Below are 114,779 nucleotides of genomic sequence, written 5' to 3'. Positions count from 1 at the left end.
CCACGAGGCGCCCGTCGCCGACGGCGTGCCGGTCTCCAACGCGTCCTTCGTCTACAGCCGCCAGGACGACGGCTCCGGCAGCTACGACCAGACCGGCTACCGCGTGCTCCCGCACGAGAACGGCCACGTCTTCGGCCTGCCCGACCTCTACACGCAGGACGGCGGGGGCGCGGTCGGCCACTGGGACATCATGAGCGAGGACTGGGGCGCCAACAACGACCTCCTGGCCTGGCACAAGTGGAAGCTGGGCTGGCTCGACGACACCCAGGTGAACTGCGCCGCCTCCCCCGGCACCACGGAACACCTGCTCAGCCCCCTGGCCGGGAACGGCGGCACGAAGCTCGCCTTCATCCCCCTCACCAAGAAGACCGGCTACGCCGTGGAGGTCCGCACCCGCGCGGGCAACGACGAGGCCGTCTGCCGCCCCGGCGTCCTCATCTACCGCGTCGACGCCGACGTCGACACCGGCCGCGGCCCGGTCACCGTCTCCGACTCCACCCGCGACAGCGGCGGCTGCACCCGCAGCCCCAACGTCCACGCCGAACTCTCGGACGCGCCGTACATCCCCGGCGAAACGTTCCGGGACCGGGACGCGGGGGTGCGGGTGACCGTCGCGGGGGCGGATCTGGAGGGGAACTATCGGGTGCACATCACGCGCGGCGACCGCTGAGAGAGCCATCACTGGGGCAACTCGGCGGACGCCACACACGGTGCTCGACATGGGCTGGTCCTGGAGGGGCAGGTTCTCGAAGCTGTGACCAGGCCGCCCCCCGCGGGCCTCACGCCGCCACGGCCCCCGGCACCGTCTCCCGCACCTGCCGCAGGAAAGCCGCGTTGCTGGGCGTTCGCCGGATGTGTTCGAGGAGGGCTTCGAGGCCGCTGTCGTCGCGGGCGCGGAGGGCGCGGCGCAGTCCGCGCAGGGCGGTCAACTCCGTGGCCGGGACGAGGAGTTCCTCGCGGCGCGTGCCGGACGGCGTGACGTCGACGGCCGGGAAGACGCGGCGGTCGGCGAGCCTGCGGTCGAGGCGCAGTTCCATGTTGCCCGTGGACTTGAGTTCCTCGAAGTAGTAGTCGTCCGCGCGGGAGCCGGTTTCGACGAGGGCGGTGGCGAGGATGGTCAGGGAGCCGCCTTCCTCGGCGAGGCGGGCGGCGCCGAAGAGGCGCTTGGGGCCCTGGACGGAGCCCGCGTCGACGCCGCCGCTGAGGGTGCGGCCGCCGGACGCGGCGGAGTTGTTGTAGGCGCGGCACAGCCGGGTCAGGGAGTCGAAGAGCATCACGACGTCGCGGCCCTCCTCGACGAGCCGCTTGGCGCGTTCGACGGCGAGTTCGGCGAGGGCGATGTGGGTTTTCGGGGCCTTGTCGAAGGTGGACGCGAGCACTTCGCCGCGTACGGAGCGCCGCATCTCGGTGACTTCCTCGGGGCGTTCGTCGAGGAGGACGACCATGAGGTGGCACTCGGGGTGGTTCTCGGCGACGGCGGCGGCGAGCTGCTGGAGCAGGACGGTCTTGCCGGTGCGCGGCGGCGCGACGATCAGGCCGCGCTGGCCCTTGCCGACGGGCGCGACGAGGTCGACGACGCGGGTCGCGACGGAGCCGCGGGTGCCGCCGACGCTGTCGGGGCCGCCGGGCAGCTCCAGGCGCAGCCGCTCGCGCGGGTGCAACGGGGTGAGGTCGGCGAACTCGGGTCGGGCGCCGGGCGCTTGGGGCGCGCGGCCGTTCACGCGGGCGACGTCGGTGAGCACGCGCGGCTTCTCGCCGCAGGTGCCCTCGACGAAGTCGCCGGCGCGCAGGCCGATGCGGCGGATGAGGGCGGCCGGGACGAGCACGTCGTCCGGGCCGGGGAGGCAACCGGCGGCGCGCAGGTGCCCGTTGGGGGCGCCGCGGCCTGCGTTGCCGCGGCCGGTGCCGTTGCGGTCGGTGCCGTTGCGGTCAGCGGCGGTGGGGGCGATGTCCAGGACACCGCTGTGGAGGATCTGGCTGGTCATGAGTGTGGGTCCTTTCGCGGACATGCGAATGAGGGGGCCCGCGCGGCGGAGAGTTCACGCCTGGTACGACGGGCGGATCGGCGGGAGCGCGGCCGACGGAACGCGGACCACGAGCGAGCCGTGAAGCGGAACGAGAACCCGGTACGGCGTGGAGCCGACGGGATCGAGCAGGGGGTGCCGAGTGGAGATGGGTGGAGGTGCGCCGTCAGGCACGGACACCCGAGAACAGTCGTGAAGCACTGACACCCGAGAACAAGCTGCACCCCGAACGGGGAAGAGAAGCACCGGCGCCCAGAGGGGGCGTACACACGTGCTGTCCGCACCGTAGCACACCGACGGCGCTCACGGCGCAATCCGCTGGGGATCTTGAGCCTCCGCACGCCTGGTGACGCTATGTGCGTGATCCAGTACGGTCAGTACTCGTGAGGGACGCGCAAGCGGCCCCGCAGGCTGGAGAACACCCCCACGAACCGCGTCGGCCGATGCCCCTGAGCGCGTCGGCCGGCGCACGGACGGCCCGTCCCACAGCTGACCGCCCCGCCCGACTGCGCCCCCCACGGGCAGCCGGGCGGGGGTGGGCGCGGGCGGCGGGAGGGTCGCACGCGGTCCCAGAACGCCGCGTGCGACCCTGGCTGCCGGGGCCCGCCGACGCCCCGACGAGCACCTGAGGGACGTGGAGGGCCGAACACCCATGACGGACAGCCGAGTTGTCATCGTCACCGGCGGAGGTACGGGCATCGGGGCCGCCACCGCCCGCCAGTTGCGCTCCGCCGGACACCGCGTGGTCGTCTCCGGCCGCCGCCCCGAGCCGCTGCGCCGGATCGCCGAGGAGACCGGCGCCCTCGCCCACCCCTCCGACGCCGCCGACCCCGACGCGGTCGCGGAACTCGTCGAGTTCACCACGCGGACGTACGGCCGCCTCGACGGCCTCGTCCTGAACGCGGGCACCGGCCGCCCCGGAGCCGTCGGCGACATCGGCCCCGAGGACTGGGCCACCGTCATGAACACCAACCTCACGGGCCCCTTCCTCCTCCTGCGTGCCGCACTCCCGCACCTCCTGGAAGCCCGCGGCTCCGTCGTCGCGGTGGCGTCCGTCGCCGCGCTGCGCAACGGCGTGGGCAACGCCGCGTACGCCACCTCCAAGGCCGCCCTCCTCCAACTCACCCGCTCCCTGGCCGTCGACTACGGGGCGCGCGGCCTGCGGGCGAACTCGGTCTGCCCGAGCTGGGTGCGTACGGAGATGGCGGACTGGCGGATGGGACGGTTCGCCCAGGACGCGGGACTCGGGGACGGGCCCGAGGCGGTCGACGCGGCCTACGACGAGGCCACCCGGCTCACCCCCGCCGCCCGCCCCGGCCGCCCCGAGGAGGTGGCCGAGGCCATCGCCTGGCTGCTGTCCCCCGCCTCGTCCTACGTGAACGGCGCGAGCCTCACGGTCGACGGCGGCGTGACGGCGCTGGACCCCGGGACGGCGGCGTTCAGGTTCCACCTGGAGCCACGGGACTAGGCCCGTCCGCACGGACCGGAACCAGCCGGTCCCCGCAGATCCAGCCCACACCAGTGGCCCACGAGGGACAAAGCCCCCCACAACCCCCCATCACCGCAAGAGACTCGACAACTCAGGCCGATCGTCCTGCCGTTCCGGCCCCGCCCCGCCGTACCGTTCTCCCATGCCCGAACTCCAGCGCCTGCGCCCCGACCACGCCCCGGCCCTGCTCGCCTTCGAACGGGAGAACCGCGCGTACTTCGCCGCGTCGGTACCGGACCGCGGCGACGCCTACTTCGCCGAGTTCGACGCGCGGCACGCGGCGCTCCTGGCCGAGCAGGAGGCCGGGGCCTGCCACTTCCACGTCCTCGTGGGCGGCGATGGCGAGATCTTCGGGCGGGTCAACCTCGTGGACGTGGCGGACGGCTCGGCCGAACTCGGCTACCGCATCGCCGAGAAGGCCGCCCGCCAGGGACTCGCCACGTCCGCCGTGGAGAAGGTCTGCGCCCTCGCGGCCACCGAGTACGGCCTGACGTCCCTGCGCGCCTCGACGACCCACGACAACCCCGGCTCCGAGGCGGTACTCGCCCGCTGCGGCTTCGTCCCCGCGGGCGAGATCGAACTCGACGGCCGCCCCGGAATCACGTACACGCGGGACCTGACGGGCCGCGCCCGGACGGGGGTCGTGTCCGGGCGACGGTACACCGCGTAAGGAACATCCAGGGCATTACGTCACCGTGGAGGACCTCACAGGAAGCTGACGTTCTGCGCCAGCGCCAGCCTCCCCGAGTAGTTGACGGTGTTCGTCGCGGACCGCATGTACGCCCGCCACGCGTCGGACCCGGACTCCCGCCCGCCGCCGGTCTCCTTCTCCCCGCCGAACGCCCCGCCGATCTCCGCCCCGCTCGTGCCGATGTTGACGTTGGCGATGCCGCAGTCGGACCCCTCGGCGGACAGGAACAGCTCGGCCTCGGCCTGGTCGCGGGTGAAGATGCTGGAGGACAGGCCCTGCGGCACGTCGTTGTGCAGGGCGATGGCCTCTTCGAGGGTCTCGTACGTCATGACGTACAGGACGGGCGCGAAGGTCTCCTCCCGTACGACCCCGGTCTGCGCGCCGACGCGGACGATCACCGGCTCGACGTACGCGGCGTCGGGCGCGATGTCCGCGAACCGCCGGCCGCCGCCCGCGAGCACCTTGCCGCCCTCGGCCTGGGCGCGGGCCACGGCCTCCTGCATGCGGTCGAGCGCGGCGGTGGAGATCAGCGGCCCGACGAGGGTGGCCTCGTCGAAGGGGTCGCCGACGGGCAGCTTGGCGTAGGCGGCGGTGAGCCGGGCCACGAGGGTGTCGGTGATGTCGCGGTGCACGATGAGGCGGCGCAGCGTGGTGCACCGCTGCCCGGCCGTGCCCGCCGCCGCGAACACGATGCCCTGCACGGCGAGGTCCAGGTCGGCGGAGGGCGCGACGACGGCGGCGTTGTTGCCGCCGAGTTCGAGCAGCGTCCGGCCGAACCGGGCGGCGACGCGCGGCCCCACCTCGCGCCCCATGCGGGTGGACCCGGTGGCGCTGACGAGCGCGACCCGGGAGTCGTCGACGAGCCGCTCGCCGACGGCCCGGTCGCCGATGACGAGCCGGTGCACGCCGTCGGGGGCGCCGACGTCCTCGGCGGCCCGGTCGAGGAGCCGCGCGCAGGCCAGCGAGATCAGCGGGGTCAGCTCGGACGGCTTCCAGACGACGGTGTCGCCGCAGGCCAGGGCCACGGCGGTGTTCCAGGACCACACGGCGCAGGGGAAGTTGAACGCGGAGACGACACCGACGACGCCCAGCGGGTGCCAGGTCTCGGTGAGCCGGTGTCCGGGCCGCTCCGAGGCGATGGTCCGCCCGTACAGCTGCCGGGAGAGGCCGACCGCGAAGTCGCAGATGTCGATCATCTCCTGGACCTCGCCGAGCGCCTCGGAGCGGATCTTGCCCGCTTCGACGGTGACGAGGTCGGCGAGGTCGCCCTGGTGCTCGCGCAGCAACTCGCCGAGGCGGCGCACCAGTTCGCCCCGGCGCGGGGCGGGCGTGGAGCGCCAGGTCAGAAAGGCCGCGTGCGCGTCGGCCACGGCCTGCTCGACGTCGGCGGGGGTCGCGGCGGACACGGGGAACAGGCGCTCGCCGGTCAGGGGCGTCCGCGCGTGACAGACCTCGCGCTCGGTTCCGCCGCCGCCCACGCCTTCGTCGAGCGTGACGCCGACGCGGTCGAGGGCGGCGCGGGCGCGGGCGCGGAGGTCGTCGGTGGTGGGGAGGGTGCGGGGCATGGGTCTCCTTGGTCGGGGTGAGTGCGGGCCGGGGGCCTTGGAGTGGGGGTGCGGGCCGGGGGCCTTGGGGTGGGCGGACGCGCTGGGCGACGCACAGGTCAGGGGCCGGGGTCAGGGCAGGGCTCGAGTCCGGGCTCAGGCGGGTGGCGGCACCTCCACCGGCCCGATCCCCAGCTCCTCCGCCACCCGCCCGAGGGACCGTTCCTGCTGCCCCTCGTACAGGGCGAACGGATCGAGTACGTCGCGGCCGACGGCGCCGGACAGCCAGTCGCTGTCGTACGCGGCACCCTCCTCGCCGTCCTTGCGGGTGCCGGAGCCGTCCAGGTTGGACTGGAAGATCCCGGCGGCCGACCGGGGCAGGAAGTCCTCGTAGACGATCGGGTCGGCGCGCACCCAGCCCTCGCGGAGCAGAGCGGGCAGGTCGGCGGGCGGGGTGCGGCCGTCGCGGGGCCGGTCGGCGACGACGTGGTACGTGAAGTGGGCGAGGCCGCGTTCGGCGAGGGCGTGCTCGGTGCGGGGGAAGTGGTCGGGCCAGAGGGCGCGGGCGCGGTCGGCGCGGGTCGGGGCGGCGCCTTCGTGCACCCCGGCCGCCCCTTCCGCGTCGAGCCGCGCCAGCAGCTCGTCGTACAGCGCCCGCCCGCTGCGGCTGAGCGCGATCCCCCGCGCCTCGACCTCCCCGAACCGCACCCGCAGCGCCCCCGGGGCCACGCTCCCGTCCGGCTGCCGCATGGCGCGCGGCTCGTCCAGGGCCCGGAAGGAGGTCTGGCGAAGCAGCACGTCCGGTCCTTCCCACTTCGGCGGCCCCTGGATGGCGTCGATCATCCGGACGCCCCGGTCGGTCATGCGCCGGTACAGCTCGTCGATGTCGAGGACCCGAGGCGTCAGATGATTGATGTGGGTGCTCCGCACACCCCCGATGTCGGCGGCGACGGCGGACACCCGCTCCAGCGTCTCGTACCACGCCCGGTCGACCGGCTCGGGCGACAACTCGAAGGCGCCTACGGCGAGTTGCAGAAACCGCTCGGCGTCGCCGCCCGGCAGCCCCTGCTCCGCCTCGGCCCGGTCGGCGAGGGCGAGCAGCTCGGCGGGGAACAACTCCCGCTCCCCCAGGAACCGTTCGAGCCGGTCCCGCAGGTCGGCGTCGAAGAAGCGGGGGTCGGCCGGGGTGAGCAGCGAGGTGAAGACGCGGAAGGGGTTGCGGGCCAGCTCGTCGCCCTCGACCGGGCGGAAGGCGGTGGACACGACGGGCACGGCGCTCGCGGCGGCCTCGCGCAGGTCGTAGAACCCGACGGGCCGCATCCCCAGGGCGCCGAAGACCCGGCCGACCTGCGCCAGCTCGGCGGGCGTCCCGACCCGGATGGCCCCGTGCCGCTCGGCGGTCACCCGCCCGATCGCCCCGAGCCGCTCGGCGTCCGCGCCCCGCTCGCGCAGCACGTCCTCGTTCACCTCGCGCGAGACGTCGACGAGGGTGGCGTACGCGGGGACCTCGCGCCCGTACATCGTGGAGAGGCGGGCGGCGAAGGCGGCGCGGAGCTGCCATGGGGTGAGCCGGGCGGCCCCTTCGGGGATGGCTCCGGACACCTCGCGCGCTGCCTGATGATCCATCAACTTGCCTCCCTGTCCGACAGTTCCCGCTCGTCACACGACGTGGGCCTCGGGCCGCCCGCCGGTGGCCCCGCCGCCCTCCCGGAAGCGGTCGGCGCCGAGCGGGGTGACGTCGACGACCGGTCGCCGCCCGAGGTACAGATCCCGTACAACCTCTCCCACGGCCGGGGCCTGAAGGAACCCGTGGCCGGAAAACCCGGTGGCGTAAAGGAAGTTGGAGACGCGCTGGTCCCGTCCGATCAGGGCGTTCCGGTCGGGTGTGACCTCGTAGAGACCGGCCCACCCGTCGGCGATCTCCAGGTCCGCGAGGGCGGGGGCGCGCCGCCTGGCCACGTCCCGGAACAGCTCGACCCAGTCCTCGGTCCAGGTGGTGTCGAAGCCCTCCTCCTGGTCGGGGTCGGCGAGCCCGATGAGCAGCCCGTCGTCGCTGTTGTGGAAGTAGGCGGTCGAGGAGAAGTCGATGGTGAAGGGGATGCGCGGGGCGGGCGGGTCCAGCGGCCGGGTGAGGGCGATCTGCCGCCGCACGGGCCGTACGGGCAGCCGCACCCCGGCCGCGTCGCCGACCCCGGCGGACCAGGCTCCGGCGGCACACACGAGGGTGGAGCAGGGGATGACGCCCCGGTCGGTGCGGACGGCAGTGACGCGCCCGCCGTCGTCGTCGAGGTCCACGCCGGTGACCGTGGTGCCCGTGCGGAACCGGACCCCGGCGCGGGCGGCGGCGCGGGCGTAGCCCTGGATGACGAGGCCGGGGCGGGCGTGGCCGTCGTCCGGCGAGTACACGGCGCCGACGAGGCCCTCGTCGCGTACGTACGGACACAGCTCACGCGCCCGCCGCGGGCTGATGACGCGGCTGGGCACCCCCAGGGCGTTCTGCGTGGCGACGCTCTCCTCGAAGGCCGCGAGGTCCGCGTAGTCGCTCAGCAGGAACAGATACCCGGCCCGCTCCAACCGGATGTCGCCACCGGGCCTGCGCCCGAAGTCCCCGTACGCCCGCAGGCCGCGCAGCCCCAGCTCGATGTTGACCGGGTCGGAGAACTGCGCCCGCACCCCGCCGATCGGCTTGCCCGAACTGCCGCACCCGAGCGTGCCGCGCTCGACGACGACGATGTCCCTGACCCCGGCCTCGGCGAGGTGGAAGGCGATGGAGACGCCCATGACGCCGCCGCCGACGATGACGAGGGAGGGGGTGTCGGACGGTGCGGCCGACATGGAGGTCGTGGAGTTCGTAGAGGTCAAGGTGCGATCCCTTCCACTCAACAGGGGCTCGACCCAACAGGGGCTCGACGCGAACTGCCGACCGACGATCCAAGCGCTGGAACGATCTACCCAACATCGTGCAGCAGCGCGACCATTGACGTCCATGAACAGATCCTGCGCGTGACCGTTGAGCACTGCTATAGGAACGCGCCGGAGGAACACCGGACCAAACACCGGACGAAGCACCGGAGAAGCCAGGAGACGAAAGGCGCGCGATGTGAACTGGACCAGCGCCCAACTGCGCTCCCTGGTGGAACTGGGCAGAAGAGGAACGATCACTGCGGTGGCCGCGGCGCTCGGCTACACGCCGGGCGGCGTGTCCCAGCAGATCGCGGCCCTTGAGCGGGCCACGGGCCGCGATCTGCTGCGCCGGGCGGGCCGCAGGGTGGAGCTGACCGAGGCGGGCCGCACGCTCGCCGAGCACGCCGAACGGATCCTGGCCGCGGAGGCGGAGGCGATGGCGGCCGTGGAGCGCACCCGCACCGAGATCACCGGGATCCTCCGGGTCGCGCTGTTCGCGACGGCGGCGGCGGACATCCTGCCCGAGGCGCTGCGCCGGGCCCGCGAGGCGCACCCCGGCCTGGAGGTGCGCAGCAGGGACATGGAGGTGGACGACGTGTACGACGCGGTGGCGTCGGGGACGGTGGACCTGGCGCTCGGCCTGGACTACCCGGACGTACCGCTCCCCCGTGATCCGGGCCTGCGCGTACGCCACCTGCGCACGGAACGCTTCGCGCTCGCGCTGCCACCGGGCACGTACGCCGACCGCCCGCCCGCGCCCCTCCCCCTCACCGAGACAGAGCCGCTCCCCTGGATCCTGCCGTCCCCGTCCACGTACTACGGCAGGGCGATCCGCACGGCCTGCCGCCGGGCGGGCTTCGAACCCCGGGTCCACCACGAGGTGACGGACACGGCGGCGACGCTGGCACTGGTGGCGGCGGGGGTCGGCGTCACCCCGGTCACGAACCTGATGCTCCGCCTGCGCCCGTCCCGCGTGGACGTGCTCCCCCTCACCCCACCCCCGGAACGCCACATAGTGATGATCTACCGCACGGCCACGGCATCCCTGCCCACGCTGACCTCGCTGATCGCGCTCCTCGAAGGCGACGCGAGCCAGCACCCACGAGCGGGCCGCCCCCGCGACCCCACAGCCCGACCTGCCCCTTGCCCCCTGCCCCCTGCCCAGGCACCGCCCCCACCACCGTCCGCCCCGACACCTCGATCCGCTACGCTGTCCTGGACTGCCACACAAGGCAGCCCAGGCCCTTGCGACGACAGGAAACGGCCCGGCGATTCCACCGGACCTGACCCGCGTTCCCAGCAAGGCCGGCCTTCGTAGCTCAGGGGATAGAGCACCGCTCTCCTAAAGCGGGTGTCGCAGGTTCGAATCCTGCCGGGGGCACGCTTGAGTAGCAGGTCAGAGGCCCTGTCGCCCGCTGGGGCGACAGGGCCTCCGCCGTTCGGCACGGATTTGGCGCACATGAGGTGTGCATCACCAAGGTGGAGACCACGGGCCGCCGGCACGGCTGGTCACGCATCCACCAGCGAGCGCTGCGCCTGTAGCCCGTCGGGGCCTCCAGAGGGCGTTCTGTCCGGCCTCGGACTCTTCGTCCGAGGCCGTTCGCGTGAGCGGGCGGAGTGAGGCGGGGCGGGCTCAGCCGACTGCGCGGGGCGTGGTGGCTGTCGCGTGGCTCATTCCCTGTTCGTACGACATGGCGCGACCCGTCTCGTAGCCGTGCTCGTAGGCCGGGTCACCGATCGTGGCGCGGAGGGCGTGTTCGCAGGCTTGGCGGGCGGCGATCAACTCCGGGGAGTTCAGTTGGGCGCGGCCGCCGGTGCGGTCCCACAGGCGCTGGGCGATGCCGAGGAGTTCGGCCGCCCGGTGAGCTTCGCCCGCGGCGACGGTGGCGGACGCCAGGGTGTCGAGGGCCAGGGCCGCGACGCCGCCGGCGCTGCGCAGCAGCCGGTGCGCGGCAACGGCCCGGGCGGCGTTGCGGACCCCCGCGGCGGTGTCGCCCTGGGCGAGGTCCAGCTTCGCCACGATCACATCGGAGGTCGAGCGCGTCCAGTGCTCGCCCCGCCGGGCGCACTCGGCGCGGACCTCTTCGGACACCGCGCGGGCCGCTTCGTGATCGCCGCTCATGAGGTGCGCGTACGCCAAGGCGCCGATCGTCTGAATCTGTGCCGAACCGAGCCAGTCGTCCCGGACGGGGAGGCGGGCGGCGACGGACATGAGGCCGACCGCCTCGGCCGACCGGCCGCGCAGGGCGAGCTGGCTGCCCGTGAGGTAGGCGGAGACGGAGAGGGCGACCGGGTCAGCCTGCTGCCGTGCCACGTCGGTGAACCGCCGCCCGTGTTCGGCGGCGGTGTCCATGTCGCCCTGCATGATCGCTCCGGCGCCACGCGTCCACAGGGCGCGCAGGAGGTCGGGCCCCGGAGGCGGATCGGCGGCGAGCACCCGGTCGAGACACCGGTTCGCGTCGCGCGCATGGCCGCAGTGCCGCCACAGGAAGCCCACGGTGCCCGCGATCTCCAGGGCCGCGCGTCGGTCGGGCCGGTCGAGGGACCATTCCACCGCGGCGCGCAGGTTGGCGTGGTCGGTCAGCACGCGTGCGCTCCAGTGCACCTGGCGGCCGGTGTTCCACTCGGCGCAGCCGTCGCGGGCCAGGCGTCGGTAGTACTCGCGGTGGCGCAGCCGTACGGCGTCCTCCTCGCCCAACTCCCCCAGCCAGTCCGCGCCGTACTCGCGCACCGTGTCGAGCATCCGGAAGCGGGCCGTGCCGGTGCGCTGGTCGCGCCGCACGATGGACTGGGCGGCGAGCTCGTCCAGCAGGACGGGCACCTGCCCTGCCGCCAGCGGTCCCCCGGCACACACTTCCTGGGCGGCCTCGGCGTCGAAGCCGCCGGTGAACACCGAGAGCCGGGCCCACAGCAGTCGCTCCAGCGGAGCGCACAGCTCGTGGCTCCAGCCGATGGTGGTGCGCAGGGCCTGGTGGCGCGGCGGCTCCTCGGTGCCGTCGTCCGAGGCCAGCAGGGCAAGGCGGTGGTCCGTCCGCGTCCCGAGGTGGTCGTCAAGGTCGGTGAGCGACAGGGTGGACAGCCGGGCCGCGGCCAGTTCGACGGCCAGCGGGATGCCGTCCAGGTACCGGCAGACGGAGACCGCGACCGGCCGGGTCGCCTCGTCGAGTACGAAGCCGGAGCGCACGGCGGTCGCCCGCTCTGCGAACAGGGTCACCGCGTCCTCCCGAACCGCGGTACCCGACTCGTCCACCGGCAGCGGCTCGACTTCCAGACACTGCTCGCCGGGCAGCCCGAGCCGTCGGCGACTGGTGGCCAGGATGTGCACGTGCGGAGCGAGCCGCAACTCGTCGATGAAGGCCGCGCAGTCCTCCAGCAGGTGTTCGCATGAGTCCAGTACCAGCAGCAGTTGCTTGTCCGCGATCCACTCGGCCAGCGCCTCCGTCGCCGGGCGCGTCGTCTGGTCGGCCACCCGCAGCGCCTCCATCGCCAACAGCCCCAGCGTGCCGGGTCCGGTCAGACCGCTGTTGTGCAGGCAGGAGAGCTCCACCAGCCACACACCGTCCGGGTAGGCGGGCCGCATCCGGCGCGCGGCCTCCACCGCGAGGCGTGTCTTGCCGATCCCACCGGGTCCCAGGAGAGTCACCAGGCGGCGCGCGCCGTCCCGGTCTCTCCGCCCCTCCCCGCTCGCGGTCGGCCCCTCATACGGACGCAGCAGGGCGTCGAGCCGGGCGAGTTCGCCCTGCCGTCCGACAAAACTGCGAGTCTCCGACGGCAGGTTCCCCGACCATTCGCTCATCTCCGTCTCTCCCGGCACGCCGTGTGTCACGGGCCCCCTCCCTTGGCTTCCTCCCTGACTCAACCCCGCTGAGTCTGCTCCGGCGGTACCCCCCTGTGGCGGGGCACCGGCCATGCGGACAGAAACACGGCATCGCCTGGCCGTCCCAGTTCACTTCGGGGTACATGGCGACCAGTTCGCCTCCGTCCACGACCGGCGGGGCTGTCGAGCGCACGGCGCGCACTACGGAGCGTCGCCATCGGCGCACTCCGGCGAATGGACAGCGCGCCCTGGCGCCCATCCAGGCGCCGCCGACGCGCCGGTTGTACGAGTGCCGAAGGCGCGGAATGGTGCCCGCCGTACCGGGGGCATATCGCCTCGGCAAGCGTAAGGAGTTCTGCTCATGACCAGACGTTTCCCACGCTTCGAAGGCCGCCCGACGTGGAGAGCCCACGTGGCAGCCGTGTCCGCACTGGCCGTGGGCCTGATGATGGCCCTGGCACCCACCGCGGCGGCCGCGCCCGGTGACCTGGACACCGGTTTCGGCACCGGCGGCAAGGTCACCACCGACTTCGGCGCCACCCCGTCGGAGCCTGAGATCGGCAACGACCTGCTCCGTACGTCCAACGGCTCCCTGTTCGTCGCCGGGCGACAGGGCCTCGGCACCCCCGGTGTCGGCCCGAGCGATTTCGGTGTGGCCAAGTACACCTCCAGCGGAGCGCTGGACACCGGCTTCAGCGGCGACGGCAAGGTCACCACCGGCTTCGGCGACACCCTGTCGATGGCCCGGTCGGTCATCGAGGCCGGCAACGGGAAGATCCTGGTGGGCGGGTTCACCGGAGGGGAGCAGATTGCCGACCTGGCGCTGGCGAGGTACAACTCGGACGGCACCCTCGACACCTCCTTCGGCGGCGACGGCAAGGTCACCACCGACCTGACCAGCGGGCTCGGCGACGGTGTCCGTGGGCTGAGCCTGACGAGCGGCGGCAAGATCCTCGTGGCCGGGGCGGCCGGGGCGGACTCCTTCATCGCCCGCTACAACTCCGACGGCACCCTGGACACCGGCTTCGGCGGCGGCGACGGCATCGTCATCACGGACTTCGGCACCGGCGACCACCTCTTCGCGCTGGAGGAGCTGTCCAGCGGGAAGTTGGTCGCGGCCGGCAGCGCCAACAGTGACTTCCTGCTGGTCAGGTACAACTCCGACGGCACCCTCGACACGTCCTTCAGCGGCGACGGCAAGGTCACCACCGACTTCAACGGACTCTCCGACCTGGCGTTCGGCTTCACCCAAGCGCCAGGCGGCGACTACGTGATCGCGGGCGCGGTCGACGCTCCCGAGCCGTTCGGCATCGCGGGCCCCATCAAGGTCGGCGTGGTCCGCTACGACTCCGACGGCAGCCTGGACACCGGCTTCAGCGGTGACGGCAAGGTCACCACGGACGTGAACACCTTGCGAGCCGACGAGGCGCGCGATGTCGCCGTGGACAGCAACGGAAAGATCGTCATTGCCGGACTGGCCGGCGAATCCGTCGTGTTCCCCGTCGACCCCATCGACGGGGACGCCCTCGTCATCCGCTACAACTCCAACGGCACCCTGGACACCGGTTTCAGCGGGGACGGCATCGCCACCCTCGACTACTCCGGCGGGGCCGATGTCGCTCGCGGCATCGCGCTGACCGGCAGCGACGACATCGTCATCGCCGGCGGCGCGACATCGAGCGGCACCGGGCTCGACTTCGCCCTGGCCAAGCTCCAGGGGTAGGGCGGCCACAGAGGACGGCGGCGGTGATCCGGGTCAGCTATCCCGGATCACCGCTGTCCCTTGTCCATGTCCATACCCAGGTGCCCTGGGAGGCGGCCTCGCGAAGCGGGGACGCGGGCGCGCTGAGCCACGGCGCCCTCTCCCCGACTCCGTCCCGGGCCGCGCACGTCACGAGAGGCCCTCTTCTTCGAGCAAGGCGCTCATATGACCGCACCACGGCGAACACACCCGACCACCTCTCGGTCCTCTCCGGTCGGCCGGACCCGCCCAGCGGCGCGTGGGACCAGACTGGCCGTCCTCTGCCGCGGACTCACGAGACAGAGGGGGAGGCTGGGGCCGTACATGGGCGTCAGGGCAGTCGGGCGGTGGTGGCGGAAGACGAGCACGCGGAGTTGGCGCGGCCGGAGCCGACCGGTGCTCGCGCTGGGGGTGAGTGCCCTGCTCGCCGTCCTCAGCGGTCTTGACAGTTGGCGACCGGGAGTCGCTGTACTGGCCATCGGTCCTGTGCTTGCCTGCGCCCGCCTGGACGCACGGCGCACCGCGGCGGTGGTGGCCTTGGCGCTGTCGCTCGCTCTCGGAGCGGGCGCCGCGAACGGCCTCGTGGCGACTCCGGGTTTCGGAATCGAGTTCCTCGTCCTGCTGGCCAGCGGCGCGCTGGCCGTCCGCGACGCGGCCCGGCACACGGCCGACGCGGCCGCACTGGCCCGGGCCATCGATGTCGCGCAGGCATCCCAGAACGCGATCCTGCGGCCGATGTCGGTGGAGCTCGGGGGCATCGAGGTGTGCGCCCGGCACCGCTGTGCCGTGCAGGGGGCGTCGGTGTGCGGGGATCTGTACGACGTCGTCCACACCCCGTACGGAGTGCGCCTGCTCATCGGGGACGTACGCGGCCACGACCTGGACGCCCTGCGGACCACCGCGGCGACCATCAGGGCCTTCAAGGACCTTGCCTACCTCACTCCCGACCTCGCCGACCTGGCGACGGCCCTGGACGCCAGGCTCGCCCCGGAACTGGAGGCGGAGGACTTCGTCACCGCCGTACTCGCCGAGTTCGCCCCGGGCGAGGTCCGCATCGTCAACTGCGGGCACCCCGCGCCCGTACGGGCAGGCAAGCAGGTCAGATTGTTGGAACCACTCAAGCCGACGCTCCCGTTGGGCCTGCATCCGAAGCCACAGCTGTACCGCTTCTATCTCACGAATGGGGACCGGCTCCTGTTCTACACCGACGGCCTGAGCGAGGCACGCGATGCGAACGGCGCCGACTTCCCGCTCCTCGAACGGGTCGGTGACGCACTGGCCGTGCTCTCCCCCTCCGACGCGCTCGACACGCTGTACGCCATGGTGGCCGCGCACACGGGCCGCGCGCCGACCGACGACATCGCGCTCGCCCTGTGCCAGCCGACCAGCATGGTCGCCCCCTCGCCCGCTGCCCGGCCCTCGAACCCCTCGGCTTGCAGGGAGCCGTAGGCGGTGGAGCCGTGCCAGGTGGTCCGTCCGTGCGGTCCTGGTCTGCCCCGACGGCCCGGTCCACACCGTCGGCGCCATCGTCTCCGCCCAGCCCCCGGAGATCGCCCAGATGAACAAGACCCGGAGATCGCCCAGGTGAACAAGAGACGCTCGACGACGGCTGACCCGGCGGGCCGATCTACAGCGCCTTGCCTGCACAGCGGTGGCGCGCAACACGCCGCGCCGCGGCAGAGCCCTGCCGCGGCGACAGGGCGGGCGGTGACGGGAGGAGCGGTGGTGGCGAACAGGGTGCGTACGTGAGTGACGACGGACACTATCTGGCCTCTGTTCCGGCAAAGAAGAGTCAGAAACAGGCGCTTGGTGACAAACTGCCCTCGCCAGAACTGATTGATGCTGACATGCCTCATGGCACAGGGCGAGCACAGGACGGGCCCCCGCATGTTCCCCGTAACTGAGGAACCGTTTCGCGCGTTACTGGAGGCGGCTCCGGACGCGATGGTCATCGTGGACGACACAGGCATCATCAAGCTGGTCAACGCCCAGACCGAGACGCTGTTCGGGTACCCACGAAACGAACTGCTCGGCCGTCCCGTCGAGATTCTGGTGCCGCAGCGCTTCCGGGACCAACACCCGGTTCACCGCCTGGGCTACTCCGACAACCAGCAGGTCCGGCCGATGGGCGCCAACCTCGAACTGTACGGACTGCGCCGGGACGGGGCCGAGTTCCCGGTCGAGATCAGCCTCAGTCCGCTGCAGACTCCCGACGGCCTCCTGATCTCCGCCGCCGTGCGCGACGTCAGCGAGCGAAAGGCCGCCGATGCACGCTTCCGAGCCCTGCTCGAAGCCGCTCCGGATGCCATCGTCATCGTGGACGACGCGGGCATCATCCAGTTGGTCAATGCGCAGACCGAAGCCCTGTTCGGCTATCGGCGCGAAGAGCTCCTGGGATGCCGGGTGGAAACCCTGGTTCCCCAGAGGTTCCACCAGCATCACCCCTCCCACCGCCACGGCTATGTCAGCAACCGCCGCGTGCGCCCCATGGGCGCCGGTCTGGACCTGTACGGGCTGCGCAAGGACGGAGCCGAATTCCCGGTCGAGATCAGCCTCAGCCCCCTGGAGACCCCGGAGGGCACCCTGGTCTCCGCGGCCATCCGGGACGTGAGCGAGCGCAAGGCGGCCGAGGCCCAGCTCGCCGAACTCTACGAACAGCAACGCCACGTCGCCCTGACCCTGCAGCGCAGCCTGATGGGCTCACCCGCCCCGCTGCCCGGCATGGACACCGCCAGCCGGTACTTTCCCGCCCGGCAGGGCCCAGGTGTGGGCGGGGACTGGTTCGACCTGATCGCACTGGGCAGCGGCCGCGTGGGAGTGCTGATCGGTGACGTCATGGGCCGTGGCCTGGAAGCCGCTGCCGTCATGGGTCAACTGCGCTCGGCCTCCCACGCTCTGGCCAAGACCGGCATGCCGCCCTGGCAGCTGATGCACGCCCTGGACGCGGTCGTCAGTGAACTGCCCGACCAGCTCGTCACCTGCTGCTACCTGATCCTGGACCCCGACGACAGCACGGTGACGGTGTGCTCCGCCGGACACCTGCCAGTGCTGATGGTGGATCCCACCGGGCAGGTCCGAAGACTCCCGGTCCCCGTCAGCGTGCCCCTGGGCGTCGGTGAGGTGCCCCACCAGGAAACCCGCCTGACCGTGCCACCGGCCTCGGTGCTGGCCCTGTACACCGACGGCCTGGTGGAGACCCCGACCAGCGACATCGAAGAGCAGATCGACGCCCTCACCATCGTCCTGGAAAAGGCCACCGCCGATCTCCCCTGCCTGGATCGGGCCGCGGACTCCGTCCTCGCCTCCCTGCTGCCCGGCCTCCAGGACTACGCCGACGATGTGACACTGCTGCTCGCCCGCGTCCCTCCCGCACCGGTGACCACCGTCACCGCGCTCCTCCCGGCGCGACCCATGAGTGTGGGCGACGGGCGCCGCTTCCTGCGGCGCACCCTGCGGGACTGGGACTGCGAAGACCTCACCGACACCGCCTGCCTGCTGGCCTCCGAGCTCCTGTCCAACTCGGTGCGCCACGCCTGCGACCCGCTGCGGCTACGGCTGCGCCTCACCAGAGACGAACTCCACGTCGAAGTCAGCGACGGCAGCCCCGTTCTACCGCACGCCCGGACCGCGCGCCCCGATGAGGAATCGGGCCGCGGCCTGGCCCTCGTCGACCAACTGGCCTCCTCCTGGGGTGCCCTGCTCACCCAGGAGGGCAAAGCCGTGTGGTTCTCACTCCCACTGCACCTGAGGACGGGAGACCCCGGGAACACCTGAGAACCGCCTCGGCGGGTGCCGTCGATCTCGGTCGGTCGGACGTCGGGGGCACGCTCGGCGTCGGCAGGCCTGAAATAGGACACTTGGGCTGGTCGGCCGGATTCAGGGCTGTTCGTGGGGGGCGTTCGCTGATTGGGTCCCCACTACGCGGCGGGCCCTGGCGGCCGCCGTCAGGGGGATCACTCATCGACTCGAGGGGGCCACCATGGCGGACGTGCTCAAGTACGGCGACAAGGTCCACATCCAGAACGGCTACAGCAACTGGAACGGTGGGTACCTCGACACCAACGGCGGGAGTCAGCAGACCGGGGCGCTGTACGGGGTGTCCACCACCGATACGCCCACGCGGGGCAAGGGCACCGGCACCTGGGAGGTCGTGTCCGCGACCGGGAAGAAGACCGGGGAGCAGGTGCTCAGCGGGGACGTCCTGCATCTGCGGAATCTGTGGGCCAACGACGGCGGGTACCTCGACACCAACGGGCACGCCGCGTCCGCCCAGGGCCCGGCCGCCAAGTACGACGTGAGCACGAGCAAGGACCGGGACCGGGCCGGGGAGCACACCGGGAGCTGGCGGATCTTCGCCCAGACCTCCGCGCCCGCCGACCAGGCCGTGCGGTACGGCGACATCGTCATCCTGTGGAACCTGTACTCCACCACCGGCAGCTTCCTGGAGACCAACGGCGGCACCAGCGCCGTCGGCGGCAAGTACGACGTGTGCACCAGCGCCTACTGGAACCGGTCCAGCAACGTCGGGGACTGGCGGATCAGCAAGGCCCAGGGTTAGGCATCGGTCTCAGGCTCTCGGGGCGATGCCCAGGACCGTGCGGCCACCGGCTCGTTGGCGGTGGCCGCACGGGTGCGCGGTTGTTGGCCGAACGCTCTCAGCGCCGCCCCGCCGGCACCGACGTCCGCACCGCCCCCACCGTCTTCAGGAGCCGGTCCGCCGGTTTCCGGAGCTGAGGGTGGGCGAGCACCGTGTTGCGCAGGCCGCGGACCGGGCGGCGCCAGAGGCGGTGGGCCACGGCGACCGGGTGCGGGCGGCTCGCGAAGCCCTCGCAGACACGCAGTTCGCGGGTCTTGAGCCAGTCCTTGTACTCCTTCTCGCCGCGCCCCAGGTCCATGATCCGCACGCCTTGGCGGCCCGCGGCCTCGGCCATCCTGAGGTGCATGATGAGCCCCGGCGAGTAGTAGCGCAGCTCCGGGTCGTACGCCGTGAACCAGGCCGCGAACACCGTGCGCGACCGCGGCCCGAAGTGCGCCGCCACCGGCCGGTCCCCGGCGTACACCACGGAGAGGACCCCGGTGAAGTGCTCGTGCCTGACCTGGAACAGGTGGTTCACCAGGTCCACTATCCACGGCTTCGCGAACCGGTCCATCCGGGCCGTCCTGCGGTACTGCGCCGACTTCCAGTCCATGAGCTGCCGCAACACCCTCGGGTCGCGGTCGTCGAACACGAACCGCATCTCGCCGAGGTCGCGGCCGAGGCGGCGCTCCTTCTTGAGGGTCGTCTTCGCGAGTCCGGGGTACGTCGCCCGCAGCCACTGCGCGTAGCCGCTGCCGTCGTCCTCACCGTCCCCGCCGTCCCCGTGCGTCAGGTCCACCACCGGCGACGCGAACGTCCCCGTGACGTACTCGCCGAACGGCTTCTGCTCCTCCACGAGATGGTCGAACTCGAAGACGGAAAGACCGCAGGCCCGCAGCAGTTCCTGTGGGTCCCAGGTGACCCCGGGGCGGTGCACCAGGCCCTGGCAGTCGGAGAGGCCGAGGCCCACCGCCCGCCCGACGCCGAGAGCACCCCGTTCGTAGGGGAAGAAGCCGACCGGCTCCCCGCCCTCGTGCATGATCGCCACCCGTGCCCCGCCCCGGCAGTGGCCCACTCCGGCCGCGAACTCCGGGGCCAGGAACGGGTTGGCGTATTCGGGTGACTCCTCCATCGCTTGGTACCAGGCCCCTCGGAGCGTCGGACTCAGCTCCTCGGGCCTGTGGTTCGTTATGTCCACCTCAGGTCAACCGCCCTTCCACAGGCTCCGCGAGGGACATCCCGGTCGCAGTGCGGGCCCGTAGGGCGTGTAAGACGCGTGGATCGGTATCACTGCGTCGCATGGGCGACTGCTCCCCCCAGTTCCCCCCGGCGCGCCTCGTGCGCGCCGTGTCATGTGTCGTTCAGGTCGCGCCCGTCCTCTTCGTGCAGGTCCCGGGCTTCTGCCCGGGCTCTCTCGGATTGCCGAGGGCCCACCCCGAGTACCCCCTCGTGGCCCGGCACACTTCAAGAGTGCCGCTCATCGCCGGGGAACGAAGCAGAAGTTCCGTTCTGTTGGGGGCTGGGGTGTCCCGTCAGGGGGAAGTGGCCGCGTGTTCACGCCCGGTTCCGCAGGCCGTTCAGCAGCGCCGCGCCCCGCTCCGCTTCGTCCACCGACACCGCGAAGTTCTTCCCCTTGGCCCGGATCACCAGGCACTCCCCCGACCGCAGCATCACCGTCGTACCGAGGCCGCTGAGGCGGTAGCCCCAGCCGCCCACCTGGGACGGTTTGCGGTGTTCGGCGTGGGCCGACTCGATGTCGGCGGCGTGCCAGCGGCGGGCGGGCCAGGCGAACGGGCCGAAGGCCACCTTCAGGCCGCCCTCGGTCACGACGACCTGGACGGAGGCGCAGCCGAGGGTCGTCACGGCGACGACGGCGAACGGGATCGCCAGCGCCCACAGGGGGGCCGTCGTCCCGCCGACCGTCAGGGCGACGGCGACCAGGGCCACCGCCCCGGCCACCGCGGCGAGCGCGTGCAGACCGGGGCTCGCCGTGCGGGCCGCCCAGAGCACCTCGCCTTCACGCGCCCCGCCCGTCGTCCCCGTACCGCCGTCACCGATGCCGTCGCCACTGCCGTTACCGTTCATGGCACCCCCCTTTGATCGACGATCGGCTGATCGGCTCGATCAAGGGTATGAGACAGGGGCTGACGTACGATACGGGGCCTGACGTGCGATATGGGGCCTGACCTGCCCAAGTGCCCCCAAGTCAGCGCGCCTTGCCCCGCTGTTACGTGCCGCTGACACCTCCGCGCACAACCCTCGTTCCCCGAGGGGCACTCTCTTGGATCATGGGGACACACGCGCAACGCGTACGCGCGCACGCGAAGAGGATCACGACCCGGACGCGGCGTCGTCGGCGGCGGCTGATCGACTATCCGCGGCAAGGGCGCCGGGGCGCACGGCGGTGGCTGCCGTCGTGGCGGCAGTGGTTGGGGAGTTTCCTGCTCGGCACCGGCGGGCTCGCGGGGCTCTTCACGTACGTGTACGTCACCGTGGACATACCGGACGAGAACACCGCGGCCAGTCGTGAGGCCAACGTGTACTACTGGGCCGACGGCACGCAGATGGTCAGCATCGGGGACGTCAACCGGCAGAACGTGGACCTCGACGACATCCCCGAGTCCGTGCGGAACGCGGTCATCGCGGCGGAGAACGCGAGCTTCTACAGCGACTCCGGGGTGTCCCCGATGGGGCTCGGGCGGGCCGTGGTGAACATGGTCAAGGGGCAGGAGACGCAGGGCGGTTCCACCATCACGCAGCAGTACGTGAAGAACACCTACCTGTCGCAGGACCAGACGATGACGCGCAAGGTCCGGGAGTTCGTCATCTCGCTGAAGGTGGACCAGCGCAAGACCAAGGACGAGATCCTGCAGGGGTATCTGAACAGCAGCTGGTTCGGGCGCGGAGCCTACGGGATCGAGGCCGCCGCGCACGCCTACTACGGGGTGCCCGCACGGCAGTTGAACGCCAGCCAGGGCGCCGTGCTCGCCGCGCTCCTGAAGGGCGCCGAGCTGTACGACCCCTCCGGGGGCGCCGCCAACCACCGCAGGGCCGAGGCCCGCTGGGCCTGGATCCTGGACCGGCAGGTCGCCGTCGGCCGGATGAGCGCCGAGGAGCGCGCCCGGTACAAGAAGTTCCCCGAGCCGCAGAAGGAGTCCCGCTCGACCAGCCTCAGCGGGCACTACGGCCAGACCGGCTACCTCGTCGACATCGCCAACAAGTACCTGAAGCAGCGCACCGGCCTCACCGACAAGGACCTCGCCCGCGGCGGCTACAAGATCCACACCACCTTCGACAAGCGCCGCGTGCACCAGCTCGCCCGCACCGCCCGGCGCGCGCTCGACGGCCTCGACCCGAAGAAGCGCCCGCAGGACAAGGGCGTCCAGATCGGCGCGGCCTCCGTGCGCACCCAGGACGGCGCACTCCTCGCCGTGTACGGCGGCGCCGACGCCACCCGCCACTTCAGCAACAACGCGGACACCTCCGGCGTCCCCGCGGGCTCCGCGTTCAAGCCGTTCGTGCTGGCCGCCGCCCTCCAGGACGGGATGCGCGCCGACCGCGAGGGGCCGGGCGGGCTGACCCCGGGCGAGGCCATGGTCGAGGGCGGCAACGCCACGTACCAGCAGTTCGGCAAGAAGATCGGGATGGGGCGGGTGCGGGACGTCGCCGTGGACGCGGGGATGCTGGAGGCGAGCATGGCGCGGCCCGACGACTCGTTCCCGCTCGGCACGTCCACGCCGAGCGCGGTGCGGCTCGCGAGCGCGTACGGCACGTTCGCGCGCGGCGGCCTCCAGCACGACCCGTACTCCGTGACGTCGGTGACCAGGGAGGGCGACGCCGAGGGGGACGGCGGGGAGCGCGAGCAGGTCGAGGGGCTCGAACCGCCGCGCACCCGGCGCGCCCTGGACTCGCGCGTCGCCACGCAGGTCGACACGGTGCTGCGGGACGTCGCCGAGGACAGCCTCGGCAAGGTCGCCGGGGTCGACGGGGCGCCCGTCGCGGCGGGCCGCACCAACGACAAGGACCGCCTGAAGTCCGCGTGGTTCGCCGGGTACACGCCCCAGGTGTCCACCGCGGTGACCCTGTTCCGGCTGCGCCCGCGCGATCCGCTGCTTCAGCCGCTGTCCGACGTCGGGGGACGCGGGTCGCGGCACGGCAACGCCCTCACCGAGCGGATCTGGCGGGACGCCCTGCTCGGCGTTGACCTTGCCCCTGGGTCAGGGTCCAAGGTCGGGTCACCGAAGGCAGCCGCCTTCGGTGACCGGTGACCGCCGGTCACGGAGAATGACCACGTGGACGTACCCGGCAGAGATCCAGAACCAGGCAGGGAGCCCGGTCTCCTGAGCATCGGCGCCTTCGCCGCCCGCACCCGTCTGTCCGCCAAGGCCCTGCGCCTGTACGACCGCCAGGGCCTGCTGCCCCCGGCGTACGTGGACGAGGCGACCGGCTACCGCTACTACAGGACCGAACAGGTCGAGCGGGCCCGCGCCGTCGCGCTCCTTCGCCGCCTCGACATGCCGCTCGCGGACATCGCGGGGGTCGTGGGGCTCGACGGCGCGGCCGCGGCCGCGGCGCTCGGGGCGTACTGGGCCGGTGTCGAGGAGCGGATCGCCGCCCAGCGCACCCTCGTGGACTACCTCCGCGGCCGGCTGTCGGGAAGGAGTCCCACCTTGTACGGCAAGTTCGAGATCCGCACCGCCGACTTCCCCGAGGCGTTCGTCATCTGCGAGCGGCGCCATGTGTTCACCCACGAGCTGTCCACCTGGATCGACGCCTCGTTCGAGCGCCTCGAGCGGGTCGCCGAAGAGCTCTGCGGCGGCGTCCCGGCCTCGCCGTTCGTCATCTACCACTCCGAGGTCACCGAGGACAGCGACGGCCCCGCCGAGGCCTGCGTGCCCGTCGCCGACCCGGAGGCGGCCCGCGCCTGGGCCGAGGCGCAGGGGCGGCAGCGGGACGTCCGGGCCCGCGTCGAGCCCGCCTGGCGGCTCGCCTACGCCCGCATCACCAAGGCCCAGGTCGCCTACCCGCAGATCATCGGCGCGTACGACGCCGTCGAGGAGTGGATCACGCGGGAGGGGCTGAGCCAGGCGGGCCCCTGCCGCGAGGTGTACTTCACGGACTGGGACGCGGCGGGGCCGGGGGACGACGTGTGCGATGTGGCGTATCCGGTATCCGTACGCGAACGCGAAGAGTAAAGAGGGCGCAAGGGGGGGGCGGCTTCCGCGCACCCCCCGCAGCGAAGTGAGCCGCCCCACACACCCGCCCGGCGAGGGCACCCGAGCAGGCCCGGGATGACCTGCGGGAACAGACATTCGGTTGCATACTTACACGGACCGGGCCCCCGGGGTCGCTGTCTGCCAACCATTCCGCAGCGGTTAGCGTCTACTCCGAAGGAGTTGTCCCAGCCAGCCGAACGGACCGCCGACCGTGGCCTCTGCCGAACTGTCCACCCCGACTCTCAGCCGAGCCGACCGGGGCAGTGGCATGCCCGAACCGTGGCACGTGCGGTACCGCATGCCGCTGCTGATCACCGCCGGCGTGCTGCCGCTGTACCTGCTGTGGTGGACCGTGTTCGCGACGGGCGGCGGCGACCTCGCGGCCCAGGAGGCGTGGGCGGGCTTCGCCCGGCGCTACCCGGGCTCGGCGTACAGCCTCTTCTGGTACGGCGGTCTGCACACCGCCAACTACAGCGTCATCTCCCCGTATCTGATGGCCGCGTTCGGCGTGCGGACCGTGGCGGCGGCCTCCGGCATCGCCGCCACCTGGATGGGCGTCGCGCTCATCATGCGCAGCGGCATCCGCAAACCGCTGTGGCCATCCGTCATCGTCGGCTTCTCGATGTGGTGCCAGGTCGTGTGCGGCCGGGCGACGTTCATGCTGGGCGTCGCGTTCGGGGTCGGCGCGGTCCTGGCGGCCACCGGTACCGCCAACCGGCGCCGGGTCGCGGCCGCCACGCTCTGCGCGGCGCTCGCGACCATGGGCAGCCCGGTCGCCGGTCTCTTCCTCGTCGTGGTGGGCGGCGCCTATCTGCTGCTGCGTGAGTGGGGCAAGGCGCTCGCCCTGGTCCTGCCGCCGTTCGTCGTCGTCGGCCTGACGACGTGGCTGTTCCCCTTCGAGGGCGAGCAGCCGATGGCGTTCATCCGGATCTTCCCGCCGGTGCTGCTGTGCGGGGTCGTCATCCTGGCGGCGCCGCGCTCCTGGAAGCTGCTGAAGGTGGGCGCCGCGGTGTACGCGGTGGGCGTGGTCCTTACCTGGCTGATCCCCACCCCGATCGGTACGAACGTCGAGCGCTTCGCCGAGATCGCGGCCCCGCCGATACTCCTTGCCGCCGTCCTGAACCGGAAGTTCCCCACCCTGCGGCTGCTGCGGCCCAGCGGCAAGCCGCGCCACTTCTGGCATCGGACGGTGCTGATCTGCGCCGTCGTCCTCTCCCTCATCTGGGTGTCCATCAAGACGACCTCCGACATAGTGGCGTACACCAAGGTGCCCACCTGGGCCGTCGAGACCGACGGCGTCGTCAAGGAGCTCAACCGCCTGGGCGCCGAACGCACCCGCGTCGAGGTCGTCCCGGCCCGCGACCACCGCGAGGCCGCCGTCCTGTCGCCGTACATCAACATGGCGCGCGGCTGGAACCGCCAGGCCGACGTGGAGCGCGGCCGCCTGTTCTACGAGGGCCGGCCGGTCTCCGAGGTCAAGGAGGGCATCTTCACGTCGTCCTCGTACCGCGCCTGGCTGAACCACTGGGCCGTCGGCTTCGTGGTGCTCTACAAGGGCGACGGCAAGCCGGACGGCGCCGCCGAGCGCGAGCACGACCTGGTGACCAGCGAGCCGAGCTATCTGGACCAGGTCTGGCACGACGACAACTGGCGGATCTACCGCGTCAAGGACGCCGTCCCGCTGGTCGACAAGCCCGGCTCCGTGGTGACCGCCGACGGCGCCCACCTCACCGTCCGCATGCCCGAGCCCGGCTCGGTCACCGTCCGCGTCGCCTACTCGCCGTGGCTGTGGGCGGAGGGCGGCTGCCTCTACAAGGAGGGCGACTTCACGCGCCTGACGGTGAAGAAGCCGGGTGACGTGCGGATCGCGTCGAACTACGGGGGCCCGTCGGGGCCGCAGCCGAAGTGCGAGCCGGAGCCCGACAAGGACTAGCGTGTCGGGCGTACGACAAAGGGGGCGGGGGTGAGCCGGTCGGCTCACCCCCGCCCCCTTCGCGTTGCCCTCCTCCTCGCGGGTCAGCTCACGCGGGTCAGCTCACGCGCGTCAGCTTCGCGCCGAAGCCCGGCTCGGAGAGGTCCTTCTGCAGGGCCACCGGGACCTTGATCGCGCCGCTGGTGGTGCCGTCCCCGACGAGCAGGCGGCCGACGACCGTACCGGCCTTCGCGGAGTGCGGGGGCGTCTTGCCGCCGTCCGACAGCTCCGCCTTGACGGTCAGGCCGGACCAGCCGACGGCGGTGACGTTCCTGGTGGCGACGACCGGCGTGGTGCCGCCGAGGCCGTCGTCGATCTCGCCGACGACCTCGCCCTTCTTCACCACGGTCTTGGCCTTGAGGGCGTCCTGCCCGGCCGCGATCAGGTCCTGGGTGACCTTGGTGACCTTGTCGATGTTGGCCACGCCGTTCGAGCCGAACTGGGCGAGGGCCGCGCCGATGACCATGTGGGTCTTGCCGCCGACGCGCTTCTCCGCGGCGAAGAGGATGTTGCCGCCCGCGGCCGAGGTGGTGCCGGTCTTGATGCCGATGGCGACGGTCGGGACGAGACCGAAGAAGTTGTCCTGCTTGTCGCCGTTGATGTCCTCGTAGCTGCCCTGGCCCGCGATCTCCTTGAAGGTCGGGTTCTCCATCGCCACGCGGCCGAGCTTCACCAGGTCCTCGGCGGTCGACACGGTCGTCTTGTCGAGGCCGCTGGGGTCCGTGTAGTGCGTGTTCTTCATGCCGAGTTCCTTGGCCGTCTTGTTCATCTTGGCGACGAACTTGTCCTCGGAACCCTTGCTGTCCCAGCGCGCGAGCAGCCGGGCGACGTTGTTGGCGGACGGCAGCATCACGGCCTGCAGGGCCTCGTACTCGGTGAGCTTCTGGCCCTCGGTCACCTTGACCACGGACTCGTTGGCCGGCTTGCCCTTCTCGTAGTGCCGCTGCGCCTCGGCGTCGACCTCGATGGTCTTGCCGTCCCCGCCCTTCTTGATCGGGTGGTCGCGCAGGATCAGATACGTCGTCATCACCTTGGCGATGCTCGCGATCGGCACGGGCTTCTGGTTCCCGGACGAGCCGAAGCTGCCGATGCCGTCGACGTCCATGGCCGCCTGGCCCTCCTCGGGCCAGGGAATCGACGGCTTGCCGCCCTCGAAGGAGTGCGTGCCCGCGGCCGTCAGGGTCAGCTTCGGCTCCGGAAGCGGACGCAATGCCTGTGCGACTGCGAACACAATCGCGAGGAGCACGACGAGCGGCGTCCAGATCTTGACCCGGCGCACGATGGTGCGGGTCGGGGTCTCCGGGGGCGGCGGCGTGTTCGTCAGCTCGGCGAGCAGGTCGAGGGGCGGCAGCGGCGGCAGGGGCTGCTGGCTGGTGCGGTCTCCTGGCGGGGGCGCCTGGACGGGGGTGCCCGCTCCTCGCGGGGCCTGTGCGGGAGTGCCCGCCGGGGCCGACGGCCGCGCGGCGGGCTGCCCGGGCGCGGCCTCGCCCTCCTGGCCGGGCTTCGTGCCCGGCGCGGGCTGCGCCTTCGGCTCGGGCTTCGCACGGGGCTCGTCGAGCGGCTTGAGCGCGACGAACTTGCTGGTCCGCTCGGACTCCGACTCGGCGGCGGGCTTGGCCGCGGGCTTCGCCGCGTCGTCGGACTTCGGCTTGCGCTCGGGTACGTCACCGAGCTTCAGCATCGTGGTCGGCTGGTCCACGCCCGTGGAGGCGGGGCGGACGGCCTTGAAGACGGCGGTGGCCTGGTCGAGCGGGTGACCGGAGGCGTCGGGCTTGCCGCCGGACTCGGTGTCCGACTTGGCGTCGGGCTTGCCGCCGGACTCGGCGTCGTCCTTGGCCGGGGCCTTGGCGTCGGCCTTCGGCTTGGTGTCGTCGGCCTTGGGCTTCGCGTTGTCGGCCTTCGGCTTCTTGTCGTCGGCCTTCGGCTTGGCGTCGGCCTCGGGCTTCGGGTCGGCCGCGGGCTCGGCGTCGGCCTCGGGCTTCGGGTCGGCCTCGGGCTTCGGGTCGGCCTCGGACTCGGCGTCGGCCTCCGGCTTGCTCTCGGCCTCCGGCTCGGCTTCCGGCTCGGTCTTCGGCTCGGCGTCGGCCTTCGCGGTGAGCGTCAGGGTGGCGTCGGACTTCACCGGGGCCGTCGGCTCGGCGGCGGGCTCCGGGTCGGCGTCGGCCTTGGCTGCGGGCTCTGCGGCGGGCTCCCGGTCGGCGTCGGAGTCCGACTCGGTGGCGCTCCCGGGCTCCGCGTCGGCCTTCGGCCCGGCGTCGGACTTCCCGTTCACACCCGGCCGTACGGTCGTGAACACCGCCGTGGCCCGGTCGACCCGGGGGTCAGCGGGCTCGTCCTCGGCGGACTCCTCAGCGGACTCCTCGGCGCCGGAGGAGTCCCCGGCCTCGGCCTTCGCACCCTCGTCGGCACCGTCACCGTCGCCCTCGGCGTCGTCCACCCGCGCCTCGGGCCGCGCAGCCGTGAACACGGCCGTGGCCATGTCGACCGCGGACCCCGCGTCCTCGGCGTCGCCGTCGGCACCCCCGGCCACGCCGGAGGAGGAACCTTCCGGCTCAGCCGAGGAGGAACCTTCCCCCTCAGCCGCGCGGGAACCCTCAGCCACGTCATCCGCCCCGGACCCGGCGCCGGACCCAGACCCGGCACCGGCACCGGACTCAGGCCCGGACTCGCCCTCCTCGGATCCCGCGACCCACGCGGCAACCGCGGCGCGCAGTCGTGCGTCTCCCTTGGCGTCGCCCGGCGCGGAGCCGACCGCGGAACCGGACGCCGACGAGGCGTCGGCCGCACCGTCCGAGGCGCCCCCGCCAGAAACCGTCTTAGACCTGTCGGGGAACTCGCCCGCCACCGATGCCTCCTCGTACTTGCCGTACTCGCCGCGCCCAACCACGGCCCGGACCCGCTGTCCGAACCATGTCCCAGTGTCCTGTGTGAGGGCTTAACCCCCGTGGTAGACGAGAACGACATACCTACTGGTTCCCGTACGTACCGCCCACGCACTCTCGACAGACCAATGTGAGAGGGGTCACCCTGTCATTCATCCACGCGGGGAGGCATGGATGGGCAGGAGCCGCAGAACAATTCCGGAGGAGCTTCTGCTGCTCGCTCTGGACCCGGCCACGGGTACCACAGCGCAGCCGCAGTCGCTCGACCTGGGTCTGGCCGGCGCACAGCTAGTAGAGCTGGCACTGGCCGGACGGATAGCCCCTGACGGGGATCGTATCGCCGTGGTGATGCCACGGCCGACCGGAGATCCGACTCTGGACTCCGCACTGGAACTGCTGCGCAGGCGCGGCAGCCCGGTTCGGGCGGTCCACTGGATCGGCGGGCCCCGCCTGGGGCTGCGCCAGACCTACCTTTCGCATCTGGAGCGGTGCGGCATGGTGCATGCCGTGGCGGGTCAGATGTGCGGGGTACTGCCGACGACTCGCTATCAGGCGACGGACACGGCGATCAGCCGGGAAATCAGGTCCCGACTGGATTCGGCGATCCGCACCGGCGTACCGCCGGACCCGCGGACCGCGGCGCTCGCCGCCCTGGCCCACGCGGTCGGACTCGGCAAGCACCTGTATCCGGGCAACGAGGGACGCTCGTCCCGCTCCCGGCTGCGCGATCTGATCAGGCACGACCCGATGGGCGGCCTCGTGGCGCACGCCGTGATGGACGTCCAGAACGGTGTGGCGGCACAGCCGCGACGCAGTCCCGCGCCCGCGGGGCAGGGCGGCGGGCGGCAGCCCGCGCAGGCGGCGCGGACCGCACCGGACCCAGGCAGGGTTCCGATGCAGCCACGCCGGGGTGCGGGAGCCATGGCCCGCGCCGTGGCCCACTGAACGGGCCACACCCGCAGCACACGCGTCATCCGCGCCACCGCACCGCAGTCCCCCAGACCCGGTTCGGGAGCCGCTGAGCCGCGCGGGCGGGGCACCGGGCGTCCAGGACGGACACCGGTGCCCCGTCCGCGCGGCCGCAACCGCCTCATGGGGCACGCCTGTTGAGGCAGCACACGCGGCGCGCGGCGCGTCGGCACCCCCACACACCGCTGTTCTGCTGTTTCCCAGCGCCGAGTTGACCCGTGGTGGCACTCTGCATGGCAGCAGACACGCAAAGTAGAGGCATAGTGCCGGAGGTGCACGTCCCGTGGCGTCCAACGTCAATCCCACCGTCAGGCGACGCCGGCTCGGCCAGGAGCTGCGTCGGCTGCGCGAGCTGAAAGGCATGACAGCCGAAGAGGTGGCGGAGCGGCTGCTGGTCTCGCAGTCGAAGATCAGCCGCCTGGAGAACGGCCGTCGCTCGATCAGCCAGCGCGACGTCCGCGACCTCTGCGGGGTGTACGAGGTCGAGGACCACCGCATCGTCGACTCGCTCATGCAGATGGCCAAGGACTCCCGCCAGCAGGGCTGGTGGCACTCCTTCGGCGACATCCCGTACAGCGTCTACATCGGTCTGGAGACGGACGCGGCCTCGTTGCGCGTCTACGATCCGCAGGTCGTCCCCGGCCTGCTCCAGACCCGGCCGTACGCGGAGGCGCTGATCACCGGCGCGCTGCCGGAGACCACCCCGACGGACATCGAGAAACGGGTGCAGGTCAGGATGCGCCGCCAGGAGCGCATCGCGGCGCCGGAGAATCCGCTGCGCCTGTGGACCGTCCTGGACGAGTCCGCGCTGCGCCGCGTCGTCGGCACCCGGGCGCTGATGCGGGAGCAGTTGGAGTATCTGGTGGAACAGTCCCAGCTGCCGCACGTCACGGTGCAGGTGATTCCGTTCGACATGGGCGCGCATCCGGGCCTGAACGGTCAGTACGCGATTCTCGAGTTCCCGGACGCCTCGGACTCCAGCGTGGTCTACATCGAGGGCGTCACGAGCGATCTGTATCTGGAAAAGGCGAATGACGTGCAGCAGTACAGCGTCATGTACGAGCATTTGCGGGCGCAGGCGCTGAATGTGGATCAATCCCGTCAGCTGATCGCGGACATCGCCAAGGAGTACGCCCGCTGAGGGCCGCCGAGGCTCGGTACGCACGTACGGGAAACCCGGCGAGAGCGCGCTGAACCACGCCCTGCTCGCGAAAGTGCCGCACAGTACACCTTCGCCATAGCGCGGCGGAAGACCCCTCTGGAATATGCCATCCGGTTGAGTGAACGACCCATCCGCCGATCGATGTTGGCGAGTAGCGTCATTCACGCCAACAGCAAGAACGTTGGCGTATACCGCTCTCAGGCGGTTACAGCAATTCACCAACTGCGCAAACCGGAGCAAACATGGCAATTCAGCAAGGTGCCTCGCACGCTTGGACCAAGTCTTCCTACTCCACCGGGAACGGCGCCTGCGTCGAGGTCAAGTCCCCCGTGACGCACGCGATCTCCGTGCGGGACTCCAAGGTCACCGACGGCGCGGTCATCGCCTTCCCCGCCGACTCCTGGAACGTCTTCGTGGCCGAGGTCCGCGAGGGGAACTACAACCACGGGTGATACGTGCCACCGACGCAACACAACCGCATAGCAGCACCGCATGAGCCCTCTCGACTGGTCCGCCGTCCTGGCCGAGGGGGCTCGGCCTTTGCCCCGCCGTTCCGGTCCCGCCGCCCGGCTAGCGCAGTTGGTCCACGTACCGGTCCGTCCCCGGCACGGTCGGAATGAACGGCGCCACCAACTCCACCCGCCCCAGGCCCGCATCGGCGACCTGCTCGACGGCCCCGGCGAACCGCTCGTCCCAGCACGCGCGCGGATCGCTCTCCAGGAACCACAGCAGGGTCAGCCGGGTGTCGACGCCCTCGACCTGCTTCACGTACGTCATCCGGTCGCCCGGCAGCGGTGTCGGCCGGAAGACCGTCACCAGGGCGGCGGGTGAGCCCGCGAGGGCGCGCGGGAGCCGGCGGGCGAGCAACCACTCCAGGAGTTCCGGCCGCCGCTCGGGGCTCTCGGCGTCGATGACTTCGAGGACGAGCCCCTGGTAGGGGTGGTCGAGGGCGTGGAAGTCGCGGGGCCCGGCGGCGCCGTCCCGGTACACGGTGGCCTCGTGGTCCTGGAAGGCCGTGAAGACGTGGGTGCGGGCCTGGTGGACGCGGCCGTCGCGGTTGAGGCGCTTGTTGATGCCGACGGTCCACTTCATGTGGTGGTCGTAGCGGCCTTGAGTGATCCAGTACGTGGAGAGGTAGCAGCCCGCCGTCACGGGCTGCGCGACCGCCGACTTCTCCGGCAGGCGCAGGAGTTGCAGCTCGCGGGTCGCCACCCAGCGCCGTCCCGCGTACATCCACGGCATCGCCATCGCGCCCGCGTAGTAGTGGTCGTCCTCGTACCAGCGGTTGTAGGCGTACTCCTGGCCCGGGTGCGGCTCGACCATGGTGATCAGCGCATGGCCCGGGCGCACCCCGTAGGGACCGACGGCGGCCAGTTCGCCGTACACCTCGGCGCGGGTGTCCTCAGTCACTGGGCTCCCCTTCCTTCCTCCGTTGGACGCCCATACTCTGACGCCCCGTCAGGAAAACTGCCAGAGTCCGGAGGTTCCCATGTCACTGCTCGACGGCAGGACCGTCATCGTCTCGGGGGTAGGCGCGGGGCTCGGCCACGAGGTCGCCGCCGCCGTGGTGCGCGACGGCGGCAACGCCGTGCTCGGCGCCCGCACGAAGGAGAACCTCGCGCGGTCCGCCGCCGCGATCGACCCGGAGGGCGAGCGCGTCGCGCACCTGCCGACGGACATCACCGACGAGGGCCAGTGCGAGGCGCTCGCCGCCCTGGCCGTCGAGCGGTTCGGGCGGATCGACGCACTGGTGCAGGTCGCGGCCTGGGACAGCTACTTCGGCGGCCTCCAGGACGCGGACTTCGGCACCTGGGACGGCATCATGGACGTGAACCTCCTCGGCTCGCTGCGGATGACCCGGGCCTGTCTGCCCCGCCTCAAGGAGCGCGGCGGCTCGGTCGTCCTGATCGGTACGCAGTCGTCGGTGGCCGCGCCCTCGCAGGTGCGGCAGGCGGCGTACGCGGCGTCGAAGGGCGCGCTGGTCTCGGCGATGTACTCCCTCGCCCGCGAGCTGGGCCCGCACCGGATCCGGGTGAACACCGTCCAGCCGGGCTGGATGTGGGGGCCGCCGGTGGAGGCGTACGTGAAGTTCACCGCGCACACCGAGGGCGTGCCGGAGGCGGAGGTGAAGCGGCGGCTCACCGAGCGGATGGCGCTGCCGGAGCTGGCCACCGACGGGGACGTCGCGGACGCCTGCGTGTTCCTCGCCTCCGACCGGGCGCGGGCCATCACCGGCCAGTCACTGCTGGTGAACGCGGGCGAGCTGATGCGCTGAGCGCCGGCCGGGGACACGCCCCCGAGGGGTGGCCGACAGGTACCCCTTCGGGGGCTTTTGCCGCCCCCTCTGAGTCACGTATCTGAACCAAGGTCGCCAACTCGAACGATTTTACTTCCTCTTGACCATGCGGGCGGTTGTCCGCGCGCTCCCGCCGAACCGACTATGAGCGGGCACTTCGCGGCCGTTCAGGCGCCGCCACGAGGAAGTGGGCGCCGTTTCAGCGGAGTTGACCGAGTTCACAAGTCGGACCCCTGGGAGGGGCAATGAACGGTCTCGACTGGGCCGTGCTCATCGCGTACTTCGGCGTGATGGTCGCGATCGGCGTCTGGTCCCACAAACGCGTGGACAACGTCAGTGACTTCTTCACGGCCGGCGGGAAGATGCCCTGGTGGCTGTCCGGCATCTCGCACCACATGTCCGGCTACAGCGCGGTGATGTTCACCGGCTACGCGGGCATCGCCTACACCTACGGTGTCACGTCCTTCATCACCTGGTCGTTCCCCATCGCGCTCGGCATCGCCATCGGCGCCAAGCTGTTCGCACCCCGCATCAACCGCCTGCGCTCACGCCTGCACGTCGCCTCGCCCCTCGAATACCTGAAGAACCGCTACAACCTGAAGACCCAGCAGGCCCTCGCCTGGTCCGGAATGCTCCTGAAGATCGTCGACGTGGGCGCGAAGTGGGCCGCGATCGCGACCCTCCTCTCCGTCTTCACCGGCGTCTCCCTCAACCAGGGCATCCTCATCACCGGCGTGATCACCGCGATCTACTGCACGATCGGCGGCCTGTGGGCGGACGCCCTCACGGAGTTGGGCCAGTTCATCATCCAACTCCTCGCCGGTGTCGCGATGTTCGTGGCGGTGGTCGCGAAGCTCGGACCGTACGGAGGGTTCTTCGGCGTCTGGGACGAGCCCGAGCTGGACGGCCACGCGAAACCGCTGGTCGGCCCCTACGGCACGGTCTTTCTCCTCGCCTTCCTCTTCATCAAGCTCTTCGAGTACAACGGCGGCATGCTCAACCAGGCCCAGCGTTACATGGCCACGGCCAACGCCCGCGAGGCCACCCGCTCCGCGAAGCTGTCCGCCGTCCTCTGGCTCGTCTGGCCGCTGGTCCTCTTCTTCCCCATGTGGATGTCGCCGCTCCTCGTCGACGCGAAGAAGCCCGACGGCTCCGACTCCTACGCCCTCATGACGGAACAGCTGCTCCCCCACGGGCTCCTCGGCCTCGTCATCGTCGGCTTCTTCTCCCACACCATGGCCATGTGCTCCTCCGACGCCAACGCCATCGCGGCCGTCTTCACCCGTGACGTGGCGCCCGTCCTCTCCAAGCGGGCCCGCGCCTGGACCGACCACACCGGGCTCGTCGCCGCCCGGCTCACCACCGTCGTCTTCCTCGGCCTGTCCATGGCCGTGGCCACGCAGGTCAACTCGCCCGCCTTCAAGGACATCATCACCGTCGTCATCAAGTGGGTCGCCGGGCTCATGGGCCCCATCGCCATCCCGATGATGCTCGGCCTGCTCCGCCCGTTCCGCCGCTCCGGTCCCACGGCGGCGCTCACCAGCTGGGCGCTCGGGCTGCTCGCCTTCTGGCTGGTCAACTACCCCATCCACTGGAACGTGGACGGCGGCGTGCCGCTCCAGTACCAGGTATCGATCCCCCTGGCCGTCTCCCTGGTCCTGTACATAGCGATCGGCTACTTCAAGCCGGAGGACACCCCCGAGCGGGACGCCCTGATCGAGCGCATCAACACGGACGACGACGACTCGGCCGCGGCGGTTCTCCCCACCCAGCAGGAGCCCACAGCCCCCAAAACGGTCAGCTGACCCTGGGCCGGGGGCTGCACCCCAAAACCCCCGCCGCTACCGCGGCGGGGGTCTCTCCCACCCACCCACCCGATACTCCAGTCCCAGCCGCACCGCAGAACCCGCCCTCGCACCCCAGCCGCACAGCGCGGAACCCGCTCCACGCCCCAGCCGCACGAACACGGGCCCCGCTCCGTGCCCCAGCCGCACGAGCACAGGCCCGGAGGGGGAAACTCGCCCCCGCCCCACAGCCGCCAACGGCGAACCACCCCCACGGGAGAGGCCCACCATCCGCCCCACTGGAAACGGGCGGGCGGGTGGGAGAGCAACCCGCCGCGGTAGCGGCGGGAAACCCACCCGGCACCCGCAGACGCCGACGGCGAACGAGCCCCACAGGCGGCGGCCACCGTCCGGTCGAGTGGAAACGGGCGGGCGGGTGGGAGGGAGGGGCCGACCGGCCACCCGGGGCCGGAGGCGGCGGCTCGTGGTGGGATGCCCCCCATGCAGACCGCGAGACGCGTGCTAATCGTGGCGTACGACAACGTCCAGATCCTGGACATAGCCTGCCCGAGCGGCGCCCTGGACATAGCCAACCGCTACGGCGCGAACCCCCCGTACCGGATAGACCTGGGCACGGTGGGCCGCCGCCCGGCCCACAGCTCGGCGGGCATAGCCCTGGCAGCGGGCCAGCAACTGGAGACGGTGACGGGCGAGTTGGACACCCTCCTGGTGGTGGGCGGCGCGGGCTACGAGGAGGCGGCAGCCGACCCCCACCTGGTCGCCCAGGTCCACCGCCTGGCGGAACGAAGCCGCCGCGTGGCAAGCGTCTGCACGGGCGCGTACGTCCTGGCGGCCGCGGGCCTGCTGGACCACCGCCGGGCGACGACCCACTGGGGCTACGGCGACGGACTGGCGGCCCGCCACCCCACGGTGGCCGTGGACGTGGCCCCCCTCTACGTACGCGACGGCAACGTCTACACCTCCGCGGGCGTCACCAGCGCCCTGGACCTCACCCTCGCCCTGATCGAGGACGACCACGGCCCGACCCTGGCCCGCGCGGTGGCCCGAGAGCTGGTCTCGTACCTCCACCGCCCCGCGGACCAGGCGCAGATCAGCATGTTCCTGGCGGCCCCGCCCCCGGGCGACCGCCTGGTACGCGACCTCGCGGGCCACATCGCGGCCCACCTGGCCGACGACCTGACCCCCGCCGCGCTCGCCGCCCGCGCGGGCGTGAGCACCCGGCACCTGACCCGCCTGTTCTCCGCGCACCTGGGCACGACCCCGGCCCGCGCGGTGAGAGCGGCCCGCACGGAGGCGGCCGCCCACCTGGTCCGCGCCAGCGAACTCCCCCTGTCCGCGATCGCCCGCCGCTGCGGCTTCGGCTCCGCGCAGACGTTGCGGCAGGCGTTCCTCGACCACTACGGCATGGGCGGGGACAGGATTCGCAGGATGCCGGACATGCCCCGCCCACGAGCACCGCGGCCCGCGCAGACTCCCGTGCCATGACGCACCCCACATCCCGCACGGCCCGCCGTACCCTCCTGCGCGGCACAGCCGCAGCGGCCACGGCCGCCCTCACCACGACAGCCCTGACCCCGCCGGCCCACGCCGACACCGCCCCGTACCCCTCGAACCGCACCACCGACCCCAGCACCGACCCCGACCCCGGCACCTCACCCACCGGCCCCCGAATCGGCATCCTCCTTTACGACGGCTACAGCCTCCTCGACCCCACAGGCCCCGCCGAGGTCCTCTCCCGCGTCCCCGGCGCGAGCGTCACGATGGTGGCCGAGCGCCGCGGCCCGGTCCGCACGGACACCGGCGACGTGGCCGTGATGGCGGAGCGCACGCTCGACGAGGCGGGCCGCCTGGACGTCCTCCTCGTACCGGGCGCGGGCAACCGCGGCACGATCGCGGCGATGGAGAACCAGACGCTCCTGAAGTGGATCAGGCACACGAACCGCCGCACCCGCTTCACCACGTCCGTGTGCACGGGCTCCCTCGTCCTCGCGGCGGCGGGCCTCCTGGACGGCCGCCGCGCGACGACGTACTGGGCGTCGGCCCCGTACATGGAGAAGACCTTCGACATCACGTACGTGCCGGAACGCTACGTACGGTCGGGGAAGTTCATCACGTCGGCAGGCGTCTCGGCGGGCCTGGACATGGCCCTGTACCTGGCGGCGCGGCTCACGGACGACGACACGGCACGGGCGATCCAGCTGGCCGTCGAGTACGACCCGCGGCCGCCGTTCGACGCGGGGAACGCGCAGGAGGCGAGCGAGGAGCTGAAGGCGCGGGCGCTGAAGATCCTGGCGGATTCGCAGGTCTGACGGGCCTGGCGGATTCGCAGGTCTGACGGGTCTGACGGGTCTGACGGGTCTGACGGGTCTGACGGGCCTGACGGGCCTGACGGGCCTGACGGGCCTGACGGGCCTGACGGGCCTGACGGGCCTGACGGGCCTGACGGGCCTGACGGGCCTGACGGGTCTGACGGGTCTGACGGGTCTGACGGTACGGAATCGGAGGCGGCCCGGCCTCAGGCCCGCGGATAGCGGGCGAGCCACCCCGGCGCGGCCCCCGCCGGACTGTGCAGGGCGGGCCCCTGCGTCATCTCCATGGCGAAGTCGTCGGCGAGTTCGAGGACGGTCGCGCGGCCCTCAAGTTCGGTGAGCCAGCCCGGGGGCAGCGCGGTCTCCCCGTGCAGCGCGCCGAGGAGCGCCCCGCACAACGCACCGGCCGCCGCCGACGCCCCGCTGTGGTTGACGGCGAGCCGCAGCCCGTGGCGGACGTCCTCGCCGACGAGGGCGCAGTACACGGCGGCGGCGAGCGCGCCGACGGCCTCGCCCTCGCCGACGAGTTCCTCCACGCGCCCTGCCGTGGGCATGCCCTGGCGGACGGCGCCGAGGGCGTGCCGCAGGGCGTCGGTGACGGGCTGGTGGCCCGGCCGGGCGGCGAGCAGGGCGAGGGTGCGCTGGATGGCGCCGTCCAGGGACTCGCCGCGGGCGAGGCCGTGCACGAGGACGGTGTGGGCCCCGGCGGTGAGGTAGGCGACGGGGTGGCCGTGGGTCTGGACGGCGCACTCGACGGCGAGTTGCAGCACGAGCTGCGGTTCCCATCCGACGAGGAGTCCGAAGGGCGCGGACCGGGTGGCGGCCGCCGGCCCTTGGTCGCCGGGGTTCTTCGGTACGTCGAGGGTGCCCATGCGGTCGTCGGCGAGCCCGGTGAGGCAGGCGCGGGCGGGGCCGCGGCGGGCGTACAGCCACTCCTCGCGGGCCAGCCACCCGTCTTCCTTGCGGCGCTCGTCGGGCCCCCAGTCGCGCTGGGTGGCGGCCCAGCGCCGGTAGGCGCGGTGCAGGTCGGTCGGCGGGTGCCAGGCCCCGGTGTCGCGGCGGACCTGCGCGCGTATGAGCCCGTCGACGGTGAACAGTGTCAGCTGCGTGGCGGCGGTGACGGTGCCGCGCCCGCCGCCGTGGGACGCGGCGAGTTCGGTGAGCCCCTCGGCGCCGTGCGCCTCGCGGATCGCGCCGAGGCCGAGGCCGTCGACGGGCGCGCCCAGCGCGTCACCGACGGCGGCTCCCAGCAGCGTCCCGCGCACCCGGCTGCGGAAGTCCTGCTGCTCGGTGCGGCCCCACACCCCGGTGGCTGCTGCAGTGCTCACCGAACCCCCTTTCCCGTGCCCTGGCGTCCGACTCCGCAGCACTGTAATCGAACGGGAACGGTGGGTTCAGGGCCCAAGTGGTTTGTACGGAGGTGCCCTTTCTCCTAACTCCCGTCAGGGGTTGGGCGGTGTTCTACGTACTCGATGACGGTGCCGTCGGGGTGCCGTGCGGTGAAGCCTGTGCCGGTGGGGACGCGGTGCGGCGGGACCAGGATCTCCGTGCCCTCCTCGGCGGTGAGCCGGGCCAGATACGCGTCGGCGGAGTCGACGAGGAGCGTCCCGTCGGTGGCCCGAAACGGTTCCAGGACCTCCTCCGTGGCCTCGACGAGCAGAAAGCTTCCGACGACGGCGAGGGTGAGTTCCCTGGCGGGATACGTGAAGTACATGTCCCGTTCCACCCCGAGGAGCCGCTCGTAGAAAGCGGTGACGGAGTCCAGCGTGCCGGGCGGGGTGTAGACGCGGATGAGGGTGCGGGGTTCGGTGAGGTGGGAGGAGTCGTTGTGGCGGCGGATGACGACAGGGGTGTCGGGAGCGACGGGGGTGCTGGGGGCGCCGGTTGCTTCGGATGCTTCGGATGCTTCGGTCATGCGGCAAGGATCCGGCCGGGAATGGGGCGCTGCCAGGCGGGTGTTCATGGGGTGAGCGGAGGTCACAGGATGACGGATACGGCCCAGCGGGTACGGGGTGCGCTGCGGCGCGAGCTGGGCGGCTTCCTGCGCGCCCACCGCGAGCTGCTCGCCCCGGCGGACGTGGGGCTGCCGCGCACCCCGCGGCGGCGCACGTCCGGGCTGCGGCGTGAGGAGGTCGCGGCGCTGTCCGGGGTGTCGGTGGCCTGGTACACGTGGCTGGAGCAGGGGCGTGTGGACACGTCCCGGCAGGTGCTCGACGCGGTGGCGCGGGCGCTGCGGATGGACGGTGCGGCGCGGGAGCACGCGCTGGCGCTCGCGGGGTTCGCGCCGGAGAGGCCCGATACGACGGACGGGTCGGACGGGTCGGACGGGCCGGACGGGCCGGACGGGCTGAACGCCCCGGACACCCTCACCACACCCGCCGCCGTGGCGGCCAACCACCAGCACCTCCTCGACAGTTGGCCCACCAGCCCCGCCCTCCTCCTCGACCCCGCCCTTGACCTCCTCGCCTGGAACACCGCGTACGCGTCCGTCTGGCCGGACCCCGCAGCCGCGCCCGCCGACCGCCGCAACCTGCTGCTCCTCCTCACCGGCGACCCCCACCACCAGCGCCTCCTGCCCGCCTGGCAGCCCCTGGCGATGGACCTCTACCGCCACTTCCGCACCCGCGCCGACCGCGACCCGCTGTCGGCGTCCTTCCGGCGGCTGACGACCCGGCTGCGTGCCGAGCGGCCCGACCTGGAGGAGTGGTGGGACTGCCGCGCGGTGGGCGACTTCGCACCCCGGACCATCCAACTGACCCTGCCCAACGGCCAGTTGGCGTGCTACGGCGTGACGCTCCTGCTCACTCCTGAGCCTCGGGGCGGGGCGGTGCTGGTGCAGACTCCGGCGCCCTGAGCGGCAGCGGATCGGCGTACCGGGCGAGGTCGGCGAGGGCCTCGTCCGTGCGGCCCACGGCGAGGTGGACGAGGGCCAGCATCCGGTGGGCGAAGGGGCAGTCCTGGTCGAGCTCCGCGGCCCGGTCCAGGTCGACGAACGCTTCGCCGTAGCGGTCGAGTTCGTACAGGACGGCGCCGCGCAGGGCGAGGGCCGACGCGTCCCGCGGGTCGAGGTCGACGACCTCGTCCAGGTCGGGGCGGGCTTCCTCCGGACGGTCCAGGCCCTGCGGGCAGGTGTGCCATCACGGGCCGGGACGCGGGCTGACTGGCTGAGTAAAACCAGGTGCGGCCGGTGGCCGCGGCGGTGTGGGATGCGGGGCATGACGATCGTTCTGAACGCGCCCGGCGTCGACGGGCTGACCGGGGCCGTGGCTGCCCTCCGCGCATGGCAGGACGACCGCACGCCGCTGCAACTCCATCCGGGAGACCTCGGCTGGGCCTGGGCGCTGGGCGCGGAGAGGCTGGCCGCGGCCGTCCGCACCTGGAGCGTGGACGGTCGGATCATCGCCGTCGGATTCCTGGACGGCCCTGATGTGCTGCGCCTGACGACCGCGCCGGACCTGCGACAGGACGGTGATCTGGCGCGCCAACTGCTGGCGGACCTCGATGATCCGGAGCGCGGGGTCCTGCCGCCCGGGAAGGTCGGCCTCGAAATCCCCGAGGGCGCCCTGCTCCGCGAGGTCCTCCTGGAGGCGGGCTGGAATCTGGACGAGCCGTGGACGCCGCTGCGCCACGACCTCGCCGAGCCGCTGAAGGACTCCGGCCTGCGGATCGAGGTGGCCGGCCCGGAGACGGCGGGGGTGCGGACCGCGGTGCACCGCTCGGCGTTCGGCAGCCCGAGGTTCACCGAGGAGGTCTGGCACGTCCTCGCGGCCGGTCCGGTCTACGCCGACGCCCGCTGCCTGATCGGCTACGACGACCAGGACAACGCGGTGGCTGCGGCGACGGTCTGGTCGGCGGGGCCCAGCAAGCCCGGCCTGCTGGAGCCGGTGGGCGTGCACGCCGACCATCGCGGTCGCGGCTACGGAACGGCGATCGGCGTCGCCGCCGCGGCGGCCCTGCGCGAACTGGGCGCATCGAGCGCACTCGTCAGCACCCCCAGCTCGAACGCCGCCGCCGTCGCCGCCTACAGGGCAGCGGGATACGAGCCGTCGCCCGAACGACTGGACGTCAGCCGAGCCGACTGAAGGTGATCAGGCGGCGGTATCGGCCGGGCCGTGTCGCCCCCAAGGGGTACGACGAAGGCCCCCTCGTCGCTGACGAGGGGGCCTTCGTTCTGCTGGAGCGCCCGGCAGGCCTTGCACCTACATTTCCCATCGGATGATGGGCGTCTTTCCTTGGACCACAGACGCGCGACTTCCGTGCTGTGCACCGAAGTTACGTGTCGATCGTACACCCTCGTGAGGGTCCGTCACGCCACGCCCGCGCTCCGTGGCATCGACTCATCGGGCAGAGGAGTCGGCCTTGTTCACCCGCGAGAGGGAGCGACGGGGTGGGTGAGGTCGGGTAGGTCTTTTCCCCGGTCCTTTTTCTCAGCTCGGAGGTGGGCCGCATGGAGGACGAGGAAGCCGCGGCGGTGCTCAAGGCCGTGGGCCGTCAGATCAAGGCGTGGCGCGAGGCGGCGGGGATGCGCCGCTCGGAACTGGGCGCGGCCATCGGGTACGGCGAGGAGATGGTGTCGTCCGTGGAGCGGGGGCGCCGGATCCCCAAGCCGGAGTTCCTGGACAACGCGGACGAGGTGTTGGGGGCGGACGGGAAGATCTCCGCGATGAAGCGGGATGTGGAGGAGGCTCGGTACCCGAAGAATGTTCGGGACTTGGCCAAGTTGGAGGATGCGGCGTTGGAGCTCGGCGCCTACGCCAGCCTCCACATCCACGGGCTTCTGCAAACACCGGAGTACGCGGAGGCGTTGTTCGCGATGCGGCGCCCCTCGTACACGGAGGAGGAGGTCGAGCGACTCGTCGCCGCGCGCATGGCACGGAAGTCCGTCTTCGAGCGTGTGCCCAGGCCGCTGGTCACTTTCGTCCAGGAAGAGTCGACACGCAGGCGCCCCGTCGGGGGCAAAATGGTCCTGCGCAAGCAGCTCGAACACCTGTTGGAGGTCGGCAAGTTGCGGCACGTCCAGATTCAGGTGATGCCTACGGACCAGGAGGACCACGCGGGGATGATGGGCCCGTTTCGAGTACTGAAACTCCAGGACGGCACAGCGTTGGGGCACTCGGCAGGCCAACTGCACGAGCGACTGATCACTGACCCCCGGGAAGTCCAGATCCTGGAAATGCGCTACGGCATGATCCGAGCGCAAGCCCTCACGCCTCGCGGTTCCCTGGCCTTCATCGAAAAAGTACTGGGAGCAGAGACATGACATCTGGCCCGAAGTGGTTCAAGAGCAGCTACAGCGGCAACGACGACGCTGATTGCGTCGAAGTCGCGATGCAGTGGCGCAAGAGCAGCCACAGCAGCAACGACGGGCCCGAATGCGTCGAGGTCGCCGTCGCCCGGACCCGCGCCGCCGTCCACATACGCGACTCCAAAAACACGGCCGCCGCCCACCTCACCGTCGCCGAAGCCGCCTGGGCGGACTTCGTCGGGTTCGCGACGAGGCAGGGCCACCGGCCAGTCGGGTGACCTTCAGGGGCACCCCATCCCGGAACACCTCAACAAGCTCCTCACGGACCGGGCATCCAGGACGACGATCAAGTTCCAGGTTCCCAAGGCGGTCGTAAGCGGAGAGCCCTGCATCGGCGTCATGATCAACTGGCAGCGCGGGCCGCCCGCGTCCAGGGCGACTTCACCGTCACCCGCCCGGCGCTGTAGCCACACGACGGACAGCCGCAGGACTGCGAGGTCGCGTTGAGTCGAGCCGAAAGCGAAGGCCAACACGACCGCGTAGCCCGTAGCCCGTGTGGCAGAGCGCGCAAGCGCCCACAGTGAGCAGCGAAGTTGCCTCTGTGCGCCCTTTGATCACCTCTGAGCGCCTTCGAACCCGGACTCATGGAAACGGCTTACCGGAGATGATCATTCCGGGCGGCTGACGACTGGTCGGCCGCCACTGAACAGAGGAACCTCCCCCATGCGTCTTCGTCATGCGGTCGGCGCCACCCTCGGCGCCCTCGCCCTCATCGTGACCATCCCCACCTCGGCCAACGCCACCGTCGGCTTCTTCTTCTACCAGTACGGCGACTCGGCCAACCCAACCGCTGGGAAGCTGGAGGAGCCGGACGCGAGGGTGTGCATCAATATCCCCGAGGTCGAGGGCAAGCCCGGCAGCGCGTTCTCGCCGAGCAACGACGTAGGCGATTCCGAAGCCATGCTCTACAGCGAAGAGGGCTGCGAGGGCACGGGCACGAAGATCGTCCAAGGCGAAGAGCTCGGCGCCGATGTGAAGTTCAAGTCCGTGATCTTCGAGATTGTGTGAGCCACCCCACTCCGCCCCGGTGCGGGCCGTGACGGCCCGCACCGGGGCGGTGCCATGTCACGGCCCGCGCGGCCGAACGGATCGCGAACCGAAGTGACCGTGCGTACATGTGAGTTGATGTACGGTGACCGCAGACAGAACGGCCCCCGCGCTGGCGGCAACCAGCAGCGAGGGCCTTCACGCCGAGTGCTTAACAGGAGCACCCGAAATGCATCGCCATGCTATCTCCCCCGCCCGATTCTTCTCCCAGGTGCCGAACGAGATCATCCGACATCCCCGGCTCGGCTCGGACGCGGTACGGCTTCTGACCTGGCAGCTCTCCCTCCCACAGGGGGCGGACGAAGCGCTCTCCGTCACCGCCCGCAGCGCGGGCATCGGGCGCGCCGGATTCAACCGCGCCAAGCGGGAGTTGAAGGCCGAAGGCTACCTCCACGAGTGGCGCGAGCAGCGCGAACGCGGCCGCTGGGCCACGAGCCAGCTCATCTCGAACGTTCCGCTGAGCCTGGAGGAAGCAGCGTCCTTACGCGGCGGCGGCAGCGGTGTCGGCGTCGTACCGAGTGACCGGTCTCCGGCCGTCGGTCGGCCGACGCCCCCGACCGTCGGCGGTCATCCAGACGCGACACCCCCGGTGAACACCCTCCAACCCTCCGCGCCCGCCGCCGAGTTGCCGGACGCCCAGCGGCTCATCCAGGACCTCCCCAGCCTGGACCCGCGTCTGCGCGTCCCACGCGGCATGCTGACCCAGCTCACCGAGCTGGCCGAGCGGTGGCTCGCCCTCGGCCACACCCCCGACGACGTACGCCGGGAGATCCGGCAGGGCCTGCCCCCGGTGATCCACCGGCCGGGAGGCCTGCTGCGCCACCTGCTCAGCGACCCGGCCCCGGCCCGCCCGCCACAGGCGCCCGTCGCCGCCCTGCGGGAGTGCGCGGGCCCGCACCCGCAGCCGCTGGTGTTCCGGCCGGTGGCCGGTGAGGACCACTGCGGAAACTGCCGCCAGGACAGCGCGGCGCGACAGGCCGCCGTCCGGGCCACCGCACGGGGCGCCCTGGCCGCCCGCACGGCCATGCGCGGGGCGCGGGCATAGGTCTCTCCACCCCCGCCTCGGGTGCCCGCCGGAGCGAGATCGGGCGGCGGCGCTTCCAGCGTCGCAGGCATGGACGAGTGCCGCCCGAGGGCAGGAGCGGGATCGAGCCGACCGGGACGGTTCCAGCCGCCGTTCGCCGCGAGTTGTCCGCGTACTCCCCCGGAATTGTCCGTGATCCGTAACAGCGGGATCCCCCGGCCCGTCCGCCTCATCCTGCCAGGTGGCCGCGACGCGGCCGGTGGGGATCGAGGGACTTCGCAAAGGGGCGGACATGGCGCGGCACAGCGGCGGGCGGGGCTGGTACGGGAAGGTCGCGGGGGCGGCGCTCGGAGTGATGATGCTCGCCACCGGGGCGTCCGTGTGGACCGCGCAGGCCGGTGCCACGGACGAGCCGACGCCCAAGGCGAGCGCGCCGAGCAGCAAGGTCGAGCCGGTCGAGGACACCATCGTGCACGCCTCCGACGCGGGCAAGCGCGGCGTGAACATCACCATCGACGACGGCCCCGACCCCAAGTGGACGCCGCAGATGCTCGACCTGCTGCGGCAGTACAAGGTGAAGGCCACGTTCTGCATGGTCGGCACGCAGGCGCAGGCCCACCCCGACCTCGTGAAGAAGGTCGTCGCCGCCGGGCACCGGCTGTGCGACCACTCGGTGTCGCACAACACCGCCATGGACAAGGAGTCCGCGGCCTACCGGTCGAAGCAGATCCTCGACGCCGAGCGCATGATCACCAAGGCGTCCGGTGGCGTACGGCCGATGTACTACCGGGCGCCCGGCGGCGCCTTCACCCCCGACAGCCGCAAGCTCGCCGCTTCCCGGGGCATGCGCCCGCTCGGCTGGAACGTGGACAGCAAGGACTTCGAACTCCCCGGCACGAACGCCATCGTCTCCACCGTCAAGCGGGAGCTCGCCAACGGCCCGACGGTCCTGTTCCACGACGCGGGCGGCGAGCGCGGCCAGACCGTGGAGGCCCTGCGTCAGCTCCTGCCCTGGATGAAGCAGCAGGGCTACTCGTTCGGGTTCCCGGTGCGTTGAGCCCCGTCGACCGCGACCCAGGACCCTGGTCCCGGGGGGTACCCCCCGATCAAGTCGCCAGGTAGCAGGATCGCCCTGAACGATCACTTCCAGAAACCCTTGGGATCTGCACCTACCGCCGATACTTCAGCGATTTCCCAGGGGATTACTCGTGCGCGAACAGACAGGACAGAACGTCCGCTCTTCCGGATGGCAGCGGAGCGGCGGCCGGCGCCGCGCCGTGATGGCCGCGGCCACCGTGGCCGTCGGCGTGGTGTCGCTCGGAGCGCTGGCTCCGTCCGCGACATCGGCGACATCAGCGACATCCGGGGCGTCCGAGGCGTCGGCTGCCACCGGCGTCCGGTCCGACTCCGTGCAGAAGGGGCTCGACTCGCTGGTGCGCGACGGCGGCCCGCCCGGTGCCCTGGCGAGCGTGAAGGACCGGGACGGACGCACCCGCAGCTACACCGCGGGCGTCGGCGACCTGGCCACCGGCGCGAAGGTGCCCAAGGACGGGCAGGTGCGCATCGGCAGCAACACCAAGACCTTCACCGCGGTGGTCGTGCTCCAACTGGTCGCCGAGAAGAAGATCCGCCTCGACGCCTCCGTCGACACCTATCTGCCCGGCCTCGTCCGCGGTGACGGCATCGACGGCCGCCGCATCACCGTCCGCCAACTGCTCCAGCACACCAGCGGACTGCCCAACTACACCGACTACCTCGACTTCCCGGCCATCCAGCACCGCTACTTCGAACCTCGCGAGCTCGTGGACATCGCCCTGAAGCACAAGGCCCACTTCGTACCCGGCAAGAAGTGGGAGTACAGCAACACCAACTACGCCCTGGCCGGGCTCATCATCCAGAAGATGACCGGGCGCCCCCTCGCCGAGGAGATCGACAAGCGCGTCGTCCAGCGCCTCGGACTGCGCCACACCTACTTCCCGGCCGTCGGCGACCAGACCATCCGGGAACGGCACCCCAAGGGTTACATCGCGGGGCCGCAGGGCGGGCCGCCGCGCGACTTCACCACCATGGACCCCTCCTGGGCCTGGGCGGCGGGGCAGATGATCTCCACCGACGCCGACCTCAACCGGTTCTTCGGCGCGCTGCTGTCCGGCCGTCTCCTGCCGAAGGCACAGCTCGACCAGATGCGCACCACCATCCCCGCCGAACTGCTGGGCCCCGGCGTCCGCTACGGCCTGGGACTCGTCAGCAGGCCGCTGTCCTGCGGCGGCGTCGCCTGGGGCCATGGCGGCGACATCGACGGCTACGAGACCCGGGGCGGCGTCACCAAGGACGGCCGCGCCGCCAACGTCGCGGTGACGATGATGCCGCGCACCGAGGCGGAGATGAAGCGCGTGGAGAAGGTCGTCGACACCGCTCTGTGTCGCTGAGAGCGTGCGGCGCTGAGACTGCACGTCGCTGAGACTGCACGTCGCTGAGACCGTGCGGCGCTGAGACCGTCCCAGGGCCGTGTGCCGCCCCCTAGCCCCAGACGCGTTCGCACAGGACCAGCCGGTAGCCGTCCGGGTCCTCGATCGTCACCCCGTACTCGTCCCAGTAGGAGTTGTGCGCGGCCACGCGGGTCCCGCCGTCGCTCGTCAGGCGGGTCACCAACTCCTCGTCCACCGGGGCCCCGAGGTACACCACGAACAGGTCGTCCACCGTCGGGGTCGGGTCCAGGGGGGCCTCGGGGTCGTGCGTCAGCTCGAAGTGCCAGGCGCCGCCGCGCGGGCCGACCATGATGAGGTCGTGCTTGCCGGGGACGCGTTCGGTGGTGCGCCAGAGGACGTCGAGGCCGAGGCCGTCCACGTAGAAGCGTTCGGCGGCTGCGAGGTCCCGGGAGGGGCGGGCCACGCGGATGTGGGTCGTGGAGTCGATCACTTCGCGGCCTCCGCCTTCGCGGCTTCGGAGTTCGTGGCTTCCAGCTTCGCGGCCTCCGCCTTCGCCGACTCCAGCGCCGCCCGCCACACCGGGCTGTCCACGTAGTGGTTGTCGAAGCGCTCCGACGACTCCGCGATCTCCTTCGGGTCCGCCTCGCCGCGCAGCACCCGGCCCAGCAGGCGCAGGTAGTCGAAGCGGTCCATGCCCGGCGTGAACACGAACATCACGTCCGCCTCGCAGCCGGGGGCGGCGGCGAAGGCGTGCGGGGTGTGCGGCGGGACCGCCAGGAAGTCGCCCGCGTTCAGGACGGTGATCTCCTCACCCACGAGGACCTGGAGCGAGCCGCTGATGACGAAGAACAGCTCCGTCGCCTTGGTGTGGAAGTGCGACGGCGCCCCCACCGCGCCCGTCGCGAAGGTCGACCGGTAGCTCGTGAAGCCCGCCGCGCCGGACGACTCGCCGAGGAGGGTCATCACGCTGCTCGGGTCGGCGCAGGTCTCGGCCTCGGCGGCTCGGGTCAGCACCGCCTGGAGGGACTTGGTGCTGGTCGGGGCGGTGGTCGGGGTCTCGCTCGTGGTTTCGTTCGCGTTCTTGTTCGTGTTCATGACCATGACTTTATGCGGGTAGTGACCTCGCTGGTAGGTCATTTTGGTGGCACATTCATGGGTCAATTCTCTGACCCTTCACCACCGCCGCCGCGGACACCAGAGTCGCCGCCGCCAGGCTGCCCCAGAGCGCCGTCGGCCCGTGCGGGGCCAGCGCGGTCATCGCCGCCGGGGAGACCGCGAGGCCGAAACCCGTGGACAGTTCGAAGCGGGCGAGGGTGCGGCCCAGGGCGTGCGGCGGGGCGAGGGCCGTGACGAGCGCGGTGGCGCTCCCGGCGTACGCGATCTCGCCGAGGGTGCAGAGCACGGACACCGCGGCGACGGCCGGGGCGCCCCAGCCGCCTCCCAGCGACGTGGCAGCGATGAAGCCCACGTACGACACGGTGAGTACGACACCGGCGAGGGACAGGACCGTCCGCCGGGAGAAGCGGCGGGACATGAGGACGGTGACCGGTACTTGCAGGGTCACCACCAGCACCGTGTTGACCACGAAGATGACCGCCGACCACACCGGGGACGCGTGCAGTTGGGTCTCCAGGACCAAGGGGAGGGCGATTTCGGGGACGTTGAGGCAGAAGACGTAGATGATGTTGGCGGTCAGCAGCGTACGCATCCGGGGAGCGGGTTCCTCGCGCCCGTGCCCGGCGCCCTTCCCACGCCCGGCGCCCGCGCGCCCGCCCCCGGCGTCCCCGCCCTCGGCCGGGGCAGCCGCCCCCGCCTCCGCCGGACGCACGTCCAACCGCACCGACCACGCCAACCCCGCCGCCACGACGTACGCGACCCCCGTCACCCCCGCCAACGCCTGCAACGCCCCGGCCCCACCCGCCAGGCACACCGTGGCCACCAGCGCCCCCACCCCCATCCCCGCGTTGCGCAACGCCCGGCCCGCCGCGAGCGCCGCGTCCCGCTCGCGGCCGTGGGCCACCGTCGCCACCAGCGCCGCATGGGCCGCGGGCCACGCCTGGTTGCCGACGCCGAGGACCAGCGCCGCCGCCCCGAACAGCCAGACGTGCCCCGTCGGAGCGGCGAGCAGCAGCACCACCCCCACCGCCCGCACCAGCATCGACGCGGCCACGACCGTGCTGCGGGCGCCCCGGTCCAGCCAGTGGCCCACTGCGGGCATACAGCCGAGGCCCACGACGATGCCGACCGTCATGGCGATACCGGTGGCGGGAGCGGAGAGGCTCAGCACCGTCACGCCGTACAGGAGCAGGAAGGGCCGCAGCAGGCCGGTGCCGAGGGCGTCGACGGCCAGGGCGACGGCGTAGCGGGGGCCGCCGGAGGCCCGCACGAGGGCGCGGGGCCGGATCTTGGTGGTGGTTGCCATGACGGCAACGGTGCGGTCGGCGGCCGGGTCCGGCCCGTGGGTTGACCGACACCGTCAATCCACGCCGTCGCGGGCCGCCCGGCCAGGGATGATGCGGGCCGCCCGGCCAGGGATGATGACGGGATGACGTTGCGCATCGACATCAGCGGCCCGTCGTCCGAGCGGGTGCGGTTCGCCGCCTCGCCGCTGGCCGAGCTGACCGCGATGCTGCACGTGCTCGCCGAACCCGGGCACCACCCGCAGCTCGCCGACTGGGCCGGGGACGTGTGGGCCGGGCTTGCGCCGGAGCTGGCCGAGCGGCTCCGGGAGGCCGAGTTCCTCTGGCGGTCCTCGCAGGCCGACTTCCTGCTCCCGGCACGGCCGCGGCCGACCCTCGCCGAGGAGTTGGACGACGTGGACCGGATCGACGACGAGTCGTACGTGACGGCCGCGCTCATCACCACCTGCGGCGGCCGCGCCCACCTCACGGCGGCTTCGCCCCTCACCGACGCGGCCGCGCGGGAGCGGGCCCTGGACCTGGCGCAGGCGCGCGGCCCGCGCCAGGAGGCCTTCGCGGAGCGGCTGCTCACGGATCCGGCACCGGTGCGCGCACGGGTCCGCCGCACGCTCGAACAGTGCGCCGACGCCTTCTTCGACGCCGCCTGGGCGGAGGCCGCCGTGCGGCTCGCCACCGATCTGCGCCTGAAGAACGACCTGCTGCGGCGCCAGGGCCTCGGGGCGGCCCTCGCGTCGGTCTCCGGCGCGGTCAGCCTGGCGCCGGACGGGGACTGCATCGTCGTGGACAAGCTGCAGGACCGGGCGACCGCCGCGCACGGTTCCGGGGCGACCTTCATCCCGAGCGTCTTCGGGCGCCCGCACCTGGTGGTGGTGCACGCGCCGGGGTGGCAGCCGGTGGTGCAGTACCCGGTGGCCGAGGCGGGTCCGGCGGAGCCCGTGTCGCTGGACGTGGTCACGCTGCGACTTGAGGCGCTCTCCCATCCGGTACGGCTGCGGCTGCTGCGCACCCTGGCCCGAGGCCCGCACACCAACCGGGAGCTGGCCCACGCCTGGGAGCTCTCGCCTCCAGAGGTCTCCCGGCACCTCGCCGTGCTGCGCCGCGCGGGCCTGCTCAGCACCGAGCGCCACGGCCGTTACGTCCGCTACACCCTCAATCTGCCCGACCTGACGGCCCTGGGCACCGACCTCCTGTCGGCCGTCCTGCGCTGAGCCCCGCCCCAACCCCCCTCCGTACATCCCGACTTCACCCCCGTACAACCGTCCCTTCCCCTCACACGTCTCCCCCAGTGGCAAACCGCGATCCCACAGGAAGCACCACAGCCACAGGAGGATCAGTGCGACGCACCCTGACAGCGGCCCTCGCCGCGACGGCGGCCACCGCGCTCGCCGTGCCCCTCATCGCGGCCGGGACCGCGTCCGCCGCGACCACCGCCCCCGACGGGCCCCGCGCCCCCCGCACCCCCCTCACCGACTTCAACCACGACGGCTACGGCGACCTCGCCATCTCCGCCCCGTACGCCACCCTCGGCGGCAAGGCCAACGCCGGGTACGTCACCGTCGTGTACGGCTCCAAGAACGGCCCCGACCGCGCGCACCCGAAGATCATCGACCGGGGGACGGCCGGGGTGCCCGGTGAGATCACGCAGGACGGGAACTTCGGGTCGCAGGTGAGCGTCGGCGACCTGGACGGGGACGGGTTCAGCGATCTGGCCGTCGGCAGCGGGTACGGGGACGAGCTGCTCGTGCTGTGGGGGTCGAAGGACGGCCTGACCGGGTCCGCCGCCGAACTGCCCGCCACCTCCGCCGGGTTCGGCACCGGCGACTTCAACGGCGACGGCCACCGCGACCTCGTCTCCCACGACTTCCCGGAGAACGAGGACGACCGGGCCGGGATGACCGTGTCGTACGGGCCCTTCACGCGCGGCGGCAAGCCCGAGCGGCAGGAGGCCGTCCACACCGGCCAGACCTTCGGGCCCATCGACCTTATCCCCGGCGACGTGACCGGCGACGGCGTCGACGACCTCGTCACCAGCCACGGCTTCGAGGAGTCGGCGTACCCGAGCCGGTTCTGGAAGGGCACGAAGGACGGGCTGAGCCAGGACACCAAGAAGCTGAAGTCCTCCCTCGGCGGCGCCATCGCGGACGTCGACGGCGACGGGTACGGCGACTTCGTCACCCGCGACAACGGCTCCAGCAACGACGACAACGAGAGCGACAAGGGCACCGTCCGCGTCGACTACGGCAGCAAGGACGGGCCCGGGGCCACCCGCACCAAGAAGATCACCCAGGACACGGTGGGGGTCCCCGGCGTCGGGGAGGCCGGGGACCAGTTCGGGGCCGACATCAGTGCGGGGGACGTGGACGGGGACGGGGACGCCGACGTCGCCGTGGGCGTGCCGAACGAGGACATCGGCAGCGGGTCCTCGAAGGTCGCCGACGCCGGGGCCTTCGTGCTGCTCAAGGGGGCGCGGGGCGGGCTCGGTGGGGCCGGGGCGCGGGCCTTCGACCAGTCCAAGCCCGGTGTGCCCGGGGCCTCCGAGGCCAAGGACTGGTTCGGCCACCGGGTGCTCCTCGCCGACCTCGACGGCGACGGACCGGCCGAGCTGACGGTGGCCGCGCACGGGGAGGACGGGACGTACAAGGACTCCGGGGCGGCGTGGGTGTTCCCCGGCACGCGGAGCGGGCTCACCACGACGGGCCTCGTCTCCTTCGGCCCGAAGGGGTTGGGGGCGCCGGAGGTCAACGCGACCTTCGGTCAGGATGTGGGGCGGGGGTAGGGCCTCGCGGGGGCGCCCCAGTCCCGCCCCTTTCCCGAAACTGGGGCTCCGCCCCAGACCCCGCTCCTCAAACGCCGGAGGGGCTGAAACACAACAGCAGCACATATCCAGCCCGTCCGGCGATTGAGGACGAGGCGCGGAGCGCCGATCAGCGGGGGTCCAGGGGGCGCAGCCCCCGGTTACGGAGAAGGGGCGGGACCGGGGCGCCCCGCGAGGACCTACGCGTCGAGCACCGGCAGCAGCTCCGGCAAGTGCCCGTCCGACGCCGCGGCAGCACGAACGCGTTCGTCGGGGACCTCGCCGTACAGGGTGGTGCGGGGCTTCGACGGCCGCCCCGCCGCCTCCGCGATGGCGACGAGACCGGCCACCGACTGGTACGAGCCGTAACTGGACCCCGCCATGCGGGAGATGGTCTCCTCCATGAGCGTGCCGCCGAGGTCGTTCGCGCCGGAGCGCAGCATCTCGGCGGCCCCCTCCGCCCCGAGCTTCACCCAGCTGGTCTGGATGTTGGGGATGTGCGGGTGAAGGAGGAGGCGGGCCATGGCCGTCACCGCGCGGTTGTCGCGGGTGGTGGGGCCGGGGCGGGCGATCCCGGCGAGGTAGACGGGGGCGTTGGTGTGGATGAAGGGGAGGGTCACGAACTCCGTGAAGCCCTCGACTCCCTTGTCCAGGTTGGCCTGTTGCATCGCGGCCAGGGTGCGGAAGTGGCCGAGCCAGTGGCGCGGCTGGTCCACGTGGCCGTACATCATCGTGGAGGAGGAGCGGAGCCCCAGCTCGTGCGCGGTGGAGACGACCTCCTTCCAGGTGGCCGTGGGCAGCTTGCCCTTGGTGAGGATCCAGCGGACCTCGTCGTCGAGGATCTCGGCGGCCGTGCCGGGGATGGAGTCGAGGCCGGACTCCTTGGCCCGCGTCAGCCACTCCCGTATCGAAAGCCCGGTGCGCGTCGCGCCGTTGACGACCTCCATCGGCGAGAAGGCGTGCACGTGCATGCCGGGCACGCGCTCCTTCACGGCGCGCGCGATGTCGAAGTACGCCGTGCCGGGCAGGTCCGGGTGGATGCCGCCCTGCATGCACACCTCGACCGCGCCGACGTCCCAGGCCTGCGCGGCGCGGTCGGCGACCTGTGACAGGGAGAGGGTGTAGGCGTCGGCGTCGGTGCGGCGCTGGGCGAAGGCGCAGAAACGGCAGCCGGTGTAGCAGACGTTGGTGAAGTTGATGTTGCGGGTGACGATGTACGTGACGTCGTCGCCGACGACGGACTTGCGGACGTCGTCCGCGACGGAGCAGAGGGCGTCGAGGGCGGGCCCGTCGGCGTGCAGCAGGGCCAGCGCCTCGTCGTCCGTGAGGCGGGTCGGGTCGTCGGCGGCCGTCGCGAGGGCGGCGCGCACGTCGCCGTCGATGCGTGAGGGGACCATGCCGGGCGCGGCCTGCTCGCGCAGCGCCTCCCAGTCGCCGTACACCTCGTCGAAGTCGTCGCGCCGGTCGGCGGTGCGGCCCGTCGTGTCGATGGTGCGGTGCAGGTCGGTGCGACCCGACGACTTCGTGGCCACGTACCCCTCGTCGGGCTCCTGCCAGGGCAGGCCGCGCACGGGGGCGTCGGGGTCGGCGAGGCCCGTCTCCGGGTCGGCGAGGGCCCGCACGTGCGGCAGGAGGCGCGGGTCGAGCCACGGCTCACCCCGCCGTACGAACTCCGGATACACGCACAGCCGCTCCGCGAGCCGGAAGCCCTCCGCCTCCGACCGGGCCGCCAGCTCCTCGATCCTCGGCCACGGCTTCTCGGGGTTGACGTGGTCGATGGTGATCGGCGAGACGCCGCCCCAGTCGTCGATCCCGGCCCGGATGAGCCGTCCGTACTCCCCGTCGACGAGGTTGGGCGGAGCCTGGATGCACCCGGCAGGGCCCATGATGTGCCGCGCCACGGCGACCGTGGCCACCAGCTCGTCCATCTCGGCGTCCGGCATCCCGCGCATGGCCGTGTCCGGCTTGGCGCGGAAGTTCTGGATGATCAGCTCCTGGACGCCGTGGTACGACCGGGCGACGCGGCGCAGCGCGAACAGCGAATCCGCCCGCTCCTCGTACGTCTCCCCGATCCCGATCAGCAGCCCGCTGGTGAACGGCACGGACGACCGTCCGGCGTCCTCAAGGACCCGCAGCCGCACCGCGGGTTCCTTGTCGGGCGAGCCGTGGTGCGGCCCGCCCGGCTCGCTCCACAGCCGCGTCGCCGTGGTCTCCAGCATCATGCCCATGCTGGGCGCGACGGGCTTGAGCCGCTGGAAGTCCGTCCAGCTCATGACGCCGGGGTTGAGGTGCGGCAGCAGCCCGGTCTCCTCCAGGATCCGGATCGAGATGGCCCGCACGTACGCGATCGTGTCGTCGTACCCCGCCGCCTCCAGCCACTCCCGGGCCTCGGGCCACCGCTCCTCCGGCTTGTCGCCGAGCGTGATGAGGGCTTCCTTGCAGCCCAGCTCGGCACCCCGGCGCGCGATGTCGAGGACCTCGTCCGGCGACATGAACATCCCGTGCCCGTCCCGGCGCAGCTTCCCGGGGACGGTCACGAACGTGCAGTAATGGCACTTGTCCCGGCACAGCCGCGTCAGCGGAATGAACACGCTCTTCGAGAACGTGATGACCCCCGCGCGCCCCTCTGCCGCGAGCCCCGCGTCCCGCACCCGCCCCGCCGACGCGGCCAGATCCTCCAGATCCGCCCCCCGCGCCCGCAACAGCACGGCGGCCTCCGCCACATCGAGCGCGACCCCGTCCCGGGCACGCCTCAACGCCCGCCGCATGGCGTTGGCGGTGGGCCGGGCCCCTGCCCGGTCGGGATCCTGCGGCGCGCTGTTGGTCATGCCACCGAGCATACGAGCGACATCCGACAGCCCGTGGGGCCGGTGGCCGGAACACCGGCCCACCGCACGGGACCGCCGCCCCGGCCCGCCCCCGCGGCCCGTCCCGACGACTGCGCGCAACCCCCCGAACCTCTTCCCTTACAAGGGAGTTCACGGCTCAATACCAGAGTTGCACGCACCACCCGCGCCACGCAGTCACCGTCGAGCACGCCTTGACGCCGTCGATGCCGAACTCTGGGGAGCCGCAGCATGTGCGAGGACGAAAGCCACCTGAACAGACGCGCGCTGCTCGTGACGGGGGCGGCCACCGCCCTTACGTTGGGCAGTGTGACCTTCGCCAGCAGCGCCGGCGCCGAGGAACGGCGGACCGGCAAGGAGACGAAGACGGTCAGGGGCACGTTGCCCACCGGATCGCCCGACTTCGTGTATCTGCCGGTCGAGATCCCGCGCGGGGTCCAGCAGATCCACGTCTCGTACAGCTATGAGAGGACGCCGGTGCCGCCCGGGACCGCCGGCAACGCCCTCGACATCGGGATCTTCGACGAGCGCGGCACGGACCTCGGCGGGAAGGGGTTCCGCGGCTGGTCGGGCGGGGCGCGCACCGAGTTCTTCATCCGGGGCGACGACGCGACGCCGGGGTACATCCCGGGGCCGGTGCGCGCCGGGACCTGGAACATCGCGCTCGGGCCCTACACCGTGGCCCCGCGGGGCCTGCCGTACGAGGTGACCATCACCCTCACGTACGGGGCGCCCGGGACCACGCCGAAGCCGAAGTATCCGCCGGAGCGGGCCAAGGGGCGCGGCCGGGCCTGGTACCGGGGCGACTGCCATCTGCACACCTGGTACTCCGACGGCCGCCGCACCCCCGCCGAGATCGGCGCCCTCGCCCGCGCCGCCGGGCTCGACTTCATCAACTCCTCCGACCACAACACCCAGTCCGCGCACGCCCACTGGTCCGAGGTCGCGGGCGACGACCTGCTCGTCCTGCTCGGCGAGGAGATCACCACCCGCAACGGCCACGTCCTGGCCCTCGGCACCGACCCCGGCACCTTCGTCGACTGGCGCTACCGCGCCCGCGACAACCGCTTCGGCCACTACGCCCGCCAGATCCGCCGCTCCGGCGGCCTCGTCGTGCCCGCCCACCCGCACGCCACCTGCGTCGGCTGCAACTGGAAGTTCGGCTTCGGCGAGGCCGACGCGGTGGAGGTGTGGAACGGCGCGTTCTCGCCGGAGGACGAGGTGGCGATCTCCGAGTGGGACAACGCGCTCGTCGCCGCCGCCCGCGGCGGCCGCCGCTGGACCCCGGCGATGGGCAACAGCGACGCCCACCGCGACCCCGACCCCGTCGGCCGCCCCCAGACCGTCGTCCTCGCCGACGACCTGACCCGCGAGGCCATCCAGGAGGGCATCCGCGCGGGCCGCTCCTACCTCACGGAGTCCAAGGCCATCGAGCTGACCTTCGGCGCGTCCGGCGGCAAGGGGAAGCACGCGGGCATCGGCGGGCGGCTGCGCGTCGACTCCGACGACCCGGTGACGGTACGGCTCGACGTGAAGGGCGTGCCGGGCTGCACCATCCGGTTCGTCACGGACCAGGGCGTGCTGTTCACCAGCCCGGTGATTCCCGAGTCGGGGGTGGGGTCCGCGGAGTGGCGGACCACCGCTTCGTACGCGGCGTACGTACGGGCCGAGGTGCGGGCGGCGGCGGTGACGCCACCGTTGCCGGGGCCGATGAAGGCGCTCACGAACCCGATTTTCCTGGGGCGTTGAGGGCGTCGACGGCCACGGGGGTGGCCCTGGGCGCGGAGTCCGCGTCCGCGTCCGGTGCCGCCCCCGCCTGACCGTCCACCGTGCGGGCGGCCCCCGAGCGCGGCAGGGCGAGGGCGAGGGCCAGGCCCGCCACCATGCCCGCCGCCGTCAGGAGCACCACGACGAAGCCGCCGTCCGCCGTCGCCGCCCGCAGTGCGGCGCCCGTCCTGCCCTCCGTACCGGTCTCGGCGACCACCGTGAACACCGCGAGCCCGATGGCGTTGCCGATGTTGAGGGCCGTGGACGCGATGCCGTTGGCGACGCCCTGTTCCCGCGCGGGCGTGCCGGTGGCGGCGGCGATCCACATGGCCGTCCAGACGACGCCCTGGCCGAGGCCGGACAGGACGAGCCCGGGCGCGAGCAGTCCGTACCCGGCGTCCGCGTCGAAGCCGAGCGCGAGCACGGCGGTCCCCGCGGCGCCGGAAGCGAAGCCCGCGAGGAGCGTGGCGCGGGTGCCGGCGCGGGTGGCGAGGCGCTCGCCGAGCTGGGTGCCCGCGGCGATGGCGACGGACGGGACGAGGAAAGCGAGGCCGGTCTCCAGGGCGCTGTAGCCGTGGACGCCCTGCAGCAGCACCGTCAGGAAGTACGGCAGCACGCCGAAGGTCGCCATGTAGACGAACGTGACGCTCGCGCCGATGGTGAGGCTGCGGTTGCGGAAGAGGCGGAAGGGCATCAGCGGGTCGGCGCTGCGGGCCTCGACGGCCACGAAGACGGCGCCGAGGACGGCCGCGAGGACGAGCGCGCCGGTCACCAGCGGGTCGCTCCAGCCCAGCTCGGGCCCCTCGACGAGCGCGAAGACCAGGAGCGTGGAGCCGCCGGTCACGCTGAGGGCGCCCGGCAGGTCGAAGCGGCGGGGCTCGGCGCGGGCCGGGTCGCGCGGGATCACGTACAGCGCGGCGAGGGCGACGAGTCCGGCGAGGGGGACGTTCACGTAGAACACGGCGGGCCAGCCGAAGCGTTCGGTGAGGACGCCGCCGAGCAGCGCGCCGAGGGTCAGGCCGCTGGCGCCGACGCCGCCCCACACGGCGAGCGCGCGGTTCCGCTTCGGCCCCTCCTCGAAGAGGGTGCCGATCAGCGACAGGGTGGCGGGCAGCAGCAGCGCGCCGCCGACGCCCTGCGCCGCGCGGGCCGCCACGATGACGCCCGCGCTGTTCGCGAGGCCGCCCGCGAGGGACGAGAGGCCGTACAGGACGAGGGCGAGCACGAACATCCGGCGCCGCCCCAGCAGATCGGCCGCGCGCCCGCCGAGCAGCAGGAAGCCGCCCGCGAGGACGACGTAGGCACTGACCACCAACTGCTGTGTCTGGCCCGGGAATCCGAGGTCGGAGCCGATTTCGGGGAGCGCGACGAAGACGATGTTCAGGTCGAGGGCGTAGATCAGCTGGGCGAGGGCGAGCAGAGCGAGGATCAGGCCTGGGCGGCGTTTGTCAGACACGGGGGTGCCCCTTCGGGATACTCGGAACGCTTCCGTACGACTGTACGAGTTCTTACGTACGATTGACCGTACGCATCCTTACGTACGATCGCCGCGCGCGGCAAGAGGAGGGCGGCAACAGTTCGTATGTCGCCGTACAGAGGTACCGTGGGCGGCATGAGCTACCGCCACCCCGAGCGGGACCAGATCCGGGTCGACGCCGTCCTGACCGCCCTCGGCAACCCGCTGCGGCTGTCGGTCGTCCGCCTCCTCGACGAGACCGGCGGCGACCACAACTGCACCAGCGTCCTCAACGCCCTCGGCGTCCCATCGAAATCGACGATGACCCACCACTGGCGGGTGCTGCGCGAGAGCGGCGTGATCCGCCAGGAGCCGTCCGGTCGGGAGAACCTGCTGTCGCTGCGGCGGGCGGACCTGGACGCGCGGTATCCGGGGTTGCTGGACGCGGTGCTCGCGGGAGTGCGGACGGATTCCGTCGCCGACTAATCCGGTTCCCTCGGCGTGGGGTGCGTGCCTACCATCGAGGCATGAGCCGACGACATTGATCCACGAGCGCCACCTCACGCGGCCGCCCGGCGGACCGCTCCCGCCTTGCGGCACGCCGCCGACTCGCGGCCACGCTGTACGGCTACTCCTTCCTGGACGACTGCGTCCTGCTCTACCCCGTGTACGCGCTGCTGTTCAGCGACGCGGACCTCTCCGTCGCGCAGATCTCGTCCCTCTTCGTCCTCTGGTCCCTGACCGGGATCCTCCTCGAAGTCCCCTCCGGCGCCCTCGCCGACGCGGTCTCGCGCCGCCTCCTCCTGTGGACCGGCCCCCTCCTCACCGCCACGGGCTTCGCCCTCTGGACCGTCTCCCCCTCCTACTGGGCGTTCGCGCTCGGTTTCGTGCTGTGGGGCGCGAAGGGCGCCTTCGGCTCCGGCGCCCTGGAGGCGCTGGTGTACGAGGAGTTGGCGCACCTGGGTGCGGCGGACCGCTATGCCCAGGTCATGGGCCGGGCACGGGCAGCCGCCCTCCTGGGCGTGATGACGGCGACGGCCCTGGCGGGCCCGGCACTGGCGGCGGGCGGGTACGGCCTGGTGGGCGCGGTGAGCGTGGTGGCGTGCGTGCTGACGGCGGGCGTGGCTCGGGGGTTTCCGGAGCGTCGGGGGGCGGAGGGCGGGTTCGGGGGTGAGGGTGGGCCCGGGGGCGAGCCCGAGGTCGGGGGCGGGCGCGGCGCGGAGGACGGGCCTGAGGTCGAAGGCAGGGGCGGCGCCGAAGGCGATCCCGACGGTGCGGGCTGGTGGGGCGCCCTGCGGGCGGGCGTCGCCGAGGTCGGGGGCGACCGGGCGGTGCGCGGGGCCCTGCTGCTCGTGCCGGTGGTGACGGCGGTGTGGGGCGCGCTGGACGAGTACACGCCCCTGCTGGTGCGGGAGGCCGGGGCGGGCGACGCGGAGGTGCCGTGGTGGCTGCTCCTGGTCTGGGTGGGGGCAACGGCGGGCAGCCTGCTGGCGGGGGCGGTACGGGGCGTGGGCGCGGCGGGCTTCGCGGGGCTCCTGGCGGGGGCGGGCCTGGCCCTGGCGGCGGGCGCGGCACTCCCGGCGCGGGGCCTCCCCCTCCCCGCGGGCATCACCCTCGTCGCCCTGGCCTTCTGCGGCTTCCAACTGGCCACGGTCCTGGCCGACGCCCGCCTCCAGGACAGCGTCCGGGGCCCGAGCCGGGCGACCGTGACGTCCCTGGCGGGCGCGGCGACGGAGCTGGCGACGGTGGCGGTGTACGCGGCCTACGGCTTCCTGGCCCCACAGGCCTCACACGGCGTGACGTTCGCGGTGTTCGCGGCACCGTACGCACTGGCGGCGCTGGCGATGGCGATGAGTAGTGGCCGCCGCAGCAGTCACAACAGACAACAACGCCAACGCAAGCGCCACTAGTCCTACCGGAGGCCACCCATGCGCGACTTGATCATCACCCAGAACATCACGCTGGACGGCGTCATCGACGCGACGGACGGCTGGTTCGCCCCGGCGGACGACAGCGTGGACCAGTCGGACCTGAACGAGGCCCTCCTTGAGCAGGCGGCGCGGGCGGACGGCTTCCTGGTGGGCAGGGTGACCTTCGAGGACATGCGCGGCTACTGGCCGCAGCGGACGAACGACACGACAGGCGTGACGGACTACCTCAACAAGGTCCAGAAGTACGTGGTGTCGACGACGCTCCAGGACCCCCAGTGGGCCAACACCACAGTGCTCTCAGGCAACTTGAAGGAGAACATCACAGCCCTCAAGTCCCAGCCGGGCAAGGACATCGTCACCACCGGCAGCATCCGCCTGACCCACGCCCTGATCGAGTCCGCCCTGGTCGACGAGTTCCGCCTCTTCGTCCACCCGGTCGTCCTGGGCCACGGCGCCCGCCTCTTCGACCGCCACAAGACAGACCTCCACCTGGTGGAAACCCGCCGCTTCGTCTCGGGCGTGGCCCTGCTGCGCTACCGCGTGGCGTGACCCACCCCGAAGCGCCGAGGGCGGTCACTCCTCCGCGAACAACTCCTCAGCGGAAGCCACCGTCAACGACCGATCGAACCAGACGCCGAGGGTGTCCAGATCGTCACACTCCACGACCTGCTCCCGTACCCGCTCGGGCACCTCGATGCCACGCCGGTCGAGAACTCGCAACACGGCTTCGGCGCGCTCTGCCACACGCCCCTCGGTGCGCCCTTCGGCGCGCCCTTCGGTGCGCAACCGCTCAGACGTCTCCGACCGGAAAAAGGAAAGCTCGACGGTCACCAGTTCCCTCCAAGTCTTGAGGGCCGGGCTGTTGGCCAGGCCCTGTTCGGTGAGTTCGGAGAAGATCTCCGCGTTTTCCCTGTCGATCGTCTTCAAGGCAGCGACCAGCGTCTTCAGTATGGCATCGGCGTTCGCGTCCTTACTATGCGTAATCGCAGACAGCGTGGCGAGGGGAATGTCCGCGGCCGCGGCCCGCACATCGGTGATCACCGGGACGTTGTGCGGGCCGAGGACCAGCGGTCGGATCGTGAGCATGGGCCAGTGGGCCGGACCGACGCTGAAGGGGCCCGCGGCCCAGACCGCCGTGGACTTGTCCTGGCAGGTGATGAGCAGCACCGTCGGCAGGTGGTACTTCGCGTGCAGATACGAGGTGTAGTAGGCCCAGCTCGCCGGTTTTCCGGAGTCGCGTCTGCCATGCGACTCCACCGCCAGGAGAAAGCTGCCCTGGTGCTCGGTGTCGAACCGGAGCAGCGTGTCCACCCTGCGCTCGAGCGGCGCCGTCTCCGTCAGGTCGGTGGGCATGAGAGCCACCGACACCGGTTCCGGGAACGGCAGATCGAGTGCGCGGATGGCGCGGCCGAAGACATCGGGTTCCTTCTGGAAGATCCGGTGCATCGCTTCGTGGGATGAACTCACCATGTGCGGAACGCTAGGGAGGGCACGGCAATTGCCGCCGGGATATTGACCCCCATCACCCGATCGTGCGTACGAGGGCGCAGGCGCGCCCCGAAGGTGCCGTGGCTCACTCCGCCTTCGGCAGCACCACCCGCACATTGAAGCCGTACGTCCCCTGGGACACGGCGATGCCCATGAAGAGGTGGGCGAAGTGTTCCTGACCGCGGGCCGTTTCTATGGAGCCGAGGTCCAGGTGGGTGGAGGGGGGCCAGCCGAGGTCGGTGAGGAGGGTGGCTGTCCGGGCTTTCGCGGTGGGGTCGTTGCCGGAGAGGAAGACGGTGCTGGGGCCTTCGAGGGTGTCGGGGGACGTCATGACGACGGAGTCCATCGTGCTGAGGGTCTTGACCACCCGGGCCTCGGGGAACGTCGATTGGATCTCCTCGCCCAGGGAGACCGTGGGGTGGGAGAGGGCCGTGCCGTGCGGCGGCTCCTCGGTGAAGCCGACCGCTATGTCCACGAGGAGTTTGCCCGAGAGGGCCCCGGCGCCCGCCGTGCGCAGAGTCGCTATCGACTCCGCTCCCGGGGTCACGTTCACGACGGCCTCGCCGTGCTCCGCCGCCTCCGCGATCCCGACGACCGGCACGCCCAGCTCCTTCGCCAGGTCCTCCTTGGCCCCGGGGTCGCGGGAGCCGAGCACGACGTCGTGGCCGACCGCCGCCCAGGCCTTGGCGAGGGCGCGGCCGACGTTGCCTGTTCCGATGAGTGCTATTCGCATGGTGGGGACGGTAGTTGGGGCAGCGTGGAGGGCGTATCGGTCGAGGGGACCAAGGGGTGGGCGCCCTCGGGACTAGGGCTGAAGGTCCCGGGGGGGGCGTGCGGCCCGCTGTCACCCCGCCCACACCACCGCCTGCGTCTCGCTGTACGCGCGCAGGGCGTACGCCCCGCAGTCGCGCCCCACCCCGCTCTGCTTGAAGCCGCCGAAGGGGGCCTCCATGTTGCGGCCGATGGTGTTCACGCCGACGCCGCCCGCGCGCAGTCGGGCCGCGACGCGGAAGGCGCGGGCCGTGTCGGCGGACCAGACGTAGTCGATCAGGCCGTAGTCGCTGTCGTCGGCGAGGGCGACGGCCGTGTCCTCGGCGTTCTCGCGGGTGCCGTCGAAGGGCACGACCACGACGACGGGACCGAAGATCTCCTCTCGGACCACCCGCATCTCGGGCGCGCAGTCGGCCAGGAGCGCGGGGGCGACGTAGAAGCCCTTGTCGAGGCCGGGCCCGGGGCGCTCGCCGCCGACCACGACCCGCGCGCCCTCTTTGCGCCCCAACTCCACGTAGGACTCGACGCGTTCGCGGTGCGCGGCGGAGATGAGCGGCCCGACGACCGTGTCCCGGTCGCGCGGGTCACCCACCTTCAGATGGCTCGCGTACCGGACGAGCCGCTCCAACAGCGGCTCGTACACGGATCGTTGGACGAGGACCCGAGTCGGCGCCGTGCAGATCTGTCCGCTGTAGAACGAGAACGTCGTGCCGATGCCCGCGGCCGCCGCGTCCAGGTCGGCGTCGTCGAAGACGATCGCCGCGCCCTTCCCGCCCAACTCCATGAGCTGGCGTTTCATGCCGCGCCCGCACACCTCGCCGATGCGCTGCCCGATCGCCGTGGAGCCGGTGAAGCTCACCATGTCGACGTCCGGGGAGTCGACGGCCGCCTCGCCCACGTCGACGGAGGCGCCGGAGACGACGTTCACGACGCCGGCAGGTGCACCCGCCTCCGCCAGGGCCGCCGCCAACCGGTAGACGGACAGGGGGTCTTGGGGCGCGGGCTTCACCACCACCGTGTTGCCCATCGCCAGGGCCGGGGCGACCTTGCCCGCCGGGTTCGCCCAGGGGTTGTTGTAGGAGGTGATACAGGTGACGACGCCGACGGGGCGGCGGACGGCGACGGCACCGAGGGCCGCCGCCCTGCCCAGCGGGCCCGCCTCGTTGACCTGGGGCGGGATGCCGGTCTCGACGGGTTCGAGGGCGCCGCGCGCGTACCGCCGGAAGCGGGCCACGGCCACCGCCACCTGCATGCCGCGCGCGGTCGCCGTGGTCGCCCCGGTCTCCGCGCGGGCCAGCTCCGTGTGCCCGGCGAAGTCGCGTTGCAGCAGGTCGGCGGTCCGATCGAGGACGGCGGCACGCTCCTGCGGCGGCGTACGCGACCACGTCCCGAAGGCCTCCCGCGCCGCCGCGGCGGCCTGCCACACCTGGGCGCGGCTCGCCTCGGGAGCGAGGCCGACGACGTCCTCGGTCGCCGGGTCGATCACTTCGTAGTGCCCGCCGTCCGGCTCGACCCACTCGCCGCCGACGAAGAGCCGCTGCGAACCCCCGGCCGGCCCCGCCACGCCCCCGCTCACCTGGTGCTCACCGTCCTGGTGTCGCGCCCGGACCGCAGCACCGTCCCCGGCACCGCCCCGGTCACCACGTCGTCGCGGATCACCTCGACGCCGTTGACCCACACGGCGTTCACGCCGATCGCCTTGGAGTCCAGGCGGGGGCTGTCGCCGGGCAGGTCGTGCACGAGGGTGGCCTTGCCCGCGTCGATCCGCTCGGGGTCGAAGAGGACGAGGTCGGCGTGGAAGCCCTCGGCGACCCGGCCGCGCTCGCGCAGGCCGAAGAGCCGGGCCGGGTCGTCGGTGAGCATCTTCACCGCCTGCTCAAGGCCGACCAGCTTCCGGCCGCGCAGACAGTCCCCGAGGAAGCGGGTGGTGTACGGGGCGCCGCACATGCGGTCCAGATGGGCGCCCGCGTCGGAGCCGCCGAGCATGACGTCCTCGTGGGCCCAGGTCTCGGCGCGCAGGGCCCAGGAGTCCGGGTCGTTGTCGGTCGGCATGGGCCAAAGGACGGTGCGCAGCTCGTCGTTGGCGCAGATCTCGACGAGGCAGTGGAAGGGCTCCTGGCCGCGTTCGGCGGCGATGTCCCCGACGACGCGGCCGGTCAGGCCCTCGTTCGCGGCGGAGTAGGTGTCGCCGATGACGTACCGGTCGAAGCGGGCGAGCCGCCGGAACACCCCGGCCTCCTTGCTGCCCGCGCGCCGCAGCATCTCCGCCCGGACGTCCGGGTCGCGGAGCCGCGCGATCCGTTCTGGCACGGGCAGGCCGAGGACGTCGCCCCAGCCGGGTATGAGGTTGAGCGCGCAGAAGGTGCCGAGGGACATGTTCATGGGCGTGAGGATCGGCATGGTGAGGGCGACGACGCGGCCCCCGGCCTTGCGGGCGCGCTCGCTGGGGATCAGCTGGCGCGGGACGCGCTCGGGCACGGCGGCGTCGATGGTGAGGACGTTCCAGTTCAGGGGGCGGCCCGCCGCCGCGCTCATCTCCACGAACAGGTCGATCTCGGCGTCGTCGAACTGGTCGAGGCACCCGGCGACGATCGCCTCCAACTGCGTGCCCTCGTGCTCGGCGACCGCCCGCGACAGGGCGAGCAGCTCGTCGGGCCCGGCGTGCCGGGAGGCCACCGGCTGCCCGTCCCCGTCGGAGTGCGTGGACGACTGCGTGGTGGAGAGCCCCCAGGCTCCTGCTTCCATCGCCTCGTGGAACAGGGCGAGCATCCGCTCCAGCTGCTCGGCCGACGGCTGCCCGCCGACCGCGTCCGCCCCCATCACGTACCGCCGCAGCGCGCAGTGCCCCACCATGAACCCCGCGTTGACGGCGATCCGCCCTTCCAGCGCGTCCAGATACTCCCCGAACGAGTGCCACGACCAGGGCGCGCCCTCCTCAAGGGCCACCAGGGACATCCCCTCGACCTTGGACATCATCCGCCGCGTGTAGTCGGCGTCCTCGGGCCGGTCCGGGTGCAGCGGCGCCAGCGTGAACCCGCAGTTCCCGCCCGCGACGGTCGTCACCCCGTGGTTCAGGGACGGCGTCGCGTACGGGTCCCAGAAGAGCTGCGCGTCGTAGTGGGTGTGCGGATCGACGAACCCGGGAGCGAGGACCAGGCCGCGGGCCTCCTCCTGGGTACGGGCCTCCTCCGTGACGGAGGGCGCGACGACGGCGACGCGCCCGTCCCTGATCCCCACGTCGGCGACGCGGGCGGCGGCCCCCGTCCCGTCGACGAGGGTCACACCCTTGATGAGGTGGTCAAGCATGACGAGAGGTCCTCCCGAAGTATCAGCCCGTCCGGCGTTTGAGGACGAGGCGCGAAGCGCCGATCGGCGGGGGTCCAGGGGGCGGCAGCCCCCGGTTTCGGAGAAGGGGCGGGCCTGGGGCGCCCCGCGAGGCCTAGGCCCCAGCACCCCGCATCCGAGTGGTCCGGTGCACCGGATCGGTGTCGATCTTCGGAATGACGTGCTCCCCGATCAACCGGATCGTGTTCTTCGTGTCCTCGGGCGAAATCCCGATGGGCAGCCCGAACGACAACTGGTCGGCCCCGGCCTGCTCCCACCGCTTGCACTGCCGGGTCACCTCGTCCGGATCCCCGCAGATCATCAGCTCCTCGGCGATGAGCAGCTCGATGATCTCCTCGGTGTAGTCGGGCAGCACCTCGGGCCACTCGGGAATCCCCTCGGGCCGGGGGAAGGTGTCGTGGTACCGGAACACCAGCGACTGCAGGTAGTTGAGCCCGCCGTTCACGGCGATCCGGACGGCCTTCTCATGCGTCTCGGCGCAGATCGCGGTCGACGTCACCATCACGTTGTCGTTGACGAAGTCCCCGACGGGCTCGGCGTCCCGGATCGCGGTCTTGTACTGCTCGAGGACCCACTCCATGTCGGAGACCTTCTGCACGCTGAAGCCGAGGACCCCGAGCCCCTTCTTCGCGGCCATGGCGTACGAGGACGGCGACCCGGCGGCGTACCACATGGCCGGGTGCGAGGCGCCGTACGGCTTGGGGAAGACCTTGCGCGGCGGCAGTTGCCAGTGCTTGCCCTGGAACCCCTCGTACTCCTCCTGGAGCCACATCTTGGGGAACTCCGCGATGGTCTCCTCCCAGATCTCCTTGGTGTGGTTCATGTCGGTGATGCCCGGCAGGAAGCCGAGGATCTCGTGCGACCCGGCGCCGCGCCCGCTGCCGAACTCGAAGCGCCCTTCCGACAGGTGGTCGAGCATGGCGACCTTCTCGGCGACCTTGACCGGGTGGTTGACCTGGGCCAGGGGGTTGAAGATCCCCGAGCCGAGGTGGATGCGCTCCGTGGCGTGCGCGAGATAGCCGAGGAAGACGTCGCTGGCGGAGAGGTGCGAGTACTCCTCCAGGAAGTGGTGCTCGGACGCCCAGGCGTACTTGAAGCCCGACTTGTCCGCCTCGATGACGTACTCGGTCTCCTCCATCAGCGCCTTGTGCTCGGCGAGGGGGTCGGTCTCGGCCCGCTTGCCCACGTATCCCTGTACAAAGAGCCCGAATTCCAAGGCGGTTCACCGTCCTCGTGAGTTTCTGACGTACCGTCAGATTTGCTGGTCCGACTGTTCCACCGCACCCTGGGAGCGTCAAGACCCGCACCCGCCCCCGGCTGACTGCCCGTCAGAGAACGCTGACCCCGGCGAGCCAGCCGCCGTCGATCACGAACGGCTGGCCTGTGATGTACGCCGAGTCCTCCGCCGCCGTGAGGAACAGCGCGAGCCGCGCCACCTCCTCCGCCCTGCCCACCCGGCCGAGCGGCACGAGCTTGCGGTACAGCGCGTCCAGGCCGCGCGAGGCCTTCGCCACGTCCGCCTCCGGGTCGAGCTGTGCCGGATTGCTCATGGCGGTGTCGATGGCGCCGGGGCAGATCGCGTTGACGCGGATGTGCCGCTCGGCCAGTTCCAGGGCGGCGACCCGGGTGAGGCCGATGATGGCGTGCTTGGTCGCGCTGTACGCGCCGATGTACGCCATGCCCGTCATCCCCGCGTACGAGGCGGTGTTCACGATCGAGCCGCCGCCCGCCGCCGCGATCTCGGGCGCGGTCGTCTTGATGCCGAGGAAGACACCGGTCTGGTTGACCCGGACGATCCGCTCGAACTCCTCCAGAGGGGTGTTCACCAGCTCGTTGAAGCGCAGGATGCCCGCGTTGTTCACCAGCCCGTCGACCGCGCCGAAGGCCTCCTTCGTGGCGCTGACGGCGGCCGCCCAGTCCGCCTCCTCGCCGACGTCCAGGTGGACGTACCGGGCGCTGTCGTGCCCCAGCTCCTTCGCCAGCGCCTCCCCCTGCTCGTCCAGCACGTCGCCGACGACCACCCGCGCGCCCTCGGCGACGAACAGCCGCGCCTCCTGCTCGCCCTGCCCGCGCGCGCCACCGGTGACGATGACGACGCGCCCGTCCAGCTTGCCCATGCCGGCCTCCTGGTCCGGTTCGGTGAAAGGAACGCCCTAGTCGAGGTGGGGCGCGACCTCGGCGCCGAACGCCGCCATCTGGTCGGTGAGTTCGGCGCGGCCGCGGCTGCGGAACCGCACCTGGATCTGGTGCACGCCCATCTCCCCGTACGCGCGCAGCGACTCCGCGAGGGCGTCGGGCTTCCCGCTGAGCGCCCGCCGCCCCACCGGCCAGGTGGGCTCGCCCACGTACAGCGGCTCGGTGATGGCCCCGATGGTGACGGGCGCCTCGATGCCCGCCTCGGCCCGCAGCCGCCGCAGCCTGGCGATCTGCCCGGGCAGCCGGTCGCGCGGGTCGCCCTGCGGCAGCCAGCCGTCGCCGCGCGTCGCGGCCCGGCGGACGGCGGCGGGCGAGGAGCCGCCGACCCAGATCGGCACCCGCTCCTGGGCGGGCCGGGGCCGCTGCCCGAGGCCCTCGAAGGCGAATCGCTCGCCGTGGTGCTCGGGGAACTCCTCGGGCCCGAGCGCGGCCCGCAGCGCGTCCACGGTCTCGTCGAGCAGCGGGCCGCGCCCCGCGAAGTCGGCCCCGAGGACGTCGAACTCCTCCGCCACGTGCCCGGCGCCGACGCCGAGGATCAGCCGGCCGCCGCTGAGGTGGTCGAGCGTGGCGTACTGCTTGGCGCCGAGCAGCGGGTGGCGCAGGCCGACGATCGCGACATGGCTCAGCAGGCGGACGCGTGCGGTGACCCCGGCCAGGAAGGAGAGGGTGGCCACCGGGTCGTACCAGATGGTGCCCATCGCGTCCGCGAGCCGCCGCGGGATCGCCACGTGGTCGCAGACGGCGAGGTACGCGAAGCCCGTGCGGTCAGCCGTGCGGGCGATCTCGACCAGGTCGTCGGGGCCCGCGTCGGCCTCCCACGGCTCGGCGAACAGCGCGCTCTGGGACTGCACCGGAAGCTGCATCCCGTACGCGAGCCGCCCGGCGGGGAACGGCTCGGCCACGGCGCTCAGGCCCCCGGTCCCGGCCACAGGCCGTCCTTCGTCAGGCCGAGGAGGTCGATGGCGTTGCCGCGGACGATCCGGTCGACCACATCCGGCGCCAGGTGCCCCATCTGTTCCTCGCCGACTTGGCGGGATGTGGGCCAGGTGGAGTCGGAGTGGGGGTAGTCGGTCTCGTACAGGACGTTGCCGGCGCCGATCGCGTCGAGGTTGCGCAGGCCGAAGGCGTCGTCGAAGAAGCAGCCGAAGACGTGGTCGGCGAAGAGCTCCGACGGCGGGCGGTGCACCTTGTCGGCGACGCCGCCCCAGCCGCGGTTCTCCTCCCAGACGACGTCGGCGCGCTCCAGGATGTAGGGGATCCAGCCGATCTGCCCCTCGGCGTACATCACGCGCACGTTGGGGAAGCGCTCGAACTTGCCGCTCATCAGCCAGTCGACCATCGAGAAGCAGCAGTTCGCGAACGTGATCGTGGAGCCGACGGCGGGTGGTGCATCGGCGGAGGTCGACGGCATCTTGCTGGACGAGCCGATGTGCATCGCCACCACCGTGCCCGTCTCGTCGCAGGCGGCGAGGAACGGGTCCCAGTAGTCCGTGTGGATCGACGGAAGCCCGAGATGTGGCGGGATTTCCGAAAAGGCGACGGCCCGCACCCCGCGCGCCGCGTTGCGCCGTACCTCGGCGGCGGCCAGTTCGGCGTCCCAGAGGGGTATGAGGGTGAGCGGTATCAGCCGACCTTGCGCGGCGGGGCCGCACCACTCGTCCACCATCCAGTCGTTGTACGCCCGCACGGAGAGAAGCCCCAGGTCACGGTCCGGTGCCTCGGTGAACGTCTGGCCGCAGAAGCGCGGGAAGGTGGGGAAGCACAGGGCGGACTGGACGTGGTTGACGTCCATGTCGGCGAGCCGGTCGGGGACGCTGAACGAGCCGCGCCGCATCTGCTCGTACGTGATCACTTCCAGCTTGATCTCGTCGCGGTCGTAGCCGACGGCCGTGTCGAGCCGGGTCAGCGGGCGGTGCAGTTCCTCGTACACCCACCAGTCCCCTATGGGGCCATCATCCCCTTTCTCCCCCATCACAGGGGCGAACTTACCGCCCAAAAAGGTCATTTCTTTGAGCGGGGCACGGACGATGCGCGGACCTCGGTCCTGGTACTTCGCCGGGAGGCGGTCCCGCCAGACGTGCGGCGGCTCCACCGTGTGGTCGTCCACCGAGATGATCCTCGGGAACGGCGGCTCGGCGGGGGCGGCCTCCTGAGTGCTCTCCATGGTCTCCATGGGGCTCACGGTAGCGCGCATCTGACGATCCGTCAGTTGTCCGGATTCAGTCACTGGTGCGGGAACCCTGTGAGAGCCGTCTCCCACGGCTGACGCATCCGCTCCGGACAAGGCAAACTGTGCACCGCAGTAAGCCGCACGGGCAGGGCAGGTCCGAGGCGGGCACAAACCAGGCACAGCCGGGCACAGTTGGGCGTATTTGAGAAGACTTCAGCAACTGCGTACGGCAGGGCAGCAGGGGGAGCGATGGACGGACTACCGCGAGTGCCGGAGCAGCGGCGTTCGGCGGCGGAAAGCGACCCTGGGACCACGACGCGGGCGTCGCGAGCTGTGGACGAGGAGGCGCGGGGCGCGCCCGTGAGCGGGCACGAGCCGGACCGGGCCGCGGCCCCGGACGGGCCCGGCGCCGCCGACGCGCGGCCCGCCGCCCGCTTCAGCGTGCTCGGGCCCGTGCGCGCCTGGCTCGGCGAGGAGCCCCTGCCCACCGGCTCCCCCCAGCAGCGCGCCCTGCTCGCGGCCCTGCTCCTGCGCGACGGCCGCACCGCCACCGCCTCCGAACTGATCGACGCCATCTGGGGCGAGGACCCGCCGTCACAGGCGCTCGCCGCCATCCGTACGTACGCCTCGCGGCTGCGCAAGGTCCTCCCGGCCGGCGCCCTCGTCAGCGAGTCCGGCGGCTATGCCGTACGGGCCGCCGACGGCGTGCTCGACCTCGCCGAGGCGGAGCAGCTGTGGGCCGCGGCCGAGCGGGCGCGCGGGCTCGGTGACCTGCACCAGGCCCGTTCCCTGGTCAAGAAGGCCCTGTCCCTGTGGGACGGCGAGCCCCTCGCCAACGTCCCCGGGCCCTACGCGGACGCCCAGCGCACCCGCCTGGAGGAGTGGCGCCTCCAGCTCCTTGAAGCCCGCCTCGACATGGACCTGGAACAGGGGCGGCACGCCGAGTCCGTCTCCGAGCTGACCGCCCTCACCGCCGCGCACCCCCTGCGGGAGCGCCTGCGCGAACTCCTGATGCTCGCCCTCTACCGCTCCGGCCGCCAGGCCGAGGCCCTCGCCGTCTACGCCGACACCCGCCGCCTCCTCGCCGACGAACTCGGCGTCGACCCACGCCCCGGCCTCCAAGAACTCCAGCAGCGCATCCTCCAGGCCGACCCCGCCCTCGCCGAGCCCTCCGCCCCCGCGGCGGAACCCTCGGCGGGCGTCGTCCGCCCGGCCCAGCTGCCCGCCACCGTCCAGGACTTCACCGGCCGCGTCTCCTTCGTCAAGGAACTCAGCGACATCCTGTCCACGGCCGAGGGGCGCGTGATGGCCGTGTCGGCGCTCGCGGGCATCGGGGGGGTGGGCAAGACGACGCTTGCGGTGCATGTGGCGCACGCGGCGCGCGCCCGCTTCCCGGACGGGCAGCTCTATGTCGACCTCCAGGGCGCGGGGCCCCGCGTCGCCGAGCCCGAGACGGTGCTCGGTGCCTTCCTGCGCGCCCTCGGTACGCCGGACTCGGCGATTCCGGATTCTCTGGAGGAGCGGGCGGCGCTGTTCCGCTCCGTCCTCGACGGCCGCCGCGTCTTCGTCCTCCTCGACAACGCGCGCGACGCCGCCCAGGTCCGGCCCCTGCTGCCCGGCACGGAGGGCTGCGCCGCGCTCGTCACATCCCGCACCCGGATGGTGGACCTGGCCGGGGCCCACCTCGTCGACCTGGACGTCATGTCCCCCGACGAGGCCCTGCAGCTGTTCACGAAGATCGTCGGCGAGGAGCGGGTGGCGTCCGAGCGCGAGGCCGCGCTCGACGTGGTCGCCGCGTGCGGCTTCCTGCCCCTCGCGATCCGCATCGCGGCGTCCCGCCTCGCGGCGCGGCGTACGTGGACCGTGTCGACGCTCGCCGCCAAGCTGGCCGACGAGCGCCGCCGCCTCGACGAGCTCCAGGTGGGGGACCTGGCCGTGGCCGCGACCTTCGAGCTCGGCTACGGCCAGCTGGAGCCGGCCCAGTCCCGCGCCTTCCGCCTCCTCGGCCTCGCCGACGGCCCCGACATATCCCTCGCGGCCGCCGCCGCGGTCCTCGACCTGCCCCCGGAGGACACCGAGGACCTCCTGGAGTCCCTGGTCGACACCTCCCTCCTGGAGTCAGCGGCCCCCGGCCGCTACCGCTACCACGACCTCGTACGCCTCTACGCCCGCGCCTGCGCCAAGCGCGACGAACTCCCGCCGAGCGAGCGGGACGCCGCGCTCTCGCGGTTGCTGGACTTCTACCTGGCCACGGCGGCCGAGGTGTTCTCCATCGGCCGCCCCGGCGACCGCCTGGTGAACCACCTGGAGCCCACCCGCTACGCGGGCCTGGCGTTCGACGACAGGGACGACGCGCTGAACTGGCTCTACACCGAGGCGAACTGCCTGCTGGCCTGCGTGCAGCAGGCCGCGTCCGGTCCGACCCTCCGCCAGGCGATCGACCTGCTGTGGGCCGCACAGGACCTCGGCGAGTCCGGCGCGAACTCCAAGCAGTACGAGGCGGCGGCCATCGCCGCCCGGGCAGCCGCGCAACAAGCCGCCGACACGCGCGCGGAGGCCCGCGCGCGGACGACGCTCACCAACGTCCACCTGGTCGCGGGCCGGTACAACGAAGCCGACGAAGAGGCCCGGGTGGCCACCGCCCTCGCGCAGACCGCGGACGATCCCGTGCCCGTCTACTGGGCGATGAACGACCGCGGCATCATCGCCGTCAACCAGGGGCGCTACGCGGCGGCCGAGGAGTTCCTCCTCAAGGCCATGGAAGGGTCGCAGGCGGACGGGAACCACCCCGGCCAGGCGAGCGCCATGTGCAACCTGTCCCGCATGCACCTGTTCATGGGCAACACCGCGCGCGCCATCGAGCTGGCCCAGCAGGGCGTCGACATCTACAAGACCATCGGCCACGCCCTGCGCCTGCCCAACGCCGAGTACGGTCTGGGCATGGCCTACACACAGGCGGGCCGCCACAGCGAAGCGCTGGAGCAGTTGGACGGGTCGCTGCACAGGTTCCGGGTGAACCGGCAGCGGCTCTGGGAAGGTACGGCTCACTTCCGCATCGCCCAGGCCCACTTGGCGGCCGACCGGCCGACTCTGGCCGCTCAGCACGCGGAGCAGGCCCTCGCCATCGGCTTCATCGGCGGTGACCGCATCCGGGCCCAGGTCCTGACCACTCTGGGACGAGCCCTGGACCGCCTCGGCCAGAACGACCGCGCGCGAGCCTGCTGGCGTGACGCGCTCAACCTGCACGAGCAGTGCGGCACCAGCGACGCGGACGAGGTCCGCCGCCTGCTCGCGCCGCCCCTGTCTGCGGCCTGAACAGCCGCTCCAGCGGCTCCGCAGGGGCGTTCATCGATTGTTTATGCCAACCAGGCATGCTTATCTCAGTCGATCCGTCGCGTCGGGGGGCAGACGGGTCGCCGGAGGACCGTCGATATCGTTGGCGGCCCCGGAACGCCCGTTCGGCGGTCCTCGGGGGAGTTGCCGAGCGGGCGTTTCCCCGACGGCTCGTCGTCACAACTGGGGGAGACTGCCATGAGCAACATCGAGAAGAAGATAGTGAAGCCCAAGATCGCGTCCAAGGGGGACCACCACAGCCCGGCACCGCCGCCGGTCGACGGTGACATCACGACGCAGGGCGACCACCACAGCCCCACGCCGCCGAAGGACGGCGGCATCACGACCAAGGGTGACCACCACAGCCCCGCGCCGCCTTCAGGCGGAAACTGATGCTTACATCCTGACGGGGGTTCGGCCGCGGCGGCGCGGAGGGGGAGCCGCCGCGGCCGAAGCATATTCAGGACAGTCGGCCACAGCGTCAACTCGCCAAAGTTTAGCGGCATTTGTTCGAACATGCTGCGGTATGTACGACTAGAGTTGATTGTTGAAAGTCGGTCCCCTCCAAGGAGTTGGAATGACTCGCACGCGAAGAATCCTCGTCACTCTGGCCGTCATGGCCGCGGCTTCAGCCGCAGCGACCGCTCCGGCGCTCGCCGACCATCACGCTCCCGCCCCTCCGGGGGACGGAGAGGTGACGGTCAGCCCGCTGGGCGATCACCACGCACCGGCGCCGCCCGTCAACGGGCACGCCCTGACAGCTCCGCAGCACTGATCACCCGGGGCCGAGCCGCCGCTCGGCCCCGGCCTGTCGTCCGGGCGGGAAACGGTCGGCGGCCCCGTGGAATTCGGTGGACCCGCCCCACCCCCCTGCCCGATAGTGCGCCCATGACCACTCTTGTGCGCCACATCACCTTCGACTGCTCCGACGCCTACCAGCTCGGGTCCTTCTGGGCCCAGGTCCTGGAGGGCTCGCTCGCCGACGACGACTTTCCGGGGGACCCGGAGGCGCTGGTGAGCACGCCGGGCGGACCGGCGCTGCTGTTCGTCACCGTCCCGGACAAGAAGACCGCGAAGAACCGCGTGCACTTCGACCTTCAGCCGCAGGACCGCACGCGAGACGAGGAGGTCGAGCGGGTCATCGCGCTCGGCGCGACCCTCGTGGCCGACCACCGGCAGCCGGACGGACGCGGCTGGGTGACCCTCGCCGACATCGAGGGCAACGAGTTCTGCGTGGAGCGCAGCGCGGGAGAGCGCGCCGCCACGGCGTGAGGGCGTGACGGCGGCGCTCAGGGACGCAGAGCCGGGCCGCTCAGGACAGCCTGCGCAGCTCCCCCTTCAGCACCTTCCCGCTCGCGTTCCGCGGCAGCTCCGGTACGAATTCCACCTCGCGCGGCACCTTGTAGTTGGCCATCTCGCGCCGCGACCAGGCGATCACGTCGTGCGCGGTGAGGGTCGAGCCGGGGCGCCGCACCACGTACGCCTTGCCGACCTCGCCGAGGCGCGCGTCGGGGATGCCGATGACGGCGGCGTCGGCGACTTCCGGGTGGGTGCCGAGGAGCTGTTCGATCTCGGCGGGGTAGGCGTTGAAGCCGCCGACGATGAACATGTCCTTGATCCGGTCGGTGATGCGCAGGTTGCCCGCCGCGTCCAGGACGCCGACGTCGCCGGTGCGCAGCCAGCCGTCGGGGGTGCGTACCTTGCGGGTCTCGGCGGGATCCTCGAAGTAGCCGCTCATGACGTTGTGGCCGCGGACGAGGACTTCGCCGGGGGTGTCGGGGGGCAGCGGGTCACCTGCGGGCGACACCACCTTCACCTCCGTGTCCGGGATCGCCCGGCCCGACGTGGACGCGATGACCTCCGCCGGGTCGCCGCGGCGGCACATGGTGACGATGCCGCTCGCCTCGGAGAGGCCGTACGCGGTCAGGACGGTGGCGATGCGCAGCTCCGCGCGGAGGCGTTCGACGAGGCGCAGGGGGACCACCGCCGCGCCGGTCACGACGAGGCGCAGGGCGGAGAGGTCGTGGGCGTCCCGGGCCGGGTGGTCGAGGAGGGACTGGTGGAGGGTGGGCGGTCCGGGCAGGACGGAGATGCGTTCGGCGGCGATGTTCGCGAGGACGGTGTCTACGTTGAAGACCGGCTGGGGGACCATCGTGGCGCCGCGCATCAGACAGGCGATGATCCCGGCCTTGTAGCCGAAGGTGTGGAAGAACGGGTTCACGATCAGATAGCGGTCGCCTTCGCGGAGGCCTGCCAGGTCGCTCCAGATCGCGTAGCAGCGCAGGGTCTGGGCGTGGGTGATGACGGCGCCCTTGGGGCGCCCTGTGGTGCCCGAGGTGAAGACGATGTCAGAGGGGCGGTCTCCGGTGACGGCGTCGGCGCGGGCGCGTACGGCCTCGCGCGTGATCCGGTCGCCGCTCGCGAGGAAGTCCTTCCAGGTGCGGAAGTCCTCGGGGGCGTCGTCGGCGAGGACGACGACCTGCTCCAGGTGCGGAAGCCCGGGCAGCGGCCCCGCGCCGCCCGCCGCCGCCCCGCCCCCGAACTCCGGCGGCTCCCCCGCCGCCCGCCGCAGCGACGCCACGTACGAGGTCCCCAGGAACGTACCGGTGACGAAGAGCAGCTTGGCCCGGGAGCGGGCGAGGACGTAGGCCGCCTCGGTTCCCTTGAAGCGGGTGTTGAGGGGGACGAGGACGGCGCCCGCGCCGACCGCGCCGAGGGCGGAGACGATCCAGTCGAGGGTGTTGGGAGCCCACACGGCGACGCGGTCGCCGGGTTCGACGCCGGCGGCCACGCAGGCGGCACTGGCCCGTTCGATCCGGTCGCCGAGTTCGCGGTACGTCACCCGGGTGCGGCCCTCGACGACCGCCTCCCGGTCCGCGTACCGCTCGGCCGCCGCCCGGACCAGGCCCGGCACGCTGCCCCACTCCAGGTCGCCGCGCATGGCCGCCCCTCCCGCCGTCGCCCACTAGCTGACTATCCGTCAGATTAGCGGTAGCCTGACGCGCTGTCAGCAGCGAGGGCTCGCCCACGACGCGCGCGGAGGTGTGCAAGCCATGGCCTCACTCAAGGACGCCACAGCGATAGCCGGCATCGGACAGACCCCCTTCGCCAGACAACTCCCCGAGAGCGAGAAGGCGTTGGCCTGCCGGGCCGTCATCGCCGCGCTCGACGACGCGGGGATAGCGCCGTCCGAGGTCGACGCGTTCGCCTCGTACACGATGGAGGAGACCGACGAGGTCGAGGTCGCCAAGGCGATCGGCGCGGGCGACGTCACGTTCTTCAGCAAGGTCGGGTACGGGGGCGGCGGTTCCTGCGCGACCGTCGCGCACCTGGCGTCCGCCATCGCCACCGGGCAGGCGAGCGTCGGCGTCGCCTGGCGCTCGCGCAAACGCGGCAGCGGGCCCCGGCCGTGGCGGAACACCACCGCCCAACTCCCCACCCCCGCCCAGTGGACGCGCCCCTTCGGCCTGCTCCGCCCCGCCGACGAGATCGCCATGCTGACCCGCCGCTATCTGCACGAGTACGGCGCGACCCGCGACCACCTCTTCAACGTCGCCCTCGCCTGCCGCAACCGCGCCAACCAGAACCCGGCCGCGATGATGTACGAACGCCCGCTGACCCGGGACATGTATATGACCTCGCGCTGGATCAGCGAGCCGCTCTGCCTCTTCGACAACTGCCTTGAGACCGACGGCGCGTTGGCCTGCGTCATCGTCTCGGCCGAGCGGGCCCGCGACTGCCGCCGCAAGCCGGTCTACGTCCACTCCGCCGCCCAGGGCCTGCCCGCCCAGCACCACGGCATGGTCAACTACTGGAACGACGACCCCCTTTCCGGCCCCGCCTGGACGGCCGCCCGACAGCTCTGGAAGCAGGCCGACTTCGGCCCCCACGACGTCGACGTCGCCCAGATCTACGACGCGTTCACCCCTCTCATCCCGCTCTCCCTGGAGGGCTACGGCTTCTGCGACCGGGGCGAGGGCGGCGCGTTCACGGAGGGCGGCGCCCTGGAGATCGGCGGCCGCCTCCCCCTCAACACGAGCGGCGGCGGCCTCAGCGAGGCCTACGTCCACGGCTTCAACCTCATCACCGAGGGCGTGAAGCAACTGCGGGGCACGAGCACGGCCCAGGTCCCGGACGCGACGACGTGCCTGGTCACGGCGGGCGAGGGAGTCCCGACATCGGCATTGCTGCTGCGAGCCTCGTAAGGGAGCGTGAGGGAGCACCCGACGGCCTGCGGAGGCGGACCCGCCCAGGGGCGCGGGGAACTGCGCGACCAGCCACAACGAACCCGCACACGGAAAGGGAGAGCAACATGGCAGACGCGACCCCGACAGCGACGACGGAACTCCTGACCCCGGTCGTGGACGACGACGGCACCCCCTTCTGGACCTACGCCGCCCGAGGCGAACTCCGCATCCAGGCCTGCGCCAGCGAGAGCTGTGGCGAACTCCGCTGGCCGCCAAGGCCTTGCTGCCCGCACTGCCAGTCCTTCGACACCACCTGGCGCCGCATGAGCGGCAAGGGCAAGATCTGGTCGTACGTGATCCCCCACCCCCCGCTCCTCCCGGCCTACGCCGCCCTCTCCCCGTACAACACGATCCTCGTGGAACTGGCCGACGCCCCCAGGGTCCGCCTGGTGGGCAACCTGGTCACCAAGGCGGGCGCGCCCCCGAACTCCGTCCCACCGGAACGCCTGCGCATAGGCGCCCGCGTGCAAGTGGTCTTCGCCGAGCGCAGCGGCATCGCGCTGCCGCAGTGGGTGCTGGAGCGGCCATGACGGACCAGGAGGCGGCCGGGCTGCGGGTGGAGCGGGACGCGGGGACCGGGGTCGCCGTGGTGACGCTGGACCGCCCGGAGCGGCACAACGCGCTGACCCCGGAGACGGCGGCCGAACTCGCCTGGCTGTGGCGCCGGTTCAGGGGCGACGACACGGTCAGGGCGATCGTCCTCACGGGCGCCGGCGAGCGGGCCTTCTGCACCGGTGTCGACCGCACCGCCGAGGTCCCGCAGCCGTCGTCCCCGTACTCGATCGAGGACCCCCTCCTCACCGTCGGGCCGAAGGCCAACGACCTGTGGAAGCCGGTGCTCGCCGCCGTGAACGGCATGGCGTGCGGCGGCGCGTTCTACCTCATCGGCGAGTGCGAGTTCGTGATCGCGGCGGAGCACGCCACGTTCTTCGACCCGCACACGACGTACGGGATGGTCAGCGCGTACGAGGCCATCGCCATGGCGCAGCGGATGCCGTTCGGGGAGGTGGCGCGGATGTCCCTGATGGGGACGGCGGAGCGGGTGTCCGCGCGGCGGGCGTACGAGATCGGCCTGGTGTCGGAGGTGGTGGCGGGCGGCGAGGTGGTGGCCGCGGCGGTGCGGGCCGCCGCCACCGTCGCGTCCTTCCCCACGGAGGCCGTGCAGGGCACGGTGCGCGCCGTCTGGTCCGCCAAGGAGGCCGCCCGCACCCAGGCCATGGCCCACGCCCCGCACCTCATCGCCCTCGGCAACGCGGACGCCGCCCGGCAGGCGGAGCTGTTCGCGGCGCGCGCCAGGGGCGACGGCTTCCGGACCCGGTAGGGAGGGACCCGGTAGGGAACCCCGCGCCCGGCGGGGCTCACACGTCCGGCGCAACGCCGCGCGACCCGACGCTCTCTCTCCCCCCCGCACTCGCGCACTCGCGCCGAGGCTCAGCGCGAAGTCGCCGTCCCCCGCTCCGCGTCCAGCGCGTACACGCAGCGGTCCTTGCTGCACGCGTACACCACGCCGTCCCTGACCACCGGGGCGCCGGTGATCTCGCCGCCGGTGGCGAGCTTCCAGCGGAGGCGGCCGTCGTCGGCCTTGAGGGTGTAGAGGAGGTGGTCGGTGGCGCCGAAGTGGATGCGGCGGTCGGCGACGACCGGGGAGCCGACGACGTCGCCGCCCGCCTGGAAGCGCCACTTGGGGGTGCCGGTGACGGCGTCGAGGGTGTAGAGGCCCTTGCCGCTGCCCACGTGCACGTGGCCGTCGGCGACGAGGACGGGGTCGACGGAGGAGCGGGCCTCGGTGGCGATGCGCCAGCGGTCGCGGCCGTCGGTGGCGTCGAGGGCGTACACGGTGCCGAGGTAGTCGGCGAGGTACACGCCGCCGCCGGTCACGGCGGGGCCGGGGGCGAAGGCGGGCGGACAGAGGAACGCGGCGGGCGCCTCGAAGTGCCAGCGGACGTGCCCGGCGGCCACGTCGACGGCCAGGACGCGGGTGCCCGCGGCGATGTACACGTACCCGTCGGGTGCCTGGGTGACGCGGACCGGCACGCCGCCGCAGGACGCGGCGTCGCCGACCGGGTAGGACCAGCGCTCGATGCCGGTGCGGGCCTCGACGGCGCGCAGCCGGGCGTCCTTCCAGACGTACACGGTGCCGTCGACGATGACGGGCGCGGCCTCGGGCGTCTCGAACTCGGTCTGGGCGTTCGTGATCTCCCAGAGCTTCTCGCCGTTCGCGGCCTCCCAGCCCTGCACGCCGCCGCCGCGGGTCGCGGTGACGACGGTGCCCCGGTCGGCCTGGAGGGCGTACACCCAGGCGTCGGTCTGGATCCGCCACAGGTCGGAGCCGTCGGCGCCGTCGAGGGCGTAGAGGGTGGGGCCGTCGGAGGCGTGGATGCGGCCGTCGGCGACGGCCATGGACCAGGCGACGTCACGGGTCTTGAAGCTGCGCCGTCCGGTGCTCACGTCGAGGGCGTGCACCTCGAAGGACGTGACGTACACGAGGTTCCCGGCGACGGCGGGCGTCCCCCAGACGTCGTTGGACATGCGGAACCGCCAGGGCCGCCAGGAGGCCGGGGCGCCGGAGGCCGGGGCCGGAGCACCCGCCCCCGCGCCGCCGGTGACACCCGCGTCGACCCCGTTGGCCCCGGGCCGCACCGCCCCGGGCGCCTGCGCCGACCGCGACCACGACCCGGCGAGCCCGGAGTCGGCGGGCGCCGCCGCGCCGCGGGCCTCGGCGACGCGCGGCCCGGGCCCGATCGGCACCTGGGCCCCGGCGAGCTGCACCGGCCCGGCGTCGGGCGCGGCGTGGCCGGGCGCCTGGAAGGGCTGGGAGGCGCCGGGGTGCGGCGCGTGGAACGGCTGGGACGCCCCGGCCGGCACCTGGGAGGGCAGGCCGGGGGCGTGCGACGGCACGGCGGGGGCCTGCCGGGGCGGCGGTGGCACGGCGGACACGGGCGCGGCCGAGGCCCCGGCGGCGCTGCTGCGGGCTCCCCGGCCCCCGGAGCCACCGGTGGCCGCGGCGCGCGCGGGCGGGCGTCCGCCCCGGCGTGCCTCGATGAGCGCGACGGCCCGCTCGGGCAGCCAGGCGGAGGCGGTGCCGCTGTCGTCGCCGTTGCCCTCGGAGGCGAAGAGGTGCGGGGCGAGCTGGGACTGGAGGTCGTTCGGGGTGGGCCGGAGGGCGGCCTCCATCTGCATGCAGGACTCGATGAGGGGCCGCAGCTCGTCGGGCAGGCCCTCCAGGTCGGGGCCCTCGCGAAGGAGCATGAAGACGGTCTCGACGGGGTTGGCGCCGTGGAAGGGGGCGTGTCCCGTGGCGGCGAAGACGAGGGTGGAGCCGAGGGAGAAGACATCGCTGGCGCCGGTGACGCTGCGGGAGTCCTTGGCCTGCTCGGGCGACATGTAGGCGGGGGTGCCGACGGCGACGTTGGTCATGGTCAGGCGGGTGTTGGAGACGCCCGACGCGATGCCGAAGTCGATGACGCGGGGGCCGTCCTCGACGACGAGCACGTTGGACGGCTTCAGGTCGCGGTGGACGAGCCCGGCCCCGTGGATGGACTCCAGGGCCTCGGCGACGCCCGCGGCCAGCCAGCGCACGGCCTGGGTGGGCAGCGGCCCGTGCTCGTTCACTATTTCCTCGAGCGAGGGCGCGGGCACGTACGCCGTGGCGAGCCAGGGCACCGCGGCGCGCGGGTCGGCGTCGACCACGGCGGCCGTGTAGAAGCCGGACACGGCCCGGGCCGCCTCGACCTCGCGCGTGAAGCGGACTCGGAACAGCTGGTCCTCGGCGAGCTCGGTTCTGACCGTCTTGATCGCCACGCGCCGCCCGGAGGCGGAGCGCGCGAGATAGACGAGCCCCATGCCACCGGCGCCGAGCCGTCCAAGGACCTCGAACGGGCCGATCCGCCGCGGATCGTGCTGCGTCAGCTGGTCCACCACTTGCCTGCCACCTCCCCGTACGCGCGGCCGCCGTTCCGAGCAGCCCCGTGCAGCGTCTCACCACCGAGCCGCTACGGCGGCACGCACCCTGATTCTTCCTGGCTCGGGCCACGGTTGCGAACCCGGGGCAAGATCGGGCTGTTTCGGGACAAAGGTGACGTATGGGTACATCAAATGGGGCGATGCCCTCCGATACCCCTCCCGCACCCTCCCGTACCTCTCCTGGTTCACACCCTGTTCACACCTGGTCCGGCTCCTGGAGGACGGCGAAAGCCGCGCCTTGGTTGTCCACGAGGGTGCAGATGCGGCCGTACGGAGTGTCCTGCGGCTCGTCGCGCACGCGGCCCCCGATCCGGCGGGCGGTGGCAGCGGCCGCGTCGCAGTCGGCGACGACGAAGTAGTTGAGGAAGTGCGGGGGCATCTCGGCCGGGAAGGCCCCGCCCATCAGGGCCCGGCCGCCGATCGCGGTCTCGGCCCCCGGCCGCGCCCCGGCGGGCGACCAGATCCGGAAGTCCTCGCCCGCGTCGTCCAGGTCCTGGCCCCCGTAGCCGAAGACGCCCTCGTAGAAGGGGTCGACCGTCTCCTTGGCGCGGGCGTAGAGCTCGGTCCAGCAGAAGGCGCCGGGCTCGCGCTGGACGCCGAAGCCCACGTGCGCGCCCGCCTGCCAGAGGCCGAAGACGGCACCCTCGGGGTCGGCCGCGAGCCCCACCGTGCCGAACGGGCCGACCGGCATCGGGTCCATGATCATCTGCCCGCCCGCGCCCTTGATCCGCCCGGCCAGCGCGGCCGCGTCCGGCGTCGCCAGGTAGACCGTCCAGGACGTGGGCATGCGCCCGTCCGCCTTGGGGGCGAGCGCCGCGACGGGCGCACCGGCGAGGAACGCCTGGGTGTAGTTCCCGTACTCCGCCCCGGCGCCGTCGTCGAAGGTCCAGCCGAAGAGCTCGCCGTAGAAGCGCTTGCCGCCCTCGACGTCGGGGAGCATCGCGTCCACCCAGCAGGGGACGCCTTCCGCGAATTCCATGAGCCCGTTCCCTCGGTTCGCCCGCGGAGGGCCCTCCTGTGGCCTCCGTCACAGTCAAGCTAGCCGCACGCCGACGGGCCCGCAGCACATCGATTCGAACACATGGCCAATTCCGGTGGGGTGACTCAGGGTCACGACGAGGTGGCGGGGAGGCGGTGGAGAGGCGGTGGAGCACTGGCGGGCGATCATTTCCGGCCGGAGCGCACCACCCGTACCGGGCGCCCCCGGCCCGCCCCTCACCCCTGCCCCGTCACCCCTCTGCCTCTCTCCAGCGCCCCTCTGACACCCCTCTGGCACCCCTTCAACCCCATTTGCACTCGGTCGAATCGCGCTCCGATCACCCCTCGGTAAGCTGACGGCATGACAGGACAGGTACGTACCGTCGACGGCCGTGTGGCCGGTCGACGTGGTCAGGCGACACGTCAGAAACTGCTGGACTGCCTGAGCGAGATGCTCAGCTCCTCGCCCTACCGGGACGTCAAAGTCATCGACGTCGCCCGGAAGGCGGGCACTTCGCCGGCGACGTTCTACCAGTACTTCCCGGACGTCGAGGGCGCCGTCCTGGAGATCGCCGAGCAAATGGCCGCCGAGGGCGCGCAGTTGACGCAGCTCCTCGAAGGCCGCTCCTGGGTCGGCAAGGCGGCCCTGCAGACCTCGCAGGACCTGGTCGACGGGTTCCTCGACTTCTGGCGGAAGAACGACGCGATCCTCCGGGTGGTCGACCTCGGCGCGGCCGAGGGCGACAAGCGGTTCTACAAAATCCGGATGAAGATCCTGAATTCGGTGAACAACTCCCTTACGGACACCGTCAAGGAGCTCCAGTCCAAGGGCAAGGTCGACAAGGACGTGAGCCCGGCGGCGATGGCCGGTTCGCTGGTCGCGATGCTCGCCGCGGTCGCCTCGCACCAGCGCGGCTTCCAGACCTGGGGCGTCAAGCAGGCGGAACTGAAGCCGAATCTCGCGCTGTTGGTGCACCTGGGCGTGACGGGCAAGAAGCCGACGAAGTAGCCGGCGCCGTAGGCGCCAAGCACCGGAGTCCTGTCACCACGGCGGCGGATCACTGTCTGTGATCCGCCGCTGTGCTCTCCGCACGCCTTCGCCGCGGGGCGATCCGGGTGCGGACGCCCGCACCCGTTCGGGTGCGCTGTCTGTTCTTCTCTGCGGGTGCGACGCCTGTTGTCTTCTACGGGTGCGCTACCGCCGTTCCAGCCGGAAGAGCCGGATCTCGCGGTCCACCCGCGCCTGGTACGTCGCGTACGGCGGCCAGAACGCCAGCGCCGTCCGCCAGGCCTCGACCCGCTCCTCCCCCGCCAGCAGGCGGGCCCGCACCGGGATGTCCCGGCCGCGCCAGTTGATGGAGACGTCCGGCCCGGCCAGCAGGTTCGCGGTCCACGCCGGGTGCGCGGGCCGTCCGAAGTTCGACCCGACGAGCAGCCAGCTCCCGCCCTCCTCCGGCACGCACGCCAGCGGAGTACGCCGGTCGAGCCCGCTCCGCGCGCCCCGCGCCGTCAGGATCACACCGGGCAGCATCCGGGCGCTGAGCAGCACCTTTCCACGAGTGAGCCGATGCACACCCCGGTCCATGGCGGGCACGACACGAGGGGCCACGCGGGCGAAGACGCGGGTGGCGGACACCTTGCGCACCAGCCGGAGCCCGACCCCGGCGGCCATCAGCGGCCTGCCCCGTCGGCCCGCCGCCCCCGGCCCGCCCCGACCACCACCCGAACGGCGGGCGCGCCCCGCCCCGGCGCGCCCGCGGCCGCCGCCCCCACTGCCGGGTCCGCCCCCTCCGGCGCGAACAACCCGGCGCGCTCGGCCGCGTGCGCCCGCAGCCGGTGCACCGGCCCGAAGAGCAGCTCGTCGCCGGAGGCCCGCTTGAGGTACAGGTGGGCGTCGTGCTCCCAGGTGAAGCCGATGCCGCCGTGCAGTTGGACGGCCTCGGCGGCGGCGGCGCGCAGCGCTTCGAGTCCCTGCGCGAGGGCGAGCCCACCGGCCCGCTCGGCACGCCCGCCGCGGTCCCCGTCCCCGTCCCCGTCCTCACCGCCGCCGTGGGCATCCGCCGCCCACGCCGCGTAGTACGCCGCCGACCTGGCCGCCTGCACCCGTACGTACACATCGGCGAGCCGGTGCTTCACCGCCTGGAAGGAACCGATCGCGCGCCCGAACTGCTCGCGCTCCTTGACGTAGGAGACGGTGCGGGCGAGCGCGCGGTCGGCGGCGCCGACGGCTTCGGCGGCGAGCAGGACGGCGACGCGCTCGCCGGTCCCGGCCAGCGCGGAGCCCACATCCGAAGCCGCGCCTCCGTCTCCCGTGGCGCCCGTGGCGTCCACGCCTCCCGTGGCGTCCGCGTCGCCCAGCAACTCCCCTTCCACGTCCCGCAGTTCCAGACGGGCGCGCGGCCGGGTCTCGTCGAGCGCGGTCTGCCGGACGCGTACGAGACCGGGGGCGTCACCGCGTACGAGGAACAGCAGCGCCCGCGACCGGGCGAACCCGCCGGTGTGCGCGGCGACGAGGAGCAGCTCCGCGCTGTGCCCGTCGAGGACCTGGTCGACCTGCCCGTAGAGGCGCCAGGCGCCGTCGGCCGTCCGCGCCTGCACGCCGCCCGCGCGGCCGCCGCCCGACCAGTCGTCGCGGTGGTCGTGGTTGTCGCCGACGAGGCCGAGGGCGGTGGCGAGGGCGGCGCCGGGGACGGCGAGGGCGGCGGTCAGCTCGCCGGTGGCGACGCGGGGCAGCAACTCGGCGCGGCGGCGGGGGGCGCCGAGGGCGAGCAGGAGCGGGGCGGCGAGCCCGGCGGTGGCGACGAGCGGTGAGGGGGCGAGGCCCTGGCCCAGTTCCTCGCAGGCCAGGGCGAGTTCGAGGGTGCCGCAGCCGGTGCCGCCGACCCGCTCGGGCAGGGCGAGGCCGGGCAGGCCGAGCTGTCCGGCGAGGGCGGCCCACAGCCCGGCGTCGTACCCGGCGGGGGTGCGGACGGCGGCCTTGACGTCGTCGGGGCCGCAGCGTTTGGTGACGATCTCGCGCAGGGTGCGGCGGATCTCGTCCTGTTCCGCGGTGAGGGCGGCGTCCATCGGCGGGCTCCTCTCCCGGGCCCGGCGGACCCGGACACCAGATCTGACGAACCGTCACATGAGCTGACGGGCCGACATGCTAGGACTCCGGGACGTCGTTGCCCAGGGGCGCGCACCCTCCCGTACGACACTGGATCTGATGTACCGTCAGATTCATGGGCGCTGACGGTGGTGCACGCGGGTCCGCAGGCGTAGGTATAGGCGTAGGTGTAGGTGTAGGCGTACGTGGCTCCGCAGACGCGGGCAGTTCCGCGGGCACACATCGCTCCACTCGTGCGCGCGGCTCCGGGCGCCGGAAGGTCGCCGTCGTGGGAGTGGCGCTCTCGGACTGCGGACGGGTCGACGACGCGACGGCGTACGCGCTGCACGGCCAGGCGGCCCGGCGCGCGCTCGCGGACTCCGGGCTCGGCCGCGAGGTCGTCGACGGCATCGCCTCGGCGGGCCTCGGGACGCTGGCGCCCGTCGAGGTGGCCGAGTATCTGGGACTGCGTCCGCGCTGGGTGGACTCGACGTCCGTGGGCGGCGCGACCTGGGAGGTCATGGCGGCGCACGCGGCCGACGCGATAGCCGCGGGGCACGCCAACGCCGTCCTGCTCGTGTACGGCTCCACGGCCCGCGCCGACCTCAAGGCGCGGCGGCGCACGGCGAACCTGTCCTTCGGGGCGCGCGGCCCGCTCCAGTTCGAGGTCCCCTACGGGCACACCCTGATCGCCAAGTACGCGATGGCGGCGCGCCGCCACATGCACGAGTACGGGACGACGCTCGATCAGTTGGCGCAGGTCGCCGTGCAGGCGCGGGCGAACGCGGCGGCGAACCCCGAGGCGATGTACCGCGACCCGATCACCGTGGACGACGTCCTCACCGGACCGATGATCGCGGACCCGTTCACCAAACTGCACTGCTGCCTGCGCTCCGACGGCGGCTGCGCGGTGCTGCTCGCCGCCGAGGAGTACGTGGCGGACTGCGCGAACCCGCCGGTGTGGGTGCTCGGCTCCGGCGAGCACGTCTCGCACACCACGATGTCCGAGTGGGAGGACTTCACGGTGTCCCCGGCGGCGGTCAGCGGGCGCCTCGCGTTCGAACGGGCCGGGGTCGGCCCGGCGGACGTCGACATCGCCGAGATCTACGACGCCTTCACGTACATGACCCTGGTGACCCTGGAGGACCTGGGCTTCTGCGCCAAGGGCGAGGGCGGCGCGTTCGTGGAGAAGGGACGGCTCCTGCGGGACGGCGAGCTGCCGACCAACACCGACGGCGGCGGACTCTCCGCCCAGCACCCCGGGATGCGGGGCCTGTTCCTGATCGTGGAGGCGGTACGGCAGTTGCGCGGGGAGGCGGGGGAGGCACGGCAGGTGCGGAGGGCCGGGGGGCGGCTGCCGGAGGTGGCTGTGGTGTCGGGGACGGGTGGGTGGTTCTGCTCTTCGGGGACTTTGGTGTTGGGGAGGTAGGTGGGGTGGGGTGAGTGGGGTGGGGTGAGGTGAATGGGGTGGGTGGGGCAGATGGGTTGGGTGCCGGGCCTCGCAATTCCCTTGCCCTAAGGGGAGTTTCAGGGTCGGGCCAGGGCTGTCCCTGATCATCGCGAGGGAGAATCGGCGGAGCCTTGAGGCATGGCTACTTCTTCCACTGCTTCTTCCACTGCTCCGTGTTCGTCGTCCGCTTCCCACTCTGCTTCCCCTGTCGCCTCCCCGTCCGCTTCCTCGTCCGCTTCCTCGTCCGTGGCGGGGCTCCGGCCCTCCCGCAGGACCCTCGTCCGGGGTGCGGTCGCCGGGGGCGCGCTGGCGGCGACGGCGGGGACAGCGGCGACAGGACCTGCCTTCGCGGCCGGGGCGGCGGGACGTGCCCCGCGTGGGGGTGACGACTTGGCGCCGCTGGATCCGGCGGCGCTGCGCGCGGCGATAGCGGACCTGTCCCACCCTCGGGCGACGGCGGCGCACCTGCGGGTGGCCGACACAGGGGCAGCGGGCGGCGCGGGCGGCAGCTCGGGCGGCGCAGGCGGCAGCTCGGGCGGCGCGGGCACTTCCTGGTACGGGACTTCGGGCGTCGCCGACCTCGCGACGGGCCGGGAGGTGGGCCGTCACGACCGCTTCCGGATCGGCAGCATCACGAAGGTGTTCGTGGCGACGGTCGTGCTGCAACTGGCGCACGAGGGCCGACTCCACCTGCACGCGCCGGTCCAGCGGTACCTGCCGGGCCTGCTCCCCGACACCTACGCGCCGGTGCGGATCACGCATCTCCTCACGCACACCAGCGGCCTGCCGAGCGAGAGCGGCCCGGACGTGCCGGACCTGTCGACGCCGGAGGCGATAGACGCGCACCGCCACGACCGCTGGACGCCGGAGCGCCTCCTGTCGACGGTCACGCGCGAGCGCCGGATGAAGTTCCGCCCGGGCAGCGCGCAGGAGTATCGCGGCACGAACTACGTCCTCCTGGCCCTGCTGATCCGCGAGCTCACGGGCCGCTCGCACGGAGCGGAGATCCACCGCCGCGTCACCCGTCCACTCGGCCTGAGGGAGGTCACGTCGCCGGGCCACGACCCCCGCATCCACGGCCCGCACGTCCGTGGCTATTTGGAGATGGCGGACGGCCGCCTCAAGGACTTCACCGAGTACGACCAGTCGTACTCGTGGGGCGAGGGCGAGCTGATATCCACCGGCGACGACCTGGACCGCTTCCTGGCCGCGCTGTTCGCGGGCCGTCTGCTCCCGCCGCACCTGCTCCGGCTCATGCACACGCTCCCGCCGGAGGAGGTGCGGATGGTGGACGGCTCCCCGGCGCGATACGGCGCGGGCCTGCAGACGGCCACGGTCAACGGCGTCCCGCTGTGGGGCAAGACGGGTGAGCAGTACGGCTACGCGTCGGCGGCGTTCTCGACGGTGGACGGGCGGCGGAGGTTCGTCCTGTCGTACAACCCCGTCGGGGCGAGTGCGGCGGGGCGGCCGACGATGACGCAGCGGGTCGCGGAGGTGGTGACGCGGCGCCGTGCGTGAGGGAGCCCCCGCTCCCCCACACACGCCCAGGCCGGGTCAGTCCTGGTGCAGTTCGTTGCGGCCGGCGCCGCCCTTGAGCTTGTCGGTGCCGGTGCCGCCCCACAGGACGTCGTCACCGCTGTTGCCCCACAGCGTGTCGGGGCCCGCCCCGCCGTACAGCTTGTCGTCGCCCTTGCCGCCGTAGAGGGTGTCGGGGCCGGCCTTGCCGCGCAGGACGTCGTTGCCGTCCTCGCCGTGCAGGTTGTTCTCCTCGCGGGTGCCGGAGAGCGAGTCGTTCCCGGGGCCGCCGAAGCAGTCCTGGCCGCAGTTGACCAGGGTGTCGTTCCCGGCGCCGCCGTACGAGCCGAAGCCCTTGGGACCGCCGCCGCCGTCGAGGTGGTCCTTGCCGTCGTCGCCGTGGAGCATGGCGTTCGCGGAGCCCTTGAGGCGGTCGTCGCCCTTGCCGCCGTGGACCCGGCCCCATGCCTCGCCGTCCGCGGGCAGGGTCGCGGTGTCGTCGCGATCACCGAGGTCGACCTGGAAGGTGTCCGAGTCGTCGGAGCCCAGCGGGACTTCGATGGCGCAGCGGACGACGGTGCGGTCGCTCGGCGAGGAGTACGCGCACTCGTCCCACTCGGCCGCGGCGGCGCTGATGGTGATGGCGGCGCGGTCGCGGAAGGTGACTTCGAAGTACTGCTCGAACTCGCCGCGGCTGACGATCTTCTCGTCGACCTTCAGTTGGTTCTTCTGTCCGGGGGTGGCCCGGTAGAGAAGCTCGTCGCCGTCGTGGACGAGGCGGGCCGAGGTCGTCGGGGCGGCCTGGGCGGTGGGCGCCGCGAGGGCGGCCCCGCCGAGGGCGAGGACGAGGGAAGCGGTGGCGGTGATGATCCTGTAGGTGCGCATGCGGAAGTGCCCTTCGGGATGTCAGTGCGCTGTGGTGCTTTCGGTACATCCCGTTAGACCAGAGGCATATGAAGGGAGTTGTGTAGTTGATCATGAACATAGGCGGTCTGCGCCGTTGCCGGGACGTGGACGCGGTGGCGGGGCTTGCGACGGGGACGGGGGTGGGTGGGACGACAATTCCCCCATGACGACACCCACGCCCGAGTCCCGGCCCGAGTCCCAGCCCGAGTCCCCCGCCACGCCCGCGTCGGAGTTCCGGCGGCTCCTTCGCGCCCAGAAGGTGTGGGACGTGCGGTTGCCGGAGTTCGACGAGCTGCTGCCGGAGTTCGAGCCGGAGAAGGCGCCGCCCGCTCCGGTGGACCTGTTCCACCGGTGGTTCGCGGAGGCCGCGCGGGCGGGGCAGCCGGAGCCGCACACGATGGGCCTGGCGACGGTGGACGCGGCGGGCGACCCGGATGTGCGGACGGTGATGCTGCACGACGTCGACGACGAGGGCTGGCACTTCGCGACGCACGCGACGAGCGTCAAGGGCCGACAGCTCGCGGCGCACCCGTACGGGGCACTGCACTTCTACTGGGCGGCGCGAGGACGCCAGGTCAGGGTGCGCGGCCCGGTGCGGACGGCCCCGCACGCCGAGGCCCTGGCCGACCTGCACGCGAGGTCGGCGGGGGCGCTGGCGGCGGCGCTCGTGGGGCGGCAGAGCGAAGTGCTGACGGCGTACACGGAATTGGAGCGGGCCTCGGACGCGGCGTGGGAGCGGGCCGCGCGGGAACCGGACGCCGACGCGCCGAGCTGGACGCTGTACGTACTGGTGCCGCAAGAGGTGGAATTCTTCCAGGGAGACACGCGGAGGCGGCATGTGCGGCTGCGCTACCGTGCGGCTGGAAACGGGGGCTGGGCAAGGGAGTTGATGTGGCCGTGACGACCCACGAGGAACCCGTGGTGGAACTGCGCCCCGCGACACCGGCCGACGTGGCGGCGATCGCTCGGATCTGGCACGAGGGCTGGTCCGACGGCCATCTGGGCAACGTACCGGCGGCGCTGGTGGCGGTGCGCACGGCGCAGTCGTTCGGGCTGCGGGCGCCGCAGCGGGTCGCGGACACGGCGGTGGCGATCGTCGGCGGCGAAGTGGCCGGTTTCGTGATGGTGGTCGACGACGAGGTGGAGCAGGTGTACGTCGACGCGGACCACCGGGGCACGGACGTGGCCCGCGCGCTCCTCGCCGAGGCGGAGCGCCGGGTGGCGGCCAAGGGCTACGCCCGCGCGTGGCTGGCGGTGGTCAACGGCAACGCGCGGGCCCGCAGGTTCTACGAACGCAGCGGCTGGACCGACGAGGGCCTGTTCGAGTACTTGGCAGCGAGCGACAGCGGGCCGATCCATGTGCCGTGCCACCGGTACGTGAAGCGGGTCGCGGCCACCTGAGCGCCCGGCCGGGCGGACGCCGCGCTACGCCGCGCCCCGGGGCCGGAACACCGGTACCGTCACGCCCTCGGCGTGCTCCCGGAACGTGACCTGGAGAGGGAGGCCGGGGCGCGGGGCGAGGCGGGTGCCGTCGCCGGGGGCGACGAGTTCCGTCATCATGCGGGGGCCCTCGGCGAGGTCGACGACGGCGGCCGTGTAGGGGACGCGGGTGCCGAAGGGCGGCAGGTCGTTCCGGTGGACCACGGACCAGGTGTAGAGGGTGGCGCGGCCGCTCGCGCGCTCCCAGGTGACGTGCTCGCTCCAGCAGTGCGGGCAGAACTCGCGCGGGTAGTGGTGGGCGCGGCCGCAGGCGGGGGCGTGGCAGCGCCGGACGAGCAGGTGGCCCTCGGCGGCGGCGTCCCAGTAGGGGCGGGTGAAGGGGTCGGGTTCGGGGAGGTCGAAGCGTAGGGCGGTGGTGTTGGCGGTGGCGGCGCCGGTACTGGTTCCGGTGGTGGAGCGGGCCGCACGGCCGTCGCGCGGGGCCGCCTCACGCCCGGGGTCCGGGGCCGCCGCCCGCTCAAGCCCCGAGCCCTCCGCCCCGCTCACCGGAGCGCCCCGCACCCGCGCCCAGCCGCGACACCCGCGCCCCCGGCACGCCGCGCGCCCCCGGCACTCTCCGCACCCCTATCGAACCAGCCCTTCTCCCCCGCACACCACCAGCCCGCCGACCACCACAGCCCAAGCCCGATACCGGGCACACCGAGCCCCTCACCGTCACCGATCCAGATCCTGTCCATGCCGCGACGCCCTCCCCGGTTCTCCGCATCAACGCCCGCCGGCCCTCACCCTTCACGCCGCATACACCCCGCAAGAGGACGTTCCGGGCAAGAAACAAGCCCTTCTGACGGTACGTCAGTTCAGCGCACCGGACGGCGGAGCGCAAGACGGGGGCAAGGTGGAGCCCTGGAACACGTGATCGGATCGCAACCGGTTTCGGACTTGTCCGTCACCCATCAAGTGACGGCGTGGTTACTCTCCAGAACATGGCCGACTCCACCACCCCCCAAGCGCGCCGCGACCAGCGCCCCGCGCCCGGCCGCCCGGCCGCCGACCATCCGGTGTATGTCATCGGCGGCGGCCCCGGCGGGCTCTCCGTGGCGGCCGCCCTGCGCGCACGCGGCGTACGCGCCGTCGTCCTGGAGAAGTCCGACCGTGTGGGCGCCTCCTGGCGCGCCCACTACGACCGTCTCCGCCTGCACACCACCCGCCGCCTGTCCGCGCTGCCCGGCCTCGCGATGCCGCGCGCCTTCGGCAGGTGGGTCGCGCGCGACAACGTGGTCCGCTACCTGGAGAAGTACACGGAGCACCACGAACTGGAAGTCGTCACCGGCGTGGAGGTCTCCCGCCTGGAGCGCACCGCCGACGGCGCGGGCTGGCTGCTGCACGCCACCGGCGGCCGCGAGCTGACCGGCAGCGCGGTCGTCGTCGCCACCGGCTACAACCACACCCCGCACCTGCCGGACTGGCCGGGCCGCACCACGTACACCGGCGATCTGCTGCACGCGTGCGACTACCGCGAGCCCACCCCGTACGCGGGCAAGGACGTGCTCGTCGTCGGCGTCGGCAACACCGGCGCGGAGATAGCCGTCGACCTGGTCGAGGGCGGCGCGGCGCGGGTGCGGCTCGCGGTGCGCACGGCGCCGCACATCGTGCGCCGCTCCACCGCCGGATGGCCGGCGCAGCGCTCCGGCATCCTGTGCCGCAGGCTGCCGGTGCCCGTGGTCGACCGCCTGGGCCGCGTCATCGCCAAGGTGAGCGTGCCCGACCTGGCCGCGCGCGGGCTGCCGCGGCCGGACACCGGCCTGTACACACGGGTCCGCGAGGGCGCCATCCCGGTGCAGGACGTCGGCCTGATCGACGCCGTCCGCAAGGGGCGGGTCGAGCCCGTGGCCGCCGTCGAGTCCTTCGAGGACGACAAGGTGGTCCTCGCGGACGGCACCCGCGTCGGCACGGACACCGTCATCGCCGCCACCGGCTACGTCCGCGCCCTGGAGCCCCTGCTCGGCCACCTCGACGCGCTGGACGACCGGGGCCACCCCCGCGTACACGGCCCGCGCACCGCCCCCGAGGCCCCCGACCTGTACTTCACCGGCTTCACCAACCCCATCAGCGGGATGCTGCGCGAACTGGGCAGGGACGCCGGGAAGATCGCCGGGGCGGTGGCGAAGCGCCGCAAGTAACCGGCCAGTTCGCTTCCGCACCCTTGGCACGGGCGGGCTTCTGCGGTTCCGTGGTGGTACCGGTGTTACCGGGCGTACGCGCATGTCGCACCCACCCCAGCAGCCCCACGCACCACCACACGACTTACGACCTCACGCAGCTCACGACTTCACCGCACCAAGGCAGCTTCCTGTGCCACGGCAAGTCGGCCTCCCCCGCGCCGTCGTACAAAACCCGCAGCCCCATTCCTGACACAGCGTCAGTTCAGTAATCTGACTATGCGTCAGTTATGTTGCTGTCACACAGGAGCGGGCGGACCGATGCTTGGATCGACATACGGCACCTTCACCTCCGACCCCCGCCGCGCCCGCGCGGTGGCCTGCGGCAACCTGCCCGCCGCCACCGTCCACGGCCGCGCCGCGGCGACCGGCGACCTGGACGTCGGCGGCCGGCCGCTGGCCGCCGACGTACCCGACCTCGACCGCTTCTTCCGCCCCGAGTCGGTCGCCGTGATCGGCGCGTCGGACGCGGAGGGGCGGCCGAACACCGGGATCACGCGCCAGCTCGTGGCGTGGGCGGAGCGCGTGGGGGCGCGGCTGCACCCGGTGCACCCCACCCGCCCGGCGGTGTTCGGCAGGCCCTGCTTCCCGTCCGTGGCCGACCTGCCCGAGCCGATCGACCTCGCCGTACTCCTGATAAGTGACCCGCTGTCGGTGATCGAGGAACTGGCCGAGGCGAAGGTGAAGTTCACGGTGGCGTTCGCGTCCGGTTTCGCGGAGACCGGCGAGGCGGGCGCGCTCGCGCAGGAGCGGCTCGCGGCGGCCGTCAGCCGCTCGGGCATGCGCCTGCTCGGCCCCAACACCAACCTCAACGCCTTCGAGCGGTTCCGCGACGACCTCGAAGGCCCGGCCATCGCCCTCATCACCCAGTCCGGCCACCAGGGCCGCCCCGTCTTCACGCTCCAGGAGCTGGGCGTACGCCTCTCGCACTGGGCGCCGACGGGCAACGAGGCGGATCTGGAGACGGCCGACTTCCTCTCGTACTTCGCCGAGCGGCCCGAGGTGGGCGCCATCGCCTGTTACGTCGAAGGGCTCAAGGACGGCCGCTCGTTCCTGCTTGCCGCGGACCGGGCGGCGCGGCGCGGGGTGCCGGTGGTCGCGGTGAAGGTGGGCCGGACGGAGACGGGGGCGCGTACGGCGGCCTCGCACACCGGGAAGCTGACCGGGGCGGACGCGGTGGTGGACGCGGCGATGCGGCAGTACGGGGTGATCCGGGTCGACGGCCTGGACGAACTCCAGGACACGGCGACGCTGTTGGCGCGGGCGCGGCCGCCGCGGGCCGACGGAGTGGTCGTCTACTCCATCTCCGGCGGCACCGGCGCGCACTTCGCCGACCTGGCCACCGAGGCGGGTCTGCCCCTGCCCACGCTCTCCGCCGCCAAACAGGCCGAACTCCACGACTGGATCCCGCACTACCTGAACGTCGCCAACCCCGTCGACAACGGCGGCCACCCCGTGGGCGACTGGCGCGGCCGGAAGATCATCGACGCGATCCTGGCGGACCCGGAGGTCGGCGTCCTCATCTGCCCCATCACGGGCCCCTTCCCGCCGATGAGCGACAAGCTGGCGCAGGACCTGGTGGACGCGGCGGAGCAGACGGACAAGCTGGTGTGCGTGGTGTGGGGTTCACCGCTGGGTACGGAGGCGGCGTACCGCGAAACGCTCCTCGGCTCGTCCCGCGTGGCCACGTTCCGCACCTTCGCGAACTGCATCGGCGCCGTCCGCGCCTACCTCGACCACCACCGCTTCACCGCCTCCTACCGCTCCCCCTTCGACGAGGCGCCACGCGCCGTCTCGCCCTCGTTCCGCAAGGCACAGGCGCTCCTTCGGCCGGGCCAGCGGCTCAGCGAACACGCGGCGAAGCAGCTCCTTCGGGCGTACGGGATCCGGGTGCCGCGCGAGCAGTTGGTGACCAGCGCGGCGGCGTCGGTGCGGGCGGCAGGCCTCGTCGGCTACCCGGTCGTCATGAAGGCGTCCGGCACCCGCATCGCCCACAAGACCGAGCTCGGCCTGGTCAAGGTCGGCCTCACCTCCGCGAGCCAGGTCCGCGACGCCTACCGCGACCTCACCGACATCGCCCGCTACGAAGGCGTCGACCTCGACGGCGTCCTCGTCTGCCAGATGATCGAACGCGGCGTCGAGATGGTCGTCGGGATCTCCCCCGACCCCCTCTTCGGCCCCACCGTCACGGTCGGCCTCGGCGGCGTCCTGGTGGAGGTCCTGCGCGATGTGGCGGTGGGCGTCCCCCCGTTCGGCGAGGAGGAGACCCGCCGCATGCTGTCCTCCCTGCGCGGCCGGGCCCTCCTCGACGGCGTCCGCGGCGCCCCACCGGCCGACCTGGACGCCCTGGTCGAGGTCGTCCTGCGGGTCCAGCGCATGTCCCTGGAACTGGGCGACACCCTGGCGGAGCTGGACATCAACCCCCTCCTCGTACTGCCACGGGGGCAAGGAGCGGTGGCGTTGGACGCGTTGGCGGTGTGCCACTGATGACCACCACCCCCCTCCTCCACACCGTCACCCCCAACGGCGTCTCCTGGATCACCCTCAACCGCCCGGAGGTCCTGAACGCGATCACCGCGGAGCAGCGCGACCGCCTGATCACCCTCCTCGAAGAGGCGACAACAACCCCCACCATCCGAGCGGTGGTCCTCACGGCCACAGGCAAGGGCTTCTGCACGGGCGCCGACCTGCGCGCCCCCGGCACACCCCCACCGGCCGCCGAACCCACGGCGGGCGACATCTCCCGCACCCTCAAGCACGGCGCCCAACGCCTGATCACCGCGATCCTGGACTGCGAGAAGCCCGTCCTGGCAGCGGTGAACGGCACCGCGGCGGGCCTCGGCGCCCACCTCGCCCTCGCCTGCGACCTGGTCCTCGCCGCGGAGTCGGCCCGCTTCATAGAGATCTTCGTACGCCGCGGCCTGGTCCCCGACGGCGCCGGCGCCTACCTCCTCCCCCGCCTCATCGGCCCCCAACGCACCAAGGAACTCATGTTCTTCGGCGACGCGCTCTCCGCCACGGAAGCGGCCCACCTGGGCCTGGTCAACCGGGTCCTCCCGGACGCCGACCTGGAAAAGACAACCCACGCCTGGGCCGACCGCCTGGCCGCGTCCCCCACCCGCGCCTTGGCCCTCACCAAGCAGTTGGTCAACGCGTCCCTGGACTCGGACCGCGCGGCTGCGCTGGCGGCGGAGGCTGCGGCGCAGGAGATCAACATGGGGTCGGCGGACGCGAGGGAGGGGGTGGCGGCGTTTGTGGAGCGGAGAAGGGCTGTGTTTTGGGGGAGGTGAGGGGGTGTGGTGGCGTTCTGCGTTCCGGTGGAGCAGCGCGAGCGCCAGCAATGGGGTTGCCTCAGCCCTGCTTTGCGAGGGCAGGGGCGAAACCCCGCACACCCCCTTGGCGGGAGGGGCCCTTCACTTTTCGTTCGTCAGCCTCGGCGTGCCGCACCCTCTGGCCACACGACATCGACGGCAAGCCCCTCGGCGCGTGCTTGCTCGACCGTGTCGGCCGTGCCACCCCCCTTGCCGGAGGGCGGAGTACCGTCCCACACCGCGACGAGCCGGTCGCCACGGCGCAGCAGCTCACCGTTCGCCGACTCGTACGCCTGCCGGTTCGCGGTCTCGTGCGGCATGACGACGACCTCGGCGGCCGCTTCGACGAGACGGTCGAAGGTCTCGACGTGCTGGGGCTTCACCTTCGCCCACCGGTAGTCCTGCGACGGCAGTACGACGACGAGACGGCCCCCGGCAGCGAGCAGTTCCTCGGCAAAGATCGAGTCCGAGCCAGCAGCGATGCACGAGATCCCGACGAGGTCGCCCTCGGTATGCCGGGCGAAGACCTCGCGCAGCGCGTCACGCACGAGCCCGACGCTCTTGTCGGTCAAGTCCATGTGTCCGGTAACGGCGTACGTCGTCATGCCTGTACCCCTCTCATCAGCTCGCCAACAGGCCGCGAACCCTATCCCGTGCCTCCCTCATGCCGCGGTTCGCGTCTCGCCCGATGGTGTACGGGTACAGCTCGCCCAGCAGATCGCGTACGCGTTTCGACTGCGTCCGCTCGGCGGCGTCGACTGCTCTGTGCGTCTGGCGGACACCTGACGCGATGTCACCCATCAGGAAGTAGCACTCGGCGAGACCGATGTGGTCCAGTGCGTGACTGCGTCCCGCCTCGGCACCACGATGTTCCAGAGCTGTGCGGATCTTTCCTGCGGCCGTCTCGGCGTACTTGCTCGCGTCTTGCCGCGCGAGGTCGAGCAGCCGACCGCCGGTGACCCCGGCGAGTTCGGCCTCGTCGAAGTAGGCAATCCAGAAGGGCGCATCGGCCCTCTTCGCTTCGTGAAGCACTTCGGCCGCCCGCAGGGTCGCGCGCTGGAACGCCGCTACGCGTCCCATCGCGGCGTACGCCCACGCCTCACGGGTGTGGAGCATGGCCCGCACCTGGGGGCCGACCTTTCCGCGGGCGCCGTCCTGGGCCAGCCGAACGAGGTCACCCGCGTCCTTCGGACGGCCACGACAGAGCATCTGGCGCGCCATTCCGGCGATCACATTCGTGCCGAACTCGACGTCACCGGCCGCGTGTGCGGCGCGCAGAGCGAGAAGGTAGTACCTCTGTGCGTCCCGTTGCATGCCCGAGTCCCAAGACATCGTCGCGGCCATGCCCGCGAGCTGCGCCATGACGCCGAGCAGACGTCGCTCGATCACCGACGTCTGATGACCGTCGAGCGCGTCCGACACCTCAGCGAGCTGCCCGATCACCGCCTTCCGACGCAGCCCGCCCCCGTACGCGTGATCCCACTCCCGGAACTTGCGAGCTGTCGATTCAAGCTCGCCGCACTCCCGTGCACCAAGCCGCCCACGGGGCAGGGCGACGGGGACGGTGACGTTCGGCGCGTCGAGAGGCAGGAGCCACCCCTCCAGTGGCTCGAGCAGAGCGGCGCCACCAACTGCGGCCGCGGCGATCGCCTTCGACGCCGCGCGACGATCCATCACAAGGTCACTCCTGGTCATGCGCGTGGCCATGCTCACTGTGATCTCGCGCCGCCATGGCATGTCGTCGATCTCGTCGACCGACGGTCCCTCGACGATTGCCTCCTCGGCTTCCTCTGCTCCCCCTGACTCCCAAGGGCGTTCCGCGAGCCCGAGCAGCTTGCCGGGAATTCGTAACCCGTCGGCGATCCGCGAAACCACTTCGAAACTCGTGATCTGCTGCGCACCCTTAATGACCTGCGAAACCTTGCCGGGCGTAAGCGAACACGCTGCCGCGATCCTGTTCTGAGAGATGCCACCGTATTTCTTCAACAGCATGAAGAGAGCGGCGAAGTCGTGTTCCGCGAGGGCGCACTTCACATCGACCCGTTCGAGGATTCCGGCGGGCAGCGGACCAGGGTTCGTGGCGTTCATGGCGGCAACTTCCGCAGCAGGGTAGGCACAGCAAAGCAAGATTCCACGAGTGGAACGAGTGTATTACCGCCTCGGTAACACCCGCCGGTCATCCCGGAGTTGCACGCACAGGACGACCCTCGATGGTGAACGGAACAGACGACCCCGGCGACAGCGCGAACGGTCCCGGGGCGTGGCCGACCATTGAGGAGTCGACATGGGCGAGGCTATGGCCCCCACGCCAGGCCCGAGAAGCAGCGCACGGGAGCAGAGTGCGAACCGCGGCGCCATCGCCGACTGGCTCGCGAGAGCCCATTCGTCCCCCCGCGAGGCCGTGACCGAGTGGGCGAACAGGGGTGTCTCGCTGCTGCCTCTCGGCGTGCGGTTCGACGCGGTACGCGTCCCGGCATCGCGCATCCACCGCTCCGTGTGCAGTGAAGATCCGACGGCGGTGGCTGCCGCGCTCGACGACTGGCTCTGTGGGCCTGTCGTCCGCGACCTGCGGGCATCCAGCGGTGACTACTACGTACTCGTGGCACCAGGAGCCGAGTGGAACGGCACGGAGGAACGCCTCGGCAAGGGCAGCTTCCTCGTCGTTCCGCGCATCGGGAACCTCTCGATGATCACTCACTGGGTCGTGCCCCCGCGACACCCCGGGAACCTGTGCTCCACCGCCCGCCTGCGCGCACTGCTCACCCTCGCCGAGGCCCTGAACGCGCCCGAGTCATGACCGTCACCGACGGCGCGACGTCGCGCGCGGACGAGCTGTACCGGATTCACCTCCACCATCTCGACGACTGCCCGGCGTGCCGTAAGGGCGTCGAGTGCGGCCAGGGCGTGCGCCTGCGCCGGGCCGTGCGTGCGGCGCGGCTCGCCGCCGACCAGGGGCGGCCGCGGTGGACATGACCGGCATGGCCGAGGCCGTACGAGCCTTCCTGGTCCCCGCGCCGAGCACTCTCACCATCGAGCAGCGCACGGGGAACGCATGCGTCTGGTGCCCGCAGACGATCCTGCCCGGCCAGGGCGTGAGCCTCGACGGCACCGACGACTGCCACCCGCACGCCTGCCCGCCGTGCCACGAGGTCCAGGCTGTGGCTCTGGCCGCGTACCTCGACTGGAACGGGCACGTGGCGGACTGCGCGATCTGCCGGACAGGCCCGTGCGATACAACGCTGACGATGAAGCACGAGGCCATGCGGGCACGGGAGCGGGCGGGGTGGGGAGCGGCCTACTGCGGGTGCTGCCAGCGGGCGTTCGGGCCGGGCGAGGGGTTCATGCCGCATGTCTGGCTCGGCGCGTCCCGCGTGGTGCTCTCCCTCGTGCACACCGGCCCGTGTGGGTTGCCCCAGGTCTCTGACAAGTACTGAGGTCCCTCGCTGGACGAATGACGACCGCCGGAGCGGCGCGAACGATAGGAATAGGGTTGCCTGAGCTGTAAAGCCGACGACAATTCCTGTTGGCTGGCTGGCGTATGCGCTATAGACCCAGGGTGTATGGATTTGTGGCTACAGGAGCGAAATGCCGGTCTCGCAAGAAGTGAAGAGAAACTGGCTAGCCGCCGCATAGAACCGCAGGTCGCGGCCTGTGGTCCCCGCGCGTGCGGGGGTGGTCCCATGGCGTAGGACTCGGTGCTCGCGGGGGCCGGGTGGTCCCCGCGCGTGCGGGGGTGGTCCCGAACGCCAGCTTCTGGGCGTCGTCGTCCGCGAGTGGTCCCCGCGCGTGCGGGGGTGGTCCCAACTCACCGACACCCCGTCAACAGAACGGACCGTGGTCCCCGCGCGTGCGGGGGTGGTCCCGGGGCCTGCGCGAAGGGGACGTTGCCGATCATGTGGTCCCCGCGCGTGCGGGGGTGGTCCCGTGACGGGCACGGTATCCAGGGCGGCGGCGGCGTGGTCCCCGCGCGTGCGGGGGTGGTCCCCGGAATCCCGCGAACTGGCCGAGCTCGCCGGGGTGGTCCCCGCGCGTGCGGGGGTGGTCCCGCCATAGAGGACAAGGCTGCACGCAAGGTCAGGTGGTCCCCGCGCGTGCGGGGGTGGTCCCACGTCAACGACTGCCCCACGCTGCTCGCCCTCGTGGTCCCCGCGCGTGCGGGGGTGGTCCCCTCCCCCACCCGCAGCCGCTTGACCTCATGCTGTGGTCCCCGCGCGTGCGGGGGTGGTCCCGATCACGACGGCGAAGGCCAGGGAGGTGAACCGTGGTCCCCGCGCGTGCGGGGGTGGTCCCGGCGCATCCTCGGCGTCCCCATCCCCGAACGCGTGGTCCCCGCGCGTGCGGGGGTGGTCCCTCGATCGGCCCCAACTGGGGCAACTCCTACGGCGTGGTCCCCGCGCGTGCGGGGGTGGTCCCCTCCGCGGGACGTCCCTGACCTGGTGCCCGGAGTGGTCCCCGCGCGTGCGGGGGTGGTCCCGCGGCCGGTCACGGGGATCAGTACCAGGTCGCGTGGTCCCCGCGCGTGCGGGGGTGGTCCCGGCTGCGGATGCGCGAGGCCCTGGACGCCCTGGTGGTCCCCGCGCGTGCGGGGGTGGTCCCGCGATGGTCCCGGCGGTCGAGGCCATCCGGAAGTGGTCCCCGCGCGTGCGGGGGTGGTCCCGTGGAAGCGGTCGCGGACATGCCGGTCGAAGAGTGGTCCCCGCGCGTGCGGGGGTGGTCCCGACCTCCGCGAACTCGTCGGGCGGGCGTACGGGTGGTCCCCGCGCGTGCGGGGGTGGTCCCGGCTGGGCGAACGGGCCGTTCGCGGTGAAGCTGTGGTCCCCGCGCGTGCGGGGGTGGTCCCGTCAACTTCCGCCTCAACTTCGCCAAGACCCCGTGGTCCCCGCGCGTGCGGGGGTGGTCCCAAGCTGGCCGTCCTCAACGAGGCCATCCAGCGGTGGTCCCCGCGCGTGCGGGGGTGGTCCCGGCGTACCCAGGCGGCAAGTGCTCCTTGAGGCGTGGTCCCCGCGCGTGCGGGGGTGGTCCCGGAGCCGGAGCAACCGCACTGCCCGCCACCATGTGGTCCCCGCGCGTGCGGGGGTGGTCCCCGCTCCTGGGCGGCCCGGTCCCGCTGGTCGCCGTGGTCCCCGCGCGTGCGGGGATGGTCCCATGACCGCGTCGCCCATGCCGCTGTTCGTCGAGTGGTCCCCGCGCGTGCGGGGGTGGTCCCCCGAGAGGCAGGAGTGCCTTGGGGTCCTTGCCGTGGTCCCCGCGCGTGCGGGGGTGGTCCCTCGCAGCGCAACGACGGGTCGACGGAACCGAGGTGGTCCCCGCGCGTGCGGGGGTGGTCCCAACGCCTACGCGCTGGACATCACGCTGGCGACGTGGTCCCCGCGCGTGCGGGGGTGGTCCCGCACGAAATGGTGGAGGGTAAGGAATGACGGAGTGGTCCCCGCGCGTGCGGGGGTGGTCCCTCCCTGCTCAACTACTGGAATCCGTCCGAGTAGTGGTCCCCGCGCGTGCGGGGGTGGTCCCGACGAGGGCCCAGTCAAGGATCTCGTCGACGAGTGGTCCCCGCGCGTGCGGGGGTGGTCCCGGCTTCCTCGTGCGCCACGAGCACGAGTGGGGGTGGTCCCCGCGCGTGCGGGGGTGGCCCCATCACCCGCTGGACCATCTCGGCCCGCTACCTGTGTTCCCCGCGCGTGCGGACAGATCCCCGGTGCCGCCCTACCGCCGACACCGGGGCACCCACCACCCGGGACAGGCCCCGCACCCGTAGCACCTCACCACCCACAATTGGCCACTTTCCCGCAGCTGCGCACGCACAGTGAGGCAGGCATGTTTCATGCACCCATGAGTCCGACCGTCACGGATGCTTCGGTGCCGTTCAGCGAACTGTCTGCGGCCGCACGTCGCGTGTGGGCGAAGCACGAGCGCGCGTCGGACAGTTCGCTGCCCCTGTGGAGGCACATGGCGGACAGTGCCGCGGCGGCCGGGCAGTTGTGGGAGCGGTGGGTGCCGCGGGGCGTCGTGGAGTTGGTGGCCAAAGCACTGCCCGGGGGCAGGGAGGACGCCCTGCGGCTGGTGCGGTTTCTGGGGGCCGCTCATGATGCCGGGAAGGCGACCCCCGCGTTCGCCTGCCAGGTCGAATCGCTGGCTGGGCTGATGCGGGACGCCGGGCTCGACATGCGGATGGAGAAGGAGTACGGGCAGGACAGGCGGCTCGCACCGCACGGGCTTGCCGGGCAGTTGCTGTTGCAGGAGTGGATGGCGGAGCGGTTCGGGCTGGGCGGCCGGGTGGCCGGGCAGTTCGCGGTGGTGGTCGGGGGGCATCACGGGACGCCTCCCGAGCATCAGCAGATTCACGATCTGCAGCTGCGGCCGCACCTGTTGCGGCATCTGGGTGCGAGCGAGGCGACATGGCGCCGCGTGCAGTACGAACTGATGGACGGCTGTGCCGATCTGGCGGACGTGACGGACAGGCTGCCCAAGTGGGGCAGTGTCCGACTGCCGCAGCCCGCTCAAGTTGCCCTGACCGCCGTGGTGATCCTGGCCGACTGGATCGCCAGCTCGCCCGAGCTGTTCCCGTACGACCCGGAGACATGGAGACCGGAGGGACCCGTCGGGGAGCGGCGGCGATTGTGGGCGGCCTGGGAAGGGCTCGCCCTGCCAGGGCCGTGGACACCGACGGACCTGCAGGGCACTCCCGAGGAGCTGTTCGCCCAGAGGTTTCCCCAGCTCGCTGGTGCGGAGATACGGCCCGTGCAGGCGGCAGCCGTACGGCTGGCGCGAGCCATGCCCACGCCAGGCCTTGTGGTCATCGAGGCGCCGATGGGAGAGGGCAAGACGGAGGCGGCCCTCGCGGCGGCGGAAGTCCTCGCCGCGCGTTCCGGGGCCGGTGGCGTGCTGGTGGCGCTGCCCACCCGGGCGACCAGCGACGCCATGTTCTCCCGGGTGATGGCGTGGCTGGACCGGCTTCCGGCGGACGGAGAGGACGGGGAGGACGGGGAGAGGGAAGCGGGGCATTCGGTCGCTCTCGCGCACGCGAAGGCCGCACTCAACGACGAGTGGGCCGGACTGCTGGACAAGGGACGGCGGGCCGTCGTCGCCGTGGACCGCGACGGTGACGAGGCCGCTGAGCGCGCAGGCGTGCGGCCTGCCGGGCTCCACGCCCACCAGTGGCTACGAGGACGGAAGAAGCAGCTCCTCGCTTCCTTCACGGTATCCACCATCGACCAGGTGCTGTTCGCCGGACTGAAGAGCCGGCATCTCGCGCTGCGGCACCTCGCCGTGGCCGGGAAGGTCGTCGTCATCGACGAGGTGCACGCGTACGACGCCTATATGGGGCGGTACTTGGACCGGGTGTTGGAGTGGCTGGCCGCGTACCGCGTACCGGTCGTGCTGCTCTCGGCGACCCTCCCGGCGGCGCGCAGGCAAGCTCTCATCGCCGCCTACTCAGGCAGCGACGGCGGCGGAGGGCCTGGCGGGGGTGGTGTGGATCAGCTCACCGACACCGCGTATCCGCTGATCACCGCGGCCGCCCCCGGACACCAACCAATCACTTCCACTCCCCCGGCCGCCTCCGGCCGCCGCAGCGAAGTGCTGGTCGAACGGCTCGACGACGACCTCACCGCTCTAGCCGACCGGCTGGACAGCGAACTCGCCGACGGCGGCTGCGCCTTGGTCGTCCGCAACACGGTCAACCGCGTGCTGGAGGCCGCCGACGAGCTGCGGGCGCGGCTCGGTGAGGACGTGGTGACCGTGGCCCACTCCCGGTTCCTCGCCGCGGACAGGGCCGCCAAGGACACTGCTCTGCTGGGGAAGTTCGGTCCGGACTCCGCGGAGCGGCCGCGACGGCACGTGGTGGTGGCGAGCCAGGTGCTCGAGCAGTCGCTCGACGTCGACTTCGACCTGCTCGTCACGGACCTGGCCCCGGTGGACCTGGTGCTGCAACGCATGGGGCGGCTGCACCGGCACGCCCGGTCGAGGCCCCCGCGTCTGGCGCGGCCGCGTTGCCTCATCACGGGGGTGGCGTGGGATGAGGATCCGCCGAAGCCCGTGGCCGGGACACTGGCCGTCTACCGGAGCGAGCACACCTTGCTGCGGTCCCTGGCCGTACTCGGACCGTTCCTGGGCGGAGAGCCTTTGGTGCTGCCCGATGGGATCAGCCCTCTCGTGCAGGCCGCCTACGGCGAGGGTCCCGTCGGCCCGGACAGGTGGACGGACCGGCTGGCCGCGGCACGGGTCGAGCACGAACGGCTGCTCGCGGAGAAGCGCAAGGAGGCCGAGGGATTCCTCCTCGGTCCGGTGCGGCGGCCGGGACGGCCGGTGTACGGGTGGCTCGAGGCACACGCCGGTGAAGCGGACGACGAACGTGGCGGTCGCGCTCAAGTCCGGGATTCCGAGGAGACGTTGGAGGTACTGGTCATCCAAAGGCAGGCCGACGGTCGGCTCACCACCGTGCCGTGGCTGGACGGTGGCGCCGAGGGTGGGCGGGGTTGCCTTGAACTGCCGACCGACTTCCCGCCTCCGCGCCGCGCCGCCGAGGCGGTGGCGGCGAGCGCCCTCACGCTCCCGAGGTACTTCAGCACTCAGTGGATGATCGACCGGAGCATTCCCGAACTCGAGCGTTTCCTGGTCCCCGCCTGGCAGGCCAAGGAGTGCCCGTGGCTCGCGGGCGAGCTGATTCTCGTTCTGGACGCCGATTGTCAGACCCGTCTGTCAGGCTCTCTTCTCACCTACAGTCCGGTCGACGGACTGCGGGTGGCGCTTCCCGGCGCGGCGGCGGACGACCGCCGAGTGACGGATGCCGGGCCAGAGGAGCAAGCAGAGAGGGAGAGCCCAAGCAGTGGGGATTTCAGGGGACTTACCACGCATGACGGCCTCGGCGTCACTCAAGGCCTCCTTGCCCCGGGTACCGCACACCCGGAGTCGCCGGAGGCCTCGATGACGGCTCAGGACGCCGGAACCCCGTCCTTCGACCTCGTGTCCTCGCCGTGGATTCCTGTCCAGGGCGCCGACGGCACTGTGGAAGAGGTCTCGTTGCTGGGCCTCTTCGAGGGGGCCCACAGCCTGCGGCGGCTCGTGGGGGACGTACCGACTCAGGAACCGGCCCTGCTGCGGCTACTGCTCGCGATTCTGTACGACGCGCTGGGGCGCACGGCCGGTGCGAACAACTCTCCCGGATTTCCTGCAGAGTTGGAGGACTGGGAAGACCTCTGGCTGGCGACCGACCCGTTCGCCGCGGTGCCGGAGTACCTGGAACGGCACCGGGACCGCTTCGACCTCTTCCACCCCGAGCACCCGTTCTTCCAGGTGGCCGATCTGCGCACCGCCAAGGACGAGCTGGCTCCGCTCACCCGCATCGTCGCGGACGTGCCCGTCGGTGACCCCTTCTTCGCCATGCGCCGCCCCGGGATCGACCGTCTTTCGTACGCGGAGGCAGCCCGGTGGCTCGTGCACGCCCACGCCTACGACACGTCCGGGATCAAGTCCGCCATGGTGGGCGACGAGAGAGGAAAGGCGGGCAAGGTCTATCCGTTGGGCGTGGGGTCGCTGGGAGATCTCGGCGGGATCTTCGCCGAGGGTGACACGCTCCGGGAGACGCTGCTGCTCAACCTCATCGCGCTCAAGGAGGTGTACGGCTCAGGCCTGCCGGGCACGGCTGACGACAGGCCGGTGTGGCGGCGCCCGCCGCTCGGTGCCGCGCCCCGCGACGACGTTCCCGGCGGGCCGCACGGCCTGCGGGACCTGTACACCTGGCAGACCCGCAGGATCCGCCTGCACCCCGAGGCGGGCGCGGTGACGGGTGTGGTACTCGGTTACGGCGACCCACTCGCCCTGCCCTCCCCCTGGACGACGGAGCCGATGTCGGGCTGGCGACGCAGCCCCTCCCAGGAGAAGAAGCAGCAGCGCCCGCTGGTGTACACCTCCCAGCGGCACGACCCGAGCCGGGCGGCCTGGCGCGGGCTCGCTTCCCTGCTGCCCGCGCGCCAGCAGGAGACGGACACCGCGAGACGCGGTGACCCGGCGGCCACCCAGCGCTCCGGCATCACTCGTTGGATCACCCAGGTGATCACCGAGGGCGATGTCGCCCCCGGCAAGCTGGTGCGACTGCGGCTGATCGGGGCGAGGTACGGCACCCAGCAGTCCGTGATCGACGAGATCGTCGACGACTCCGTCGTCCTGCCGATGGTCACCCTGCACGAGGCGAATCCGGTCTACGGCGCCGCCGCCGTGGATGCCGTCAGCGACGCCGAGAACGCGGTCTCCGCGCTCGGACAGCTCGCCACGAACCTCGCCCGCGCCGCGGGGACCGATCCCACCTCCGCCACCGACACCGCGCGCGACATGGGTTTCGGAGCGCTCGACGGCCCGTACCGCGCATGGTTGAAGGACCTGCTCGCCCACCCCGATCTGGACACCGCTCGCCAGGAGTGGCGCGCGACGGTACGACGACACGTGACGCGCCTCGGCAGCCAACTCCTCAATTCCGCGGGACCCGCCGCCGACGAGGGACGTCTCGTGGACATCCCAAGGCTGGGGGTGCGGCTGCTGGACGCGGGCCGCGCCGAGAGCTGGTTCCGCACCCGGCTCCACAAGATCCTCGGCCCGCCCACGGTACCGTCCCCCGCCGGAATTCCGGCGGCGCGCTCCTCCGTCGCCGCCTCCTCCCGAACCTCCCGTGACGACCGTACGGAGGCAGACCGATGACATCAGCGCCCAGGGCCGCCATGCCCACGCTCGCCCGACAGGCGGCCGAGGAGACCATCGGCCGCCTGCAGACGGGGTACCGAACCCATCTCCCGGCTTCGGTCGCCGCCGTCGCCAGGCTGCGCCGCGAGGCCGGACGGGATCCGCACGGCACACCCACCAGTTGGGGCCTGGACGACTTGGAGGCGCTGACGAGGCTGCGTGACCAGGCGGCGCGACGTGCGGAGGACGACTCGGCGGACCCGGTCCCGTACCCGAGGGTGAGCCGACGGGAGGAGGATCAGGAGCGGGAGGACCGGGCGGTCCACCTGGCGGTGGCCCTCTGGGCACTACACCAGCAGTCGCTGCGCGAGGAACCGATGCATGTGCCTCGCTGGACGCTCGGCCGTGCCGCACGGCGCCTGGCCGAGGGCAGGACGGGCACGCAGGACCGTGCCGACAGCACCGCCCCCGATTCCCCCGGCGCCATGAGCGAGCGCAAGCCGCCCGCGGTGGTCCAGGACACCGACCTCAGCTCGTCCGTCCGCACGCGCTTCGTACGCATCGGCACCTCGACCGACGTGGAAACCCTGTCCGTACGGCTCCGCGAGATGGTGCTGCTGCTGCGTTCGGCCCGCATCCCCCTGGACTACGGCCTCCTCGCCGGTCAGCTCGACCGCTGGCAGCAAGCGGCATTGCAGGCCGACGTCAGACGGGAGTGGGGGCGGGGCTTCCACCGCGTGTACGCCCCGTCCGGGTCGGACGGGGACGGGGAGGCGGCACCCGACTCCCCGTCCGAGGCCGCGGATCCCACAGCCTCGGATCCGGACGAGTAGCGCCCAAGGGACCTCGTAGCGCCATGGGACCCATGTGTCCGAGGGTCCTCTCCATGCAGCCATCTGCCTGTCGCGGGTGAAGCGCGGGCAGTCCCGAGAAGAACGGAACCACGGTGACCCGGACCATCCTCGACATCCACATCCTGCAGACCGTCCCGCCGAGCAACCTCAACCGCGACGACACCGGAACGCCCAAGTCAGCCGTCTTCGGCGGGGTGCGACGGGCCAGGGTCTCCAGCCAGGCGTGGAAGCGCGCCACACGCAAGACGTTCGACGACCTGCTGCCGGCCGAAGCGCTCGGGGTCAGGACGAAGAAGGTCGTCGAGGCGCTGGCCGAGCGGATCGTCGCCAGGGACAAGTCGCTCGAGTCGGTGGCTCTCGACTTGGCGGCCAGGATGATCGAAACAGCCACGGGCTCCAAGGTCGCGGCGCCGGGGCGGAAGTCGAAGAGCGGTGCGGACACTCCCGCGCCGCCCGAGTCCTCGTACCTGATGTTCCTGAGCAGGAGGCAGTTGGACGCGCTCGCCGAGCTGGCAGTGACGGGCAGCGCCCCCGCCGGTGACGTGAAGACGCTCGAGGGCCATCTCAAGGTCAAGGCGAACAAGGCGCACGCCAAGCAGGCTGTGGACACGCGGCATTCCGTGGACATCGCGCTGTTCGGACGGATGGTCGCGGACTCCGCGGACCTCAACGTGGAAGCAGCGGTCCAGGTGGCGCACGCCATCGGCGTGCACAAGTCGGAGATCGAGTCGGACTACTACACAGCCGTGGACGACCTCAGCCCGGATGAGGAGTCCGGCGCCGGAATGATCGGCACCGTCGACTTCAACTCCGCGACGCTCTACCGCTACGCGGCCGTGGACGCCGACGAGTTGCAACGCAACCTCGGCGCCGGGCTCCGGGACGACGAATCACCGAGCGCTCCCGTGGAGAAGGCCGTCGGCGCGTTCCTGGACGCCTTCATCACCTCACTCCCCACCGGGAAGATCAACACCTTCGGCAACCACACCCTGCCCGCCGCCGTCATCGTCAAACTCCGCGACCGCCGCCCCGTCAGCTTCGTCGGCGCCTTCGAAGAGCCGGTGCCGCAGGGGGCCGGCGGCGGCTTCCTGCGGGAGAGTTGCGCCCGCCTCGCCGCGTACGTACCGGAGTTGGAGCGCCAGTACGGCATCGAGTCCGCCGAGCACAGCTGGGTCTTCCGGGTCGGTGACGACACGAAGGCGCTTGCCCCGCTCGGTTCCGGTGTCACCCTGGAGACCCTGCTGCGGGATGTGACGGCCACGGTGGCGCGACGGCTGGGGTCCGGGGCATGACCGTGCTGCTGCTGCGGCTCGCCGGTCCTCTGCAGTCGTGGGGGTCGGCAGCCCGCTTCGCCCGCCGCAGCACGGAGAACGCGCCCACCAAGAGCGGAGTACTCGGCATGCTGGCCGCCGCCGAGGGCAGGCCGCGCGACGCGGACCTGTCCGACCTCGTGGCTCTGCGGTTCGGCGTGAGGATCGACCAACCCGGTTCCCGCCTGCGGGACTTCCACACCGCCCACCACACCGACTCGGGCAAGGCCATGCCGCTGTCCGAGCGGTTCTACCTCAGCGACGCCGTCTTCGTCGCCGGAGTCGAGGGGGACGCGGCGCTGCTCCACCGCCTGCATAGGGCCGTGCTCACGCCGCGGTTCCTGCCCTTCCTCGGCCGCCGGTCCTGCCCGCCGTCCCGCCCGCTCGACATGGGCCCGCCGCAGGAGGACATCAGCTTGGAGGACGCGCTGCGCGACGCGCCATGGCAGGCGTCCCCGTGGTACGTGGAGCAGACGGAGCGGGCCGCCCCGCGCGGCGCGGCCGCTGTCGGGCCCGAAGCCCTTGACCTGCTCCTGGACTGCCCGCCGGGCGAGACCCCGCACCTGTCCCTGCGGGACACCCCGGTCAGCTACGACCCGCGCCACCGGCAATACGCGCTACGAGGCGTCCTCACCCGGCACGTCGATGCCCCGCCGCGCAAGCCCCCTCCCCCGGCCCCGCCCGAGCACGACCCGACGCCCGGGCTGCGCCGCATCGACACGACCGGACCGGCCGATCCGCCCTCGAGGACGTCCTGATGTACCTGACCCGCTTCCGCTTCAACACCGGCCGTCCGCAAGCCCGTCGGCTCCTCGGGTCACCCCACCTGCTCCACGGGGCAGTCAACATGTCCTTCCCCGAACCGCCACCCCGGGACGGCGGGGGGCCGCGCGTACTGTGGCGCGTCGACCCCACCGCCGCCGGACGCGCCGACTTGTTCATCGCCAGCCCCGGCCGCCCCGACCTGACACACCTCGTCGAGCAGGCGGGCTGGCCCGGTCTCGAACAGCGGGGATGGGACACGTTCGCGTACGGCGAGTTCCTGGACGCACTCGCGGCAGGTGACAGCTGGAGCTTCCGCCTCACCGCGAATCCCGTCCGCAACGTGCGCAGGCCGGAGGACGACCCGAAGTCCCGTACGAAGCGCACCGCGCACGTCACCCCGACGCAGCAGATCGGCTGGCTGCTCCAGCGCCAGGAGTCGGCCGGTTTCGAGATCCTCCGCACGCCACCCGAGCAGCGCCTCACCGAGCACGGTCACGAGCACCAAGTGGTCGTGCACGACCGCCTTCCCCTGCAGTTCCGCAAGGGGAACGCGGAGGGCGCGGAGGGCGCGGTGGGCCCCAACAGCGGCGTGGGCCGTCAGAAGACCAAGAGCAGGAAGCCCGGTGGCCCGCCGCCCGTGCAGTTCACTCGGGTCACCTTCGACGGGCGGCTTCGCATCACCGACCTGGAGGCCTTCCGCCGCACCCTCACGCACGGGCTCGGCAAGGCGAAGGCGTACGGCTGCGGCCTGATGACCCTCGCCCCGGTACCGGCCTCATGAGCACCGTCAGCGGCCGGGGCGCCTCCTCACCGCGTGAACTGACCCGGGTCGCCGACCGGATCTCCTTCATCTACGTGGAGCGGTGCACGATTCACCGCGAGGACAACGCCATCACGGCCACGGACGCGGAAGGTGTCACCCACATTCCCTCCGCCGCCATCGGAACGCTGCTCCTGGGCCCGGGGACTCGCGTCACCCACCAGGCCATGTCCGTGCTCGGCGAATGCGGAGCCGGAGTCGTCTGGGTCGGCGAGCAAGGCGTCCGCTTCTACGCGGGCGGGCGGGCACTCACCCGCTCGTCCCGCCTCGTCGAGGCCCAGGCCACCGCATGGGCCAACCGCCGTATCCGCCTTGAGGTGGCACGGGCGATGTACCGGCTGCGCTTCCCCCAGGACGACCCATCGGCCCGGAACAGGCAGGAACTCCTGAACATGGAGGGCCGCAGGGTCAAGGAGTGCTACCGCCGTGAATCCGCCCGCACCGGCGTGCCCTGGCGCCGACGCGAGTACCACCACGGTGACTTCACCGCCGGTGACACCGCCAACCAGGCCGTGACGGCGGCCGCCCAGTGCATGTACGGGATCGCCCACGCGGTCGTCGCCGCCCTCGGCTGCGCACCCGGCCTCGGCTTCATCCACTCCGGGCACGAACGCTCCTTCGTCCTCGACATCGCCGACCTCTACAAGACCGAGATCGGCATCCCCGCCGCATTCGACGCGGCGGCCCAGGGCGACGACGACATCGCCTCCCGCACCCGCCGGGCCCTGCGGGACCGCATCAACACAGCCGGGCTCCTCGACCGTTGCGTGAGGGACATCAAGGGCCTCCTCGAACCCCACAGTCGTCCCGGACCGGACGAGACGGCGGACCAGGTGACCCTGCAGTCCGACGGCGACCGGCACGTCGAGGGCGGCCGCAATTACGGCGGCCCGGCACCGGCAGAATCCACGGCGGTCTCCACCGGGGCTCCCGCCGGGGAGGAACCGCTCTGGTGACCGTCATCGTCCTGGCCAACTGCCCCGCCGGACTACGCGGATTCCTCACGCGCTGGCTCCTGGAGATCTCCCCCGGCGTCTTCCTCGGCGCGCCCTCCGCCCGCGTCCGCGACATCCTGTGGCAGGAGGTCCGCGAATACCGTGGAAAGGGCCGCGCCCTCCTCGCCTACCAGACCGACAACGAACAGGGCTTCGCCTTCGCGACCCACGAACACGCCTGGCACCCCACCGACCACGAAGGCCTCACCCTCCTCCACCGCCCCGCACCCCGACCCCCCACCCCCGGAAACACCCCGGCAGGCCCACCCCACCAGGGCTGGAGCAAGGCAGCCAAACGCCGACGCTTCGGCAACCGATGAAGGGCCTGCGGCGAGTGGCGTGGGTGGGGGCTGCACGGACTCCTGGTGCGACGGTTTATATACCTCTAGGAATAGATAGGCGAAATGCCGAGAACGCAAGAAGTGGGGAAAACGCCTTAGCGGGAGGGTGAAGCCGCAGGTGGCGGCCTGTGGTCCCCGCGCGTGCGGGGGTGGCCCCTGGGCACCGGTGACTACGCCTGGCCCGGCGCCGTGGTCCCCGCGCGTGCGGGGGTGGCCCCTCGCGCTCGATCGCGACAGTGATCGCGACCTTGTGGTCCCCGCGCGTGCGGGGGTGGCCCCTCCCTCTCAGCGAAGCGACCCCGCAGGGGACCGTGGTCCCCGCGCGTGCGGGGGTGGCCCCGCGGGCTGTCTTCTCGAGCTCGGTCGCTTGGGGTGGTCCCCGCGCGTGCGGGGGTGGCCCCGCGGGCTGTCTTCTCGAGCTCGGTCGCTTGGGGTGGTCCCCGCGCGTGCGGGGGTGGCCCCCGACTCCTCAAAAACGACGCCCGCGCCGTCGAGTGGTCCCCGCGCGTGCGGGGGTGGTCCCACCGGTGGACGCACAATCAACGCGTCCGCGGGGGTGGTCCCCTTGCGTGCGGGGGTGGTCCCTCCGCCGCCACCTCAGGCGACATGAGCATCCCGTGGTCCCCGCGCGTGCGGGGGTGGTCCCGACGACAGGACGCTGCTCGACTTCAGTGGCCTGTGGTCCCCGCGCGTGCGGGGGTGGTCCCCGTTCGTCAAGAAGATCCGCAACCGGCAGATGGTGGTCCCCGCGCGTGCGGGGGTGGTCCCTCGCCCGTCTCGTTCTGCACACGGGAGTTGAGGTGGTCCCCGTGCATGCGGGGGTGGTCCCTTGCCGCCCAGCGCTACCGGGAGGCCGAAGCCGTGGTCCCCGCGCGTGCGGGGGTGGTCCCTTGCCGCCCAGCGCTACCGGGAGGCCGAAGCCGTGGTCCCCGCGCGTGCGGGGGTGGTCCCCCGACGCGTCCGCCGGGCCGTCGGAGGAATGAGTGGTCCCCGCGCGTGCGGGGGTGGTCCCCAGACCAGAGCCGACGTGCGAGCCGGCGAGCAGTGGTCCCCGCGCGTGCGGGGGTGGTCCCACCGCCGTGCAGCCCGACCTGACCGGGCACGTGTGGTCCCCGCGCGTGCGGGGGTGGTCCCCCGAGCCGGTGCTGGCACGCGAGATCGTCGTAGTGGTCCCCGCGCGTGCGGGGGTGGTCCCGGCATCCGCTCAGTGGTCTCTACCGTCATCAAGTGGTCCCCGCGCGTGCGGGGGTGGTCCCTTGTGGCCGGTGATGTACTTCTGCCGGAACGCGTGGTCCCCGCGCGTGCGGGGGTGGTCCCTGGGTGCCGTTGGCGTCGCACAGGACGGTGGAGTGGTCCCCGCGCGTGCGGGGTGGTCCCGCAGGCTTGACCGCATTCCGCCACAGCCACGTGTGGTCCCCGCGCCTGCGGGGAAGGCAGCCCCACCCTCTCACCAAACAGACCCTCCCCAGCACGCTGACAAGATGGACGAATGGCAACGAAATCCGGGACCCCCTCACCCCCCGGCCCCCACACCCCGTCCCCCTGGCCCGACCCAGGCCCGCCCCGCCTCGGCCCCGTCCACGACGACCTCCTCGCCACCAAAGCACTCCTCTACGACCCCCTCGGCCTCACCTGCTCCCAGCCGACCCCCGAACCCGAGAGCGCCGAGTACGGGGCGTACGCCTTCACGCTGGACGGGCTGGACGTGCGGTTCCGTGTGGCCAAGACGACGCCCACCAAGGTGGGGCAGTTCGTCACCGTGTGGCAGCGGTCCGAGGAAGGGCCGATCCGGCCGTTCGACGACGCGGACGGCGTCGATCTGTTCGTCGTCAGTTGTCGTGACGGGGACCGGTTCGGGCAGTTCGTGTTTCCGCGCGATGCGCTCCGGCGGCGCGGCATCGTGTCCCACGGCGGCGTGGGCGGGAAGCGGGCCTTCCGCGTCTACCCGCCGTGGGTCACCACCAGCAGCCGCCAGGCGGGGAGCACGCAGGTCTGGCAGCAGGCCTTCTTCCTGTACGTGCCCGAGGGCGGCAGCCTGGACTCCGAGCGGGCCCGGAAGCTGTACCACCCGTAGGCGCGGGCCAGTCCGGCGTTGCCCCAGGGCTTCCGATCTGACGGATCGTCAGGTTCACTGGAAGCATGATGGGACACGCAGGGATGGCGGCCACCGTCGTCCGGTACCTGAGGTCG

At 72.1% G+C, this 114,779-nt stretch carries 92 protein-coding genes, 1 tRNA gene and 2 CRISPR repeat arrays (2 of these 95 running past the window's edge); of the genes, 59 read left to right on the top strand and 34 right to left on the bottom strand.

Annotated features, from left to right (window positions below; genetic code table 11):
- Nucleotides 1-670: the 3' portion of a M6 family metalloprotease domain-containing protein gene (locus ACZ6BG_RS24005; RefSeq protein ID WP_469004746.1), read on the top strand. 662 nt of this gene lie to the left of the window's left edge; only the last 670 of its 1,332 coding nucleotides appear in the window; its start codon lies beyond the left edge, outside the window; the stop codon is at nt 668-670.
- A 109-nt stretch (nt 671-779) separates the two neighbouring features.
- Here the strand turns inward: ACZ6BG_RS24005 and rho are convergent, their stop codons facing one another.
- A complete protein-coding gene (rho, locus tag ACZ6BG_RS24000; RefSeq protein ID WP_469004744.1) occupies nt 780-1,985 on the bottom strand; it encodes a transcription termination factor Rho in 1,206 nt (401 codons plus the stop codon).
- A 691-nt stretch (nt 1,986-2,676) separates the two neighbouring features.
- On the opposite strand from rho, the gene ACZ6BG_RS23995 reads away from it, so the two are divergent.
- Nucleotides 2,677-3,492 (top strand): SDR family NAD(P)-dependent oxidoreductase, encoded by an 816-nt coding sequence (locus ACZ6BG_RS23995; RefSeq protein ID WP_469004741.1) that lies wholly within the window; start codon nt 2,677-2,679, stop codon nt 3,490-3,492.
- A 163-nt stretch (nt 3,493-3,655) separates the two neighbouring features.
- Complete coding sequence (locus ACZ6BG_RS23990; protein ID WP_469004737.1) at nt 3,656-4,183, top strand: GNAT family N-acetyltransferase; 528 nt, start codon at nt 3,656-3,658, stop codon at nt 4,181-4,183.
- A 35-nt stretch (nt 4,184-4,218) separates the two neighbouring features.
- Here ACZ6BG_RS23990 and amaB read toward each other — a convergent pair whose 3' ends face one another.
- The 3 genes from amaB to ACZ6BG_RS23975 form a co-directional block, all read right to left on the bottom strand.
- Complete coding sequence (amaB, locus tag ACZ6BG_RS23985) at nt 4,219-5,769, bottom strand: L-piperidine-6-carboxylate dehydrogenase (RefSeq protein ID WP_469004735.1); 1,551 nt, start codon at nt 5,767-5,769, stop codon at nt 4,219-4,221.
- Between the two features lie 135 nt (nt 5,770-5,904).
- Nucleotides 5,905-7,374, bottom strand: a complete 1,470-nt coding sequence (gene hglS / locus ACZ6BG_RS23980) for a 2-oxoadipate dioxygenase/decarboxylase (protein ID WP_469004733.1) — start codon at nt 7,372-7,374, stop codon at nt 5,905-5,907.
- A gap of 33 nt (nt 7,375-7,407) precedes the next feature.
- Entirely contained in the window at nt 7,408-8,583 is a 1,176-nt protein-coding gene (locus ACZ6BG_RS23975) for an NAD(P)/FAD-dependent oxidoreductase (protein ID WP_469005254.1), read from the bottom strand.
- A 265-nt stretch (nt 8,584-8,848) separates the two neighbouring features.
- Between ACZ6BG_RS23975 and ACZ6BG_RS23970 the strand changes: the two genes are divergently transcribed.
- Nucleotides 8,849-9,970 (top strand): LysR family transcriptional regulator, encoded by a 1,122-nt coding sequence (locus ACZ6BG_RS23970; RefSeq protein WP_469004730.1) that lies wholly within the window; start codon nt 8,849-8,851, stop codon nt 9,968-9,970.
- Nucleotides 9,961-10,033, top strand: a tRNA-Arg gene (locus ACZ6BG_RS23965). Before ACZ6BG_RS23970 ends, ACZ6BG_RS23965 begins: the two co-directional genes overlap by 10 nt.
- Before the next feature lie 252 nt (nt 10,034-10,285).
- Here ACZ6BG_RS23965 and ACZ6BG_RS23960 read toward each other — a convergent pair.
- Nucleotides 10,286-12,448, bottom strand: coding sequence for an ATP-binding protein (locus ACZ6BG_RS23960; RefSeq protein WP_469004727.1), 2,163 nt, complete (start codon nt 12,446-12,448; stop codon nt 10,286-10,288).
- Nucleotides 12,449-12,881: 433 nt separating this feature from the next.
- On the opposite strand from ACZ6BG_RS23960, the gene ACZ6BG_RS23955 reads away from it, so the two are divergent.
- The 4 genes from ACZ6BG_RS23955 to ACZ6BG_RS23940 all read left to right on the top strand — a co-directional run bounded on the left by ACZ6BG_RS23955 (nt 12,882) and on the right by ACZ6BG_RS23940 (nt 18,768).
- Nucleotides 12,882-14,192, top strand: a complete 1,311-nt coding sequence (locus ACZ6BG_RS23955) for a hypothetical protein (protein WP_469004725.1) — start codon at nt 12,882-12,884, stop codon at nt 14,190-14,192.
- 414 nt (nt 14,193-14,606) lie between these two features.
- The gene (locus ACZ6BG_RS23950) at nt 14,607-15,659 is read left to right on the top strand and encodes a PP2C family protein-serine/threonine phosphatase (protein ID WP_469004723.1); all 1,053 of its coding nucleotides are present in this window, start codon (nt 14,607-14,609) and stop codon (nt 15,657-15,659) included.
- Nucleotides 15,660-16,097: 438 nt separating this feature from the next.
- Nucleotides 16,098-17,984: a PAS domain S-box protein gene (locus tag ACZ6BG_RS23945; RefSeq protein ID WP_469004721.1), complete on the top strand. Its 1,887-nt coding sequence runs from the start codon at nt 16,098-16,100 to the stop codon at nt 17,982-17,984.
- Nucleotides 17,985-18,189: 205 nt separating this feature from the next.
- Nucleotides 18,190-18,768, top strand: a complete 579-nt coding sequence (locus tag ACZ6BG_RS23940) for a hypothetical protein (RefSeq protein WP_469004717.1) — start codon at nt 18,190-18,192, stop codon at nt 18,766-18,768.
- Between the two features lie 97 nt (nt 18,769-18,865).
- On the opposite strand, the gene ACZ6BG_RS23935 is transcribed toward ACZ6BG_RS23940, so the two are convergent.
- Together ACZ6BG_RS23935 and ACZ6BG_RS23930 are read right to left on the bottom strand one after the other, a co-directional pair.
- Entirely contained in the window at nt 18,866-19,984 is a 1,119-nt protein-coding gene (locus ACZ6BG_RS23935; RefSeq protein ID WP_469004715.1) for a GNAT family N-acetyltransferase, read from the bottom strand.
- A gap of 356 nt (nt 19,985-20,340) precedes the next feature.
- The gene (locus tag ACZ6BG_RS23930; RefSeq protein WP_469004713.1) at nt 20,341-20,871 is read right to left on the bottom strand and encodes a hypothetical protein; all 531 of its coding nucleotides are present in this window, start codon (nt 20,869-20,871) and stop codon (nt 20,341-20,343) included.
- Nucleotides 20,872-21,074: 203 nt separating this feature from the next.
- On the opposite strand from ACZ6BG_RS23930, the gene ACZ6BG_RS23925 reads away from it, so the two are divergent.
- From ACZ6BG_RS23925 to ACZ6BG_RS23915, 3 genes are all read left to right on the top strand, one after another.
- On the top strand, nt 21,075-23,054 hold the full coding sequence (locus tag ACZ6BG_RS23925; protein WP_469004711.1) for a transglycosylase domain-containing protein: 1,980 nt from the start codon (nt 21,075-21,077) through the stop codon (nt 23,052-23,054).
- Nucleotides 23,055-23,078: 24 nt separating this feature from the next.
- Nucleotides 23,079-23,981, top strand: coding sequence for a MerR family transcriptional regulator (locus ACZ6BG_RS23920; protein WP_469004710.1), 903 nt, complete (start codon nt 23,079-23,081; stop codon nt 23,979-23,981).
- A gap of 289 nt (nt 23,982-24,270) precedes the next feature.
- On the top strand, nt 24,271-25,935 hold the full coding sequence (locus ACZ6BG_RS23915; RefSeq protein WP_469004708.1) for a hypothetical protein: 1,665 nt from the start codon (nt 24,271-24,273) through the stop codon (nt 25,933-25,935).
- A 97-nt stretch (nt 25,936-26,032) separates the two neighbouring features.
- Here the strand turns inward: ACZ6BG_RS23915 and ACZ6BG_RS23910 are convergent, their stop codons facing one another.
- A complete protein-coding gene (locus tag ACZ6BG_RS23910) occupies nt 26,033-28,504 on the bottom strand; it encodes a D-alanyl-D-alanine carboxypeptidase family protein (protein WP_469004706.1) in 2,472 nt (823 codons plus the stop codon).
- A 526-nt stretch (nt 28,505-29,030) separates the two neighbouring features.
- Between ACZ6BG_RS23910 and ACZ6BG_RS23905 the strand changes: the two genes are divergently transcribed.
- The 3 genes from ACZ6BG_RS23905 (at nt 29,031) to ACZ6BG_RS23895 (ending at nt 31,439) form a co-directional block, all read left to right on the top strand.
- Nucleotides 29,031-29,801 (top strand): GOLPH3/VPS74 family protein, encoded by a 771-nt coding sequence (locus ACZ6BG_RS23905; RefSeq protein ID WP_469004704.1) that lies wholly within the window; start codon nt 29,031-29,033, stop codon nt 29,799-29,801.
- A gap of 307 nt (nt 29,802-30,108) precedes the next feature.
- Nucleotides 30,109-30,966 carry a helix-turn-helix domain-containing protein gene (locus tag ACZ6BG_RS23900; protein ID WP_289949600.1) on the top strand — a complete coding sequence of 286 codons (858 nt, stop codon included), beginning with the start codon at nt 30,109-30,111 and terminating at the stop codon, nt 30,964-30,966.
- Nucleotides 30,967-31,229: 263 nt separating this feature from the next.
- Nucleotides 31,230-31,439, top strand: coding sequence for a DUF397 domain-containing protein (locus tag ACZ6BG_RS23895; protein WP_468457074.1), 210 nt, complete (start codon nt 31,230-31,232; stop codon nt 31,437-31,439).
- Nucleotides 31,440-31,557: 118 nt separating this feature from the next.
- On the opposite strand, the gene ACZ6BG_RS23890 is transcribed toward ACZ6BG_RS23895, so the two are convergent.
- Entirely contained in the window at nt 31,558-32,397 is an 840-nt protein-coding gene (locus ACZ6BG_RS23890; RefSeq protein WP_469004701.1) for a hypothetical protein, read from the bottom strand.
- 79 nt (nt 32,398-32,476) lie between these two features.
- On the opposite strand from ACZ6BG_RS23890, the gene ACZ6BG_RS23885 reads away from it, so the two are divergent.
- The 4 genes from ACZ6BG_RS23885 (at nt 32,477) to ACZ6BG_RS23870 (ending at nt 37,397) form a co-directional block, all read left to right on the top strand.
- The gene (locus tag ACZ6BG_RS23885) at nt 32,477-33,262 is read left to right on the top strand and encodes an SDR family oxidoreductase (protein ID WP_469004699.1); all 786 of its coding nucleotides are present in this window, start codon (nt 32,477-32,479) and stop codon (nt 33,260-33,262) included.
- A gap of 266 nt (nt 33,263-33,528) precedes the next feature.
- Complete coding sequence (locus tag ACZ6BG_RS23880) at nt 33,529-35,088, top strand: sodium:solute symporter family protein (RefSeq protein ID WP_469004697.1); 1,560 nt, start codon at nt 33,529-33,531, stop codon at nt 35,086-35,088.
- 498 nt (nt 35,089-35,586) lie between these two features.
- Nucleotides 35,587-36,573 carry a GlxA family transcriptional regulator gene (locus ACZ6BG_RS23875; protein ID WP_469005252.1) on the top strand — a complete coding sequence of 329 codons (987 nt, stop codon included), beginning with the start codon at nt 35,587-35,589 and terminating at the stop codon, nt 36,571-36,573.
- Nucleotides 36,570-37,397, top strand: a complete 828-nt coding sequence (locus tag ACZ6BG_RS23870) for a DJ-1/PfpI family protein (RefSeq protein ID WP_469004695.1) — start codon at nt 36,570-36,572, stop codon at nt 37,395-37,397. The genes ACZ6BG_RS23875 and ACZ6BG_RS23870 overlap by 4 nt, the downstream gene beginning before the upstream one ends.
- A 206-nt stretch (nt 37,398-37,603) precedes the next feature.
- Here ACZ6BG_RS23870 and ACZ6BG_RS23865 read toward each other — a convergent pair whose 3' ends face one another.
- Both ACZ6BG_RS23865 and ACZ6BG_RS23860 read right to left on the bottom strand, forming a co-directional pair.
- Nucleotides 37,604-38,725: an ADP-ribosylglycohydrolase family protein gene (locus tag ACZ6BG_RS23865; RefSeq protein ID WP_469004692.1), complete on the bottom strand. Its 1,122-nt coding sequence runs from the start codon at nt 38,723-38,725 to the stop codon at nt 37,604-37,606.
- Nucleotides 38,726-38,829: 104 nt separating this feature from the next.
- Complete coding sequence (locus tag ACZ6BG_RS23860) at nt 38,830-39,312, bottom strand: VOC family protein (protein WP_469004690.1); 483 nt, start codon at nt 39,310-39,312, stop codon at nt 38,830-38,832.
- Between the two features lie 69 nt (nt 39,313-39,381).
- Here ACZ6BG_RS23860 and ACZ6BG_RS23855 point away from each other — a divergent pair, with 69 nt between their 5' ends.
- Complete coding sequence (locus tag ACZ6BG_RS23855; protein WP_469004688.1) at nt 39,382-40,251, top strand: MmyB family transcriptional regulator; 870 nt, start codon at nt 39,382-39,384, stop codon at nt 40,249-40,251.
- Here the strand turns inward: ACZ6BG_RS23855 and ACZ6BG_RS23850 are convergent.
- Nucleotides 40,199-40,513, bottom strand: a complete 315-nt coding sequence (locus ACZ6BG_RS23850; protein ID WP_469005248.1) for a tetratricopeptide repeat protein — start codon at nt 40,511-40,513, stop codon at nt 40,199-40,201. The two genes, ACZ6BG_RS23855 and ACZ6BG_RS23850, sit on opposite strands and share 53 nt — an antisense overlap.
- A gap of 99 nt (nt 40,514-40,612) precedes the next feature.
- On the opposite strand from ACZ6BG_RS23850, the gene ACZ6BG_RS23845 reads away from it, so the two are divergent.
- The 7 genes from ACZ6BG_RS23845 (at nt 40,613) to ACZ6BG_RS23815 (ending at nt 47,202) form a co-directional block, all read left to right on the top strand.
- On the top strand, nt 40,613-41,479 hold the full coding sequence (locus ACZ6BG_RS23845; RefSeq protein ID WP_469004686.1) for a GNAT family N-acetyltransferase: 867 nt from the start codon (nt 40,613-40,615) through the stop codon (nt 41,477-41,479).
- 365 nt (nt 41,480-41,844) lie between these two features.
- Nucleotides 41,845-42,657, top strand: coding sequence for a helix-turn-helix domain-containing protein (locus tag ACZ6BG_RS23840; RefSeq protein WP_469004684.1), 813 nt, complete (start codon nt 41,845-41,847; stop codon nt 42,655-42,657).
- Nucleotides 42,654-42,920, top strand: a complete 267-nt coding sequence (locus ACZ6BG_RS23835; protein WP_469004681.1) for a DUF397 domain-containing protein — start codon at nt 42,654-42,656, stop codon at nt 42,918-42,920. Before ACZ6BG_RS23840 ends, ACZ6BG_RS23835 begins: the two co-directional genes overlap by 4 nt.
- A 445-nt stretch (nt 42,921-43,365) precedes the next feature.
- Nucleotides 43,366-43,710, top strand: coding sequence for a hypothetical protein (locus ACZ6BG_RS23830; protein ID WP_469004678.1), 345 nt, complete (start codon nt 43,366-43,368; stop codon nt 43,708-43,710).
- Nucleotides 43,711-43,918: 208 nt separating this feature from the next.
- Nucleotides 43,919-44,794, top strand: a complete 876-nt coding sequence (locus ACZ6BG_RS23825; protein ID WP_469004674.1) for a hypothetical protein — start codon at nt 43,919-43,921, stop codon at nt 44,792-44,794.
- A gap of 271 nt (nt 44,795-45,065) precedes the next feature.
- Nucleotides 45,066-45,830, top strand: coding sequence for a polysaccharide deacetylase family protein (locus tag ACZ6BG_RS23820; RefSeq protein WP_469004672.1), 765 nt, complete (start codon nt 45,066-45,068; stop codon nt 45,828-45,830).
- Between the two features lie 151 nt (nt 45,831-45,981).
- Entirely contained in the window at nt 45,982-47,202 is a 1,221-nt protein-coding gene (locus ACZ6BG_RS23815; RefSeq protein WP_469004670.1) for a serine hydrolase domain-containing protein, read from the top strand.
- 91 nt (nt 47,203-47,293) lie between these two features.
- On the opposite strand, the gene ACZ6BG_RS23810 is transcribed toward ACZ6BG_RS23815, so the two are convergent.
- Genes ACZ6BG_RS23810 through ACZ6BG_RS23800 form a run of 3 tightly spaced genes read right to left on the bottom strand, consistent with a single transcriptional unit; the run spans nt 47,294 to nt 49,624 of the window.
- A complete protein-coding gene (locus ACZ6BG_RS23810; RefSeq protein ID WP_469004666.1) occupies nt 47,294-47,692 on the bottom strand; it encodes a VOC family protein in 399 nt (132 codons plus the stop codon).
- Nucleotides 47,689-48,303 (bottom strand): cupin domain-containing protein, encoded by a 615-nt coding sequence (locus tag ACZ6BG_RS23805; protein ID WP_469005246.1) that lies wholly within the window; start codon nt 48,301-48,303, stop codon nt 47,689-47,691. The genes ACZ6BG_RS23810 and ACZ6BG_RS23805 overlap by 4 nt, the downstream gene beginning before the upstream one ends.
- Before the next feature lie 49 nt (nt 48,304-48,352).
- Nucleotides 48,353-49,624 carry an MFS transporter gene (locus tag ACZ6BG_RS23800; RefSeq protein ID WP_469004664.1) on the bottom strand — a complete coding sequence of 424 codons (1,272 nt, stop codon included), beginning with the start codon at nt 49,622-49,624 and terminating at the stop codon, nt 48,353-48,355.
- Nucleotides 49,625-49,747: 123 nt separating this feature from the next.
- Here ACZ6BG_RS23800 and ACZ6BG_RS23795 point away from each other — a divergent pair, with 123 nt between their 5' ends.
- On the top strand, nt 49,748-50,830 hold the full coding sequence (locus tag ACZ6BG_RS23795) for a DUF5937 family protein (protein WP_469004661.1): 1,083 nt from the start codon (nt 49,748-49,750) through the stop codon (nt 50,828-50,830).
- Nucleotides 50,831-50,955: 125 nt separating this feature from the next.
- On the top strand, nt 50,956-52,398 hold the full coding sequence (locus tag ACZ6BG_RS23790; RefSeq protein ID WP_469004658.1) for an FG-GAP-like repeat-containing protein: 1,443 nt from the start codon (nt 50,956-50,958) through the stop codon (nt 52,396-52,398).
- Between the two features lie 218 nt (nt 52,399-52,616).
- On the opposite strand, the gene ACZ6BG_RS23785 is transcribed toward ACZ6BG_RS23790, so the two are convergent.
- The gene (locus tag ACZ6BG_RS23785; RefSeq protein WP_469004655.1) at nt 52,617-55,244 is read right to left on the bottom strand and encodes a bifunctional FO biosynthesis protein CofGH; all 2,628 of its coding nucleotides are present in this window, start codon (nt 55,242-55,244) and stop codon (nt 52,617-52,619) included.
- Nucleotides 55,245-55,493: 249 nt separating this feature from the next.
- Here ACZ6BG_RS23785 and ACZ6BG_RS23780 point away from each other — a divergent pair, with 249 nt between their 5' ends.
- Nucleotides 55,494-57,011 (top strand): CehA/McbA family metallohydrolase, encoded by a 1,518-nt coding sequence (locus ACZ6BG_RS23780; RefSeq protein ID WP_469004653.1) that lies wholly within the window; start codon nt 55,494-55,496, stop codon nt 57,009-57,011.
- On the opposite strand, the gene ACZ6BG_RS23775 is transcribed toward ACZ6BG_RS23780, so the two are convergent.
- Entirely contained in the window at nt 56,983-58,485 is a 1,503-nt protein-coding gene (locus ACZ6BG_RS23775; RefSeq protein WP_469004650.1) for an MFS transporter, read from the bottom strand. The genes ACZ6BG_RS23780 and ACZ6BG_RS23775 overlap by 29 nt on opposite strands.
- A 156-nt stretch (nt 58,486-58,641) precedes the next feature.
- On the opposite strand from ACZ6BG_RS23775, the gene ACZ6BG_RS23770 reads away from it, so the two are divergent.
- The 3 genes from ACZ6BG_RS23770 (at nt 58,642) to ACZ6BG_RS23760 (ending at nt 60,965) form a co-directional block, all read left to right on the top strand.
- A complete protein-coding gene (locus ACZ6BG_RS23770; protein ID WP_469004648.1) occupies nt 58,642-58,971 on the top strand; it encodes an ArsR/SmtB family transcription factor in 330 nt (109 codons plus the stop codon).
- Between the two features lie 134 nt (nt 58,972-59,105).
- On the top strand, nt 59,106-60,395 hold the full coding sequence (locus tag ACZ6BG_RS23765) for an MFS transporter (RefSeq protein WP_469005244.1): 1,290 nt from the start codon (nt 59,106-59,108) through the stop codon (nt 60,393-60,395).
- A gap of 18 nt (nt 60,396-60,413) precedes the next feature.
- Entirely contained in the window at nt 60,414-60,965 is a 552-nt protein-coding gene (locus ACZ6BG_RS23760; RefSeq protein WP_469004646.1) for a dihydrofolate reductase family protein, read from the top strand.
- A 24-nt stretch (nt 60,966-60,989) separates the two neighbouring features.
- Here the strand turns inward: ACZ6BG_RS23760 and ACZ6BG_RS23755 are convergent, their stop codons facing one another.
- From ACZ6BG_RS23755 to ACZ6BG_RS23720, 8 genes are all read right to left on the bottom strand, one after another.
- Nucleotides 60,990-61,886 (bottom strand): hypothetical protein, encoded by an 897-nt coding sequence (locus tag ACZ6BG_RS23755; protein ID WP_469004644.1) that lies wholly within the window; start codon nt 61,884-61,886, stop codon nt 60,990-60,992.
- Between the two features lie 103 nt (nt 61,887-61,989).
- Complete coding sequence (locus tag ACZ6BG_RS23750; protein ID WP_469004641.1) at nt 61,990-62,637, bottom strand: NADPH-dependent F420 reductase; 648 nt, start codon at nt 62,635-62,637, stop codon at nt 61,990-61,992.
- Nucleotides 62,638-62,748: 111 nt separating this feature from the next.
- Nucleotides 62,749-64,239, bottom strand: a complete 1,491-nt coding sequence (locus ACZ6BG_RS23745; RefSeq protein WP_469004639.1) for an aldehyde dehydrogenase family protein — start codon at nt 64,237-64,239, stop codon at nt 62,749-62,751.
- 8 nt (nt 64,240-64,247) lie between these two features.
- The gene (locus tag ACZ6BG_RS23740; RefSeq protein ID WP_469004636.1) at nt 64,248-65,981 is read right to left on the bottom strand and encodes an N-acyl-D-amino-acid deacylase family protein; all 1,734 of its coding nucleotides are present in this window, start codon (nt 65,979-65,981) and stop codon (nt 64,248-64,250) included.
- Nucleotides 65,982-66,114: 133 nt separating this feature from the next.
- On the bottom strand, nt 66,115-67,236 hold the full coding sequence (locus tag ACZ6BG_RS23735) for an LLM class flavin-dependent oxidoreductase (RefSeq protein ID WP_469004634.1): 1,122 nt from the start codon (nt 67,234-67,236) through the stop codon (nt 66,115-66,117).
- Nucleotides 67,237-67,348: 112 nt separating this feature from the next.
- The gene (locus ACZ6BG_RS23730) at nt 67,349-68,137 is read right to left on the bottom strand and encodes an SDR family NAD(P)-dependent oxidoreductase (RefSeq protein WP_469004632.1); all 789 of its coding nucleotides are present in this window, start codon (nt 68,135-68,137) and stop codon (nt 67,349-67,351) included.
- A 36-nt stretch (nt 68,138-68,173) separates the two neighbouring features.
- On the bottom strand, nt 68,174-69,079 hold the full coding sequence (locus tag ACZ6BG_RS23725) for an LLM class F420-dependent oxidoreductase (protein ID WP_469005242.1): 906 nt from the start codon (nt 69,077-69,079) through the stop codon (nt 68,174-68,176).
- Nucleotides 69,080-69,123: 44 nt separating this feature from the next.
- A complete protein-coding gene (locus ACZ6BG_RS23720; protein WP_469004630.1) occupies nt 69,124-70,389 on the bottom strand; it encodes an amidohydrolase family protein in 1,266 nt (421 codons plus the stop codon).
- A gap of 246 nt (nt 70,390-70,635) precedes the next feature.
- Here ACZ6BG_RS23720 and afsR point away from each other — a divergent pair, with 246 nt between their 5' ends.
- From afsR to ACZ6BG_RS23705, 3 genes are all read left to right on the top strand, one after another.
- Nucleotides 70,636-73,701 carry an SARP-family global regulator AfsR gene (gene afsR, locus ACZ6BG_RS23715; protein WP_469004627.1) on the top strand — a complete coding sequence of 1,022 codons (3,066 nt, stop codon included), beginning with the start codon at nt 70,636-70,638 and terminating at the stop codon, nt 73,699-73,701.
- 216 nt (nt 73,702-73,917) lie between these two features.
- Nucleotides 73,918-74,112 (top strand): sigma-like protein, encoded by a 195-nt coding sequence (locus tag ACZ6BG_RS23710; protein WP_469004624.1) that lies wholly within the window; start codon nt 73,918-73,920, stop codon nt 74,110-74,112.
- A gap of 495 nt (nt 74,113-74,607) precedes the next feature.
- Complete coding sequence (locus ACZ6BG_RS23705) at nt 74,608-74,991, top strand: VOC family protein (protein ID WP_469004622.1); 384 nt, start codon at nt 74,608-74,610, stop codon at nt 74,989-74,991.
- 40 nt (nt 74,992-75,031) lie between these two features.
- On the opposite strand, the gene ACZ6BG_RS23700 is transcribed toward ACZ6BG_RS23705, so the two are convergent.
- Nucleotides 75,032-76,660 carry a FadD3 family acyl-CoA ligase gene (locus tag ACZ6BG_RS23700; protein WP_469004620.1) on the bottom strand — a complete coding sequence of 543 codons (1,629 nt, stop codon included), beginning with the start codon at nt 76,658-76,660 and terminating at the stop codon, nt 75,032-75,034.
- A gap of 112 nt (nt 76,661-76,772) precedes the next feature.
- On the opposite strand from ACZ6BG_RS23700, the gene ACZ6BG_RS23695 reads away from it, so the two are divergent.
- The 3 genes from ACZ6BG_RS23695 (at nt 76,773) to ACZ6BG_RS23685 (ending at nt 79,287) form a co-directional block, all read left to right on the top strand.
- Nucleotides 76,773-77,924 (top strand): lipid-transfer protein, encoded by a 1,152-nt coding sequence (locus ACZ6BG_RS23695; RefSeq protein ID WP_469004618.1) that lies wholly within the window; start codon nt 76,773-76,775, stop codon nt 77,922-77,924.
- A gap of 107 nt (nt 77,925-78,031) precedes the next feature.
- A complete protein-coding gene (locus tag ACZ6BG_RS23690) occupies nt 78,032-78,496 on the top strand; it encodes a Zn-ribbon domain-containing OB-fold protein (protein ID WP_469004616.1) in 465 nt (154 codons plus the stop codon).
- Complete coding sequence (locus tag ACZ6BG_RS23685; protein ID WP_469004614.1) at nt 78,493-79,287, top strand: enoyl-CoA hydratase/isomerase family protein; 795 nt, start codon at nt 78,493-78,495, stop codon at nt 79,285-79,287. The genes ACZ6BG_RS23690 and ACZ6BG_RS23685 overlap by 4 nt, the downstream gene beginning before the upstream one ends.
- Nucleotides 79,288-79,397: 110 nt before the next feature.
- Here the strand turns inward: ACZ6BG_RS23685 and afsK are convergent, their stop codons facing one another.
- Nucleotides 79,398-81,887 (bottom strand): protein serine/threonine kinase AfsK, encoded by a 2,490-nt coding sequence (afsK, locus tag ACZ6BG_RS23680; RefSeq protein ID WP_469004612.1) that lies wholly within the window; start codon nt 81,885-81,887, stop codon nt 79,398-79,400.
- Nucleotides 81,888-82,125: 238 nt separating this feature from the next.
- Entirely contained in the window at nt 82,126-82,908 is a 783-nt protein-coding gene (kbpA, locus tag ACZ6BG_RS23675) for an AfsK-binding protein KbpA (RefSeq protein WP_469004609.1), read from the bottom strand.
- A 360-nt stretch (nt 82,909-83,268) separates the two neighbouring features.
- Between kbpA and ACZ6BG_RS23670 the strand changes: the two genes are divergently transcribed.
- Entirely contained in the window at nt 83,269-83,916 is a 648-nt protein-coding gene (locus tag ACZ6BG_RS23670; RefSeq protein ID WP_016639324.1) for a TetR family transcriptional regulator, read from the top strand.
- Between the two features lie 186 nt (nt 83,917-84,102).
- Here ACZ6BG_RS23670 and ACZ6BG_RS23665 read toward each other — a convergent pair whose 3' ends face one another.
- Nucleotides 84,103-84,579, bottom strand: coding sequence for a nitroreductase/quinone reductase family protein (locus ACZ6BG_RS23665; RefSeq protein WP_469004603.1), 477 nt, complete (start codon nt 84,577-84,579; stop codon nt 84,103-84,105).
- On the bottom strand, nt 84,579-85,973 hold the full coding sequence (locus tag ACZ6BG_RS23660; RefSeq protein WP_469004600.1) for an acyl-CoA dehydrogenase family protein: 1,395 nt from the start codon (nt 85,971-85,973) through the stop codon (nt 84,579-84,581). The genes ACZ6BG_RS23665 and ACZ6BG_RS23660 overlap by 1 nt, the downstream gene beginning before the upstream one ends.
- A gap of 308 nt (nt 85,974-86,281) precedes the next feature.
- On the opposite strand from ACZ6BG_RS23660, the gene ACZ6BG_RS23655 reads away from it, so the two are divergent.
- A complete protein-coding gene (locus ACZ6BG_RS23655; RefSeq protein ID WP_469004598.1) occupies nt 86,282-87,421 on the top strand; it encodes a thiolase C-terminal domain-containing protein in 1,140 nt (379 codons plus the stop codon).
- A 411-nt stretch (nt 87,422-87,832) separates the two neighbouring features.
- Entirely contained in the window at nt 87,833-88,960 is a 1,128-nt protein-coding gene (locus tag ACZ6BG_RS23650; protein ID WP_469004595.1) for a serine hydrolase domain-containing protein, read from the top strand.
- A gap of 36 nt (nt 88,961-88,996) precedes the next feature.
- On the opposite strand, the gene ACZ6BG_RS23645 is transcribed toward ACZ6BG_RS23650, so the two are convergent.
- Nucleotides 88,997-89,842 (bottom strand): calcium-binding protein, encoded by an 846-nt coding sequence (locus tag ACZ6BG_RS23645; RefSeq protein ID WP_469004593.1) that lies wholly within the window; start codon nt 89,840-89,842, stop codon nt 88,997-88,999.
- Nucleotides 89,843-90,026: 184 nt separating this feature from the next.
- Between ACZ6BG_RS23645 and ACZ6BG_RS23640 the strand changes: the two genes are divergently transcribed.
- Together ACZ6BG_RS23640 and ACZ6BG_RS23635 are read left to right on the top strand one after the other, a co-directional pair.
- Nucleotides 90,027-90,764: a pyridoxal 5'-phosphate synthase gene (locus ACZ6BG_RS23640; RefSeq protein ID WP_469004591.1), complete on the top strand. Its 738-nt coding sequence runs from the start codon at nt 90,027-90,029 to the stop codon at nt 90,762-90,764.
- Nucleotides 90,761-91,264 (top strand): GNAT family N-acetyltransferase, encoded by a 504-nt coding sequence (locus ACZ6BG_RS23635; RefSeq protein WP_469004589.1) that lies wholly within the window; start codon nt 90,761-90,763, stop codon nt 91,262-91,264. The genes ACZ6BG_RS23640 and ACZ6BG_RS23635 overlap by 4 nt, the downstream gene beginning before the upstream one ends.
- A 24-nt stretch (nt 91,265-91,288) precedes the next feature.
- On the opposite strand, the gene ACZ6BG_RS23630 is transcribed toward ACZ6BG_RS23635, so the two are convergent.
- On the bottom strand, nt 91,289-91,849 hold the full coding sequence (locus tag ACZ6BG_RS23630) for a Zn-ribbon domain-containing OB-fold protein (protein WP_469004585.1): 561 nt from the start codon (nt 91,847-91,849) through the stop codon (nt 91,289-91,291).
- Between the two features lie 437 nt (nt 91,850-92,286).
- On the opposite strand from ACZ6BG_RS23630, the gene ACZ6BG_RS23625 reads away from it, so the two are divergent.
- The 3 genes from ACZ6BG_RS23625 to ACZ6BG_RS23615 all read left to right on the top strand — a co-directional run bounded on the left by ACZ6BG_RS23625 (nt 92,287) and on the right by ACZ6BG_RS23615 (nt 96,812).
- Nucleotides 92,287-93,483 carry a flavin-containing monooxygenase gene (locus tag ACZ6BG_RS23625; protein WP_469004583.1) on the top strand — a complete coding sequence of 399 codons (1,197 nt, stop codon included), beginning with the start codon at nt 92,287-92,289 and terminating at the stop codon, nt 93,481-93,483.
- A 300-nt stretch (nt 93,484-93,783) separates the two neighbouring features.
- Nucleotides 93,784-96,009 carry an acetate--CoA ligase family protein gene (locus ACZ6BG_RS23620; RefSeq protein ID WP_469004581.1) on the top strand — a complete coding sequence of 742 codons (2,226 nt, stop codon included), beginning with the start codon at nt 93,784-93,786 and terminating at the stop codon, nt 96,007-96,009.
- Nucleotides 96,009-96,812: an enoyl-CoA hydratase/isomerase family protein gene (locus tag ACZ6BG_RS23615; RefSeq protein ID WP_469004579.1), complete on the top strand. Its 804-nt coding sequence runs from the start codon at nt 96,009-96,011 to the stop codon at nt 96,810-96,812. The genes ACZ6BG_RS23620 and ACZ6BG_RS23615 overlap by 1 nt, the downstream gene beginning before the upstream one ends.
- A gap of 137 nt (nt 96,813-96,949) precedes the next feature.
- Here ACZ6BG_RS23615 and ACZ6BG_RS23610 read toward each other — a convergent pair whose 3' ends face one another.
- Nucleotides 96,950-97,438, bottom strand: coding sequence for a hypothetical protein (locus ACZ6BG_RS23610; RefSeq protein WP_468481317.1), 489 nt, complete (start codon nt 97,436-97,438; stop codon nt 96,950-96,952).
- A gap of 16 nt (nt 97,439-97,454) precedes the next feature.
- Nucleotides 97,455-98,921 (bottom strand): hypothetical protein, encoded by a 1,467-nt coding sequence (locus ACZ6BG_RS23605; RefSeq protein WP_469004576.1) that lies wholly within the window; start codon nt 98,919-98,921, stop codon nt 97,455-97,457.
- A 196-nt stretch (nt 98,922-99,117) separates the two neighbouring features.
- Here ACZ6BG_RS23605 and ACZ6BG_RS23600 point away from each other — a divergent pair, with 196 nt between their 5' ends.
- From ACZ6BG_RS23600 to ACZ6BG_RS23545, 12 genes are all read left to right on the top strand, one after another.
- The gene (locus ACZ6BG_RS23600; RefSeq protein WP_468481315.1) at nt 99,118-99,630 is read left to right on the top strand and encodes a hypothetical protein; all 513 of its coding nucleotides are present in this window, start codon (nt 99,118-99,120) and stop codon (nt 99,628-99,630) included.
- A complete protein-coding gene (locus ACZ6BG_RS23595; RefSeq protein WP_469004572.1) occupies nt 99,627-99,806 on the top strand; it encodes a hypothetical protein in 180 nt (59 codons plus the stop codon). Before ACZ6BG_RS23600 ends, ACZ6BG_RS23595 begins: the two co-directional genes overlap by 4 nt.
- Nucleotides 99,797-100,267, top strand: a complete 471-nt coding sequence (locus ACZ6BG_RS23590) for a hypothetical protein (protein WP_469004570.1) — start codon at nt 99,797-99,799, stop codon at nt 100,265-100,267. Before ACZ6BG_RS23595 ends, ACZ6BG_RS23590 begins: the two co-directional genes overlap by 10 nt.
- Before the next feature lie 217 nt (nt 100,268-100,484).
- Nucleotides 100,485-102,466: a CRISPR direct-repeat array (repeat unit 29 nt; unit sequence GTGGTCCCCGCGCGTGCGGGGGTGGTCCC).
- A gap of 196 nt (nt 102,467-102,662) precedes the next feature.
- On the top strand, nt 102,663-107,522 hold the full coding sequence (gene casA, locus ACZ6BG_RS23585; RefSeq protein WP_469004568.1) for a type I-E CRISPR-associated protein Cse1/CasA: 4,860 nt from the start codon (nt 102,663-102,665) through the stop codon (nt 107,520-107,522).
- The gene (gene casB / locus ACZ6BG_RS23580) at nt 107,519-108,337 is read left to right on the top strand and encodes a type I-E CRISPR-associated protein Cse2/CasB (protein WP_469004566.1); all 819 of its coding nucleotides are present in this window, start codon (nt 107,519-107,521) and stop codon (nt 108,335-108,337) included. The genes casA and casB overlap by 4 nt, the downstream gene beginning before the upstream one ends.
- 113 nt (nt 108,338-108,450) lie before the next feature.
- Nucleotides 108,451-109,650 carry a type I-E CRISPR-associated protein Cas7/Cse4/CasC gene (cas7e, locus tag ACZ6BG_RS23575; protein WP_469004562.1) on the top strand — a complete coding sequence of 400 codons (1,200 nt, stop codon included), beginning with the start codon at nt 108,451-108,453 and terminating at the stop codon, nt 109,648-109,650.
- Nucleotides 109,647-110,426 carry a type I-E CRISPR-associated protein Cas5/CasD gene (cas5e, locus tag ACZ6BG_RS23570; protein WP_469004559.1) on the top strand — a complete coding sequence of 260 codons (780 nt, stop codon included), beginning with the start codon at nt 109,647-109,649 and terminating at the stop codon, nt 110,424-110,426. The genes cas7e and cas5e overlap by 4 nt, the downstream gene beginning before the upstream one ends.
- The gene (gene cas6e / locus ACZ6BG_RS23565; RefSeq protein WP_469004556.1) at nt 110,426-111,214 is read left to right on the top strand and encodes a type I-E CRISPR-associated protein Cas6/Cse3/CasE; all 789 of its coding nucleotides are present in this window, start codon (nt 110,426-110,428) and stop codon (nt 111,212-111,214) included. The genes cas5e and cas6e overlap by 1 nt, the downstream gene beginning before the upstream one ends.
- A complete protein-coding gene (gene cas1e / locus ACZ6BG_RS23560; protein ID WP_469004554.1) occupies nt 111,211-112,209 on the top strand; it encodes a type I-E CRISPR-associated endonuclease Cas1e in 999 nt (332 codons plus the stop codon). Before cas6e ends, cas1e begins: the two co-directional genes overlap by 4 nt.
- A complete protein-coding gene (gene cas2e, locus ACZ6BG_RS23555) occupies nt 112,206-112,568 on the top strand; it encodes a type I-E CRISPR-associated endoribonuclease Cas2e (protein ID WP_469004551.1) in 363 nt (120 codons plus the stop codon). The genes cas1e and cas2e overlap by 4 nt, the downstream gene beginning before the upstream one ends.
- 149 nt (nt 112,569-112,717) lie before the next feature.
- Nucleotides 112,718-113,967: direct repeats of the CRISPR family, unit length 29 nt; unit sequence GTGGTCCCCGCGCGTGCGGGGGTGGTCCC.
- A gap of 111 nt (nt 113,968-114,078) precedes the next feature.
- The gene (locus ACZ6BG_RS23550; RefSeq protein ID WP_469004549.1) at nt 114,079-114,663 is read left to right on the top strand and encodes a MepB family protein; all 585 of its coding nucleotides are present in this window, start codon (nt 114,079-114,081) and stop codon (nt 114,661-114,663) included.
- Between the two features lie 68 nt (nt 114,664-114,731).
- A protein-coding gene (locus tag ACZ6BG_RS23545) for a flavin reductase family protein (RefSeq protein ID WP_469005240.1) crosses the window boundary here: on the top strand, nt 114,732-114,779 show its start. The gene runs 693 nt beyond the window's last position; 48 of the gene's 741 nt are visible here — the first part of the coding sequence; it begins with the start codon at nt 114,732-114,734; the stop codon falls past the right edge of the window.

The organism is Streptomyces sp. NPDC041205, assembly GCF_055591765.1.
Note: the sequence above shows the minus strand (reverse complement) of the source record. Positions and strands in the feature narration are given on the sequence as shown.

What these genes read in the sequence shown, in the direction of transcription:
- ACZ6BG_RS23750 (WP_469004641.1), bottom strand. Translation starts at nt 62,637, where the DNA reads ATGCGAATAGCACTCATCGGAACAGGCAACGTCGGCCGCGCCCTCGCC.
- ACZ6BG_RS23840 (WP_469004684.1), top strand. Translation starts at nt 41,845, where the DNA reads ATGGAGGACGAGGAAGCCGCGGCGGTGCTCAAGGCCGTGGGCCGTCAG.
- ACZ6BG_RS23820 (WP_469004672.1), top strand. Translation starts at nt 45,066, where the DNA reads ATGGCGCGGCACAGCGGCGGGCGGGGCTGGTACGGGAAGGTCGCGGGG.
- ACZ6BG_RS23845 (WP_469004686.1), top strand. Translation starts at nt 40,613, where the DNA reads ATGACGATCGTTCTGAACGCGCCCGGCGTCGACGGGCTGACCGGGGCC.
- ACZ6BG_RS23800 (WP_469004664.1), bottom strand. Translation starts at nt 49,624, where the DNA reads ATGGCAACCACCACCAAGATCCGGCCCCGCGCCCTCGTGCGGGCCTCC.
- ACZ6BG_RS23860 (WP_469004690.1), bottom strand. Translation starts at nt 39,312, where the DNA reads ATGACCGAAGCATCCGAAGCATCCGAAGCAACCGGCGCCCCCAGCACC.
- cas1e (WP_469004554.1), top strand. Translation starts at nt 111,211, where the DNA reads ATGAGCACCGTCAGCGGCCGGGGCGCCTCCTCACCGCGTGAACTGACC.
- ACZ6BG_RS23895 (WP_468457074.1), top strand. Translation starts at nt 31,230, where the DNA reads ATGGCAATTCAGCAAGGTGCCTCGCACGCTTGGACCAAGTCTTCCTAC.
- ACZ6BG_RS23915 (WP_469004708.1), top strand. Translation starts at nt 24,271, where the DNA reads ATGCCCGAACCGTGGCACGTGCGGTACCGCATGCCGCTGCTGATCACC.
- ACZ6BG_RS23685 (WP_469004614.1), top strand. Translation starts at nt 78,493, where the DNA reads ATGACGGACCAGGAGGCGGCCGGGCTGCGGGTGGAGCGGGACGCGGGG.
- afsR (WP_469004627.1), top strand. Translation starts at nt 70,636, where the DNA reads ATGGACGGACTACCGCGAGTGCCGGAGCAGCGGCGTTCGGCGGCGGAA.
- hglS (WP_469004733.1), bottom strand. Translation starts at nt 7,374, where the DNA reads ATGGATCATCAGGCAGCGCGCGAGGTGTCCGGAGCCATCCCCGAAGGG.
- ACZ6BG_RS23880 (WP_469004697.1), top strand. Translation starts at nt 33,529, where the DNA reads ATGAACGGTCTCGACTGGGCCGTGCTCATCGCGTACTTCGGCGTGATG.
- ACZ6BG_RS23780 (WP_469004653.1), top strand. Translation starts at nt 55,494, where the DNA reads ATGTGCGAGGACGAAAGCCACCTGAACAGACGCGCGCTGCTCGTGACG.
- ACZ6BG_RS23605 (WP_469004576.1), bottom strand. Translation starts at nt 98,921, where the DNA reads ATGAACGCCACGAACCCTGGTCCGCTGCCCGCCGGAATCCTCGAACGG.
- ACZ6BG_RS23725 (WP_469005242.1), bottom strand. Translation starts at nt 69,079, where the DNA reads ATGCAGCTTCCGGTGCAGTCCCAGAGCGCGCTGTTCGCCGAGCCGTGG.
- ACZ6BG_RS23805 (WP_469005246.1), bottom strand. Translation starts at nt 48,303, where the DNA reads ATGGTCATGAACACGAACAAGAACGCGAACGAAACCACGAGCGAGACC.
- ACZ6BG_RS23720 (WP_469004630.1), bottom strand. Translation starts at nt 70,389, where the DNA reads ATGGAGACCATGGAGAGCACTCAGGAGGCCGCCCCCGCCGAGCCGCCG.
- ACZ6BG_RS23885 (WP_469004699.1), top strand. Translation starts at nt 32,477, where the DNA reads ATGTCACTGCTCGACGGCAGGACCGTCATCGTCTCGGGGGTAGGCGCG.
- casB (WP_469004566.1), top strand. Translation starts at nt 107,519, where the DNA reads ATGACATCAGCGCCCAGGGCCGCCATGCCCACGCTCGCCCGACAGGCG.
- ACZ6BG_RS23835 (WP_469004681.1), top strand. Translation starts at nt 42,654, where the DNA reads ATGACATCTGGCCCGAAGTGGTTCAAGAGCAGCTACAGCGGCAACGAC.
- ACZ6BG_RS23785 (WP_469004655.1), bottom strand. Translation starts at nt 55,244, where the DNA reads ATGACCAACAGCGCGCCGCAGGATCCCGACCGGGCAGGGGCCCGGCCC.
- ACZ6BG_RS23645 (WP_469004593.1), bottom strand. Translation starts at nt 89,842, where the DNA reads ATGCGCACCTACAGGATCATCACCGCCACCGCTTCCCTCGTCCTCGCC.
- casA (WP_469004568.1), top strand. Translation starts at nt 102,663, where the DNA reads ATGAGTCCGACCGTCACGGATGCTTCGGTGCCGTTCAGCGAACTGTCT.
- ACZ6BG_RS23690 (WP_469004616.1), top strand. Translation starts at nt 78,032, where the DNA reads ATGGCAGACGCGACCCCGACAGCGACGACGGAACTCCTGACCCCGGTC.
- ACZ6BG_RS23615 (WP_469004579.1), top strand. Translation starts at nt 96,009, where the DNA reads ATGACCACCACCCCCCTCCTCCACACCGTCACCCCCAACGGCGTCTCC.
- ACZ6BG_RS23610 (WP_468481317.1), bottom strand. Translation starts at nt 97,438, where the DNA reads ATGACGACGTACGCCGTTACCGGACACATGGACTTGACCGACAAGAGC.
- cas5e (WP_469004559.1), top strand. Translation starts at nt 109,647, where the DNA reads ATGACCGTGCTGCTGCTGCGGCTCGCCGGTCCTCTGCAGTCGTGGGGG.
- ACZ6BG_RS23990 (WP_469004737.1), top strand. Translation starts at nt 3,656, where the DNA reads ATGCCCGAACTCCAGCGCCTGCGCCCCGACCACGCCCCGGCCCTGCTC.
- ACZ6BG_RS23700 (WP_469004620.1), bottom strand. Translation starts at nt 76,660, where the DNA reads ATGCGCGGCGACCTGGAGTGGGGCAGCGTGCCGGGCCTGGTCCGGGCG.
- ACZ6BG_RS23595 (WP_469004572.1), top strand. Translation starts at nt 99,627, where the DNA reads ATGACCGTCACCGACGGCGCGACGTCGCGCGCGGACGAGCTGTACCGG.
- ACZ6BG_RS23640 (WP_469004591.1), top strand. Translation starts at nt 90,027, where the DNA reads ATGACGACACCCACGCCCGAGTCCCGGCCCGAGTCCCAGCCCGAGTCC.
- ACZ6BG_RS23625 (WP_469004583.1), top strand. Translation starts at nt 92,287, where the DNA reads ATGGCCGACTCCACCACCCCCCAAGCGCGCCGCGACCAGCGCCCCGCG.
- ACZ6BG_RS23930 (WP_469004713.1), bottom strand. Translation starts at nt 20,871, where the DNA reads ATGAACGGTAACGGCAGTGGCGACGGCATCGGTGACGGCGGTACGGGG.
- amaB (WP_469004735.1), bottom strand. Translation starts at nt 5,769, where the DNA reads ATGCCCCGCACCCTCCCCACCACCGACGACCTCCGCGCCCGCGCCCGC.
- ACZ6BG_RS23870 (WP_469004695.1), top strand. Translation starts at nt 36,570, where the DNA reads ATGACGCACCCCACATCCCGCACGGCCCGCCGTACCCTCCTGCGCGGC.
- ACZ6BG_RS23695 (WP_469004618.1), top strand. Translation starts at nt 76,773, where the DNA reads ATGGCCTCACTCAAGGACGCCACAGCGATAGCCGGCATCGGACAGACC.
- ACZ6BG_RS23960 (WP_469004727.1), bottom strand. Translation starts at nt 12,448, where the DNA reads ATGAGCGAATGGTCGGGGAACCTGCCGTCGGAGACTCGCAGTTTTGTC.
- ACZ6BG_RS23855 (WP_469004688.1), top strand. Translation starts at nt 39,382, where the DNA reads ATGACGGATACGGCCCAGCGGGTACGGGGTGCGCTGCGGCGCGAGCTG.
- ACZ6BG_RS23665 (WP_469004603.1), bottom strand. Translation starts at nt 84,579, where the DNA reads ATGGCCGCCGGGGTCGGGCTCCGGCTGGTGCGCAAGGTGTCCGCCACC.
- ACZ6BG_RS23550 (WP_469004549.1), top strand. Translation starts at nt 114,079, where the DNA reads ATGGCAACGAAATCCGGGACCCCCTCACCCCCCGGCCCCCACACCCCG.
- rho (WP_469004744.1), bottom strand. Translation starts at nt 1,985, where the DNA reads ATGACCAGCCAGATCCTCCACAGCGGTGTCCTGGACATCGCCCCCACC.
- ACZ6BG_RS23975 (WP_469005254.1), bottom strand. Translation starts at nt 8,583, where the DNA reads ATGTCGGCCGCACCGTCCGACACCCCCTCCCTCGTCATCGTCGGCGGC.
- ACZ6BG_RS23660 (WP_469004600.1), bottom strand. Translation starts at nt 85,973, where the DNA reads ATGGACGCCGCCCTCACCGCGGAACAGGACGAGATCCGCCGCACCCTG.
- ACZ6BG_RS23670 (WP_016639324.1), top strand. Translation starts at nt 83,269, where the DNA reads ATGACAGGACAGGTACGTACCGTCGACGGCCGTGTGGCCGGTCGACGT.
- ACZ6BG_RS23925 (WP_469004711.1), top strand. Translation starts at nt 21,075, where the DNA reads ATGGGGACACACGCGCAACGCGTACGCGCGCACGCGAAGAGGATCACG.
- ACZ6BG_RS23600 (WP_468481315.1), top strand. Translation starts at nt 99,118, where the DNA reads ATGGGCGAGGCTATGGCCCCCACGCCAGGCCCGAGAAGCAGCGCACGG.
- ACZ6BG_RS23825 (WP_469004674.1), top strand. Translation starts at nt 43,919, where the DNA reads ATGCATCGCCATGCTATCTCCCCCGCCCGATTCTTCTCCCAGGTGCCG.
- ACZ6BG_RS23905 (WP_469004704.1), top strand. Translation starts at nt 29,031, where the DNA reads ATGGGCAGGAGCCGCAGAACAATTCCGGAGGAGCTTCTGCTGCTCGCT.
- cas6e (WP_469004556.1), top strand. Translation starts at nt 110,426, where the DNA reads ATGTACCTGACCCGCTTCCGCTTCAACACCGGCCGTCCGCAAGCCCGT.
- ACZ6BG_RS23755 (WP_469004644.1), bottom strand. Translation starts at nt 61,886, where the DNA reads ATGGTGAGTTCATCCCACGAAGCGATGCACCGGATCTTCCAGAAGGAA.
- ACZ6BG_RS23740 (WP_469004636.1), bottom strand. Translation starts at nt 65,981, where the DNA reads ATGCTTGACCACCTCATCAAGGGTGTGACCCTCGTCGACGGGACGGGG.
- ACZ6BG_RS23940 (WP_469004717.1), top strand. Translation starts at nt 18,190, where the DNA reads ATGGCGGACGTGCTCAAGTACGGCGACAAGGTCCACATCCAGAACGGC.
- ACZ6BG_RS23945 (WP_469004721.1), top strand. Translation starts at nt 16,098, where the DNA reads ATGTTCCCCGTAACTGAGGAACCGTTTCGCGCGTTACTGGAGGCGGCT.
- ACZ6BG_RS23795 (WP_469004661.1), top strand. Translation starts at nt 49,748, where the DNA reads ATGACGTTGCGCATCGACATCAGCGGCCCGTCGTCCGAGCGGGTGCGG.
- ACZ6BG_RS23620 (WP_469004581.1), top strand. Translation starts at nt 93,784, where the DNA reads ATGCTTGGATCGACATACGGCACCTTCACCTCCGACCCCCGCCGCGCC.
- kbpA (WP_469004609.1), bottom strand. Translation starts at nt 82,908, where the DNA reads ATGGAATTCGCGGAAGGCGTCCCCTGCTGGGTGGACGCGATGCTCCCC.
- ACZ6BG_RS23995 (WP_469004741.1), top strand. Translation starts at nt 2,677, where the DNA reads ATGACGGACAGCCGAGTTGTCATCGTCACCGGCGGAGGTACGGGCATC.
- ACZ6BG_RS23705 (WP_469004622.1), top strand. Translation starts at nt 74,608, where the DNA reads ATGACCACTCTTGTGCGCCACATCACCTTCGACTGCTCCGACGCCTAC.
- ACZ6BG_RS23710 (WP_469004624.1), top strand. Translation starts at nt 73,918, where the DNA reads ATGAGCAACATCGAGAAGAAGATAGTGAAGCCCAAGATCGCGTCCAAG.
- ACZ6BG_RS23760 (WP_469004646.1), top strand. Translation starts at nt 60,414, where the DNA reads ATGCGCGACTTGATCATCACCCAGAACATCACGCTGGACGGCGTCATC.
- ACZ6BG_RS23730 (WP_469004632.1), bottom strand. Translation starts at nt 68,137, where the DNA reads ATGGGCAAGCTGGACGGGCGCGTCGTCATCGTCACCGGTGGCGCGCGC.
- ACZ6BG_RS23830 (WP_469004678.1), top strand. Translation starts at nt 43,366, where the DNA reads ATGCGTCTTCGTCATGCGGTCGGCGCCACCCTCGGCGCCCTCGCCCTC.
- ACZ6BG_RS23770 (WP_469004648.1), top strand. Translation starts at nt 58,642, where the DNA reads ATGAGCTACCGCCACCCCGAGCGGGACCAGATCCGGGTCGACGCCGTC.